The 114,256-nt window shown below is 62.9% G+C and carries 105 protein-coding genes and 3 pseudogenes (1 of these 108 cut by a window edge); 58 read left to right on the top strand and 50 right to left on the bottom strand.

Annotated features, from left to right (window positions below):
* The 3 genes in view from EKH55_RS18130 to EKH55_RS18120 are tightly spaced (at most 29 nt apart) and all read right to left on the bottom strand, a layout consistent with a single transcriptional unit that may run on beyond the window.
* Positions 1–1,397, bottom strand: partial view of an acetyl-CoA carboxylase biotin carboxylase subunit gene (locus EKH55_RS18130; RefSeq protein ID WP_245314786.1) — the 5' portion only. The gene continues 607 nt to the left of window position 1, outside the view; the window shows 1,397 of its 2,004 coding nt (coding positions 1–1,397); it begins with the start codon at positions 1,395–1,397; its stop codon lies off the left edge, out of view.
* Positions 1,398–1,426: 29 nt separating this feature from the next.
* On the bottom strand, positions 1,427–1,717 hold the full coding sequence (locus EKH55_RS18125; RefSeq protein WP_192803836.1) for a hypothetical protein: 291 nt from the start codon (positions 1,715–1,717) through the stop codon (positions 1,427–1,429).
* Between the two features lie 11 nt (positions 1,718–1,728).
* Positions 1,729–3,261, bottom strand: a complete 1,533-nt coding sequence (locus tag EKH55_RS18120) for an acyl-CoA carboxylase subunit beta (RefSeq protein WP_151612179.1) — start codon at positions 3,259–3,261, stop codon at positions 1,729–1,731.
* Between the two features lie 140 nt (positions 3,262–3,401).
* Between EKH55_RS18120 and EKH55_RS18115 the strand changes: the two genes are divergently transcribed.
* The 4 genes from EKH55_RS18115 (at position 3,402) to mmsB (ending at position 8,128) form a co-directional block, all read left to right on the top strand.
* Positions 3,402–4,820, top strand: a complete 1,419-nt coding sequence (locus tag EKH55_RS18115) for a helix-turn-helix domain-containing protein (RefSeq protein ID WP_151612177.1) — start codon at positions 3,402–3,404, stop codon at positions 4,818–4,820.
* Between the two features lie 125 nt (positions 4,821–4,945).
* Positions 4,946–6,088, top strand: a complete 1,143-nt coding sequence (locus EKH55_RS18110) for an isobutyryl-CoA dehydrogenase (RefSeq protein WP_192803835.1) — start codon at positions 4,946–4,948, stop codon at positions 6,086–6,088.
* A 12-nt stretch (positions 6,089–6,100) separates the two neighbouring features.
* A complete protein-coding gene (locus EKH55_RS18105; RefSeq protein WP_151612173.1) occupies positions 6,101–7,168 on the top strand; it encodes an enoyl-CoA hydratase/isomerase family protein in 1,068 nt (355 codons plus the stop codon).
* A gap of 63 nt (positions 7,169–7,231) precedes the next feature.
* Positions 7,232–8,128, top strand: a complete 897-nt coding sequence (gene mmsB / locus EKH55_RS18100) for a 3-hydroxyisobutyrate dehydrogenase (protein ID WP_151612171.1) — start codon at positions 7,232–7,234, stop codon at positions 8,126–8,128.
* A 13-nt stretch (positions 8,129–8,141) separates the two neighbouring features.
* Here mmsB and EKH55_RS18095 read toward each other — a convergent pair whose 3' ends face one another.
* Positions 8,142–8,891, bottom strand: coding sequence for an SDR family oxidoreductase (locus EKH55_RS18095; RefSeq protein WP_151612169.1), 750 nt, complete (start codon positions 8,889–8,891; stop codon positions 8,142–8,144).
* Positions 8,892–9,062: 171 nt separating this feature from the next.
* Positions 9,063–9,812: a carbonic anhydrase gene (locus EKH55_RS18090; protein WP_151612167.1), complete on the bottom strand. Its 750-nt coding sequence runs from the start codon at positions 9,810–9,812 to the stop codon at positions 9,063–9,065.
* Positions 9,813–10,195: 383 nt separating this feature from the next.
* Here EKH55_RS18090 and EKH55_RS18085 point away from each other — a divergent pair, with 383 nt between their 5' ends.
* The 4 genes from EKH55_RS18085 to EKH55_RS18070 are packed head-to-tail and all read left to right on the top strand — an operon-like array spanning position 10,196 to position 12,604.
* Positions 10,196–10,642, top strand: a complete 447-nt coding sequence (locus EKH55_RS18085) for a thiosulfate oxidation carrier protein SoxY (RefSeq protein WP_151612165.1) — start codon at positions 10,196–10,198, stop codon at positions 10,640–10,642.
* Positions 10,643–10,686: 44 nt separating this feature from the next.
* Complete coding sequence (gene soxZ / locus EKH55_RS18080; RefSeq protein ID WP_151613866.1) at positions 10,687–10,989, top strand: thiosulfate oxidation carrier complex protein SoxZ; 303 nt, start codon at positions 10,687–10,689, stop codon at positions 10,987–10,989.
* 14 nt (positions 10,990–11,003) lie between these two features.
* Positions 11,004–11,333 carry a c-type cytochrome gene (locus EKH55_RS18075; protein WP_246231903.1) on the top strand — a complete coding sequence of 110 codons (330 nt, stop codon included), beginning with the start codon at positions 11,004–11,006 and terminating at the stop codon, positions 11,331–11,333.
* Positions 11,330–12,604, top strand: a complete 1,275-nt coding sequence (locus EKH55_RS18070; RefSeq protein ID WP_151612163.1) for an NAD(P)/FAD-dependent oxidoreductase — start codon at positions 11,330–11,332, stop codon at positions 12,602–12,604. Before EKH55_RS18075 ends, EKH55_RS18070 begins: the two co-directional genes overlap by 4 nt.
* Here the strand turns inward: EKH55_RS18070 and EKH55_RS18065 are convergent.
* From EKH55_RS18065 to EKH55_RS18025, 10 genes are all read right to left on the bottom strand, one after another.
* Positions 12,547–14,721, bottom strand: coding sequence for a heavy metal translocating P-type ATPase (locus tag EKH55_RS18065; RefSeq protein ID WP_151612161.1), 2,175 nt, complete (start codon positions 14,719–14,721; stop codon positions 12,547–12,549). The two genes, EKH55_RS18070 and EKH55_RS18065, sit on opposite strands and share 58 nt — an antisense overlap.
* Positions 14,718–15,437 carry a sulfite exporter TauE/SafE family protein gene (locus EKH55_RS18060; RefSeq protein WP_246231901.1) on the bottom strand — a complete coding sequence of 240 codons (720 nt, stop codon included), beginning with the start codon at positions 15,435–15,437 and terminating at the stop codon, positions 14,718–14,720. The genes EKH55_RS18065 and EKH55_RS18060 overlap by 4 nt, the downstream gene beginning before the upstream one ends.
* Positions 15,438–15,452: 15 nt before the next feature.
* On the bottom strand, positions 15,453–15,575 hold the full coding sequence (locus tag EKH55_RS30065; protein WP_269808419.1) for a hypothetical protein: 123 nt from the start codon (positions 15,573–15,575) through the stop codon (positions 15,453–15,455).
* 126 nt (positions 15,576–15,701) lie between these two features.
* Entirely contained in the window at positions 15,702–15,908 is a 207-nt protein-coding gene (locus EKH55_RS18055; RefSeq protein WP_151612159.1) for a hypothetical protein, read from the bottom strand.
* A complete protein-coding gene (locus EKH55_RS18050) occupies positions 15,862–16,056 on the bottom strand; it encodes a hypothetical protein (protein ID WP_151612157.1) in 195 nt (64 codons plus the stop codon). The genes EKH55_RS18055 and EKH55_RS18050 overlap by 47 nt, the downstream gene beginning before the upstream one ends.
* Before the next feature lie 3 nt (positions 16,057–16,059).
* The gene (locus EKH55_RS18045; protein ID WP_151612156.1) at positions 16,060–17,712 is read right to left on the bottom strand and encodes a cbb3-type cytochrome c oxidase subunit II; all 1,653 of its coding nucleotides are present in this window, start codon (positions 17,710–17,712) and stop codon (positions 16,060–16,062) included.
* Positions 17,709–19,154 (bottom strand): cbb3-type cytochrome c oxidase subunit I, encoded by a 1,446-nt coding sequence (locus EKH55_RS18040; protein ID WP_151612154.1) that lies wholly within the window; start codon positions 19,152–19,154, stop codon positions 17,709–17,711. The genes EKH55_RS18045 and EKH55_RS18040 overlap by 4 nt, the downstream gene beginning before the upstream one ends.
* Positions 19,155–19,246: 92 nt before the next feature.
* Positions 19,247–19,717, bottom strand: a complete 471-nt coding sequence (locus EKH55_RS18035; RefSeq protein WP_151612152.1) for a c-type cytochrome — start codon at positions 19,715–19,717, stop codon at positions 19,247–19,249.
* Positions 19,718–19,846: 129 nt separating this feature from the next.
* Positions 19,847–20,983, bottom strand: coding sequence for a metallophosphoesterase family protein (locus EKH55_RS18030; protein ID WP_151612150.1), 1,137 nt, complete (start codon positions 20,981–20,983; stop codon positions 19,847–19,849).
* Between the two features lie 99 nt (positions 20,984–21,082).
* Positions 21,083–21,799: a carboxypeptidase regulatory-like domain-containing protein gene (locus EKH55_RS18025; protein ID WP_151612148.1), complete on the bottom strand. Its 717-nt coding sequence runs from the start codon at positions 21,797–21,799 to the stop codon at positions 21,083–21,085.
* 239 nt (positions 21,800–22,038) lie between these two features.
* On the opposite strand from EKH55_RS18025, the gene EKH55_RS18020 reads away from it, so the two are divergent.
* The 12 genes from EKH55_RS18020 (at position 22,039) to EKH55_RS17965 (ending at position 35,921) form a co-directional block, all read left to right on the top strand.
* The gene (locus EKH55_RS18020; protein WP_151612147.1) at positions 22,039–22,644 is read left to right on the top strand and encodes an SCO family protein; all 606 of its coding nucleotides are present in this window, start codon (positions 22,039–22,041) and stop codon (positions 22,642–22,644) included.
* Positions 22,645–22,688: 44 nt separating this feature from the next.
* On the top strand, positions 22,689–24,329 hold the full coding sequence (gene groL / locus EKH55_RS18015; protein ID WP_151612145.1) for a chaperonin GroEL: 1,641 nt from the start codon (positions 22,689–22,691) through the stop codon (positions 24,327–24,329).
* Positions 24,330–24,448: 119 nt separating this feature from the next.
* A complete protein-coding gene (locus tag EKH55_RS18010) occupies positions 24,449–25,531 on the top strand; it encodes a substrate-binding domain-containing protein (protein WP_151612144.1) in 1,083 nt (360 codons plus the stop codon).
* 84 nt (positions 25,532–25,615) lie between these two features.
* Positions 25,616–27,871 carry an ABC transporter permease gene (locus tag EKH55_RS18005; protein ID WP_151612141.1) on the top strand — a complete coding sequence of 752 codons (2,256 nt, stop codon included), beginning with the start codon at positions 25,616–25,618 and terminating at the stop codon, positions 27,869–27,871.
* Entirely contained in the window at positions 27,864–28,655 is a 792-nt protein-coding gene (locus EKH55_RS18000) for an ATP-binding cassette domain-containing protein (RefSeq protein WP_151612139.1), read from the top strand. Before EKH55_RS18005 ends, EKH55_RS18000 begins: the two co-directional genes overlap by 8 nt.
* Before the next feature lie 417 nt (positions 28,656–29,072).
* Positions 29,073–30,332, top strand: coding sequence for an ABC transporter substrate-binding protein (locus EKH55_RS17995; protein WP_151612137.1), 1,260 nt, complete (start codon positions 29,073–29,075; stop codon positions 30,330–30,332).
* 112 nt (positions 30,333–30,444) lie between these two features.
* The gene (locus EKH55_RS17990; RefSeq protein ID WP_151612135.1) at positions 30,445–31,356 is read left to right on the top strand and encodes a carbohydrate ABC transporter permease; all 912 of its coding nucleotides are present in this window, start codon (positions 30,445–30,447) and stop codon (positions 31,354–31,356) included.
* A 1-nt stretch (position 31,357) separates the two neighbouring features.
* Positions 31,358–32,221 carry a carbohydrate ABC transporter permease gene (locus EKH55_RS17985; RefSeq protein WP_069461076.1) on the top strand — a complete coding sequence of 288 codons (864 nt, stop codon included), beginning with the start codon at positions 31,358–31,360 and terminating at the stop codon, positions 32,219–32,221.
* Between the two features lie 3 nt (positions 32,222–32,224).
* Complete coding sequence (locus EKH55_RS17980) at positions 32,225–33,298, top strand: ABC transporter ATP-binding protein (RefSeq protein WP_151612133.1); 1,074 nt, start codon at positions 32,225–32,227, stop codon at positions 33,296–33,298.
* 169 nt (positions 33,299–33,467) lie between these two features.
* Positions 33,468–34,193, top strand: coding sequence for a formylglycine-generating enzyme family protein (locus EKH55_RS17975; protein ID WP_192803833.1), 726 nt, complete (start codon positions 33,468–33,470; stop codon positions 34,191–34,193).
* Positions 34,172–35,167 (top strand): ScyD/ScyE family protein, encoded by a 996-nt coding sequence (locus tag EKH55_RS17970; protein WP_151612129.1) that lies wholly within the window; start codon positions 34,172–34,174, stop codon positions 35,165–35,167. Before EKH55_RS17975 ends, EKH55_RS17970 begins: the two co-directional genes overlap by 22 nt.
* 79 nt (positions 35,168–35,246) lie before the next feature.
* Entirely contained in the window at positions 35,247–35,921 is a 675-nt protein-coding gene (locus tag EKH55_RS17965; protein ID WP_069461080.1) for an HAD family hydrolase, read from the top strand.
* A 39-nt stretch (positions 35,922–35,960) separates the two neighbouring features.
* On the opposite strand, the gene EKH55_RS17960 is transcribed toward EKH55_RS17965, so the two are convergent.
* Positions 35,961–36,149, bottom strand: a complete 189-nt coding sequence (locus tag EKH55_RS17960) for a DUF2735 domain-containing protein (protein ID WP_069461081.1) — start codon at positions 36,147–36,149, stop codon at positions 35,961–35,963.
* A gap of 495 nt (positions 36,150–36,644) precedes the next feature.
* Between EKH55_RS17960 and EKH55_RS17955 the strand changes: the two genes are divergently transcribed.
* A complete protein-coding gene (locus tag EKH55_RS17955; protein WP_151612128.1) occupies positions 36,645–37,679 on the top strand; it encodes a glutamine synthetase beta-grasp domain-containing protein in 1,035 nt (344 codons plus the stop codon).
* A 164-nt stretch (positions 37,680–37,843) separates the two neighbouring features.
* Here EKH55_RS17955 and EKH55_RS17950 read toward each other — a convergent pair whose 3' ends face one another.
* The 17 genes from EKH55_RS17950 to EKH55_RS17870 form a co-directional block, all read right to left on the bottom strand.
* A complete protein-coding gene (locus EKH55_RS17950) occupies positions 37,844–38,617 on the bottom strand; it encodes a TIGR01458 family HAD-type hydrolase (protein ID WP_151612126.1) in 774 nt (257 codons plus the stop codon).
* A 206-nt stretch (positions 38,618–38,823) separates the two neighbouring features.
* Positions 38,824–38,985 carry a hypothetical protein gene (locus EKH55_RS17945; protein WP_151612124.1) on the bottom strand — a complete coding sequence of 54 codons (162 nt, stop codon included), beginning with the start codon at positions 38,983–38,985 and terminating at the stop codon, positions 38,824–38,826.
* Positions 38,986–39,132: 147 nt separating this feature from the next.
* A complete protein-coding gene (locus tag EKH55_RS17940; RefSeq protein ID WP_151612122.1) occupies positions 39,133–40,650 on the bottom strand; it encodes a tripartite tricarboxylate transporter permease in 1,518 nt (505 codons plus the stop codon).
* 15 nt (positions 40,651–40,665) lie between these two features.
* The gene (locus EKH55_RS17935) at positions 40,666–41,157 is read right to left on the bottom strand and encodes a tripartite tricarboxylate transporter TctB family protein (RefSeq protein ID WP_151612120.1); all 492 of its coding nucleotides are present in this window, start codon (positions 41,155–41,157) and stop codon (positions 40,666–40,668) included.
* Entirely contained in the window at positions 41,154–42,098 is a 945-nt protein-coding gene (locus tag EKH55_RS17930; RefSeq protein ID WP_151612118.1) for a Bug family tripartite tricarboxylate transporter substrate binding protein, read from the bottom strand. The genes EKH55_RS17935 and EKH55_RS17930 overlap by 4 nt, the downstream gene beginning before the upstream one ends.
* Positions 42,099–42,493: 395 nt before the next feature.
* Positions 42,494–43,519: an ABC transporter permease gene (locus EKH55_RS17925; protein ID WP_151612116.1), complete on the bottom strand. Its 1,026-nt coding sequence runs from the start codon at positions 43,517–43,519 to the stop codon at positions 42,494–42,496.
* 31 nt (positions 43,520–43,550) lie between these two features.
* Positions 43,551–45,092: a sugar ABC transporter ATP-binding protein gene (locus EKH55_RS17920; protein WP_151612115.1), complete on the bottom strand. Its 1,542-nt coding sequence runs from the start codon at positions 45,090–45,092 to the stop codon at positions 43,551–43,553.
* 139 nt (positions 45,093–45,231) lie between these two features.
* Positions 45,232–46,161 (bottom strand): sugar ABC transporter substrate-binding protein, encoded by a 930-nt coding sequence (locus EKH55_RS17915; RefSeq protein WP_151612113.1) that lies wholly within the window; start codon positions 46,159–46,161, stop codon positions 45,232–45,234.
* 238 nt (positions 46,162–46,399) lie between these two features.
* A complete protein-coding gene (locus tag EKH55_RS17910) occupies positions 46,400–47,209 on the bottom strand; it encodes a TIM barrel protein (RefSeq protein WP_151612111.1) in 810 nt (269 codons plus the stop codon).
* A 226-nt stretch (positions 47,210–47,435) separates the two neighbouring features.
* The gene (locus EKH55_RS17905) at positions 47,436–48,434 is read right to left on the bottom strand and encodes an NAD(P)-dependent oxidoreductase (protein ID WP_192803832.1); all 999 of its coding nucleotides are present in this window, start codon (positions 48,432–48,434) and stop codon (positions 47,436–47,438) included.
* Between the two features lie 9 nt (positions 48,435–48,443).
* Positions 48,444–49,217 (bottom strand): exodeoxyribonuclease III, encoded by a 774-nt coding sequence (gene xth / locus EKH55_RS17900; RefSeq protein ID WP_069461091.1) that lies wholly within the window; start codon positions 49,215–49,217, stop codon positions 48,444–48,446.
* An 11-nt stretch (positions 49,218–49,228) separates the two neighbouring features.
* On the bottom strand, positions 49,229–49,870 hold the full coding sequence (locus EKH55_RS17895; RefSeq protein ID WP_151612107.1) for an alpha/beta hydrolase family protein: 642 nt from the start codon (positions 49,868–49,870) through the stop codon (positions 49,229–49,231).
* 1 nt (position 49,871) lies between these two features.
* On the bottom strand, positions 49,872–50,957 hold the full coding sequence (locus EKH55_RS17890; RefSeq protein WP_151612105.1) for a tetratricopeptide repeat protein: 1,086 nt from the start codon (positions 50,955–50,957) through the stop codon (positions 49,872–49,874).
* Positions 50,957–51,844, bottom strand: coding sequence for a non-homologous end joining protein Ku (gene ku, locus EKH55_RS17885; protein ID WP_069461094.1), 888 nt, complete (start codon positions 51,842–51,844; stop codon positions 50,957–50,959). Before ku ends, EKH55_RS17890 begins: the two co-directional genes overlap by 1 nt.
* 25 nt (positions 51,845–51,869) lie before the next feature.
* On the bottom strand, positions 51,870–54,326 hold the full coding sequence (gene ligD / locus EKH55_RS17880; RefSeq protein WP_151612103.1) for a DNA ligase D: 2,457 nt from the start codon (positions 54,324–54,326) through the stop codon (positions 51,870–51,872).
* A gap of 63 nt (positions 54,327–54,389) precedes the next feature.
* Positions 54,390–55,226, bottom strand: a complete 837-nt coding sequence (locus EKH55_RS17875; protein ID WP_069461096.1) for a bifunctional allantoicase/(S)-ureidoglycine aminohydrolase — start codon at positions 55,224–55,226, stop codon at positions 54,390–54,392.
* Positions 55,227–55,315: 89 nt separating this feature from the next.
* The gene (locus EKH55_RS17870; protein WP_151612101.1) at positions 55,316–56,137 is read right to left on the bottom strand and encodes an IclR family transcriptional regulator; all 822 of its coding nucleotides are present in this window, start codon (positions 56,135–56,137) and stop codon (positions 55,316–55,318) included.
* Between the two features lie 165 nt (positions 56,138–56,302).
* On the opposite strand from EKH55_RS17870, the gene gcl reads away from it, so the two are divergent.
* The 6 genes from gcl (at position 56,303) to EKH55_RS17840 (ending at position 62,772) form a co-directional block, all read left to right on the top strand.
* Positions 56,303–58,090 (top strand): glyoxylate carboligase, encoded by a 1,788-nt coding sequence (gene gcl, locus EKH55_RS17865; RefSeq protein ID WP_151612099.1) that lies wholly within the window; start codon positions 56,303–56,305, stop codon positions 58,088–58,090.
* A gap of 79 nt (positions 58,091–58,169) precedes the next feature.
* Positions 58,170–58,985 (top strand): hydroxypyruvate isomerase, encoded by an 816-nt coding sequence (gene hyi, locus EKH55_RS17860; protein ID WP_151612097.1) that lies wholly within the window; start codon positions 58,170–58,172, stop codon positions 58,983–58,985.
* A 3-nt stretch (positions 58,986–58,988) separates the two neighbouring features.
* Positions 58,989–59,873, top strand: a complete 885-nt coding sequence (locus tag EKH55_RS17855) for a 2-hydroxy-3-oxopropionate reductase (RefSeq protein WP_069461100.1) — start codon at positions 58,989–58,991, stop codon at positions 59,871–59,873.
* 117 nt (positions 59,874–59,990) lie between these two features.
* Positions 59,991–61,259 carry a glycerate kinase type-2 family protein gene (locus EKH55_RS17850; RefSeq protein ID WP_151612095.1) on the top strand — a complete coding sequence of 423 codons (1,269 nt, stop codon included), beginning with the start codon at positions 59,991–59,993 and terminating at the stop codon, positions 61,257–61,259.
* Positions 61,260–61,297: 38 nt separating this feature from the next.
* Positions 61,298–61,786, top strand: coding sequence for an ureidoglycolate lyase (locus EKH55_RS17845; protein WP_151613863.1), 489 nt, complete (start codon positions 61,298–61,300; stop codon positions 61,784–61,786).
* Between the two features lie 71 nt (positions 61,787–61,857).
* A complete protein-coding gene (locus EKH55_RS17840; RefSeq protein WP_151612093.1) occupies positions 61,858–62,772 on the top strand; it encodes a DUF930 domain-containing protein in 915 nt (304 codons plus the stop codon).
* 185 nt (positions 62,773–62,957) lie between these two features.
* Here the strand turns inward: EKH55_RS17840 and EKH55_RS17835 are convergent, their stop codons facing one another.
* The 4 genes from EKH55_RS17835 to EKH55_RS17820 form a co-directional block, all read right to left on the bottom strand.
* A complete protein-coding gene (locus EKH55_RS17835) occupies positions 62,958–64,205 on the bottom strand; it encodes an efflux RND transporter periplasmic adaptor subunit (RefSeq protein WP_151612091.1) in 1,248 nt (415 codons plus the stop codon).
* Between the two features lie 4 nt (positions 64,206–64,209).
* Entirely contained in the window at positions 64,210–66,573 is a 2,364-nt protein-coding gene (locus EKH55_RS17830; protein WP_151612089.1) for an ABC transporter permease, read from the bottom strand.
* Positions 66,574–66,690: 117 nt separating this feature from the next.
* Positions 66,691–66,990 carry a DUF2933 domain-containing protein gene (locus tag EKH55_RS17825; RefSeq protein WP_151612087.1) on the bottom strand — a complete coding sequence of 100 codons (300 nt, stop codon included), beginning with the start codon at positions 66,988–66,990 and terminating at the stop codon, positions 66,691–66,693.
* A gap of 25 nt (positions 66,991–67,015) precedes the next feature.
* Entirely contained in the window at positions 67,016–67,681 is a 666-nt protein-coding gene (locus EKH55_RS17820; protein WP_151612086.1) for a Spy/CpxP family protein refolding chaperone, read from the bottom strand.
* A 575-nt stretch (positions 67,682–68,256) separates the two neighbouring features.
* On the opposite strand from EKH55_RS17820, the pseudogene EKH55_RS30155 reads away from it, so the two are divergent.
* Positions 68,257–68,408 (top strand): annotated as a pseudogene (locus EKH55_RS30155) (cation transporter); the annotation flags it as partial.
* Positions 68,409–68,553: 145 nt separating this feature from the next.
* Here the strand turns inward: EKH55_RS30155 and EKH55_RS17815 are convergent.
* A complete protein-coding gene (locus EKH55_RS17815) occupies positions 68,554–69,126 on the bottom strand; it encodes a cytochrome c (protein WP_151612084.1) in 573 nt (190 codons plus the stop codon).
* A gap of 609 nt (positions 69,127–69,735) precedes the next feature.
* Between EKH55_RS17815 and EKH55_RS17810 the strand changes: the two are divergent.
* Both EKH55_RS17810 and EKH55_RS17805 read left to right on the top strand, forming a co-directional pair.
* Positions 69,736–70,114: pseudogene (locus tag EKH55_RS17810) on the top strand (hypothetical protein); the annotation flags it as partial.
* A gap of 238 nt (positions 70,115–70,352) precedes the next feature.
* Positions 70,353–70,934, top strand: a complete 582-nt coding sequence (locus tag EKH55_RS17805; protein ID WP_151612082.1) for a DUF305 domain-containing protein — start codon at positions 70,353–70,355, stop codon at positions 70,932–70,934.
* 201 nt (positions 70,935–71,135) lie between these two features.
* On the opposite strand, the gene otnK is transcribed toward EKH55_RS17805, so the two are convergent.
* From otnK to EKH55_RS17785, 4 genes are all read right to left on the bottom strand, one after another.
* Entirely contained in the window at positions 71,136–72,416 is a 1,281-nt protein-coding gene (gene otnK, locus EKH55_RS17800) for a 3-oxo-tetronate kinase (RefSeq protein ID WP_151612080.1), read from the bottom strand.
* A gap of 3 nt (positions 72,417–72,419) precedes the next feature.
* A complete protein-coding gene (gene otnI / locus EKH55_RS17795) occupies positions 72,420–73,196 on the bottom strand; it encodes a 2-oxo-tetronate isomerase (RefSeq protein ID WP_151612078.1) in 777 nt (258 codons plus the stop codon).
* A gap of 10 nt (positions 73,197–73,206) precedes the next feature.
* Positions 73,207–74,127, bottom strand: a complete 921-nt coding sequence (ltnD, locus tag EKH55_RS17790; RefSeq protein WP_151612076.1) for an L-threonate dehydrogenase — start codon at positions 74,125–74,127, stop codon at positions 73,207–73,209.
* A gap of 169 nt (positions 74,128–74,296) precedes the next feature.
* Entirely contained in the window at positions 74,297–75,613 is a 1,317-nt protein-coding gene (locus EKH55_RS17785) for an MFS transporter (RefSeq protein WP_151612074.1), read from the bottom strand.
* A 198-nt stretch (positions 75,614–75,811) separates the two neighbouring features.
* Between EKH55_RS17785 and EKH55_RS17780 the strand changes: the two genes are divergently transcribed.
* The 9 genes from EKH55_RS17780 to EKH55_RS17740 all read left to right on the top strand — a co-directional run bounded on the left by EKH55_RS17780 (position 75,812) and on the right by EKH55_RS17740 (position 84,801).
* Complete coding sequence (locus EKH55_RS17780) at positions 75,812–76,816, top strand: LacI family DNA-binding transcriptional regulator (RefSeq protein WP_151612072.1); 1,005 nt, start codon at positions 75,812–75,814, stop codon at positions 76,814–76,816.
* A gap of 19 nt (positions 76,817–76,835) precedes the next feature.
* A complete protein-coding gene (otnC, locus tag EKH55_RS17775) occupies positions 76,836–77,513 on the top strand; it encodes a 3-oxo-tetronate 4-phosphate decarboxylase (protein ID WP_151612070.1) in 678 nt (225 codons plus the stop codon).
* 155 nt (positions 77,514–77,668) lie between these two features.
* A complete protein-coding gene (locus EKH55_RS17770; RefSeq protein WP_151612068.1) occupies positions 77,669–78,451 on the top strand; it encodes a FadR/GntR family transcriptional regulator in 783 nt (260 codons plus the stop codon).
* A 37-nt stretch (positions 78,452–78,488) separates the two neighbouring features.
* Entirely contained in the window at positions 78,489–79,472 is a 984-nt protein-coding gene (gene denD / locus EKH55_RS17765) for a D-erythronate dehydrogenase (protein WP_151612066.1), read from the top strand.
* 1 nt (position 79,473) lies between these two features.
* On the top strand, positions 79,474–80,250 hold the full coding sequence (locus EKH55_RS17760; protein WP_151612065.1) for an SDR family oxidoreductase: 777 nt from the start codon (positions 79,474–79,476) through the stop codon (positions 80,248–80,250).
* Positions 80,251–80,335: 85 nt separating this feature from the next.
* Positions 80,336–81,403 carry an ABC transporter ATP-binding protein gene (locus tag EKH55_RS17755; RefSeq protein WP_151612063.1) on the top strand — a complete coding sequence of 356 codons (1,068 nt, stop codon included), beginning with the start codon at positions 80,336–80,338 and terminating at the stop codon, positions 81,401–81,403.
* A gap of 150 nt (positions 81,404–81,553) precedes the next feature.
* Entirely contained in the window at positions 81,554–82,864 is a 1,311-nt protein-coding gene (locus EKH55_RS17750; RefSeq protein ID WP_069461112.1) for an ABC transporter substrate-binding protein, read from the top strand.
* 88 nt (positions 82,865–82,952) lie between these two features.
* Positions 82,953–83,885, top strand: a complete 933-nt coding sequence (locus EKH55_RS17745; RefSeq protein ID WP_151612061.1) for a carbohydrate ABC transporter permease — start codon at positions 82,953–82,955, stop codon at positions 83,883–83,885.
* Positions 83,886–83,898: 13 nt separating this feature from the next.
* Positions 83,899–84,801, top strand: a complete 903-nt coding sequence (locus tag EKH55_RS17740) for a carbohydrate ABC transporter permease (protein ID WP_151612059.1) — start codon at positions 83,899–83,901, stop codon at positions 84,799–84,801.
* Between the two features lie 5 nt (positions 84,802–84,806).
* Here EKH55_RS17740 and EKH55_RS17735 read toward each other — a convergent pair whose 3' ends face one another.
* The 3 genes and pseudogenes from EKH55_RS17735 to EKH55_RS17725 form a co-directional block, all read right to left on the bottom strand.
* Positions 84,807–85,451 (bottom strand): DUF6064 family protein, encoded by a 645-nt coding sequence (locus tag EKH55_RS17735; RefSeq protein ID WP_151612058.1) that lies wholly within the window; start codon positions 85,449–85,451, stop codon positions 84,807–84,809.
* A 24-nt stretch (positions 85,452–85,475) separates the two neighbouring features.
* Positions 85,476–86,390 carry an aldo/keto reductase gene (locus EKH55_RS17730; RefSeq protein ID WP_151612056.1) on the bottom strand — a complete coding sequence of 305 codons (915 nt, stop codon included), beginning with the start codon at positions 86,388–86,390 and terminating at the stop codon, positions 85,476–85,478.
* 106 nt (positions 86,391–86,496) lie between these two features.
* Positions 86,497–86,978, bottom strand: a pseudogene (locus EKH55_RS17725) (VOC family protein).
* Between the two features lie 274 nt (positions 86,979–87,252).
* Here EKH55_RS17725 and EKH55_RS17720 point away from each other — a divergent pair.
* The 5 genes from EKH55_RS17720 to nadE all read left to right on the top strand — a co-directional run bounded on the left by EKH55_RS17720 (position 87,253) and on the right by nadE (position 93,696).
* Positions 87,253–87,852 carry a YdeI/OmpD-associated family protein gene (locus tag EKH55_RS17720; protein ID WP_151612054.1) on the top strand — a complete coding sequence of 200 codons (600 nt, stop codon included), beginning with the start codon at positions 87,253–87,255 and terminating at the stop codon, positions 87,850–87,852.
* A gap of 1,042 nt (positions 87,853–88,894) precedes the next feature.
* Positions 88,895–90,829 (top strand): asparagine synthase (glutamine-hydrolyzing), encoded by a 1,935-nt coding sequence (asnB, locus tag EKH55_RS17710; protein ID WP_151612050.1) that lies wholly within the window; start codon positions 88,895–88,897, stop codon positions 90,827–90,829.
* A gap of 20 nt (positions 90,830–90,849) precedes the next feature.
* Complete coding sequence (locus EKH55_RS17705) at positions 90,850–91,116, top strand: acyl carrier protein (protein ID WP_151612048.1); 267 nt, start codon at positions 90,850–90,852, stop codon at positions 91,114–91,116.
* 28 nt (positions 91,117–91,144) lie between these two features.
* Complete coding sequence (locus tag EKH55_RS17700; protein WP_151612046.1) at positions 91,145–92,692, top strand: class I adenylate-forming enzyme family protein; 1,548 nt, start codon at positions 91,145–91,147, stop codon at positions 92,690–92,692.
* Positions 92,689–93,696 (top strand): NAD(+) synthase, encoded by a 1,008-nt coding sequence (gene nadE, locus EKH55_RS17695; protein WP_151612045.1) that lies wholly within the window; start codon positions 92,689–92,691, stop codon positions 93,694–93,696. The genes EKH55_RS17700 and nadE overlap by 4 nt, the downstream gene beginning before the upstream one ends.
* A 76-nt stretch (positions 93,697–93,772) precedes the next feature.
* Here nadE and EKH55_RS17690 read toward each other — a convergent pair whose 3' ends face one another.
* Positions 93,773–94,303, bottom strand: a complete 531-nt coding sequence (locus tag EKH55_RS17690) for a flavodoxin domain-containing protein (RefSeq protein WP_151612043.1) — start codon at positions 94,301–94,303, stop codon at positions 93,773–93,775.
* A 257-nt stretch (positions 94,304–94,560) separates the two neighbouring features.
* On the opposite strand from EKH55_RS17690, the gene minC reads away from it, so the two are divergent.
* The 3 genes from minC to minE are packed head-to-tail and all read left to right on the top strand — an operon-like array spanning position 94,561 to position 96,419.
* Positions 94,561–95,313 carry a septum site-determining protein MinC gene (gene minC, locus EKH55_RS17685; RefSeq protein ID WP_151612041.1) on the top strand — a complete coding sequence of 251 codons (753 nt, stop codon included), beginning with the start codon at positions 94,561–94,563 and terminating at the stop codon, positions 95,311–95,313.
* 33 nt (positions 95,314–95,346) lie between these two features.
* Positions 95,347–96,162, top strand: coding sequence for a septum site-determining protein MinD (minD, locus tag EKH55_RS17680; protein ID WP_069461124.1), 816 nt, complete (start codon positions 95,347–95,349; stop codon positions 96,160–96,162).
* Entirely contained in the window at positions 96,159–96,419 is a 261-nt protein-coding gene (gene minE, locus EKH55_RS17675) for a cell division topological specificity factor MinE (protein ID WP_069461125.1), read from the top strand. Before minD ends, minE begins: the two co-directional genes overlap by 4 nt.
* A gap of 55 nt (positions 96,420–96,474) precedes the next feature.
* Here minE and EKH55_RS17670 read toward each other — a convergent pair whose 3' ends face one another.
* The 4 genes from EKH55_RS17670 to EKH55_RS17655 form a co-directional block, all read right to left on the bottom strand.
* On the bottom strand, positions 96,475–97,149 hold the full coding sequence (locus tag EKH55_RS17670; RefSeq protein WP_151612039.1) for a hypothetical protein: 675 nt from the start codon (positions 97,147–97,149) through the stop codon (positions 96,475–96,477).
* Between the two features lie 34 nt (positions 97,150–97,183).
* Positions 97,184–98,206, bottom strand: coding sequence for an LLM class flavin-dependent oxidoreductase (locus EKH55_RS17665; protein WP_151613862.1), 1,023 nt, complete (start codon positions 98,204–98,206; stop codon positions 97,184–97,186).
* 250 nt (positions 98,207–98,456) lie between these two features.
* The gene (locus EKH55_RS17660) at positions 98,457–99,572 is read right to left on the bottom strand and encodes a hypothetical protein (RefSeq protein WP_151612038.1); all 1,116 of its coding nucleotides are present in this window, start codon (positions 99,570–99,572) and stop codon (positions 98,457–98,459) included.
* A complete protein-coding gene (locus EKH55_RS17655; RefSeq protein WP_427915857.1) occupies positions 99,569–100,276 on the bottom strand; it encodes a N5-glutamine methyltransferase family protein in 708 nt (235 codons plus the stop codon). The genes EKH55_RS17660 and EKH55_RS17655 overlap by 4 nt, the downstream gene beginning before the upstream one ends.
* A 193-nt stretch (positions 100,277–100,469) precedes the next feature.
* Between EKH55_RS17655 and EKH55_RS17650 the strand changes: the two genes are divergently transcribed.
* The 11 genes from EKH55_RS17650 to EKH55_RS17600 all read left to right on the top strand — a co-directional run bounded on the left by EKH55_RS17650 (position 100,470) and on the right by EKH55_RS17600 (position 114,164).
* A complete protein-coding gene (locus EKH55_RS17650) occupies positions 100,470–101,789 on the top strand; it encodes a lipopolysaccharide biosynthesis protein (protein ID WP_151612036.1) in 1,320 nt (439 codons plus the stop codon).
* Entirely contained in the window at positions 101,786–102,934 is a 1,149-nt protein-coding gene (locus EKH55_RS17645; protein ID WP_069461131.1) for a GNAT family protein, read from the top strand. The genes EKH55_RS17650 and EKH55_RS17645 overlap by 4 nt, the downstream gene beginning before the upstream one ends.
* A 149-nt stretch (positions 102,935–103,083) precedes the next feature.
* Complete coding sequence (locus EKH55_RS17640) at positions 103,084–104,649, top strand: GumC family protein (RefSeq protein WP_151612035.1); 1,566 nt, start codon at positions 103,084–103,086, stop codon at positions 104,647–104,649.
* A gap of 13 nt (positions 104,650–104,662) precedes the next feature.
* Entirely contained in the window at positions 104,663–105,991 is a 1,329-nt protein-coding gene (locus EKH55_RS17635; protein ID WP_151612033.1) for an O-antigen ligase family protein, read from the top strand.
* Positions 105,984–106,739, top strand: coding sequence for a polysaccharide deacetylase family protein (locus EKH55_RS17630; RefSeq protein WP_151612031.1), 756 nt, complete (start codon positions 105,984–105,986; stop codon positions 106,737–106,739). Before EKH55_RS17635 ends, EKH55_RS17630 begins: the two co-directional genes overlap by 8 nt.
* Positions 106,740–106,750: 11 nt before the next feature.
* On the top strand, positions 106,751–107,992 hold the full coding sequence (locus EKH55_RS17625) for a glycosyltransferase family 4 protein (protein WP_151612029.1): 1,242 nt from the start codon (positions 106,751–106,753) through the stop codon (positions 107,990–107,992).
* Between the two features lie 278 nt (positions 107,993–108,270).
* The gene (locus EKH55_RS17620) at positions 108,271–109,368 is read left to right on the top strand and encodes a glycosyltransferase family 4 protein (RefSeq protein ID WP_245314795.1); all 1,098 of its coding nucleotides are present in this window, start codon (positions 108,271–108,273) and stop codon (positions 109,366–109,368) included.
* A gap of 16 nt (positions 109,369–109,384) precedes the next feature.
* On the top strand, positions 109,385–109,777 hold the full coding sequence (locus EKH55_RS17615) for a VanZ family protein (protein WP_151613860.1): 393 nt from the start codon (positions 109,385–109,387) through the stop codon (positions 109,775–109,777).
* Positions 109,778–109,791: 14 nt separating this feature from the next.
* A complete protein-coding gene (locus EKH55_RS17610) occupies positions 109,792–110,790 on the top strand; it encodes a glycosyltransferase family 2 protein (RefSeq protein ID WP_151612028.1) in 999 nt (332 codons plus the stop codon).
* On the top strand, positions 110,787–112,964 hold the full coding sequence (locus EKH55_RS17605; protein ID WP_151612026.1) for a glycoside hydrolase: 2,178 nt from the start codon (positions 110,787–110,789) through the stop codon (positions 112,962–112,964). The genes EKH55_RS17610 and EKH55_RS17605 overlap by 4 nt, the downstream gene beginning before the upstream one ends.
* Before the next feature lie 177 nt (positions 112,965–113,141).
* Positions 113,142–114,164, top strand: a complete 1,023-nt coding sequence (locus tag EKH55_RS17600; RefSeq protein ID WP_151612024.1) for a capsular polysaccharide export protein, LipB/KpsS family — start codon at positions 113,142–113,144, stop codon at positions 114,162–114,164.
* The last annotated feature ends 92 nt before the right edge of the window (positions 114,165–114,256 follow it).

Below are 114,256 nucleotides of genomic sequence, written 5' to 3'. Positions count from 1 at the left end.
ATCACTGAGGCCTCCTCCGGCGCGACGCCCTGGAAGCCGTCCTTGAATTCCTCCGCGATATAGGCGGTCGTCAGCCGCCCTTGGCGGAAGCGCTCCTGCTGCATCACGGCGGAGAGGAAGGGCAGGTTATGGCCGATGCCCTCGACCTCGAAGGCGTCGAGTGCGTCCGCCATCGCGTCGACGGCCGTTGCCCGGTCCGGCGCCCAGGTGCAGAGCTTGGCGATCATCGGATCGTAATGAATCGAGATCTCGCCGCCCTCGAAGACGCCGGTGTCGTTGCGGATGATCGTGCCGTCGTCCTGGCGGCCTTCCGCCGGCGGACGATAACGCGTCAGCCGGCCGATCGAGGGCAGGAAGTTGCGATAGGGATCTTCCGCATAGAGCCGGCTTTCGATCGCCCAGCCCTCGAGCTTCACGTCCTTCTGGCGGAAAGCGAACTCCTCGCCGGCGGCGACGCGGATCATCTGCTCGACGAGGTCGAGGCCGGTCACGAGTTCCGTCACCGGATGCTCGACCTGCAGCCGCGTGTTCATCTCCAGGAAGTAGAAATTGCGATCCGCATCGACGATGAATTCAACCGTGCCGGCCGAATGGTAGCCGACGGCTCTTGCGAGCGCGACCGCCTGCTCGCCCATGGCGCGCCGCGTCTTCTCGTCGAGAAAGGGCGAGGGCGCTTCCTCGATCACCTTCTGGTTCCGCCGCTGGATCGAGCATTCGCGCTCGCCGAGATGGACGATGTTGCCATGCTGATCGCCGAGCACCTGGATCTCGATGTGGCGGGGCTCGGTCACGAATTTCTCGATGAAGATGCGATCGTCGCCGAAGGAACTCTTCGCCTCGTTCTTCGAGGACTGGAAGCCCTCGCGCGCCTCGCGCTCGTTCCAGGCTATGCGCATTCCCTTGCCGCCGCCGCCGGCCGACGCCTTGATCATCACCGGAAAGCTGATCGACGCGGCGATGCGCGCGGCCTCGTCTGCATCCCGGATCAGCCCCATGTGGCCCGGAACCGTCGAAACGCCCGCTTTGGCGGCGAGCTTCTTCGAGGTGATTTTGTCGCCCATTGCCTCGATCGCCCGAACGGGCGGACCGATGAAGGTGACGCCTTCCTTCTCCAGCGCCGCGGCGAAGGCGGCGTTTTCGGACAGGAAGCCGTAGCCCGGATGGACGGCATCCGCCCCGGTCATGCGGATCGCTTCAAGGATCTTTTCGATGACGATATAGGACTGGCTTGAGGGCGACGGGCCGATATGTACGGCCTCGTCCGCCATGCGCACATGCATGGCATCGCGGTCGGCATCCGAATAGACGGCCACAGTCGCAATACCGAGCCTCCCGGCGGTGCGGATGATGCGGCAAGCGATTTCGCCACGATTGGCGATGAGGATTTTCTTGAACATGCGTTTCTCTTTGAATCCTTTCTGTCGCATCATCGCCTGAACTTTCGTCGGTAGGGTAGAAGCGCAATGGAAGATGCCGCCACGGCGCCGGCGAAAAGAAGGGCAAAAGGGCCGACCACCATAGCCGCGGCCAGGAAGGGGTTGGCCGAGCGGACGATATGTGTGCCGACCGCGCCGATGTTCAGCCAGATCAGCGCAGCGGCGACGGCGGTGCCGACGAGCGCGCCGTAAAGGGAGTTGACGGCTAGGTACCGCAGCATCTGCCAGTGGTCACGGCGGGCGGCCTCGGGCGTCATCTCGGGTTCCGGTTCCGGCCTCATGGCGGGCTCCGTCAAAGCGGGATCGTGTCGTGCTTCTTCCAGCGCGTCTCGACCTGCTTGTTGCGCAGCGATGCAAAGGCGCGGGCGATGCGGCGGCGTGAGGAGTGCGGCATGATCACCTCGTCGATGAAGCCGCGCTCGGCGGCGACGAAGGGATTGGCGAAGCGCTCCTCGTATTCCTTCGTGCGTGCGGCGATCTTCTCCGGGGCTCCGAGGTCGGAGCGGTAGAGGATCTCGGTCGCACCCTTGGCGCCCATCACGGCGATCTCGGCGGTCGGCCAGGCATAGTTGACGTCGGCGCCGATGTGTTTCGACGCCATGACGTCATAGGCGCCGCCATAGGCCTTGCGGGTGATCAGCGTCACCATCGGCACGGTCGCCTGGCTGTAGGCGAAAAGCAGCTTGGCGCCGTGCTTGATGACGCCGCCATATTCCTGGGCGGTGCCGGGCAGGAAGCCGGGTACGTCGACGAGCGTCAGGATCGGGATCGAGAAGGCGTCGCAGAAGCGCACGAAACGGGCGGCCTTGCGTGAGGAATCGATGTCGAGGCAGCCGGCGAGCACCATCGGCTGGTTGGCGACGACGCCGACCGTCTGGCCTTCGAGCCGGATGAAGCCGGTGATGATGTTGCGGGCGAATTCCGGCTGCAATTCGAAGAAGTCGCCCTCGTCGGCCACCGCGAAAATCAGCTCCTTCATGTCATAGGGCTTGGCGGCGCTCTCCGGGATTAGGCTGTCGAGCCGCAATTCGATGCGCGCCGGATCGTCATGGAAGGGCCGGACCGGTGGCTTCTCTCGGTTGTTGAGCGGCAGGAAATCGAAAAGCCGTCGGACCTCTTCAAGCGCTTCGATGTCGTTCTCAAATGCGCCGTCGGCGACCGAGGACTTGGTCGTATGCGTGCGGGCGCCGCCAAGTTCCTCCGCCGTGACGATCTCGTTCGTCACCGTCTTCACCACATCCGGGCCGGTCACGAACATGTAGGAACTATCGCGCACCATGAAGATGAAATCGGTCATCGCCGGCGAATAGACGGCGCCGCCGGCGCACGGCCCCATGATCACCGATATCTGCGGAATGACGCCGGAAACCTCGGCATTGCGGCGAAACACTTCGGCATAGCCGGCAAGCGATGCGACGCCTTCCTGGATGCGGGCGCCGCCGGAATCGTTGAGGCCGATCACCGGCGCGCCGTTGCGGACGGCCATGTCCATGATCTTGCAGATCTTCTGCGCGTGCGTTTCCGAAAGCGAGCCGCCAAGCACAGTGAAATCCTGGGAAAAGACATAGACCTGCCGCCCGTTGATCGTACCCCAGCCGGTGACGACGCCGTCGCCCGCGATCTTCTGGTCCGCCATGCCGAAGTCGACGCAGCGATGGGTGACATACATGTCGTATTCTTCGAAGGAATCTTGGTCGAGCAGCACCTCGATGCGCTCGCGCGCGGTCAGCTTGCCCTTGCCGTGCTGCGCTTCGATGCGGCGTTTGCCGCCACCGGCGCGCGCCTGAGCCCGGCGGGCTTCCACCTGTTCGAGTATCGCGCGCATCGTCTCCTCCTGATTTTTGCTGATTGTGCAGGGGCTTCACCTCCTTCGCAATAGCGCCAGGGGCGCGGTGGCGAAACGGCCGAACATGTGCAAATGTGAAGTATACAAAAATGTGAAACGAAGATTGCGAAATTGCAAACATGGCGATCGGCAAGCTCTATATCGGCCGCAAGGTCAGGGAACTCCGGGAAGCAAACCGCGCGACGCAGGGTCAGTTCGCCGAACGCATCGGCATCTCGACGAGCTATCTCAATCAGATCGAAAACAACCAGCGGCCGGTCTCGGCGGCCGTGCTGCTGGCGCTTGCGGAGAAGTTTCAGATCGATATTGCCGAGCTTTCCTCCGGCGAGGGCGACCGGCTGCTGTCGGCGCTTTCGGAGGCCTTGAACGATCCCCTGTTCGAGGCCTATTCGTCGAGCCTGCAGGAACTGAAACTCGTCGTTCAGAACGCGCCGGGCCTCGCCCATGCGTTGGTCAAGTGCCACCAGGCCTATCGCCGCAACAGCGAACAGCTTGCCAGCATCGACGACACGATCGGCCGCGATGCCGCCGTCGTCGAGACCACCCCGTACGAGGAAGTGCGCGACTTCTTCCACTTCGTCGACAACTATATTCATGAGATCGATTTGCTCGCCGAGCACCTGGCCGGCGAGCTCGGCCTCGGCGAGGGCGACAGCCACACCGCCCTCGCCAATCATCTTGAGCAGCGGCATGGCGTGCGTGTCGTGCGCGGTGCCGCCGGCGACGAGGCGATCCGCCGTTTCGACCCGCGTGCCCGCATCCTGACGCTCAATCCTTACGCGCCGGCGCCGACGCGCGACTTCCAGCTCGCGCTGCAGCTCGCCCAGCTTCATGGCCGTGAGGAGATCGACCGGGTGGCGGGTAGCGCCGGCTTCCGCACCGAAGAGGCCTATGAGATCTGTCGGATCGGGCTGCAGAACTACTTCGCCGGCGCTCTCATCCTGCCCTACCAGGCCTTTCTCAAGGCGGCGCGCGAGCTGCGCCATGACATCGAGCTCATCGCCGCCCGCTTCGGCGCATCGCTGGAGCAGGTCTGCCATCGGCTCTCGACGCTGCAGAGGCCGGGACAGAAAGGTGTCCCGATCTTTTTCGCGCGCATCGACCGGGCCGGCAACATCACCAAGCGCCACAGCGCCGCCAAGCTGCAATTCGCCCGCTTCGGTGCCGCCTGCCCGCTCTGGAACGTACATCAGGCCTTCGAGACCCCGGGCCGGATCATCCGCCAGCTCGCCGAGACACCGGACGGCGTGCGTTATCTTTGTCTGGCGACGCAGATCACCAAGGGTGGAGGCGGCTATCGCGCGGCGCATCCACGCTATGCCTTGGCGCTTGGTTGCGAGATCTCCTATGCGGACGCCTTCGTCTATGCCGACGACATGGACCTCGGCAACCGCGCCGCCTTCGACCCGATCGGCATTTCCTGCCGCATCTGCGAGCGCACCAAATGCGCCAGCCGCGCCGTGCCGCCGCTCAAGCGTAAGCTCATTGTCGACCATGACATGCGCGCCGCTCTGCCGTATCGTTTGAGCGAGAACTGAGCTTCGCTCATGCGAAGCCTGTTCGTTTTTGAACAGATATTGTGAGAATTTGCCTCTGTGCCTGTACGCAATTTGGTGTAACACCACGGCACATGGTCAATATGCGGGTCAGGGAGGACATGCATATGGATTTTCGCCTGTCGGAGGAGCAGGAGGCCATCCGCGCGATGGCGCTCGATTTCGCGCGCGACGAACTCGCGCCTCGCGCGATCGACTGGGACCAGCAGAAGCATTTTCCGGTGGAGACGTTGCGCGCCGCCGCAGCGCTCGGGATGGCCGGCATCTATATCCGCGACGACGTCGGCGGCACGGGCCTGACGCGACTCGATGCGGCAATCATCATCGAGGCGCTGGCGACCGGCTGCCCGGCGATCGCCTCCTTCGTGTCGATCCACAATATGTGCGCCGGCATGATCGATCGCTATGGCACGGACGCCCAGCGCCAGCAGTTCTTGCCGCAGCTTCTGACCATGGAGGCCCTGGCGAGCTATTGCCTGACGGAGCCCGGTTCCGGCTCGGACGCGGCGGCACTGAAGACCAGAGCCGTGCGCGAGGGCGGCGCCTATCTGCTGACGGGACAGAAGCAGTTCATTTCCGGTGCCGGCGAGTCCGGCCTCTATATCGTGATGGCGCGCACGGGCGAAGAGGGGCCGAAAGGCATTTCCGCCTTTATCGTCGAGAAGGACACTCCGGGACTCACCTTCGGCGCCAATGAGAAGAAGATGGGCTGGCATGCCCAGCCGACCCGGGCGGTGATGCTCGACAATGTCCGCGTGCCGGCCGAGAACCGGCTCGGTGCCGAGGGCGAAGGTTTCAGGATCGCCATGGCCGGCCTCGATGGCGGACGGCTGAACATTGCCGCCGCCTCGCTCGGCGGCGCCCAGACCGCCTTCGACAGGGCGCTCGCCTATGTTGAGGAGCGGCGCGCGTTCGGGCGCGCGATCGGAGAGTTCCAAGCGCTGCAATTCCGGCTCGCCGACATGGCGACCGACCTCGAGATCGCCCGCACCTTTCTCTGGAGGTCGGCCGCCGCACTGGACGCGGCGGATCCGGAGGCGACCAAGCTCTGCGCCATGGCCAAGCGCTTTGTCACGGACCGCTGCTTTGCCGTCGCCAATGACGCGCTGCAATTGCACGGCGGCTACGGCTATCTCGCCGATTATGGCGTCGAAAAGATTGTCAGGGACTTGAGGGTGCACCAGATACTCGAAGGGACCAACGAGATCATGCGGCTGATCGTCTCGCGGGCGATCATGGGCCGCAAATAGGAAGGATCGTTGATGGAGATGCAGACCGCTCTTCCGGAAGTCATCGTCGAGCGCGACGGCGCGATCGGCAGGCTCCGGCTCAACCGGCCGCGGGCACTGAACAGCCTGAACCGCGCCATGATCCGCACCATCGACAAGGCTCTGACCGAATTCGAGCGCGACCCGGCCATCGCCGCCGTCCTCGTCACAGGGGAAGGCGAGCGCGGGCTATGCGCCGGCGGCGACATCCGCATGATCTATGAGAGCGGCCGCGAGCGCCCGGAGGAAGGGGCCCAGTTCTGGCGCGAGGAATTCATCGTCAACAGCCGCATCTCCGCGTTTCCAAAGCCCTACATTGCGATCATGGATGGCATTGTCATGGGCGGTGGTGTGGGTATATCCGCCCATGGCAGCCATAGGATCGTCACCGAGCGGACTAGGCTCGCCATGCCGGAAACGGGGATCGGCTATTTCACCGATGTCGGCGCGACCTGGCTCCTGCCGCGTGCGCCGGGGGAGTTCGGCACGTATCTGGGTTTGACGGGCCGCGACATCGGCGCGGCGGCGGCGATGCATGCGCGCCTCGCCGACAGCTTCGTTCCGTTGCAGAAAATCGACGAGCTTCTGGTGTCGCTCGGCAGGCTCCCGCCGTCTGCCACGGCCGAGGACGTCGCCGCGGCGATCGATGCCGTCTCCGGCGAACCGCCGGCCTCGGTGCTTCTCGGCCACCTTTCCCTCATCGACCGCTGCTTCGCCTTCGACACGGTAGAGGAAATCCTTGAGGCGCTGAAAGGCGAGAATTCGAATTTCGCGCAGGAGACGCGGCAGCTTTTGAAAAGCCGATCGGCGATCAGCCTCAAACTGACACTCAAGCTGCTGAGAGCCGGGCGGATGAGCGCGACCCTCAACGAATGCCTGGACCGGGAATATGGGGCGACGCTCGGCATGCTTGCCAACCCGGATTTCTACGAAGGCGTGAGGGCGGCGGTAATCGACAAGGACCGCAGCCCCAAGTGGTCGGTCGAACTGGACGAGGTAACGCCCCAGTTGCTGGACCGTTTCGAGCGCCACGATGGGGCGCTGCTTTTTGCCCGCCAATAGCTTTGGCCAGGTGCGAGATCCGCGCTGCCGCATCGAGCAGGTTGAGTGGAGGAGGAGAGGCATATGACGAAGATCGCCTTTATCGGGCTTGGCAATATGGGCGGGCCGATGGCCGCCAATCTGGTGAAGGCGGGACATGCCGTCACAGGATTCGACCTCTCGGAGGCCTCGCGCAATGCGGCGGTGAAGACGGGCGTTTCCGTAGCCGGATCGATTTCCCAGGTGGTGCGCGAATGCGAATGCGTGGTCACCATGCTGCCGGCGAGTTCGCACGTTCTATACGTATGGGATGAATTGCTCGGTTTCGTGGATCCGGGCACGCTTCTGATCGACAGTTCGACGATCGATGTGGAGAGCGCCCGCAAGGTCCATGGTTTCGCCGATACTGCCGGCTGCCTGTCGCTCGACGCGCCCGTGTCCGGCGGCACGGCAGGTGCCGCTGCCGGTACGCTCACCTTCATGGTCGGCGGCAGCGATGGCGCCTTCTCCCGCGGCAAGCACATTCTGGAGGCGATGGGCAAGAAGATCGTCCATTGCGGCGACGCCGGCGCCGGCCAGGCGGCGAAGATCTGCAACAACATGATTCTCGGCGTGTCGATGGCCGTCGTCTGCGAAGCTTTCGTGCTGGCCGAGCGGCTGGGCCTCTCGCATCAGGCGCTCTTCGACGTCGCTTCCACCTCCTCCGGCCAGTGCTGGTCGCTGACGAGCTATTGCCCGGTGCCGGGCCCCGTGCCGGCATCCCCCGCCAACAACGACTACGAACCGGGATTCATGGCGAGCCTGATGCTGAAGGACCTGAGACTTGCGCAGCAGGCGGCGAGCGCCGCCGGCGCCGCAACGCCAATGGGCGCGCAGGCGGCACAGCTCTACAGCATCTTCGAGAAGCTCGGTCATGGCGACGAGGATTTCTCCGCACTGATCCGCATGCTGCGCGGCACGGCGGAGGCAAAGGCAGGTTAGAGCCTTGCCGCCCTCACATCTGCACGGTCATGCCGCCATCGACGGTGAGCGTAATGCCGTTGACGAAGCTTGCCGCCGGCGAAGCGAGGAAGACGGCGGCGGGGGCGATCTCTTCCGGTCGTCCCCAGCGTTTCAACGGGATGCGGATCTCGACGAAGGCCTTGAGGTCCGGGTCGGCCGCGAGATGGGCATTGGTTTCGGTGGCGAACCAGCCTGGCGCAATCGCGTTGACCGTCAGGTTGTCGGCGCCGAGTTCGACCGCCAGCGAGCGCGTCAAAGCCTCGAGCCCGCCCTTGGCCGCCGTATAGGCAGGATCCCCGGCTCTCGCCGCGAAGGCTGCAATCGACGTCACGAAGATCAACCGACCCGCCGAGGAGCGCTGAAGCAGGGGCAGGGCTGACCTCGCGACCGAATAGGCGGCCGTCAGGTCGGTTTTCAGCAGCGCGGCGAAATCCTGCGGCGCCATCGCCTCCGTGCCGCGCCGGTCCCGCTCGCCGACCGCATGGATAAGGATATCGAGTTGCCCGGTCTCGTCGGTCGCGCGTGCGAGAATTGTCTCGACATCCTGTGTGATGTCGCCCGGTGCGATCGCGACCGAAATCCCCTCGGCGGCAAGGCTTTCGCGTGTTTCCTCGAGATTCTGGCGGCTGCGGCCGTTGATCACCGTCCAGGCGCCGGCCCTGGCAAGCGCCTTTGCCATTTCAAGGCCGAGGCCGCGCCCGCCGCCGGTGACCAGCGCAGTCTTGCCTGTGAGATCGAACATGATTGCCTCGCCGCCGCCTGTTTCGGTGGTGGAGACATTTGCAGCGAAGTGCGCCCGGCGCAAGCACGTCCGGGAGAGAAATGACGATTACAGCGCCCCCTTTAAGGCTGCGCCCTTTACCGGGATTGTCTTGCGACCGCCGGGGAGAAGCGACGGCCGCGGATGACGAGATCAGTTGGAGCTCAGGACAAAGCGGCGGTTGCCGGAAAGTGCCGGGCGCGCGTTCATGGAGTACAGCGAGGTGAACTTCGCGATGTCTGACGCCGCTGCTTCGATCGGCGTCCTAGCCACCATCCAGTCGACAATCTCGCTGCAGGGCGGGGTGGTGAGCGACCCCTCATAGGCCCAATAGTCGAGCGACGCGGGCAGAAGGCCGCTCGGGTCGACCGCGTCGAGCGCGGCTTCGTCCCCGGCCTTTTGCGGGAACTTGGCGGCGAGGCTCGCAAGGGTCGCGTTTTCTGCGCCGGGGGTAATAAAGACGCCGAAGACGCCGAGCGCGCCGGTCTCGGCGTTCTTATGGACGAAATGCGCCTCCATGGCGAATGTCTTGCCCTCGACCAGATGCTCGCTCGGCGCATGGAAATGGTACTGCACCAGCTCATAGGCCTTGTCGCCGCGCTTGAGCGTGCCGCCGGCGGCCTTCACCTGGATCGTATGGCCGTTGTTGGCGATGGTGCCGCCGCTCTTCCAGTCGAGCCCGAGATCCGGCAGATCCGCCTTGATCGCTTCACGGATGTCGATCGGCGACTGCTGCGAGCCGGCCGAACACGCGGCATTCTCCTCGCTCAGCGAACCCCAATTCTCGGGCCCTTCTTCGCCTTCGTAGCTCCAATGCACGCCCTCGGCGGCATAGGCGGCCTCGACGCAAAGCGGGCAGGCGGCAAGCAGCGCCAGACCCCTGAGGAAATCACGTCTTTCCATTCTTTTTCTTCCTTTTCGAATGCACGCTAAGCGGGCATGCCCGCGGGGACGGATGTTGTTCTTTCGAACCTGTCCAACAACTGTCGGGCCTGACAAAGATCAAGAAAAGGCTGCGCAAAATGGATAGTGTGTGCGGAACGTGGCCGTCCGATCCCATGCCCCCCTTTGCGCCTTGCAGTTCGCGAAAGATTTACGGGGGCATGGCCAGGGTGTACTCTTTTTCCGGGAATGGCGGCTCCGGGAACGGGGAACGCTATCAACTGCATGTCCCTTGTATCGACCTCGATTTAAGGCCAAAGACATGCATGATTTCAAAGTGCTACGGCGTCCTTTGCGCGTTTGATGAGACGTGCGGCGCTGTAACGGGCGCCGGAGACGGGACCATGAGTTTGACGCGCCGCCGTGTGCTGACCGGGGTGATCGGAACGTTCGCCTGCGTACTGGCTCCCGGCCTGAAACGCACGCGAGCCGCTGACGAGGCCGAAAGCTTCATCGAGGAATGGACCGGGCGAAAGGCGACGCCATCAGATCGCGTTCATTTGGCGATGCCTGCGGAATTCTCGACCGGCTACACGGTCCCCGTGGGCATCTCGGTCGAGAGCCCGATGACAGACAACGATCACGTCAAATCCGTTCGCGTCTTCGCTCCGAAAAATCCGCTCGTAGAAGTGGTGCAGTTCCATTTCGCTCCGGGGCGCAGTCTCCCGCGCGTCTCGACCCGCATTCGGCTTGCCGCGCCCCAACATATCGTGGCACTTGCCGAGATGAGTGACGGCAGCCTGCTGATGGCAAAGACCTGGGTGGCGGTCGCCACCAATGGATGCGAGTGACGATACGCAAGGAGGTCCGTGTGAGCATCCCCATACCCCGCGTGATGGTTCCGGGCTCGGTGGCGAGAAACGAGGTCTTTACGATCAAGGCCATCATCCAGCACCAGATGGAGACTGGGCTCCGCGCCGACGACACCGGCGCGACGATCCCGCGCAAAATCATCAACCGCTTCGTCTGTCGCTATGGGGGCGCCGAGGTCTTCCGCGTCGATCTGCACGAGGCAGTTTCAGCCAATCCATTCTTCGAGTTCCATCTGCGAGCGACGGAAAGCGGCCGGCTCGAATTTTCCTGGGAGGAGGACGGCGGCGCCACCTATTCGCTGTTTCACGACTTAGTGGTCACCTGACAGGAGGGGGGATCTTGGCCAATATCGTCTCGCTTGCGACGAAGATCGCAGCCGGAACAATGCTGCTCCTTTTCTCTGGAAATTCGGCCGCGGAGGATATCAATGAGGGTTCCCGGATAGCCGCCACCTGCGCATCCTGCCACGATCCGTTCGGGCGCGAGCTGGGCATTCCGCCGATCGTGACACTGGACGAACAGACGATCGTCAAACGCATGCTCGCCTACAGGACGAGCGAGGGCCCCAGCCATGTGATGCATGCCATCGCTCTGTCTCTCAGCGATGATGAGGTGGCCGCTGTCGCACGCCATCTCGCTGCGAAGGCCAACGCCGGGAGGAAGCCATGACGGATTGGACGCGGCGCCAGGTCGGCGGCCTGATCGCAGGAACGCTGCTGGCGGCCACCGCACCGCATGTCGCGCGGGGGATAGTGCGGCCGAAGGTCGTCGTAATCGGCGGCGGCATCGGCGGCGCGACGCTCGCCCGATATCTCGGCGACATGAAGACCATGGATGTCAGCCTCGTCGAACCGAACGCCACCCATGTCACCTGCTTCTTCAGCAACCTTCACCTCGCCGGCCTTCGTTCGCTCGCCTCCTTGACCTTCGACCTCCGGACGCTTGCCAACCGACATGGCGTCAGCGTCATTCGTGATGCGGCGGTGGCGCTCGATCCCGCAGCCAGGGTTGTCGAGCTCGGGGGCGGCGCGAAGCTCCCCTACGACCGCCTCGCGGTCGCGCCGGGGATTACACTCGAATTCGGCGCGATCGGCGGCTATGATGAGGCGGCGGCAGAACGCATGCCGCATGCCTGGATCGCCGGGCCGCAGAGCGTGCTTCTGCGCCGGCAGCTCGAAAGCATGGAGGATGGCGGCCTGTTCGTCATCGTGGCGCCTCCAAATCCATTTCGCTGTCCGCCGGCCCCTTACGAGCGCGCCTCGCTCGTCGCCTATTATTTCAAACAGTTCAAGCCGAGGTCGAAGATTCTGATCCTAGACGCGAAGGACAAGTTCTCGGGACAGGAACTGTTTCAGGATGCCTGGTCGCGTCACTATCCCGGCATGATCGAATGGCTGCCGGCACAATTCATCGGGAAGATCAAGGCAGTAGATCCGGCAGCCTTCTCAGTGGTGACGGAAGGCCAGACCTTCAAGGCGGCGGTTGCCAATGTCATCCCACCGCAGAAGGCTGGATTGATTGCGCAAAAGGCCGGCCTTGCCGATGCCACGGGCTGGTGTCCGGTCGATCCGGCGACGTTCGATTCGACATTGCAGCCCGGCATCCATGTGGTGGGCGACGCGATCATCGGTGGCGATATGCCGAAATCCGCCTTCTCCGCCAACAGTCAGGCAAAGGCCTGCGCCTTCGCGATCGCGGCCGCGCTTACGGGCTCGCCACGTTTCCCGCCGCATCTCTTCAACTCATGCTACACGTTCCTGGCGCCCGACGACGCCTTCACCAATGCCATCACCTTTGCGGCTGAGGACGGGAAGATAAAGACCAAGGAAATGTTCATCAACAAGGTGGGCGAGAGCGCAGAGGTCCGCCGCAAGGTCGCCCATCAGGCGATCGGCTGGTACTCGGCCTTCACGGCGGATGTCTTCGGCGGCGCGTCCTGATCGTCACGCGGCTGCCGATCGGCAAACACCGGATCCGGGTCTGGCACACGGGCGAGCCTCAGGGAATTCATGACGACGAGAAGACTCGAACCCGCCATGACGGCGGCGGCGAGGATCGGCTGCAGCAGCCCGAGGGCGGCGGCCGTGAGTGCGACGAGGTTGTAGCCGAAGGCCCACAGGAGATTGGTGAGAATGGTGCGCCGCACGGCACGGGCGATGTCGATCACCCATGGCAGCATCCAGAGCCCGCCATCCGGAAGGGTAAGCGCGGCGGCCTCGCGGGCGAGATCCGTGGCCGAGCCGACTGCGATCCCGACATCGGCATCCGCCAGCACGGGGCCGTCATTGAGACCGTCGCCGACCATCGCCATGGTGCCGTGGCGGCGGCGGATACGCGCCAGCGCGACGCGCTTGGCTTCCGGCGACAAGGAGGCTTCGATTTCGTCTATGCCGACAGCCGCGGCAACACGTTGGGCCGGTTTCATCCCATCGCCGGTCAGAAGCGCAAGATGCGAGCCGCGGTCCTTGAGCGCGTCGACGACCATCTGCGCCTCCTGGCGTGGTGTGTCGTCAAGCGCGAGCACGCCATGGACACGCCCGTTCCAGCCGACATGGACGAGCGTGCAGCCATCGGCCCCCAATCGGCGCGCCCGTTCGCGCAGTGGCGGGGGACACGACCAGCCGAGATCGCGCATCAACGCTTCATTGCCGACCGCGACAGGTTGTTCGCCGATCACACCACGGATTCCTCGGCCGGGGTCGACGCGAACGGCCATGGCCTCGGGTGGTCGAATGCCGCGTTCGACAGCGGCCAAGGTCACGGCCTTCGCCAGCGCATGTTCGGAATAGCGCTCGAGGCCGCTCGCATGGGTGAGCACGTCCTCCTCGCTTGCGCCATCGGTATCGATGCCGGTCACCTGCGGTCTGCCGACCGTCAGCGTGCCGGTCTTGTCGAAGGCGACACATCTGAGCGTCGCCAGTGTTTCCATCAGCCCGGGATCGCGAACCAGGCAGCCGCGGCGCGCCAGCCGGCCGATGCCGAGCGTGGTCGCAAGCGGAGCTGCGAGCCCGACCGCGCAGGGGCAGGCGACGACGAGAACCGCAAGTCCGGTGATGAGCGCGCGGTCGAGGGGTTGGGATTGCGCCCAATAGGCGATCGTAAAGCCACTTGAGACGAGGACGATCGGCACGGCGAGGCTGACGATCCGGTCGGCGATGCGCTGGGTCGGACATTGCCGTGAAAGGGCATCGCGCACCGAGCGGCAGATGTGGGCCCAGCGCGTGTCGGTGCCCGCGCCACTGCATTTGACGAGCAATGGTCCGTCGAAATTGATGCTCCCGGCGATGACCGGAAAGCCGACTGTCTTCGTGACCGGTCGGCTTTCGCCGGTGATCATGGCCTCGTCAACGCTGGACTCTCCATCGACAACGATGCCGTCGACCGGAACGAGCTCGCCCGGGCGCACCCGCACCAGCATGCCGGTGGCGACCGAGCCGACCGGGCGCCGCATCTCGATGCCGTTCGCGACGATCGTCGCAGTTGCGGTTTCCGCGGCGAGAAGCGGTTCGAGATCACGCGCAGCCTTGGCGCGGCTTTCGGCCTCGAGATAGCGGCCAAGCGTGAACAGCATCAGCACCATCGAGGCTGTGTCGAAATAGACATGGTTCTCGCCCTTGAGGACGGCGAATGCCGAGTAGAGATAGGCGGCCGCGACGCCGATGACGATCAGCGCCGATGATGTCAGCCGGCCCTCGGCGGCGCCGCGCAGTGTTTCGCCGAGGAACGGGCCGCCGAGGATCAGCACGGCCGGCGTCGCGAACAGCCACATCAGCGCGTGAATCCACGGCAGCAGATGGGCCTCCGGACCCGCGAAGGTGCCCGTATAGACGAGGAGGCTCAAGAGCATGATGTTCATCGAAAGGAAGGCGCCGACGCCAATGCGGACGAGCAGCCACGCCGCCTCCGACTCCTCGCCTCGGCCGTGCCTGATCTCATAGGCGATCCGACAGCCGTAGCAGCAGAAGGCATGATCCTTGCCCTCGAGCCTGTATTGGACAGGCCGCCTGCCTGCGGGCAGCAGGCAATGGCTGCAGAGGGTGGTCTCGCGCCCGCTCATGTCAGGTGCTCCCCATGCAGGAGACCGGCCGGCAGGAGCCCGCGGCCGAGGGTGACGAGCCCGAGGAGCAGAATGAAGGAACCGGCCAGGCGCACGCCACGCCGTCGCCAGAGCGGGCCGAGAGCGTTGCCGACGCCGCCCATCATGAACATTGCCGGAACCGTCCCGAGCCCGAAAGCCAACATCGTCATGAGGCCGGAAAGCGCGCCCGCCGTGCTCGCCGCCTGCGCCAGGAACGCATAGACGAGCGGGCAGGGCAGGAGCCCGTTGAACACGCCGAAGGCGAGCGGTGCGGCGCGTCCCGGCGCACCTAGAAGCCAGCGCAGGGCACTCGCGAACTTGGCTCCGCCAGCGTCGGCCGCGAAGGGATGGGGTCGCTTGATGAGGCCGAAGAATTGTAAGCCGATGATGACCATGATGACCCCTGCGACGATCGCAAGCAGGCGCTGGGCGAGATCGAACGGTGCGTCCAAAAGCGGCGCGGAAGGACCGGTCGAGGTGCAGATCGCCTGGCCAAGGGCGCCTGCGAGCACGCCGAGGAAGCAATAGCTGGTTAGTCGGCCGCTATTGTAGAGCAGGTGCCGTGCGAGGGTGGCCGCAGTTCCGTGCGGATCACGACCGAGTGCGCAGGCAAAGCCGCCGCACATGCCGATGCAGTGGAAGCTGCCGGCGAAGCCGGCGATGAACAAGACGAGATAGGGAGTCATCTCGGACATGCCCCGCTCCCGCTCCTATTTCCAGACGAGATAGGCCACCCAGACGAAGAAGCCGATATGGAAGATCGCTCCACCGACGAAGGCAATGGTCTGGAGCGTGCCGGCATCGCTCAATGAAAAAGCCGTTTCCGGAAGCATGGAACGCCTCCCGTCAGCCGAAGTAGCTCAGATAGACGTTGAGCGACAGTTCGGAAAACAGAAAGAGCAGGTTCAGCACCGCGACGGCGAGGATGATCCTGGCTGGCAACATTCTCGTTCCTCCTGCTAGATACGCCCGGGACCCACTCCGCCCCAATACTGGTAGGAGTAGTAGAGTGCCCAGATGAAGAGCACGAAATAAACGACGAGCAGCCATAGGGGGATGTAGCCGTGCCGCCCTTCGATGGCTCCGCCGCCGTATTCCTCCATATCGTGACCGGTTTCGTCAGGAGACTTTGCGCTCTCTGGATTGCCGGGCTGGACGTCTGTCATTTTCCATTTCCCTTTCGTAGAATTGCCGTGAGGCCTCCTCGGTGTTGCGCAGGGCGCCGGAGAACACGCCCCAGATGAAGAGGCAGAGGGCGCCGAGGCTCATCATCAAAGCGCCGACATAGGGGCCGGTGATTTCGAAATCGGGCATCGTTCAGTCTCCCTGGGCGATCTGGCGCGCGCCCGCGGCGCCGACTTCCGCGCCGCTTCCGGGCTCATAGGCCTTGTCCGGCGTGGGGGCCTGCAAAGTCAGGTCATCGAGGGCCTTGCGGTCGGCCTCGTTGATATTCAACGGTTCGAGCGTGAGCGGATCCTTGTAGGCGGAAAGCGAAAGAATGTAGTAGGAAAGCGCCCAGCGGTCCTCGTCCGGGAAAGCGTTCCGGTAGGATGGCATCGGCGTACCGCTCAAGCCGGTCGAGATCGTCCGGTACATGTCCTCGACCGTTGCGCCTGACTTGAACTGGCCGCTGGTGAGGTCGGCCGGCACCATCGGAAAACCGAGATCATCCTTGAGGCCCGGTGCCTTCTCGCCATCGCCTTTGCCGCGCTGGCCATGGCATTCCCAGCATTTCGCGGCCTGCCAGATCTCCGCGCCGCGAGCAAGCAATTGCTGAGAAGGCTGCGGCGGCTTGCCGATAATGAGCGGCGGGCCGGGCGGCTCCTCGATGAAGAAGGCGTAGGGTGCGGACGGATCGGAACGGTCGACGGCGAGTTCATATTTGATGTACTGGATGACGGCGAGGCGGTCGTTGATCGGCAATTCGTGCCAGGCAGGCATCGCCGTGCCGCGGACGCCGCGCGTGATCGTGCGCAGGAGATCGCCATCGGTCGGCAGCGGCTCCCTGGTCAACCTGAACTTGAAGACAGCGGCGGTGAAATCGCGCGGCCGCTGCTTGTAGAGGAAGGTCGCGACCGGCCCGTTGCCGTCGCCCTTGGCGCCGTGGCAGCCGAGACAGCGCCGCTCATAGACCGTCTTACCATAGCCGATCCACTCGTCGGACCGCGGCAGCGTCACGTCGATCGTCTCAAGTTGCTGCGGCTCGAACAGATCTCGCCATTTCCCGCGCCGCATGCCGAGTTTCTGGAGATAGGCGATGAGGGCATGAAGCTCTTGCGTCTCGGCCGCGATGTTGACGACGTCGCCGCCGAACTCTTCGCCTGGGGTCAGGATGGCCGGCTTCTTGTCGCGCGCTTCGAGGGGCACGAAAAGCAGGCCATCCGCGTTCGGTGTCAACGAGATCGAAGTCTCGCTGTCGAAGTCGAACAGGGCCTCGGTCGCCGGCATTCTTTCCAGGGTGCGTCCGCCCGCACCGTCATCGACAATCCGCACGCCGTCGGCCGACCTGTCGAAGAGATCGCGATAGGGAGCCATGATCGAGTCCGGCACCACCATCCGCGGATCCCAGAAATGCGCCAGGTGCCACTCGTCGCCATATTTCAAGCCGACCCGCATCAGGTCCGGCCCGACGCGTCGCGTGCCGAAAAGGTGCGGCACGTCAAAGGCATATTCGCCGGCCTCGGTCACCGGGCCCCAGCGGCGTGTCTCGCCGGTGACCGGGCGGACATATTGCGAGTGGCAATACCAGCAGCCCTCGCGCAGGTAGACCGCACGGCCCTCCTTTTGCAAGGGCGTGTAATCGGTCGCCTCGGCGACCATCCATTTGAGTTGCCCGAGATTGGTCCTCACGACCGAGGTCACCCGCGTCGTTCGTGCCGACGGCTCGAAGAAGGGCAGGACGCCTTGCGTGATCACGGCGAGGAAGAAGAAGCCAATGCCCGCCACCAAGGCCACGAACCGCGCGGTCATTCGGCAGGCTCCCCGGCAGGCTCGGCACCCGGCCGCAAGGCGGTTCGTCTCTCGGTGACGGGCTCACGGAGCGCCGTCAGCATCAGGTTGATGACCAGCAGCGACATGCCGATATCCATGCTAATGCCGGAAAGCGTGCGCACGAACCAATAGGGCTTCATCGGCACAACCGTATCCAGCCATTCGACACCGCTCATCCATTGGAAGCCCTGCTGCAGGCCGCCGGCGGTCAGTACCAGCCCCATGGTTGAGATGCCGACGGTGATCAGCCAGAACGACCAATTGCCCATGCGGAAAGACCAGAGCTCACGGCCCCAGACACGCGGCCAGACATAGATCAGGCCGCCCATCGCCCAGACGACGAAGGTTCCGAAGACGGTCAGGTGCGAATGCGAGATGACGAAATCGGTAAAATGCGTCGGCTGCTGGATGCTGCGCAGCGCCTCCGTGGAGCCCTGGAAGCAGCCGATGAGATACATGATCGAGCCCATGATCAGGAACTTGGCGGGTAGGTTGCGGCCGAATTCGTGCCACTTGCCCATCATGGTGCCGAAGAAGTTCACGAGCACCGTCCACACGGGAATGATCAGCAGCATCGAGGTGACGATGGCGATCGTCTCGGCCCAGTCGGCGATCGGGCTGAAGAGATAATGATGGATGCCGACGAACGGATAGAAGAGAGCCAGAGACCAGAAGCCGACCAGCGAAAGCTTGTGCGAAAAGAGCGGATTGCCGGCGCTGATCGGAAGGAAGTAATAGATGAGCACATAGCCGGCCGGCGTCAGCCACAGGCCGACGATGTAGTGGATGTAAAGGCCGTGAAAGGCTGCGCTGTTGATTCCGGCGATCGTGTAGGGCAGGATGAAACTGCCGAGAACGAGGTTCATCGTCGTCCAGATGAAGGCGCCGATCAGATACCAGAGCGCGACGTAAAGCGGCGGCTCCAACCGCCGGGCGATGGCGGTCAAGAATTGCAGGGTGGCGATCGCCACGACGGCGAAGATCGGGATTTCGGCGAAGAGCGGCAGCTCCCCTGCTTCCAGGCCATGATTCTCGCCAAAGGCGAGAGAGACGAGCGCGGCCGCTAGCGCGACATTCCAGAGCCAGGCCAACGGTACGCCCAATTGCGGCCAAGGCACTCGCACGCCGCAGAGACGCGGCACGAGATAGTAGCATTCGCCGATGAACAACGCCGAGAAGGCGCCGAAGATGACGCCATTGACATGCACCGGGCGCAGACGGCCGAAGGTCAGTTCGATATTGCCGGTGCCGAGATAGTCCGGGAAGGTGAAGAGGCCCGAGATCGCGACGCCGACGGAGGGCGTCACCATGAGCCAGAACATGCCCCAGTAGAGCCAGGTGCGCACGGCCGACCATTCGACCAGAGCGTCCAGGTCGACGCCGGCGAACCTGCCACGCAACACGGTGCCCGTCTCCGCCAAGACATCCCTCCCCTCATCATGCCGGCCGGGCTGCCGATGCCGGCCATCTCGCCCATGCCCCTCGTAAGTCGATCAGGCCCGCGGGGCGGGTTTCAGAATTTGCCCGGTTGCAGCACCGAGCCGGTGTTGGACCAGGTGATGTAGGCTTCGAGCGCCTTCATTGCCTCCGATTCCGGATCGATCTTCACGCCCTGGTTCGGTTTCTCGATGCACCAGTTGATCATGTCGCGCAGCGTGGCGAATTTGGCCATCTGGGCCTGGAATTTCGGGAAGGATTGCGGATGCGTGTCCGACGCCATCGGATGGCACATCGCGCATGCCATGCCGGTCTTCGAAAGGTCTTCGGCAACGCCCAACTGCTCGGCCATCGCCTGGTCGCCATGGAAGAGAAGATCGCCCTTCCTCACCTGTTCCATGAAGACGGCCTCGTAAGCCTTCAACTGCTCCGGCGTCACCGGATCCTTGTGGGCGCCGCTCGGCCCTGCGACAATGGCGGCAATGGCGATCCCCCCAAGCAAGGCGAAACGCCGCAGTGACAAGCGGAACTTCGAGCGGGTTGTCATGACCATTCCTCCGCTGAGATCGCGACGATTTTGGATCAGATCGCTCCAAAATCACGAGCGCGATCGATTCCCATGGGACAGGGCGGGGGCGCAGCTTCCTGCTCTCCCCGCCCTGAAATGCGGCGCGCCCTAGTACGGCCACATATTGTCGGCGATCCTCGGACGGATAACCTCCGAAACATGTTTGTCGTAGTCCGCGGCGGACTGGACGAAGACTTCCTTGCGGCCCCACATCACATATTCCGTGTTCACCTCGTCGGTCGCCGCCACGTCGATTTTGCTCCAGCCGACGCCGTCGAAGGGATCGCCGGGGTCTACACGGATCATCGGCTTGGTCAGTTTGGGCACGCCTTCCGGCGCATAGGGCCACGGCCAGGAGGTCGCCAGCATGCCGATCGACCGCAACGTTCCGATCTCGTTGTAGAGCACCTGATGCACATGCCCGTGAATGTTGGTGACCTTGGTGTACGGTCTCAACACCTCATGCACCTGGCGCCAGTCGCGCACCCAGAAATTCCACGGCGGATAATATTCGTAGAGCGGATTGTGGCTGAAGATAATCACGGGCCGGTCCTTGTCCCAGTCGGCCAGCGTCTTTTCCATCCAATCGAGCTGGTCGCGCCCGACACCGGCCCAGGGCCCGGCGACCGTGCCGTCGAGCGTGGCCATATGGCCCATGCGCTCCTCCGGCGTCATGTTCTTTGCCGTCCAGTAGTCCGGTGCGCGGCTGACCGTGTCGAGGCCGATGAAGCGCACGCCCTTGTGGTCGAAGGTCCAATTGGGCTGCCCGAACAGCTCGCCCCATTTCTTGCCCATGTCGAGATACCAGTCGTGCTCGCCGGGGATATAATGTTTCGGGACCGTGATGTCTTTCAGCAGGTCGACGCCGAGCTCGAGCTCCTCGATCTTGCCGAGCTGGGCGAGGTCGCCGCCGAAGATCAGGAAATCCGCCGGCGGATCCATTGCCTGGACCTCCTGCGCCGCACGCACGACCTTGTCTACGAAGCGGGTGTTCAGCGATCTCGGATAGAGATGGGTGTCTGAAATCCAGGCGAATTTGAACGGCGCCTCGGCGGCATGCGCGATGTCGAGCGTGTTGAGCAGCGGCCACCACGCGAAGGTCTGGCCGACAGTGGCCGCGCCGAAGATCAGCGATCCGTGGATGAAGGTGCGGCGGGTGATTTTCAGCGTATCGTCGGGGCGAACCCCTTCGGGCTGCAATACGGAATGCATTTCGCGACGAATGCGATCAAGTTCGTCAGACATGACGTTTCCTCCTCTCGGCCGAAAGAAGGGCTCGGCCCCACAGAGGCAGACATGGCGCGGGCCACGTCGTAACTTTTATTGTTCTTCTTTACTCGGGTACTATTGCTTCTTCAGCTCGATATCGAGCGTTGTGGCCTTTCCACCCTCAACGCTGACGGACATTTCCGTCGGCCCGGTGAATGGCTGTACGGCGACGAGCTTGTACTCGCCGGGGGGAATGTCCGTTATCGAGAATTTTCCGTCGGGGCCGGTCACGGCGTAGTATGGATTGTCCACGACGTAGATCCAGCCCTCCATCCAGCCGTGGGCGTCGCAATCGATGCGGACGGTGCCTGGACGGGGTAGCTCGGTGGGGATGCGCTGGCCCTGGTTCGGCAAGGCCAGGTTAAAGGCCGTGCGCCTGCCGTAATAGCCATGCGTATTGTGCAGCACCGGGTCGGAATTGATGACGTCAAGCGGCCCTGGCGCGATCACCTGAACCTCGGGCACGAAACGGCATTTCTCGTTGTCGAGTTCGGGTGTCTTGCCGGGCTCCGGCCAATCCTTGCCGGATGCCACATCGACGAGATAGACAACCGCGCTTTCAACCGCCTGGTTCGCATCGACGCGGATCAGCGGATCCTCGCGCGGTTGGCCGCAAACCTCGACGTCCTTGGTCGGGATGATCGTTTTCATCGGAACGTTGCCGCGATAGACGATCGTGCCCTCGATCGACCCTCCTCCGCTCACGGCACTTACGTCGTAAGCAAGGGCCGGGGATGCGATCGTCACGGTTGCGGTAACGAGAAACTCCAAGAAGAAGCGGCGCTTTCCCACAGCAAAGCCTCCCTCCTCAAAGGAAAGTTGCATTCTTGTTCAGAATGATTCTAATATCAAGCCGAAAATGCGAATTCGGTGGGGCTGGCGTGCTGGTAGGCCGGCCGGAACGCTCGATCGCGGTAATCTCATTGACTCTCTTGTAATACCGGTTTCGGTCCAACCCGCCAGCCTCGCGATGCAGCCGTTGGCCTTGACGGCGCAACGGCGATGTCTGCTTCGCCGGAAGGAGGCACGGGATGGAGGGACTGAACGGCCGTCGTCGAGCATCGGTCTTTCCCCGCGCGATCTTCTTCGGCTTCGTCACAGCGGCGTCGTTCGCCGCGGCACTGCCCGTTTTCGCCGCTTCCCCGGTGACGGTCGGCGGGCCGTTCAGCCTGGTCGCGCCGGATGGAAATACCGTCACCGATTCAGACTTCCGCGGCAAATGGATGCTGGTCTTCTTCGGCTATACTTATTGCCCGGACATCTGCCCGACGACGCTGAGCGAGATGGCGATCGCGCTCGACAGGCTCGGTGAAGAGGGCAAGGCGGTCCAGCCGATCTTCATCACCGTCGATCCCAAACGCGACACTCCCGACGTGATTGGGCAGTATACCCGCGCCATCGATCCGCGCATCATGGGTTTGAGTGGCAGTCCGCAGCAGCTTACTGCAGCCGCGCGGGAATACGGCGCCTACAGCGAGCGGCACGGCTCGGGACATCACGGCGACCATCTTATCGATCACAGCACCTACATCTACGTCATGGACCCGCAGGGCAAGTTTGTGCGCGGCCTGGAGGGAGGCGCCTCCGGGGATGAGATCGCGGACACATTGCGGCGCCTGATCGCGCAGACAAAATAGGGCATGGGCCGCAGCTGCTGGTGGAGCAGGCAAGGGAGGACAATATGACCGCAAAGAACATCAAGCTCGCCTTCGGCGCGCGCGACAGCATGCTCAATGGTGTCGACACCCTCGCGCACGCCGTCGGCGTCACCCTTGGGCCGCGCGGCCGGAACGTCGCCATCAACCGTTCCTTTGGCACCAAGATCACCAAGGACGGCGTAACGGTCGCGCGGGAGGTCGATCTGGAAGATAGGTTCGAGGAGATGGGGATTCAGCTCTTGCGCCAAGTCGCGATCAAGACCTCCTATCTGGCCGGGGACGGAACGACGACGGCGGTCGTTCTTGCCGATTCGATCTTGCGAGGCGGCGTGCGGGCGGTTGCCGCCGGCATGAACCCGATGGACATCAAGCGCGGCATCGATCGCGGCGTCGAGGCCGTTCTGTCCGAGTTGCGCCGGAATGCAAGGCCCGTTGCCTCGAATGCCGAGATCGAGCAGGTTGCCACGAACTCGGCCAACGGAGACCGGGAGATCGGCCGCATCATCGCCGATGCGATGGCGAAGGTCGGCACGGACGGCGTCATCATGGTCGAGGAGGGCCGCTCGCTGGAGACCGAGTGCGAAGTGACGACCGGCATCCAGTTCGACCGCAGCTACATTTCTCCCCATTTCGTCACCGACAGGCGCAAGATGCAGGTGGAGATGGAGGATGCTTTCGTCCTCGTCTGCGATCGCAAGCTTGCAAGCCTCAACGAGATACTGCCGCTCCTCGAAAAGGTGATGGAGGCCGACAAACCGCTGCTCATTATCGCCGAAGACGTAGAACCGGAGGTCAGGGCCACGCTGATCGTCAATCGGCTCCGCGGCGGCCTCAAAATCGCGGCCGTCAAGGCGCCGGCCTTTGGCGAACTGCGCAAGGCCATCCTGCAGGACATCGCGCTTGTAACCGGGGGAACGGTGGTTTCGGAGGATATCGGCCTCAAGCTCGAGACCATGCCGCTCGAATGCCTTGGTCGGGCGGGGAAGATCAAGATCGACAAGGAGAATACGACGATCGCCGAGGGCGGCGGTTCGCGGGCGGAAATCGCGACGCGCGTCGCTGCCATCAAGGCGCAGATCGAGCGCGCCACCGAGGATTTCGACCGCGACAAGCTCGAGGAGCGGTTGGCGAGGCTCTCGTCCGGGATCGCCGTCCTCCGGGTTGGTGGCGCGACCGAGTCGGAGCTGCGGGAGAAGAAGGACCGCGTCCGCAACGCCGTGCACGCCACCCGCGCAGCCGTCGAGGAGGGACTCCTGCCGGGCGGCGGCGTCGCCCTATTGCGAGCGAGCGAGGCGCTGAGGACACTCAAGGTCGACAATGCCGACCAGCAGGCGGGGATCGGTATCGTGAGGGAAGCGATCGCGTGGCCGGCGAAGTACATCGCGGCCAATGCCGGTGAAGACGGCTCGCTGGTCGCCGCCAGGATCCTGCAATCGGATGATTACGGCGCCGGCTATGACGCGCAGACCGGAACGTTCCGCGATCTGGTGGCCGCGGGCGTAATCGATCCGGTGAAGGTGGTGCGCACGGCGCTTCAGGGTGCCGCGTCCGTTGCCGGGTTGATGATCATGACGGAGGCAATGGTGGCCGAAGTGCCGGGCCCCCCACCGCCGGAACTTCCGGGCCACCATGACCATGAGGATAACCTCGACATCGAGTTTTAGACGACGATCCCGGATGCACCGGAGTCGCTCAAGAAATCAAACGAATGGGAGGAAGCCTTCGGCGCTTCTCTCGGCAAACGCGCCCGAATGGCTCGCCCTGGCAGGAGGAGGAACCAATCATGAGGCGAATTTTGCTCTCCGCGGTGTCGGCCGCGGCCCTATCACTTGGCTTCACATACGCATTCGCACAATCCGGCAGCGTCGAAAGGGCGGTCGGCGGTTATGATTTCGAGGAGGCGGCCAAGGAGGCCCCCGAAACGAAGGACTTCCATTCTGCCGACGGTCATCTGACCTTCGCGATCGTCACCCACACAGCCGGCAACGGCTTCTTCGACCCGGTCTATGTCGGCGCCAAGATGGCTGGTAACATGATCGGCGCCGATATTTTGCTGCTCGGCTCGGAATCGCCGGTGGACGACCCGGCACGCGAGATCGAGATCCTGAACCAGATCGTTCGCGACCCCAAGATCGACGGCATCATCATGACGACGCCGCAGGTCGGCGCCTATAACGACATCGTCAAGGCGGCGGAAGCCGCCGGCATTCCGGTTGCGACGACCAACTCCTACGATGACACGCTGCTCAATCGCAGCAACATCAGCCATACCGGTCAGGATGCCTCGGCCGCCGCGATCGGCGGCGAAGCGCTGGCGAAATGCGTGCTCGACAGCGGCAAGACCAGCGGCTCGATTCTGCTGCCGTCGTCGACGGCGATGGGCAATATCGAGGTGAACAACCGCGTGACGGCCGCCTTCAACGCGATCGTCAAGACCCTGAAGGACGCCGGTAAGCTCGAGGCCTTCAAGGTCGACGCCGGTCCGGAGAATGTCGGCATCGATACGAACCCGAACGATCCGGTCAATGCGCTCGTCTCGCTGTTCGAGTCGCGCGGCGACGTGGTCGGCGCCTTCACGGCTAATAACGTCTTCACGCCGCCGCTCGTCAAGGCGGTCGAGCAGATGGGCTGGACGAACAACTTTTGCGCCTTTGGCTTCGATCTTGGTCCGGCACAGCAGGAAGGCATTGTCGCAGGCAACCTGACGGGCTCGCTCGGACAGCAGCCTTTCCTGCAGGGCTTCTGGCCCGTCATGCAACTTTACCTGCAGATCGACCGCGGCATCTCCGCTGCGAACCTCGATACGCGTGCGCAGCTCGTGACCAAGGAGAACGTGGAGAAGATCGGCAAGCGATTCGAAAACTGAGCGCGAAGCCCACCCCCTCTGGCCTGCCGACCGGAGGGGGATGGGCTTACCCGTCGTGCGAAGAGCAACCGGGATGACGTCCACATGACCCCGAGCAAGACAACATCACTCGGCCGCGTCCCGTCTCAACTCGCAGGCGGCTGGGAGGCGGGCCTTATCGTCTTCCTCTTTCTGCTCTATCTCGCCGGCGTAATCGTCAATCCCGGCTTCTTCGGCTCGACGGAGGCCCTGCACGCGCTTCTGCGCGATACGTCCCGTGTTGGCATCATCGCCGTTGGGATGACCTTTGTGATCGCCAATAAGGACCTCGATCTTTCGGTGGGCTCCACCTATGGGCTGATCGCGGTCGTCTTCGCGCGCCTCTTCGCGTCGAATGTGCTGGATCTCGGGGTTGTCGGGACCGTCCTCCTCTGTGTCCTTCTCGGGGCCGCGATCGGCCTCGTCAACGGCGTGCTCGTCACGCTCCTGAAAGTGCCGGCCTTCATCGCGACGCTGACAATGCTCTTCATAGGGCGTGGCTTCGTGCTCGCGCTGACGCATGGGCAGGCGATCTACTATTCCGGCAAAGCCAAAGACTACCCGTACTTCTTTCATCTGGGCGAAACGAATGTCCTCGGTTTCAACAACCAGATCGCCGTTTTCGCCGTGGCCGGCATCCTCGGGGCGCTCGTGCTCGCGAAGACCCGCTGGGGCTACGAGACCTTCGCAACCGGCGGCAACGAACAGGCGGCCGTCTATGCGGGCATCCCGACGAACTGGGTGCGAATACGCGCCTATCTGATCTCGTCGCTTGCGGCGACCCTTGCCGCGCTGATGGCGGCCGCCCAGGACAAGGGCGCGACGCCCCTCTACGGAGTCAGCTGGGAATTGACCGTGATCGCGTCGGTCATCATCGGCGGCGCGTCGATCCTCGGCGGTCGCGGCCGGGTGATCGGTTCTTGCCTCGGCGCGGCGGTCGTCGTTCTGATCGACAAGGTGTTGCGCCAGGGATGGCCGATCACGCGAACCGTGGTCATCGACGGCGAGAGCATCGAAGTCGGTGCCCGCTATACGCTGCCGGCGGGAGCGGTTCTCGTCTTTCTCGGCCTGCTGCTCATCATCGCCGTCCTGATCGAACCCTATCTCATCCGCCGCCAGGCTGCAGCCCGCTTCTGGGCGTGGCTCACGGGGCGCCGACCGCCCGCAGCCCGGGAGGTCGGGGGGATTGCCCTTGCCGGCGCCCAGACCAGGGGTGCGACGGCGAGCGAAATGGAGTTGTCGGCGAGGCGCTTCGGCAAGTTTTTCGCCCGCCGCGACGCGCTCGCGATCATGCTCACGCTTGTCCTGTGGCTGGCCGGCCTGGCGCTCAGGCCGGACTATTGGTGGAATCTCTCCGACACGTTTGCAATCCTGCTCAACTATTCGGAACTGGCGCTGATCACCATCGGGCTCACCTACGTGATCGCCGCCGGCGATATCGATCTCTCGGTCGGCGCGGTGCTGGCGCTCGCCGGCAGCACCGCGGCCTATTTCCTGAAGGTGCTCGGCGCCGATCCGATGACGGCGATCGCAATGGGGCTCCTCGCCGGCATGGCGGCCGGGCTCGTCAACGCGACGGTTACGGTCGGCTTCAGGCTTCCTTCCTTCATCGCCACGCTCGGCATGTTTTACGTGGCGCGCGGCCTGGCCGCCTGGTTCGTCGCCGGCCAGCAGCTGACCGGCTGGACCGAGGCATACAATCTCATCGGCCGCAAGGTGAACGACGTGCTCCTCTATTTCGGCCTGGTGCTGCCGCCCGGCATCCTGCGCGCGGTCGCCCAGGTCGTCAGCATCCAGACCATCTGGATGTTCTTCGTCGCGGTCATTGCCGGCGTCGTGCTGGCCTACACGCCGCTTGGGCTTAAGGTCTGCGCCACGGGGGGCAATCTGCGCGGCGCCGCCTACGCCGGCATCAACACCAATCGCGTCCGCTTCCTTTCGCTGATGTTTGCGGCGCTCTGCGCAACCATGGCCGGTCTGATCAACATCGCCTATTTCCGCAGTTTCAACCCGGTCGCCGGCCAGTTCCGCGAACTCGACGCCATCGCGTCGGTGATCATCGGCGGCGGTTCTATCTTCGGCGGGTTCGGCACCATGATCGGTTCGCTCGCGGGCGCCGCGGTGATCACGTTGATCCGGGCGCTGCTGCAGCTCAACGTCCAGGGCTTCAGCATGCCGCAGCACTGGATCAACGTCTTTATCGGCGGCATTCTCATCATCGCGGTGCTGATCGACATATGGGTGCGCCAGGCCAATGTCTTCGGGCGGTTGCGGACCAGGGTCGCAAGCGGCGCGCGTATCGGGGGAAGCGTCCATGGCTGAGACGGCATTATCCCAACCGATCGTCGAGATGCGTGGCATCGACAAGGCCTTCGGAGCCGTGCAGGCGTTGCGCGATGTCGACCTCGTCCTCTATCCCGGCGAGATCCTCGGTCTTGTCGGCGACAACTCGGCCGGCAAGTCGACGCTCATGAAAATCCTTACCGGCGCCTATCAGCGCGATGCCGGCGAGATACGGGTGGCAGGCAAGGCCGTCCACTTCAAAAGCCCGCACGAGAGTCGCGATGCCGGCATCGAGATGATCTACCAGGACTTCGCTCTCTGCGGCAACATGGATGTCGGCCAGAACATATTTCTCGGCCGCTGGCCGCTGAAGGGGCCCTTCGTCGATCGAAGGAAGATGTATTCCGAAGCGGACCGTGTGCTGAAGCGGCTGAAGGTCGACGTCAATTCGGTCTACCAGAAGGTCGAAAGCCTCTCGGGTGGGCGTCAGCAATCGGTTGCGATCGCCCGCGCCATTTCCTTCGAGCCCCGCGTCGTCATCCTCGACGAGCCGACCGCAAATCTGTCGGCAATGGCGACGGAGCGGCTGCTCGAGACCATGCTCGAGTTGAAGAGGCAGGGCGTCGCCCAGATCATCATTTCCCATCGTCTCGTCGACATCTTCGCCGTCGGGGATCGCGTCATGGTGCTGAAGCGCGGCGAATGTGTGGGTGATCGCTATATCCGCAATACCGACGAGCATGAGGTGCTCGAGATCATCGTTTCCGGTACCCGTGAGACGGCGCTCAGCGCTGACGAGGCGACAGTGCGTCGGCCGCAATGAACGCTGCCGAGGCGATGCCCTCATCACAGCGCCCTTTGCGCGTCCTCAAGAACGCCTTCTCGCACGGCTATCGAAAACCACCGTCGTGGGGTAGCGGGTCGCATCTACTAAGTAACTACCAATACAGCGTTCTCTAAATATGGCGTGATGTGCTAGATTTGGGGGAGAGCAACGTCGGCTTGTGGAGAAGCCCCTCGTAATCTCCGAACTCGCCTTGAGGTCGGGTGTCACGTCGTTGCGTTACTGCATGTCTCCTTGGACCGACGTCAAGTCAAGGACAAAGACGTGCAGCAATTCACGACAGTAATCCTTGTACGTCTGATGAGACGTGCAGCGCTGTAGTGTCTCCGCCGGGCCGATCGGGTGGGACCACCGGGAGAAGTGGTTCCACGACGGGCTCGGATTGGGAGGTACATCATGCTGCACAAAATGTCTCTTGCGCTGGCCGTCGCCACTGCAGTGCTGGCGGTCAACGCGTCGGCCTGGGCCGATATCACCATCCTCGTGCCCTCTGGCAGTGAGGGAGACGGCTTGAGAGCCGCCGCCGCCGACTATGCCAAACTGAAGGGCACGAAAGTGGAGATCGTGCAGGCTCCTTATGCCAATGTCTTCGAACAGGGTGCGAATGCCGGGGCGACTCGGTCCGGCGTGTTCGACATCATTCTGATGGACGACCCGTGGATTCCGTTTTTCGCCGAGAACGGGCATCTCGAGGATCTGACCACCTATTTCAAGAATGCCGGTGTCGAAGGGCCGGATGACGACTTCCTGTCGAAATCGAGAGCAATCTGCCGCAACCCCTATGATGAGGGCCCCTATGTCTGTCTTCCCTATGTCGGCAACGCTCAGATGTTCTTCTACGACGCGGCCAAGTTCAAGGAAGCCGGCGTCGAGTCGCCGGAAACCTGGGACGATGTACTCAAGGCAGCCAAGGCGCTGACGGAGCAGGGAGGCGGCCGCTATTTCGGCTATGTTTTCCGCGGTGGCCAAGGCAATCCTGTGGTTGCGGATTTCATGCCGATCTTCTGGTCCTATGGTGGCGACATGTTTGACGAGGGCCGGACGAATGTGACCATCGACACGCCTGAAGGGGCGCAGGCCATGAAGATGTTCATGTCGCTGCGCGACGTCTCGCCGAAAGGTGTCGAAAGCTACAACGCCAATGAAGTAGGCACTGCCATGGCTGCGGGAACCGCCGCATCGTCGATCAACTGGCCGAACTGGGTCGCGACCTTCGAGGATCCGAGCCAGTCGAGAATGGTGGGCAAGATCTCCTACAGCCCGATACCGGACGGCACCAAGCCGGGCAGTTCGGAAATCGGCCATTGGACCATGGGCATCATGTCGGCCGCAAAGAACAAGCAGGAAGCTTTCGATTTCATGATGTGGGCGACCTCGCCCGAGCAGATCAAGATCTCTGCCGAGCGCGGCAACCCGCCGGTCAGGGCATCGGTCTTCACCGATGCGGAGCTGACAAGCCAAGAGAAGTTCCGTCACTATCCGGTGCTGATGGAAGCGATCGAGGCCTCGACGCCGCGGCCGCGCCATCCGAAGTGGCCGGAAATCGAGAACGCTTTCGGAATCGAACTCTCCAAGGCCGTCGCAGGCACGATCACGCCGGAAGAGGCACTGAAGAACTCGCAAGCCGCGGTCGAACAGATCACCGGGCTGAAATAGCCAGCGTCTCATGTCGGGCGGGGCATCAAGCCCCGCTTGCCGCGGCCACGCTGGAGTTCCCCAGCGCGGCCATAGGTGTCCGGTGAAAGGCTCTGTCGGAGGACCCATGTGGATGAAAAGCAGTTCCGCCGCGTCGCTCGAAACCGGAGGTCGGTTCGAACGCTGGGCGGAACGCCGCCTGCGCTATCTAATGCTTGCGCCGGCAGTCCTCATCCTTCTGGCGCTGACGATCTTTCCAAGCCTCTACATGTTCTATGCGGCCGTTCATCGGATCAGTCCGAATCCGGATCTACCCTGGCAATTCGTTGGCGCCGCCAACTTCGCCCGTCTTCTTTCCGACGGCCAGTTCCAGGTGGCCTTGCGCAACACGGCGATCTTCACGACGGTTGCGGTCTCGGTCGAGTTTCTGCTTGGGCTCGGTTTGGCCCTGCTCCTCGACAAATATATCCGGAGGCTGACCTTTCTGAAGACGGTGCTGATGGTTCCAATGATGCTGCCGCCGATCGCGGTGGCGATCACCTGGAAGCTCATCTATGAGCCGCAATTCGGCGTGCTGAATGAGATCATGTACCGCCTCGGGCTTCCGACTCAGGCCTGGGCGGGCGATGTCGACCTGGCGATGTTCTCGATCATCGTCGCCGATGTCTGGCAGTGGACTCCCTTTATTTTCCTCCTGATGCTGGCCGGGCTCGCGAGCCTGCCGGTGGAGCCCTACGAGGCTGCCGAGCTCGATGGCGCCTCATCCTGGCGGCAGTTCTGGGATCTTACCATTCCCTTCCTGAAGCCGGTCATCGCCATTGCGCTGCTGCTGCGAGTCATGGATGCGCTGCGGCTGTTCGACCTGGTCTTCATCCTCACGGGGGGCGGCCCGGCGGACCGCACCAAGGTGTTGAGCCTCTACATCTACCAGGTCGCCTACCGTTTCGCCGATCCCGGCTATGCGGCGGCGATTTCGCTCTTCGTGCTGTTCGTGACGGTCGTCCTCAGCACTTGGTTCATGAAACGCATGCGTTTAGTGGAGTGAGATGGCGATGATATTCAAGACGCGCAGCCGCAGCCGGGAGACGCTGCTTCGCCTTGCCGCCTATGGGACGATACTCGTCGCGCTGGTCCTAACGCTTTTTCCCGTCTACTGGATTGCCGCGAACTCGTTCAAATTCGACATCGACATCTTCGCCGTGCCGCCCGAATGGGTGCCGCGCAACCCGACGCTGAAGCATTACGATCAGGCCTTCATCGAGCGCCCATTCCTGCGCTATGCGCTGAACAGTTTTCTCGTCGCGGTGGGAACGACCGCAATTGCCGTAATCTTCGGCACCATGGCGGGCTACGCGCTGGCGCGGTTCACGTATCCCCGGCAGTGGCGCAAACACGTTTCTTTCTGGATCCTGTCTACGCGCATGATGCCGCCGATCGTCAGCATCATTCCGCTCTACCTTTTCTTCAATTACTTCGACATGCTCAACACGAAGGCGGCGCTGATCATCGCCTATACGGCTTTCAACCTGCCTTTTGCGACCTGGATGATGAAGAGTTATTTCCAGGATCTTCCGGTCGAGCTCGAAGAGGCGGCGATCGTCGACGGCGACACGCGCTGGGGCGCGTTCCTGCACGTGGCCCTTCCGCTCGCGCGACCGGGCCTCGCGGCAACCGCCATCTTCTGCCTGATCATCTCCTGGAACGAATTCCTGCTGGCACTGGTCATTACGCTCACCGAACAGTCGCAGACGCTGCCGATCGGCATCGCCGGACGTGTGACGCAATACACGACCTATTGGGGCGAGATCAGCGCCGCCGGCTTCATGGCCTGCGTGCCGATCGTTATTTTCGCTTTCATTGTGCAGAAACACCTCGTCCGGGGCCTTTCCCTCGGCGCCGTCAAGGGTTGAGCGATGGCCTCCGTCAGGTTCGAAAACGTGACCAAGAAGTTCGGCGACTTCGTAGCCGTGGCCAATTTCAACCTTGAAATCAAGGACAAGGAGTTCCTCGTTCTGCTCGGGCCGTCCGGCTGCGGCAAGACGACGACGATGCGGATGGTGGCTGGTCTCGAAGAGCCGACCTCGGGCGACATCTACATCGACTCCGACCGCATCAACGACGTGCTGCCGAAGTACCGCGACGTCGCAATGGTCTTTCAGTCCTATGCGCTCTACCCGCACCTGACGGTCGAGGACAATATCGGCTATCCATTGAAGATTCGCAAAGTGCCACCCGACATGTACAAGCGCCGCATTGCCGAAGTGGCGCGCCGCGTCGAGCTTGATACCATGCTGAAACGCCTGCCCAAGGAACTCTCCGGCGGCCAACGCCAGCGTGTGGCGCTCGCTCGCGCCATCGTGCGCACGCCGCGCGTCTTCCTGATGGACGAGCCACTCTCCAACCTCGACGCAAAGCTGCGCACGCAGATGCGCGCGGAACTGAAGCACCTTCAGCACGAATTGCAGGTGACGACGATCTATGTGACGCACGACCAGATTGAGGCGATGACGCTTGCCCACCGCGTCGCGGTCATGAACAGGGGCGTCATCGAACAGCTTGGGACGCCGAGGGATATCTATAGCAATCCGCGAACGCTGTTTGTCGCCGGCTTCATCGGGTCGCCGGCGATGAACCTCATCCCCGGGGAGATGAGGGGCGGTGTTTTCGCGAGCGCCGGCTTGAAGGTTGGAGGGGCCGGCCGCATCGATCTCCATCGTGCGGTGCTGGGCGTGCGTCCCGAAGACATCCAGGTGACGAGCGCCGGGGCCCCGGACGCCAATCTCGTCGCGCCGATCTATTCGGTGGAACTCACCGGCGAGAACACGCTGGTCAGTCTGCAGCTTGGCGGCGAGCTCATCACCCTGCGCGCCGACAAGAATTTCCCCGGTCAGATCGACCAGCCCGTCGGCGTCAAGATCGCCGCGGATCGTATGTTCCTGTTCGATGCGGAGACGGAGCGGCGTGTGGACTTTCAGCCAGATCGCTAAGGTGTCGGATGCGAATTGGTTTCGCGCGGCGGCTGTAGATGCCCCCCTTTGCCTCGCCCGGCAGGGCAGAGGGGGGTGCAAGTGGAGACGCGGCTTTCGACGACATTGGATATGGCGTGATCCGTTCGGATGCCGACTGACCGCCGCGAACGCGGCAGTCATTTTGTTCATGGCGTCCGGCGCAGTTGCCGGAGACCTCGGCCCGATCGCCGGTAACCCGCTGGTTGAAGTTCCGGCCGGCCCTTTCGTTTTCGGTCGTGACGACGGCCCGGAGAATGAGAGCCCGCGCCGGCTGATCGAGGGGCAGGCCTTCGCCATCAACCGCACCGAGATTACCAATCGGCAATATGAGCGCTTCGTTGCGGCGACCGGACATCGTCGTGCCTTCTACGCCGATCATCCGCTGCTGGGTATCGCCGATCGGCCGGTTGTCGGAGTCAGTTGGAGCGACGCCGACGCATTTTGCCAGCACTACGGCCTGGTTCTGCCATCCGAGCAGCAATACGAGCGGGCTGCGCGCGGCACGAAGGGGAGAGTCTTTCCCTGGGGCGAAGCACCGCCTGACAAGATGCGCGCGAATGCCGGCAGTGATGTCTGTTGCACCGGCGACGATCGCGACGGCTACCTGATGACCGCACCGGCGGACGCATTTGCCGCAGGCGCCAGCGAGGAGGGCGCACTCAACCTCGTCGGCAATGTCTGGGAATGGACGGGCGATGCCTACCGGCCCTATGAGGGGACATCCGTCGCCGGCGACGAGCGCCATCGCGTACTTCGCGGCGGCGCCTGGAACAGCGATCCGAACCACCTCACGACCACCTATCGGCTCGCATACGATCCCGACTTCCGTTTTGCAGCCAATGGCGGTTTCCGATGCGTGCGTTCCTCGCCCTGATCGCTGCTGCCTGGCTGTTCTTTCCGGTGAATGCGCCTGCCGGACCGTCGGCGGCGGCCGGCCATCGGCTTGAGACAGTCCACTTACCGGGCGCAGCTCTTGGCGGCCTCGAGCGCGATGGCGATGCGCTGCTCGTGACGGATCTCGCGAGCGGCCGCCTGCTTCGTCGGGGCTCGGGAGGCGGCTTCGTCGCCTTCGGTCCGGTATTCCCGCACGGGCTCGACGTGATCGGCGACCCGACCGGACCCTATCGCGTCCTGCGCCATCGCGGCGCGTTCGTGATTGCCCAGGGGTGGACACCGGTCAATTCCAACGAGGGCCCCCTGGATCACAGTCTGATTTATCTAGACGCGGCCGGAAAGACGCGAGTCATCAGCAATGAATTCTGGAATCCCTTCGATTTCGTCACGGCAGAGAGTGGCTTCTATGTGGTCGATGCGGCTCGCAACAGCGTCGACTATGTCGGGCCCGACGGCGCGAAGAAAACAGTTGTGACTTTCCGCCGACTGGCTCGAGGGGCGAGCGCAATGGAGAGCCTATCGCCGACGGAGTTCCGGGCAGGTGGCGAGTACGAGATCGATGCCGTGCCGACCGGCATTGCCCTTCGCGACGGACGCCTCTATGTCGCGCTCTTCGGCGGCTTCCCGTTTTTGCCGGGTGCCGGAAGGATCGTCTCGTTTCCAATTTCGGGCGAAGACCCCGAAGTGAGGCTCGAGGCCGACGATCTCAATGCTCCCGTCGCGATTGCCTTCGACCGCGCCGGGGCGATGCTGGTGCTCGAACACGGAAACTATGACCAGGAAGAGGGATTCCGAAGGGGGAGCGGCCGATTGCTCATGCTCGACAGGAAGACGGGCGAAAGGAGCGCTCTCGTTGAAGGGCTGACACGACCGGTCTCCGTCCTCCCATGGGATGCGGGCGAGGTCGTGATCTCCGATCTCTCCGGCAATCTTCATTTCCTCCTTCGTGAATAGGCATCACACGCCTGGTCGTACAGAAAGACGGCGCCATATTCTTAACGTCACGAAAACGTCGGAAAACGGGAGAAGCGGCATGCGCATTGAACCGGTGTTCCTGTTCGATCTGGACGGCACGCTCGTCGACAGCGTTTATCAACACGTGCTCGCCTGGAAAGAGGCGCTCGACGATGAAGGCATCGATCTTTCCGTCTGGCGAATCCATCGCAAGATCGGCATGAGCGGCGGCCTCTTCACCAACCAGTTGCTGCGGGAAACGAACGTGGAGTTCAGCGAGGAGCGCGTGGCGCGGCTGCGCCAGCGCCATGCCGAGGCTTACAAGCGGCAGGCGGACCGCATTCGGCCGCTGCCCGGCGCGCGCGAACTGCTGGCCTGGCTCACCGATGCGAAGATATCCTGGGCCATCGCGACCAGTGGTCGCCTGGAGACCGCCGCCGTCAATCTCCTGGCCCTTGGCGTCGATCCGGCGGCGGTCCCGGTGGTCACGAGGGATCTCGTCAAATATGCCAAGCCTGATCCGGACCTCTTTCTCGCCGCTGCAGAGCAACTCGGCGCGCCGATAGAAACGGCGGTGGTGGTCGGCGACAGCATTTGGGACATGCTTGCGGCGGTGCGCTGCCGGGCGCTCGGTGTGGGGCTGTTAAGTGGCGGCTACGGTCGTGATGAACTCAGGGACGCCGGCGCCTACCGCATTTTTGAAGATCCCGCCGACATGCTTCTTCATATCGATGAACTCGGCGGGAGACGTTGATCGCGGCAGATGTCCAGACTCGCGGCGGCGATCCACCAATCAGTGTTTGGTGGCGTCTTCCTGAAGCGCCTCTTCGTGATACCAGCAGCCATCAACTGCCACGCATACGTCCGACGGAATAGCATCCATCTTTCCCTTGGGCTCCAAGCGACGCTCATCGAGCTGTCGGGATACTCTCTTCGGAAACTGCAGGATCGTCGCGGATTTGCCGTATAAACTCGTGGCCATGCTCTGGTCTCCCGTGAGTCCTGTCGAGAAAGATAGTCTGTCGCACAACAAATTGCACATGATTTGCGCGCAATGCCGAAAAAATATTCAATCTGATGCCAGAATTGAGAGCACTCCTGGTTGTTTGCCATTGTGGCGCAAGCTCGCAGTGTCTTTTTTAGGCAATCGATTCCATTTGATGCATTTGTGGGCATGGCGATGGGCCGTTTCTCGGCGGCTGGCGTGTAATCCTTCAGGAAAATCAACGCCGTGACAGGATGCCGTGGCCAGGGAGCCGGGCGGATTCCAGCACCTATGGTCGCCCGGAAGGCCCGGCAAACCGGCGTGAATCCGGTTCGAAACCGCCTATTTGGCGAGAAAATGTCCAGTCGGGCCGCGAATTGGCACGCTTGATGCTTAGAGAGGATCGATCCCTGGCGGTCGAGCTGCGCATGCGCGTCGAGGCCGCTTCAGGATTTGCTCACCCTCGAAGCACCACGTTAGAGAGATTCGCTAATGACCAAGTATAAGCTCGAGTACATCTGGCTCGATGGCTACACGCCCGTACCAAATCTCCGCGGCAAGACGCAGATCAAGGAATTCGACGCGTTTCCGACGCTCGAACAGCTTCCGCTCTGGGGCTTCGACGGGAGCTCGACGATGCAGGCCGAGGGCCGTAGCTCCGACTGCGTCCTGAAGCCCGTTGCCGTTTATCCGGACCCGGTCCGCACCAACGGGGTACTGGTCATGTGCGAAGTCATGATGCCGGACGGCAAGACGCCGCATCCGTCGAACAGCCGCGCCACGATCATCGATGACGAAGGCGCCTGGTTCGGCTTCGAGCAGGAATACTTCTTCTACAAGAACGGCCGTCCGCTCGGCTTTCCGGAGCAGGGATATCCGGCACCGCAGGGCCCCTACTATACGGGCGTCGGCTACAAGAACGTCGGCGACGTCGCGCGCCAGATCGTCGAAGAGCATCTCGACATCTGCCTTGCCGCCGGCATCAACCATGAAGGCATCAACGCCGAAGTGGCCAAGGGCCAGTGGGAATTCCAGGTCTTCGGCAAGGGCTCCAAGAAGGCGGCCGACGAGGTCTGGATGGCGCGCTACCTGTTGCAGCGCCTGACGGAAAAATACGGCGTCGACGTCGAATATCACTGCAAGCCGCTCGGTGACACGGACTGGAACGGCTCGGGTATGCATTGCAACTTCTCGACCGCCTTCATGCGTGAAGTCGGCGGCAAGGACTATTTCGAAGCGCTGATGGCCGCCTTCGAAGAGAACCTGCAGGAACACATCGAGGTCTACGGTCCGGACAACCACATGCGCCTGACCGGCAAGCATGAAACGGCACCGTGGAACAAGTTCAGCTACGGCGTTGCCGATCGCGGCGCATCGATCCGCGTTCCGCACAGCTTCGTCAACAACGGCTATCGCGGCTACCTCGAAGACCGTCGTCCGAACTCCCAGGGCGACCCCTACCAGATCGCTTCCCGCGTTCTGAAGACGATCGCCAGCGTTCCGGTGGAAGTATCCAAGGTCGCCTAGCGCATTGGCCCGAAAATCGTACCCGATTTTCGGAAAGCTCGATGCGCAGATTCAAAGCGTTACAGCGACCTTTGCGCGTCTGAAAAGACGCGCGGCGCTGTAGGTCCTAATCCTCCCAGGATGTTTCATGGCGTCGGCCTCGCAGCCGGCGCCATGATTCTTTTTCAGGCACACCGTTGCGCAAGGATCCAGTCGACGGCGACGGAAATATCGCGCACGACGGCGGTCGGCGATGGCTCGAAACGCGTTTCGTCACCCACCCGATACTTGCCCGTGCGCACCAGGAGCGCCTGTCCCAGACCGGCTCCGAGCGCGCCGGCGACATCGGTCTCTGCATCGTCGCCGACCATGACGGCATGCTCCGCCGGACAGGGGATGGTGGCGAGCGCAGAACGGAAGAATTCGGGCGCAGGTTTGCCGAGCACGAAAGCCGTTGTCTGGCTTGCATATTCAAGCGCCGCGACGAACGGGCCCGCATCGAGGCTTAATTCTCCGTCTCTGTCCTTGAAGGCGCGGTTCGGCGCGAGCGCCAGCAATTCGGCGCCGCCGATCAGTTGCCGGAACGCCTCGTTCAGCAACCGGTAGTCGAAGGCGTCGCCCGCGTCGCCGACGACTACGGCCTTTCGGTCGGCCGCCGGAACGTCGCGGAAATCGGACTTGAGATCCGGGTGAACGAGAAGGTGCGGCGATCGGCGGTGATCACGAAGCCAGTTGCACGCCGCCTCGGCGGGCGTGAACAACTCGTCGCTCGAAACGGGAAGCCCAAGGCTTGCGAGCCGTTCGAGAACCGCATGCTTTGTCGAGCGGGTGGTGTTGCTGACGAAACGGAGTGGGAGACCGGAGGCGCGCAGGCGGGAAACGGCAGCCGCCGCCCCGGAAACGGCCCTGCTGCCATCATAGACGACCCCGGCAAGGTCCAGAAGCACAGCATTGATCATCTGGCGATGATCGCACTCGGGTGCTGCGGGTCAAGCCTCGCAGACGGAGCATGTCAAGCGATCTATGGGAGGAGAACCGGCTGCCACCTGGCTACGAGTCGCCGCTGGTTTATGGACGTCGGCTTAACGATGCGGCAACTCAAGGACAGTGATCTTTGCGCGTCTGATACAATTGGCGGCTTTTCGCCGCGCGATTTCGTGCGTTCTCAGCCCCGGCGGGTATCCGGGAAGCTTGCCGGGTCGATGCCGAGCGTGCGGAGATCCCGTGCATGCGGGCGGCGGTTGCCCTCGACAGCGGCGGCGGCTGCGGTTGCTGCGCTCAGCACGGCGAAGGCGCGGCCAATGAAACCCATGCGGTTCTTGCTCATCTCTTTGCTCACTTTCATTGCTTTGAAGAATTGAAGATGGGCGTCCCGTGCGTCTTTTGCAACGCACAAAACCTCAGCTCAGCCATGCAATGCAAGCAGGCCCGGCCGGGTTTGCCGGCCGGGCCTGCACATCGCTGAGAGCGTGGATCAGTCTTCGCTGGCGGCGAGTTGCGTCAGTACGTCCCCGCGCCCGCGCGCCCGCATGATCAACGGCACGATGAAGGCGAGCGCAGCAATCCCCAGCAGCACCGCCGCGATCGGCGAGGTAAAGAGCACGGTGACATCCCCCTGGCTGATCGACAGCGCACGGCGCAATTGCTGCTCGGCGAGCGGCCCGAGGATCAAACCGACGACCACAGGTGCGATCGGATAGCCGAAGATGCGCATGAGGTAGCCGAGCAGGCCGAAGGCGAGCAGCATGCCGAGTTCGAAGACCGAGGGGTTGGCGCCGATGGTGCCGAGCGTCGCGAACAAGAGGATACCGGCGTAGAGCCACGGCTTGGGGATCGTCAAGAGCCGTACCCAAAGGCCGATCAGCGGCAGGTTGAGGACCAGCAGCATGAAGTTGGCGATGAGCAGGCTGGCAATGAGGCCCCAAACCAGTTGCGGATTGGTGGCAAAGAGCAGCGGCCCCGGCTGAAGACCGAATTGCTGAAAGCCGGCCAGCATGATCGCGGCGGTCGCCGTGGTCGGGAGCCCGAGCGTCAGGAGCGGCACCAGCGTGCCGGCGGCCGAAGCGTTGTTTGCCGCTTCGGGCCCGGCGACGCCCTCGATCGCGCCATTGCCGAATTCCTCCGGGTGCCTGGTCAGGCGCTTTTCGGCCGCATAGGAAAGGAACGTGCCGATTTCGGCGCCGCCCGCCGGCATCGCGCCGATGGGAAAACCTATGCAGGTGCCGCGTAGCCACGGCTTCCAGGAACGCGCCCAGTCCGAGGCATTCATCCAGACCGATCCGCGGACCGCCTCGACCTTATCGGGGCCGCGGTCGCCCTGGGCGGCGATGAAGAGGCTTTCGCCGATCGCGAACATGGCAACGGCGAGCGTCGTCACTTCGATGCCGTCGAGCAGGTCCGGCACGCCGAAGGAAAGACGCGCCTGTCCGGTCAACTGGTCGATGCCTATGATGGCGAGGGTGAGGCCGACGAAAAGCGAGGTGAGCCCGCGCAATGCCGAATCTCCAAAGGCCGAGGACACCGTGACGAAGGCGAGGACCATCAGCGCGAAATATTCGCGGGGGCCGAAGACGAGCGCCAGTTTAACGATATAGGGGGCAATGAAGGCGAGCCCCAGCGTGGCGATCAGGCCCGCCACGAAGGACCCGATTGCGGCCGTCGCAAGGGCAGGTCCGCCGCGTCCGGCGCGGGCCATCTTGTTGCCCTCGAGCGCCGTCACGATCGAAGCGCTCTCGCCTGGCGTGTTGAGCAGGATCGAGGTGGTCGATCCACCGTACATGCCGCCATAATAGATCCCGGCAAACATGATCAGCGAGCCGGCGGGATCAAGCTGATAGGTGACCGGCAACAGCAGCGCGACCGTGAGTGCCGGGCCGATGCCCGGCAGCACGCCGACGGCGGTGCCGAGCGTAACGCCGATCAGCGCGTAGAGCAGGTTCATCGGCTGGGCAGCGACCAGCAGACCCTGCAACAGGAAATCAAAAGTACCCATGGGCGTCGGCCTTCTTTAGAAGAACAGGCGTTCAAGCGGCCCTGCCGGCAGCGACAGTTTCAGAAGCTTGGCGAAGATCACCCAGACGACGAAGCTGAAGGCAATGCCGATCGGCACCGACAGCCACAGCTTGCGCTTGCCGAAGCCGCGCGCCGCAAGCGCGAAAAGCATTCCCGTGGCGATTGAAAACCCGAGCGTGTTCAGGAGCAACATTTGCGCCGCAAGCCCGCCGACGATCCAGGCGACCGGGCCGAGGTCTTGGTGGTCGCGTTCGGGGAAATCGCCCCTCAGCGCTTCGATCGCGGTCCAAACCGCCAGTACGAGGAGACAGAGGGCGATCGCATAGGGCACCGTGGTCGGGCCGATTTGGGAATAGCCGGCGAGACCTGTCAGGCGGGACACGTCCCAAAAGATGATGCCCGCAATGACCGCCAGCACGACGGCGATGGTGAGCGCCGCCCAATCAGGGCGGCGCGTCTGGGACGAAGGGTGATCTCCCTGACTCATTTTACCAGTCCGATATCCTTCAGCACGGCTTCCGTGGCGGCAGTGTCCTTGGCGAGCTGTTCCTTGAAGGCGTCACCGGCGAGATAGGTGTCCTGCCAGCCTTTGGTCTTCAGGACCTCCTGCCAGGCGGCGGATTTGGCGACCTTCTCGATATCGGCCGTAATGGCGGCTTCCTGCTCCTCTGTGAGACCGGGGGCGGCGGCGATCATACGCCAGTTCTCGACAACCACGTCGAGACCGGATTCCTTCAGCGTCGGAGCATCGACGCCTTCGATGCGCTCGGGGCTGGAGACGGCAAGCAGCCGCAGGGCACCGGCCTTGATCTGCGATTCGAATTCACCATAGCCGGAGATGCCGGCGGTCACCTGGCTCCCGAGGATCGCTGCCAGCGCTTCGCCGCCTCCGGAATAGGCGATATAATTGATCTTCGTCGGATCGACACCGGCAGCCTTGGCGATCAGCCCCACCGCGATGTGATCGGTGCCACCGGCCGAACCGCCGGCCCAGGAGACCGCGCCCGGATCTTTCTTGAGCGCCTCGACGAGATCAGCCATCGTCTGGATTTCGGACGAGGCCGGAACGACGATCGCCTCGTATTCGCCGGTCAGGCGCGCGATCGGCGTTACGTCCTTGAGGGTCACCGGCGAATTGTTGGTCAGAATTGCGCCCACCATGACGTATCCGCCAACGAGCAGCGCATTCGGGTCGCCCTTCTGCTGGCTCGCAAACTGGGCGAGGCCGATGGTGCCGCCAGCGCCCGGCACGTTCTGTACCTGCACATTGCCGGATACGCCTTCTTGCTGCATCACGGTCTGCAGCGAACGGGCCGTTTGGTCCCAGCCGCCGCCGGGATTTGCCGGCGCAATGATCGTGTAGTCGGCTGCGTAGACCGGCAGCGCGAGGGCGCCGGCGAGAATGGATGCCAGGAAAAAGTGCTTCAAGGTCGGTCCTCCTCCATGTGCGCGGTTCGTCCCACGCGTTGATCGTCATTGCGAACGGGAGGAACGGATGGCCGATATCACCGGCAGCCTCTGAGCGGAATGGCGCCTTCCTCCCGATATTCCGCTGGCAATCCGCCTCCACGGATCGCCAGCGATTCAGCCCGTTTAAGAGGCCGACAATAACCTGACATCAACTCGGCATCGCGTAAATGGTTTGTTTCGACTGGCGAAATATCACAACAGCTGCGGCCGCTGCGTTTCGAAGCGGAAAGCCGTTCCACTGATAACGTTGGGAGGAGATAAATCGCCCATCACTCTGAAGGCAGCGCAATAAAAATGCCGGGATGAATTTCTTCATCCCGGCCAGGCACTGCGCTGGGAGAGCAGAAAAGCGCTTACGCCTTCTTGCGGCCTTTCTGGCGATAGACGTCGGCAACGACTGCAGCGACGATGATCATCCCCTTGACGATCTCCTGGTAGTAGGCGTCGACCCTGAGGAAAGTGAAGCCGGAAGTCATCACGCCGAGGATGACGGTGCCGATGACCGTGCCGGTGACGCGGCCGACGCCGCCGGTCAGCGAGGTACCGCCAATGACGGTCGCGGCGATCGCGTCGAGTTCGTACATGACGCCCATGCCGGCCTGTGCGGTTTGGGCGCGGGCGGCCGTGACGACGCCGGCGAGGCCCGCCAGCATGCCGGCAATCGCATAGACCTTGACCAGGTGTGCCTCGACATTGATGCCCGAGACGCGCGCCGCCTGGACGTTGGCGCCGATCGCATAGGTGAACTTGCCGTAGCGGGTATAGCGCAGCGCTATGTGGAAGATGAAGGCGACGACGAGGAAGACCACGACCGGCCAGATGCCCGTACCGATGAAGTTGAACTGCTCGGTGAGGCCGGAAACCGGCTGGCCCTTGGTGTACCACTTGGAGATACCGCGCGCCGACACCATCATCCCGAGCGTGGCGATGAACGGCGGAATCTTGGTCCTCGCGATCAGGCTTCCATTGATGAAGCCGGCCACCAGACCGATCCCGACGCCGAGGCCGATCGGCACGATCGCCGGCAGGTCGGTGAGCGACGGATAGAGGGCTCGCGGCCAGGTGGATGCCTGCGCAACGCTCGCCGAAAACATCGCCGTCATGCCCACGACAGAGCCGGAAGACAGATCGATGCCGCCGGTGATGATAACCTGCGTGACGCCGACGGCAATGATGCCGATCACCGACACCTGCAGGATCATGATCGTCAGGCGCTGCGAATTCATCAGGAAGCTCTGGCCGACGAATATCCAGCCGAGAATTTCATAGACAAACGCGATCCCGATCAGCACCAGGAAGATATTGAACTCGGGGGGCATGCGCCGTCGCGTTCCGGCGAGCGGCGAAGTTGTCCCCTGTGCGGCAATATTGGTGTCCATCTTTCGTTCCTCCCTGCGGTCGGCAGCGCGCTTAACGCGCGGCAAGTTCCATGACCTTGATTTGGGTGGCTTCCGCCCTGTCGAGAAAGCCCGTGACCCGGCCTTCATGCATCACCATGATCCGGTCGCTCATACCGAGCACCTCCGGCATTTCCGACGAGATCATGATGACGGCGACGCCGTTGCGGGCGAGTTCGGTGACGAGCCGGTGGATTTCGGCCTTAGCCCCGACGTCGATACCGCGCGTCGGCTCATCGAGGATGAGAATGCGCGGATTGGTGAGCAGCCAGCGGCCGATCAGCACCTTCTGCTGATTGCCGCCCGAAAGGTTTTCGATGCGCTCGTGCAGGTTGGGCGTCTTGACGCGCAGCTTGCGGCTCATGTCATCGCAGGCGGCCGTAACCTCCTTTTCGCTGACGAAGCCACCCTTGACGAACCTGTCCTGCAGCACGGCGATCTGCATATTCTCGAGAATGTCGAGGATGAGAAGGCAACCCGTGTCCTTGCGGTCCTCGGTCAGGAAGGCCATGCGGTTGCGGATCGCCGTGTTGGGGGTGCCAATGACAATTTCCTTGCCGTCGATGGAGATCGTGCCGGAGCTTGCCGGGGTTACGCCGAACAGCGTTTCGGCGACGTTCGAGCGGCCCGAGCCGACGAGGCCGGCAAGCCCGAGGATTTCACCGGCCCGCACGTCGAAGGAGACGTCATGGAAGACGCCGTCGAGGGTGAGGTTCTTGACCGACAGCACGACATCGCCGATCGGCACGTCCTCCTTCGGGAACATCTGGGTGATCTCGCGGCCGACCATCATGCGGATGATGTCGTCGCGGGTCACCTCGCTCGATGCGTGGGTGCCGATAAATTTGCCGTCTCGGAAAACCGAGAACTCGTCGGCGATCTCGAACAGCTCGTTCATCTTGTGGGTGATGTAGACGATGCCGATGCCCTGCGAGCGAAGGTCGCGGATGATCTCGAAGAGATGCGCGACTTCGCGCTCGGTCAACGCCGAGGTCGGCTCGTCCATGATCAGGACGTCGGATTCATAGGAGACCGCCTTGGCGATTTCCACCATCTGCCGGTTGGCGACGGAAAGGTGGCGAACTTCGATGTCGGGGTCTAGATGAATCTTGAGGCGCTCGAAGAGCTTCGCCGTCATCCGGCGCATCTCGCGGTGGTCGACGAAACCGAAGCGGTTCTTGGGTTCGCGGCGGATCCAGATGTTCTCGGCGACCGTCATGAAGGGCATCAGGTTCAGTTCCTGATGGATCATGGCGATGCCGTTCTCAAGGGCGTCGAGGGGCGACTTCAATTGGATGTCGACGCCCCTGAGCTTCACGGACCCCTTGTCCGGGTGGTAGATGCCGGCGAGAATTTTCATCAGCGTCGATTTGCCGGCGCCATTCTCGCCCATCAGCGCGTGCACGGTGCCGCGCTTCAGCTTGAACTCCACGTCGTCGAGCGCGACAACGCCGGGGAATTCCTTGCGGACGCCTTCCGCAGCCAGCAAATAGTCGGCATTGGGTATGGCACCGCTGGCGCGCACGGCTGCCATCGTCGTGGGACTGAGCGTCATCTCATTGCCTCCCATTTTCCGGTTTCGACCGGACCGTCCTCGGGGCGGGCGGAAGTGCCTTCTAATGGGCTCTTTCAGAGCCTCGGCCGGGACTTGTTTCTAGGGGGAGCGCGGCGCGGCCGCGCTCCCGGAAGAACGATCAGTTCTTTGCCTGGTAGTCGGCGAGGTTGTCCTTGGTCACGAGTTCGAAGGGAATGTAGACCTTCTTGTCGATTGACTCGCCCTTGGCGAGCTTGAGGGCGGCATCGACCGAACCCTTGCCCTGACCGGCGGCGTTCTGGAACACGGTCACGTCGAGGTCGCCGGCAGCCAGGGCGGCGAGCGCATCCTGCGTGGCATCGATGCCGGCAATGACGACCGAGTCCATCGAGCGGCCGGAGGCCTTCAGGGCCTGGATGGCGCCGATGGCCATTTCGTCGTTGTTGGCAATAACGGCGTCAAATTCGATACCGGCCGAAAGCCAGTTGGTCATGAGGTCGGAGCCCTGGGTACGGGACCAGTTCGCGGTCTGCTCCTCGACGATCTCAATGCCCTTGCAGGAATCGGTCTCGATGACATCATGGATATCCTTGGTGCGCATGCGGGCCGCCTGGTTGGACAGTTCGCCCATCATCACCACGGCCTTGCCCTTGCCGCCGAGCAGCTTGCAGACTTCTTGCGTCTGAAGCGTACCGGATTCCCGTTCGTCGGAAGCGACGAAGGCCTGCTTTTCCGGCAGCGTGTCGATGTTCACCGGCTCGCGGTTGACATAGACCAGCGGAATGCCGGCGTCTTCGGCGATCTTCGACATGGCGGCGGTGGCGTCGGTGTCGACCGGATTGACGATGATGGCGTCGACGCCGGCAGCGATGAAGTTCTGGATCTGGCTCTGCTGCTTGGCGACGTCGTTTTGAGCGTCTTCGACCTGCAATTCGACGCCGTCGATCGTCTTGGCATAGTCCTGCATGCCGTTCCGCAGAACCGTCAGGAAGTTGTCATCGAAGAGGGCCATCGAAACGCCGATGGTTTCCGCATGCGCGGCCGTCGACATCATGACGGCCATTGCGGTGCCCAGGATAAACTTCTTCATGCTCTTCTCCTCCACATTCGGTGCCGGCGACACCTTTCTCTCGTTGGCCGGAAATTCGATCCATTCAGATCAAACTCATCCCACCCGGAAGCAGTGTTCCACTTCACTCCCGATGAAAACGGAACAAACAAACCAGTAGTTTGTCATTACGGAATATGTATTCCATTTTATCCGAGCGTCGTCAAGTCCGTCTTGCAACGCCCGGATCGATTTCCGCTCTCGACCTCGCGCGTGGCAATCAGGCCTGCGACTGCAGATAAGTCATGCTCTCGCGTATGGCCTTCGCCGGGTCGCCGAGGTCATGCACCGAGGGAGCGAAAGGTTCGAAGGAAAAGGGCCCTGAATAACCCTCTGCGCGGAGCCGCCGGATCTGGCTCGCATTGTCCAGCCGGTCCGCCGCGTCGACCAGCTCCCGGTGCGGATCGCGCATATCGGCGACGGCAACGGCACCGTCCGCTACGCCGGAGATGTGCACCAGACCCGTCAATTCCGGGAAGACGGCATCTTCGCCGGCTAGGTGGTGGTGGAAAGTGTCGTGCACGAGGCGGAAGGTCGATCCGCCGATCTCGCGAATTGCTTCGGCCGCTTCTGTTTTCGAGCGCAGTGAGCAGATTTCGAAGCCGAGCGGCTCGACGAGGCCAACGATACCTGCCTGATCGAGAAGCGGCTTGAGGGCTTTGAGCGCCGTCCCGAGATTCGCCTGGCGCTCGCCGTCCGCCCGGCCGCTGCCATCATTGACCGGAACCAGCACCAGCGCCTCGGCGCCGCAGTCGCGGACATAGGCGATGAGCTCGCGCGCCTCGGCTTCACGCGCCGCGTTCCACTCGTTGAAGCGCTGCAGGGCGTTGATCGAGATGATCTTCACGCCGTGCTTCTCGGCGAGCGCCTTTACCGCCCCCGGCTTCGTTCCGTCGAGAATAGCGTTGCCGGCAAGGTCGTTGCGAATCTCCACGGCCGAAACTCCGAGCGTTTTCGCCAGTTCGAAAAAGGCGCCGAGCGGCAGTTTCGGCGCCGTCATATGGTTGAGCGCGAAGGCAAGGGCGGTCATGATGATTGTTTCCTCCAGGAATGTTTCGATTGGCTGCCGGGATTGATCGGAACATTCGTTCCATTTTGAGAAATGGCACAATTGCCATTCGAGCGCGGGCAGTCAAAGCCGCACGCGGTCGGCGGCCTCGCATTTCTGCGAGATAATGTTGCCGCGATGATGGTATTCTCTCATTGCACGGGCGACCGCGATGGCGAGCGGCAAGCGCAGCGCCGATCGAGGCGCTTCACCCCTGCTTGGGCAAGCCGTTCGCCTCGGCGACGAAGTCCGACAGCATCGGCACATAGTCTTCGCCTCGTCCGGCGCCGACCGCCTGGGCAAATGAGTTGCGCACGGCAGCACCGATCGGGTTCGCTGCGCCGCAGGCATTGGCGAAGCCCGAGAGATAGCTCATGTCCTTGAAGCCGTTGCGGATCGCGAATTTATGCGCGTTCGGATCGCGCTCGAGCACCCAGCGGAAAAAAGTCTGGTAGAAGGGGCAGTCCATGCGCCCGCCGCGAATGACGCTGTCGAAGATTTGCGGCGTCAGCCCCGCCTTGCGGCCGAGCATCAGCGCCTCCGAATAGAGCGCGGCATAGCCCATCGACAGGAAGTTGTTGAGGAGCTTCATCGTATGGCCGGTGCCGGTCGGGCCCGTATGGACAATGCGGCCGGCAAAACATTCGAGCACCGGCCGAACGCGGCGCAGGTCCTCCTCCGCACCGCCGACCATGACGTCGAGCGTGCCGGCGGCCGCGTCCGCCGGTGTTCGGCTGAGCGGCGCATCGATGAGCGTGATGTTCTTGCGGGCGAGATCCGCGGCAAGCTTCATGGTGACGGACGGATCGGAGGTCGAGCAATCAACAATGGTGGCCGCCCGCGCAGCGGCCGCAATGCCATCCGCACCTTCGATGACCGCAAGCACTTCCGGCGAACCGGTGACGCAAAGCACGATGATGTCGCAGCCCTGCGCCATCTCGCGCGGCGTCTTAACCTCGCTCGCGCCATCCGCGACAAGTGCTTCGACCGGCGCCCGGTTGCGGTGCGCCATGACCGAGAGCGACCAACCCTTCTTCAGGATGTTGGCTGCCATGCCCTGGCCCATGAGCCCGAGCCCGATGAAACCCACAGTCGCTTTCGTCATCGTGTGCCTCCCTGTCGCTCTCTTCCTATGGTGCACGATTGGCGCGGGATCGCCAGACCCAAATAGTGGCCGGTCCAAATCGAGGTCGATTTCTGGCGACATGCGGTAGGCCTAACTCCGCAGCGTGATCGAGACCGGCGCGTGGTCGCTGGCGTTCTCGCGGCCGCGGACAGCCCGGTCGATGCCGGCGGCGGTAAGCCGGCGCGTGAGCTTGCGGCTCAAGAGGATATGGTCGAGGCGAAGGCCCGCGTTGCGCTGCCAGCGGTTGCGGCGATAGTCCCAGAAGGTGAAGAGCTCGTCCTGCGGATTAAGTTTCCGCAGCGCATCGAGCCAGCCCTGGTCTAGCAATGCCCGGAAGGCTGCACGGCTTTCCGGTTGCACGAGGGCATTGTCGTCGTAGGAGCGAGTCGGGTAGATGTCGCGCGGCTCTGGAACGATATTGTAGTCGCCGGCGAGCACGACCGGCAGGCCGGCTTCGAAGAGCGTTGCCGCATGACGGGCGAAACGCGCATGCCAGGATAGTTTGTAGTCGAATTTTGGTCCCGGCTGCGGATTGCCGTTCGGAGCGTAGAGCGAGGCGACCAGGATTCCGTTGACGGCCGCCTCGATATAGCGGCTCTGGCTGTCGGACGGGTCACCGGGCAATTCGGCACGCGTCAGAATCGGTTCGGCGTCCCGGGCGAGGATCGCGACACCGTTCCAGGCCGACTGGCCGCGCCAGACGGCGCCGTAGCCGGCGCTTTCGATCACCGATCTCGGGAATTGTTCGTCCGTCGCCTTCAGTTCCTGCAGGCAAACAACGTCCGGCTCGGCTTCCGCCAGCCAGGCGAGGAGATTTTCGAGCCGCTTGTTCACACCATTGATGTTGAAGGTGGCGAGCTTCATAACGGGCCGGCTCAGCGGACGAGCGTGCCGACCCAGCCGGCGACCGCTTCGGCGACGTTCTTCAGGTGATCGGCGGTCGAGAAGCCGGATATGCGCTTGCGCGGTTTGAGGTCGTGGTCGCCGTCCTCCAGCCAGAGGATATCGATCCGGTCGGAGAGTGTGTAGCCCTCTACTTCTTGCCTTGTGCCGAACTCGTCACGGGTTCCCTGACAGATCAGCGTCGGCGTCTCAAGGTTGGCGAGGTGCCGTGTCCGGAGCTGCTCCGGCTTTCCCGGCGGATGGAAAGGATAGCCGAGGCAGAGCAGACCGACGATTTTTCCCTCGGCGTAGAGGTCGTCGGCGACCATGCTGGCGACGCGCCCGCCCATCGATTTGCCGCCGATGACGAGAGGGCCCGTGGCGGTGAGCGCGGCCACGGCGGCCTCATATTCCGGCTTCAATGTCTCGGCGCGCGGCGGGGGCTTGCGTCCGTCGGTCGTCCGGCGCGCCGCCATGTATCCGAATTCGAAGCGGGCGACGCGGAAGCCCGCGCCGGCAAGCGCCAGGGCGGTGGCCGTCATGGAAGCCGAATCCATCGGCGCGCCGGCGCCATGGGCGAGAAGGATGGTGGCGGGCGCATCCTCGGGACCGTCGAACAGGAAATTCAAGCCCATCTCAGCCAACCGTTTTCGACCTCAGATGAAGGTTCACGAAGTGCACGCCACGCTCGGCCGTTCGGGCCCACTCGGAGTCCCTGTCGAGTTCCAGATAGCGGATCCACCAGCGCCGTGCTTCGCCGAGATCGCCGGCATCGAATTCGAGCTTTGCCAGATTGAAGACCGCGTCCGCATACTCGCCGTCGAGCGCGATCGCCTTTGTCAGGTGCCGGCGAGCGGCGTTGACGTGGCCTCGTGTCCCCACGAGCCCGGCAAGGTTGAACCAGGCCTCGGCAAAAGCGGGATCCAGCTTGAGCGCCCGGACATAATCATGCACAGCCTCCGTTTCGCGGCCGGCCGCTCTCAGGCAATTGGCGCGGTTGAAGGCGGCGACGGAATCCGTGCGATCGATGGCGAGGTAGCGCCGGTAGATCGCCGCCGCCTCGTCGTAGTCGCCCGCCTCTTCGGCCGCTTCGGCTTCGGCAAAAAGCTCTTCGAGCGCCAGTTCGTCCGGGGCCTCGAGGTCAAGCAGCAATTGCCCGTCGAGCTCGCTCAAGCCCTCGGCACGACGCGCGTAGATCGCATCGTTGCCTTTGTGGTGAAGCGAGAGCGCAGTCAGAGATGCGATTTGCCCGGAACGGTGCACGGAGCGGACGATTGCGCTCCACCCGGCACCGCTCGCGACCAGCCCGGCATATTTGCGGGCAAGGATCAGGTCGCGGAACGAATAGGGCTCGCTGTCGTGCTCGAAGGCGTCGAACAGCGAGAGGAGGTGGAAGAGGCGCGGCGGCAGGCTCGACTGATCGATCAGCGATTGCCGCGTCAGCGCCGATGTTTCCGTCGCCGTCGCCAGGCCGAGAAGCCGCAGCAAGCCGTTCTCGCTGAGGAGGCGCCGGCTCTCTCCGGCTTCGCGTTCGACACGCGCCTGAATGTCCGCTTCCGTTGCCTTTGCCAGCAGACCGCGGCCAAAGACCACGCAAGCCGTCTGACGCGTGACTCCGCGCCGTAGATGCCCGCCTTGCCGCTCGACCTCTTTCGCGAGCAGCCGTCGTGGGAATGAGGAAATCGCGCCGACTGTGCCGAATATCTGGCCTGCGACCACCATCAGACTTTCTTCTTGGCGGCGGGCTTTGACACGGTCCGCCGGGTCGGCGCAGGCTTAGCGGCCTGTGGGGAGGCCGGCTCAGCTTTGGCCTTGCTCTTGCTCGGGGCGGGCGGTTTCGCCTGCGAGAGGCTCGCCTTCAGCGCGTCCATGAGATTGATGACGTTGCCGCGTTCGGGCGCGGCCGCGATGATCGGCTTGTGGCCCTTGAGCTTCTCGCGGATCATCTTCATCAGCGCCACCTCATAACGATCTTCGTAGTTCTTCGGATCGAAAACCGTGGCTTTCTGCTTGATGAGCGCCTCTGCAAGCTCGAGCATTTCCGGATCGGGATTGCCGACGGGGATGTTGCCGAAGTAATCGGCCGTGCCGCGCACCTCATTCGGGTTGCGCAGGGTGCAGACGAACATGCCGGTCTCGCGCGGACCGATGGTGACGACGCGCTCGCGGCTCGAGAGCACGAGGCGTGCTATTGCGAGCTTGCCGGTCCTGCGCAGCGCCTCGCGCAGAACAATGAAGGTCTCCTCCGCCATTGCCCCGTCCGGGGCCAGGTAATAAGGCGCGTCGCGGTAGATGACGTCCACGGTCTCTTCCTCGACGAAGGCCTCGATATTCATCGTGTGGTTGGATTCGATTTTGACGCTTTCCAGGTCGGAATCCTCGATGATGATGTATTTCTTGTCCTCGTATTCGTAGCCCTTGACGAGATCGGAGCGCTCGACGAGTCCCAGTTCCGGATCGACCGGTTTCATATTGATCCGGTTGTGCGTGTCTTTGTGCAATTGATTGAAGGCGATGCGATCGCTCGTCGAAGTGGCCGGGTAAAGCCGTACGGGACAGCTTACGAGGCTCAGTCTCAGATAGCCTTTCCAACTTGCCCTGGGTGCCATGATGGTCTCCTGCTCGGCAACGCGCTTACTTCCCGGAAATGAGCGGCAAGTCCCTGGCATATGCGTCGATTTGGGCCCAGGGGTCGCCGGAAGTGGCCAGAAGGCCGGGAAGCGAAGAATAGTTTAAATCCTCGGGAGCGTCGATAGTTTCAAGATCGTTCCAGTTGAGCGGGGTGGAGGCGGGCAAGTTCGTGCGGGCTCGAAGGGAATAGGGCGCAACTGCGGTATGCCCGCGGGCGTTGCGGTGGATATCGATGAAGATTCGGTTGGACCGTTTTCCCTTGCTCATCGTGGTGATGAAGGTTTCCGGCGCGGTGGCGGCGAGCCGGGCGGCCATGTCGCCGGTCGCCTTGTGCACTTTCTTCCAGTCGAGCTTCGGTTTGACGGGCACGACCACATGGATGCCCTTGCCCCCCGACGTCTTGACGAAGGGAACGAGATCGAGCGCTTCCAATTCCTGCTTGATGTGGACTGCCGCCTCGACCACCTCACGCCAGCCGATGCCTTCGCCCGGATCGAGGTCGAAGACGACGCGGTCTGGTTTTTCCAGCCGCTTTCGCGTCGATCCCCAGCTGTGGAATTCGACGACGCCGAATTGCGCGAGCGCCAGGTAGCCCTTGGCGTCCTCAACCGACAAATAGGTTTTCGGCTCTCCCTCCGAACTCATGGCCTCAAAACCGGCCACCGAAGCCGGCATGCCGGTAAAGGGGTGACGTTGGAAGAAGCAGTCCTGGGGCCGCCCCGTCGGGCAGCGAACGAGTGAGGCCGGGCGACCGAGGATGTGCGGCAGCATGAAATCGCCGACAGCGGCGTAGTAGACGGCGACATCGAGCTTCGTGGGCCCGGACTTTCCGAACAGGCGGCGCGTCGGATTGGTGATCGATATGCCGGCAAGGTCGGCGTCGGAGATGAAGCGCTTGCGGCTGGTGGCGGTCGGCGTTGAAAGTTCGACCTCCCGAAGCCCCTTGAAAACCGGGTGGCGAAGCACGTTGTCCGTCGTGCGGTTGCCATAGTGGATGCGCGCCGTCAGCACGGGCCGAACCCAGATGATCTCCTTCGGCGCTCCTTCGAGTCGGGTTGCGCCGGAACGCAAGGGTTCCAACCGCTCTCGCAAGTGTTTGAGCATCGCCGTGTCGAAGCCGGTGCCGACCTTGCCGCGATACTGCAATTCGCCATCCATCCACTCGCCGAGCGCCAGTGCGGCAATGCCTTCGGCGGCTTCCGAAACGGTATAGCCGGCGATGACGAAATCTTCCGCCGTGAGCGCCTTGGTCTTGGTCCAGGTCTTGGAGCGGCCGCTCCGATAGGGCGCCGATGCGCGTTTGGAAATGATGCCCTCAAGCCCCAGTTCGGAAGCCTTGTCATAAAAGGCGCGGCCTCCGCCGCTGACATGATCGCTGTATTGAATGGCAGAGCGGCTGGAGACATGCGGTTCAAGCAATCGTTTCAGCAGTTCCTTGCGTTTGTCGAGAGGCGCGTTCACCAGGGTCCAGCCGTCGAGGTGGAGGAGGTCGAAGGCATAAAACACAAGCCGGTTCTCCACGCTGGTCGACAACGCCTCCTGCAGCAGCGCGAAGCGGCTGACCCCGGACGCGTCGAGCGCGACGATCTCGCCGTCGATGACGGCGTCGCGGCAGGCAAGGCGCCGGAAGGCCTCGGGCAGATCGCCATAGCGCTTCGTCCAATCGAGACCGCCACGGGTGATCAGGCGCACATCGTCCCGGGCCTTGTGCGCCATCGTGCGGTATCCGTCGAACTTTATCTCGTGCAGCCAATCCTCGCGTTTTCCGGCGCCTTCCGGTGGTGTGGCCGTCGGCGTCGCGAGCTGCGGCTCGATCCGTGTCGGCAGCGGGGCTTTCTCGGCGCCCGGGAGAGCCGCGGCATTGAGCTTGAAAGGCTTGGCGGGAGGGCGCGGCTTCTCGACCAGGTCCTCGATCCGCCGGCCCGATTTGACGCTCTCCGGTCGGGCGGCGAGGATGTCCATGGAGGCATCGGCGGCCGGGTCTCGCTCCTTGAAGAGAAGCCAGTTGCGCTTTTCCTCTTCGCCGGGCTTCGGTTTCAGCCGGGCCAGCATCCAGCCGCCCTTGAGCTTTTCGCCAGCGAGGCGAAACTTGAAAGCGCCTTTGCGCAGGCTCTCGTCGACGTCTTCCATCGGCGCCCAGACGCCCGTGTCCCAGACGATCATCGGCCCGCCGCCATATTCCCCCTCGGGGATCACACCCTCGAAATCGACATAGTCGAGCGGGTGATCCTCGGTCTCGACCGCCAACCGCTTGTCGGCGGGGTTGAGCGACGGGCCCCTGGGCACAGCCCAGCTTTTCAGGACACCGCCGACCTCAAGTCTCAGGTCATAGTGGTCGGCGGTGGCGTGATGTTTATGCACGACGAAGCGGTTGCCGTCGCCGGCAAGGCCGCCGGCCGGTTCCGGCGTCTTCGAAAAATCCCGCTTCTTGCGGTAGGCCTCGAGCTTCGATGTCGCCATGCTTCAAGGCTAAGTCCGATCCGCGGAAGTCGCAATATCGCGGGCGGCGGTTGTCCGGCCGGTTCAGGCGAAGCGGCCGGGCGTGCCGAGTGCCATATGGCGGTTGACGTCCTTGTAGAGCAGGTAGCGGAACTTGCCCGGCCCGCCGGCATAGCAGGCCTGCGGGCAGAAGGCTCTCAGCCACATATAGTCGCCGGCTTCGACCTCGACCCAATCCGAATTCAGCCGGTAGACCGCCTTGCCTTCGAGGACATAGAGGCCGTGCTCCATGACGTGGGTCTCCATGAAGGGGATGACGCCGCCGGGCTCGAAGGTGACGATCGTCACATGCATGTCATGGCGCATGTCGGACGGATCGACGAAGCGGGTGGTGGCCCAGCGACCCTCCGTGTCCGGCATCGGCGATGGCGTGACCTCGCGTTCATTGGTGACGATCGGATCGGGAAGGGGCAGTCCCTCGACCTTCTCATAGGCCTTGCGGATCCAGTGGAACCGGGTGGCCGTACCGCCGTCATTGTGCAGGCTCCATTCACTGCCGGGCGGAATATAGGCATAGCCGCCGGGCTGCATCCGGTACGACTGGCCGCCGATCGTCAGGCGGAACTCGCCGTCGACGACGAAGAGTACGCCCTCGGCGCGCGGGTCGGCTTCCGGCCGGTCGCTTCCACCCGAGGGACCTACTTCCATGATATATTGCGAGAAAGTCTCGGCGAAGCCCGACAGCGGCCGCGAGAGCACCCAAAGCCGCGTGTTCGTCCAGAACGGCAGGTAGCTCGTGACGATGTCGCGCATGACGCCCTTGGGGATGATCGCATAGGCCTCGGTGAACACGGCCCGGTCGGTCAGGAGATTCGTCTGCGGCGGGTGCCCACCCTCTGGAAAAAAGTAATTGCTCTTCATATTACTCGCCTGTCGAAGTCGCTGTTGAGGTCTGGTTGAGGGTTGAAACGTATGGCCGTCTACTGCCGGTCCTACTGAAAATCGATTGATCAGCGCTCCTCCGGCCTGTGGCCGCCGATTGCGCGAGTCAATTCATCCGCGATTCTGCGGACGAGGGGGCCGAGGCTTGCGAGCTTCGCGTCGTCGATGCGAACGCTCGGGCCGGAGACCGAAATGCCGCCGATCGCCTGGCCATATTCGTCGAAGACCGGAGCGGCGATGCAGCGCATGCCAAGCGTATGCTCCTCGTCGTCGACCGACCAGCCGCGATCGCGGGTTTCCTTGATATTGGCCATGAGCGCCGCCGGCGTGTCGAGCGTGCGGGCGGTGAAGTGCGCGAGCGGTCTGTCGTTCAAGACCTTGGCGATCTCCGTGTCCGACCAGGCCGAAAGGATCGCCTTGCCGATGCCCGACGCGTGGATCGGCCCCCGCCGGCCGGGACGGAAGAAGGCGCGCATCGGCGCGTGGCTTTCGACTTGCGAAATGAATACCACGTCACCACCGTCCTCGATGCCTACGTTTGCCGTTTCGCCGCTTTCCTCCATCAGATGCTGCAGGAAAGGCCGGCTGATCGTGCCGAGCTTGCGGAAACGCAGAAAAGCATTGCCGATCTCGAAGGCCCTGACGCCGATCGTCCAGGTGCCGGTGTCGCCCTCATGCGTGACCACGCCGTGGCCGGCAAGCGAGGTCAGCAGCCGGTGTACCGTCGAAGGCGCCATGCCGGTGCGTTCCGAGAGTGAGGTGAGCGTCGATCCATCGCCCTCGGCAACGATAGCAAGGAGCGACAGGGCCCGGTCGAGGACCTGAACGGAGGAGGGAGCGGCATTTGCCGCCGCCTTGCGCCCGCGCTTTCCCTTCACCGTCAATTCCATGGACCTCTCCAAATCACTGGCGTCCATAATGCTCTACAGCGATTGCGTTCGATTTTCCCAATTTTCTTGAAAATCATTATTTCCATAGCATGGGAATGATTTCCATAATGGCGTTGAACAAGTCTCCGGATGGTTTAGCATCTCACTCGAACAGGAGGAGTTGCCATGACCAAGATGCGCGCCGTCGATGCGGCGGTTCATGTTCTGGAGAAGGAAGGCACTAATTGTGCTTTCGGCGTGCCGGGTGCCGCCATCAATCCGCTCTATTCGGCGCTGAAAGCGCGCGGCTCGATCCGCCACATCCTGGCGCGCCATGTGGAGGGCGCCTCGCATATGGCGGAGGGTTACACCCGGGCGAAGCACGGCAATATCGGCGTCTGCATCGGCACCTCGGGGCCGGCCGGCACCGACATGATTACTGGCCTCTACTCGGCCTCGGCGGATTCGATCCCGATCCTCTGCATCACCGGCCAGGCGCCCAGAGAGCGCCTCGACAAGGAAGACTTTCAGGCGGTCGACATCGCCGCGATTGCGGCGCCCGTGACGAAATGGGCAGTCACCGTCAAGGAGCCGGCGCTCGTCCCCTTCGTTTTCCAGAAGGCGTTCCACCTGATGCGATCGGGCCGGCCCGGACCGGTGCTGATCGATTTGCCGGTCGATGTCCAGCTTGCCGAGATCGAGTTCGATCCCGACACCTATGAACCGCTTCAGCCCTACAGGCCCGCCGCCACGCGCGCGCAGGCCGAGAAGGCGATTGAAATGCTGAATGCGGCGGAGCGGCCGTTGATCGTTGCCGGGGGCGGCATCATCAATGCGGATGCCTCCGACCTGCTTGTCGAGTTCGCCGAGATCACCGGCGTTCCGGTCATCCCGACGCTGATGGGCTGGGGCACGATCCCGGACGATCATCCGCTGATGGCCGGCATGTGCGGGCTTCAGACGGCGCATCGCTATGGCAATGCGACGCTGCTTGCCTCGGATTTCGTCTTTGGTATCGGCAATCGTTGGGCCAACCGCCATACCGGCAGCATTCCGACCTACACGGAAGGCCGCAAATTCATCCATGTCGATATCGAGCCGACGCAGATCGGCCGCGTCTTTGCGCCGGATTTCGGCATCGTCTCGGACGCGGGAGCCGCGCTCAAGCTTTTCCTCGACGTCGCGACTGAATGGAAGACCGCCGGCAAGCTTAGAAATTGGTCGGCCTGGGCGGAGGTATGCCGCGAGCGCAAGCGCACCATGCTGCGCAAGACCCATTTCGATGAGACACCGCTCAAACCCCAGCGCGTCTATGAGGAGATGAACAAGGCCTTCGGCCGCGACACTTGCTATGTCTCGACCATCGGCCTCAGCCAGATTGCCGGCGCGCAGTTCCTTCATGTCTACCGGCCGCGCAACTGGATCAACTGCGGCCAGGCCGGCCCGCTCGGCTGGACGCTTCCGGCAGCGCTCGGCGTGCGCGCCGCCGACCCGAACCGTCCGATCGTGGCGCTTTCCGGCGATTATGACTTCCAGTTCCTGATCGAGGAACTGGCGGTCGGGGCGCAGCACAAGCTCCCCTATCTCCATGTCGTCGTGAACAACTCCTATCTCGGCCTCATTCGCCAGGCGCAGCGCGGCTTCGAGATGGACTTCGAGGTGAGCCTCGCCTTCGAGAACATCAATGCGGGCGAAGACGCAGAAATGGGCTACGGCGTCGACCACGTGGCGGTCGCGGAAGGGCTCGGCTGCAAGGCGATCCGGGTGAGGAGCCCGAACGAGTTCGCCGACGCCTTCGAGCGGGCAGAGGCGCTGATGAAGGAACACCGGGTTCCGGTCGTCATCGAATTCATCCTGGAGCGCGTCACCAACATCGCCATGGGGGCAGACATCGACGCGGTCGTCGAGTTCGAGGACCTCGCCGAACGGGGCGAGGATGCACCGACCGCGATCGCCGCCGCCCTGCTCGACTGATCAATGAGAGCGGGATGAGGAAAAGTGTAGGCGGTTTTCCGCCCGCATCCCGCTGCAACTTCCAGGAGGAGTAACCGCAATGCCGAAATTCGCGGCAAACCTGACAATGCTCTTCAACGAGGCACCGTTCCTCGACCGCTTCTCGCTCGCCGCCAGGGCCGGCTTCGAAGGGGTGGAATTTCTCTTTCCCTACGAGTTCGAGAAAATGGCGCTGCGCGCCGCGCTCGATCGCCATAGACTCGTCCAGGTCCTGCATAACCTGCCGGCCGGCGATTGGGCGGGCGGCGAGCGCGGCATCGCCATCCTGCCGGATCGCATCGACGAATTCCGCCGGGGTGTCGCCAGTGCCATCGACTATGCGACGGCGCTCGATTGCAGCCAGGTAAATTGCCTTGTCGGCATCGCGCCCGACGGCGTGCCGGACAGCGTGTTGCGCACGACACTCGTTGCCAATCTGAAACTTGCGGCAAGCGAACTTGGCGGGCACGGCATCCGACTGCTGATCGAGCCGATCAACCGCTTCGACATTCCGGGCTTCTATCTGAACACGGTCGGACAGGCGGCCGCGATCATCGAGGAAGTCGACAGCGACAATATCTTCATTCAGTACGACCTCTATCATCAGCAGCGCACAGAGGGCGAACTGATCGGCACCTACAAGCGCCATTCGGACCGGATCGCGCATATCCAACTCGCCGACAATCCGGGTCGCAACGAGCCGGGCACCGGCGAGATCAACTACCCCTTCGTCTTCGACGCGCTGGAGGCCGCCGGCTACGACGGCTGGATCGGCTGCGAATACAAGCCGCGAACGACCACCGCGGACGGGCTCGGCTGGCTCGGGTCCGAACTCGCACGCCGCCAATCCGCAGACATCATCAAGATCAGGAGCTAAGTAATGGCATCTATCGGTTTCATTGGACTGGGCATTATGGGCACGCCGATGGCGCGTCACCTGCAGGATGCCGGCCACAGGATCATCACCTCGAAATTCATCATCCCGCCGCGCCAGGAGCTCGTCGACCACGGCCTGGAACTCGTCGAGACGCCGAAGGCGCTTGCCGAGGCCCTCGACACGATCATCCTCATGCTGCCGGACACGCCGGAAGTGGAAGATGTCCTCTTCGGCGAGAACGGCGTCTATTACGGTCTCGGCGAGGGTAAGCTCGTCATCGACATGAGCTCGATATCGCCGATCGACACGAAGGAATTCGCCAGGAAGGTCCGCGAAACGGGAGCCGACTATATCGACGCGCCGGTCTCCGGCGGCGAAGTCGGTGCGAAGAATGCTTCGCTCAGCATCATGGCCGGCGGCACGCCGGAATCTTTCGAGCGCGCTCTGCCGCTCTTCAAGCTGATGGGCAAGAACATCACGCTGGTCGGCGATTGCGGTGACGGGCAGGTGACCAAGGTCGCCAACCAGATCATCGTCGCGCTGACGATCGAAGCAGTCTCCGAGGCGCTGGTCTTCGCGTCCAAGGCGGGCGCCGATCCGGCGCGGGTGCGTGAGGCGCTGATGGGCGGCTTTGCCTCCTCACGCATCCTCGAGGTGCACGGCGAACGCATGATCAAGCGGACATTCGAACCGGGCTTCCGCATATCGCTGCATCAGAAGGATCTGAATCTCGCCCTGCAGGGGGCGAAGAGCCTCGGCATCTCGTTGCCGAATACGGCGGCGACGCAGGAACTCTTCAACATTTGCGCCGCCAATGGCGACAGCGGACTCGACCATTCCGGATTGGTCCGCGCGCTGGAGCGGATGGCGAACCATCCGGTCGCGTGAAGTGCTGCGAAGCGCATGATCCGCCGGGCGGGCTTCCCCATCCACCATTGGCGATCGTGCATCCGGGCGGCGGAAGGAGGAGCCGCCGCCCGGGTCTTTTTCGAAAGGGAGGGATTTATGGCCGTTATCGCCAATCCGCGTGCATTCCTGGAGACCTTATTCACGGCGGCGGTCGCCGCCGCCGACCCGGCGGGCGTCATCGCGGCCAATCTGCCGAAGCGGCCGAAGGGGCGCACCGTCGTCGTTGGTGCCGGCAAGGGCGCCGCGCAAATGGCGCGCGCCTTCGAACGGCTGTGGGACGGGCCGCTTGGCGGCGCCGTCGTGACCCGCTACGGCTTCGGCGTTCGCTGTGAGCGCATCGACGTACTCGAAGCCGCCCATCCCCTGCCGGACGAGAATGGTCTCATGGCGTCGCGCCGGCTTCTTGCCGAGGTCGACGGCCTGACCGAGCACGATCTCGTCGTCGCGCTGATCTGCGGCGGCGGCTCGGCGCTGCTGCCGGCACCGCCGCCGGGGCTGTCACTCGAGGATGAAATCGCCGTCAACCGCGCGCTGCTTGCCTCCGGTGCGCCGATCCGGGCGATGAATGCGTTGCGCAAGCAGGTCTCCCTGATAAAGGGCGGCCGGCTGGCTGCGGCCGCCCATCCGGCGCGCGTGGTTTCGCTCGTCGTTTCCGATATTCCCGGTGACGACCCCGCTCTCGTCGCCTCCGGTCCGACGATTGCCGACCATTCGAGCCGCTTCGATGCCATGAACACCATCGAGCGCTACCGACTATCTCTGCCGGGCGCGGTCATGCGGTGGTTGGCGTCGATGGCGGCGGATGCGCCGACGCCATTCGATTCGCGTTTTGCCCGCAATGAAGTGCGGCTGATCGCGTCCGCTGGCGTTTCGCTGGAGGCCGCAGCGGCAAAAGCGCGGGCGACGGGAGTTGCGGCAGCCATTCTGTCGGATTCCATCGAGGGCGAGGCGCGCGACGTCGGGCTGGTCCATGCCGCCATCGCCCGCGAGGTGGCGACGCGTGAACGCCCCTTCCAGAAGCCAGTTGTCCTTCTTTCCGGCGGCGAGAGCACCGTCACCATGCGGGGCACAGGCAAGGGTGGCCGCAACGGCGAATTCCTGCTGTCGCTCGCGCTCGGCATCGACGGCGTTCAAGGCATCTCGGCCCTGGCCGCCGACACGGATGGCATCGACGGTTCCGAAAACAATGCCGGCGCATTCGCCGACGACAGGACGGCCGGCCGGCTCCTCAAGCGCGGGGCCGGTGCAGCGGCGCTGCTCGATGACAACGACAGCTGGACCGCTTTCGACCTGCTCGGCGATCTCTTCAAACCCGGGCCGACCGGCACTAACGTCAATGATTTCAGGGCGATACTGATCCAATGAGCGAGATAGAAGCAAAACTGCATGGCAGAGTTCAAGCGATGTCCCTGCCGATCCGGCCCCTGACCCCTGCTGCCTTCGCGCCCTTCGGCGATGTGATCGAAATGGACGCGGCAAAGAGCTTTCCGATCAACGCCGGCAAGTGCACCCGCCACCATGATCTTGCCCAGGTCGAGGCGACCGGGCCGGGCGCGCGGGTGCTGATTAGCCTGTTGCGCGGCGAGCCCTATGACCTGCCGCTGACGCTGACCATGGTCGAGCGCCATCCGCTCGGCAGCCAGGCTTTCGTGCCGCTGACGAAAAACACATTTCTCGTCGTCGTTGCGCCGGATCAAGGTGGCCATCCGGGAACGCCGATCGCCTTCGAGACCGCGCCCGGCCAGGGCGTCAATATCGCACGAAACGTCTGGCACGGCATCCTGACGCCGCTTCATGGGATTTCCGACTTCGTCGTCGTCGACCGCGGCGGCGAAGGCTGCAATCTGGAGGAGCATTTCTTCACTGCCCCCTATCGCATCGAGCACGGGTGACGGCATTCACCCTTGTTGTAAGGCGGTCGAGCTCTTAGGTTCCGCGGATAGTGTCCGCGGACTTTCGAGCAATGCAACGCGTCATCAGGAAAATGTGGGGGGAAACCGGTTGGGGCATACCGACCTCGGTCGCCCTGCATCTGGCCCTGGCGTTCTTGCTGCTGGTCCGATTGCCAGAGCATGGCCCGCCGGCGCAGGAGAAAAGCGTGAATGTCGAGCTCGTTCCACCGCCGTCGCAAGCGGAGGAGAAGTCGCCGGAAGAACGTACGGAGCCGAGTCCGGAGCGAGCGCGTGCGCAGCCGCAGGCATTCGAGTCCGCTTCCGCGCGGCTCGACAAGGAAAAGCCCACTCAGCCGCAATTGCCCCCGGCGGCACCAAAGACGATCGATCTTTCACGGCCGAAGCCGGAGAGTGCCGCGAAAGACGAACCGTCCGTTATCAGGACGGCACCTGCGGAATTGCGTGTTGAAGCTAAGGAGGCTGTCGACGCGGCCGCCGATGCCGTGGCGCCGCCGAGTGCGCCCGTTCCCGAGGCGAAGCCCACGCCCCAGGCCGCCAAGGCGGATAAGGCCGCAAATCCCGAGCAGACAGCACCCGAGCGTCAGGCGCCAGCGCTCCAAGAAGCACGGGAACTCTACTCCAAGGATGCGCTGTCCGATCCGCGCGTCAAGCAGGCGATCGGTCGGCTGCCGCCAAAGAGGCGTATCGTCCAGCTATGCACCATCGAGGCGCTCGAGCAGATCCGTCGGCAGAGACCCGATGCCTTTCCGGACATGCTCGTGCCGTTCGGCCCGTCGGGAGGGTTGGTTTCTCCCGATGGCATGAGTGCCAATGGCGGCGCCTTCCGCAGCCAGCGGAAATGGTACGCGGTTGATTTCAAATGCGAGGTCAGCTCCGAGACCACGGCGGTCGTCTCCTTCAGTTACGCCATTGGCAAGGCGATCCCGAAAAGCGAGTGGGCAGCGCGGCAATTGCCGAGGGACTAGCCTATAGCCAAGCAAGTCCTCTCAAGCAGATACGAATTTCGGGCCGATGCGCCCACTGACGAAAACCTAATCTAACACTTAGTACCGGAACAGAATACCGCTCTCGACCCGTTGCTGTCGTTCAATCATCTCGCTGTGAACGACAGCTCCGCCGCGCTTAAGCGGACAAAGAGTCTCATAAGAGGCTACTCTAGGGAGCGCGTCTCGCGCTCCGCCACCGCCGTACCCTCGGCCACCCGGTCGCTTGGATGCAGCAAGACCCTGTCCCCTGGAGAAAGCCCCGACAACACCTCGACCAGTTTGCTGTTTCGCTGTCCAGTGCGCACGATCGTGGCACGGGCACGACCGTCCTTGACCGCAAAGACGGCCCAGTCGTCGCCGCGCCGGAACAGCGCGCTCACAGGTATGGTCAGGGCGTCTGCCGATTCCCAAATGGCCACGTGAACGATGACCCGGAAGTCGTGACCCAGTCGGGCCCAGGATTCGGGTGGATCGACGAGATCGATCACGGTGCCGACGCGCTGTTCCTCAATGCCGAGGGCCGAGACCTTGACAAAACCGGCGGGGTCGACTCGCTTCACCCGGCCGCGCACGATCGGTCCACCCCAGCCGTCAATGGTGACCGCAGCACCGGTCTTGATCTGTACGGCCTCGGTCGAGAGAAAATCCGCGACGATCTCGAGGTCCTTCGGATCGCCGATCTGGACGAGCGGCGCGCCGGCCTGAACGACTGCTTCGTCCTCCTGGACGATCCTGAGCACGCGGCCGTTCACGGGTGCGCGGATTTGGACGCAGCAGCCTTCGCCGGCGCTTGCATCCGCCTCGGACGATCCGGTGAGGTGCGCCGATGCCACCGCCTGCTCTCGCCGCCGGACCTCGAGCTGTGCCTTCGCCGTCGCGAGTTGGGCCTCGATCGTCTCGAGATCGAACCTCGCCTTTTCCAGGTCCCGCGCGGAAATCGTGTCGCTGCGCGCAAGCCCCTCCGCGCGCGCAAGCTCGGCACGAGCGAAGCTGACTGCCGCTTCGATGCGGCGTATTTCGGCCTCCGCCAAGGTCACCACGGCGTTTGCCGCGACGAGCGCCGCCTCCAGTTCCGCGCGAGAGCGGACGTCGAGCAGGCCGGGAGTCACTGGCTCCATGACCGCGACGATCGTCTTGCCCACGATCACCTCGTCGCCGACATGCAAAGAGGTCTGGTCGTGACCGTCGGGCCGAGAGATACGGAGGACCTTTCCGGTAACGGGCGCGGATACGGTGTAGACATGCCGGACCCGCGTTCGTGCCTCTTCGTCGACCGTCACGGCCATCGGCACCCTCGCCGCCGGTGCCGTGTCGACGGGCACCGGCCGCGGCCAGGCGAACCAGACGGCGGCAGCAGCCGCCGCCCCGACAGTGATAAGCCATCCGGCCCGTTTCAGCCACTTCCTTTGCACGGCCCTATTCCCTGGTTTTGAGCACGGACACCAGGTCCAACTCGTAAACGCGACGCCCGACAACAAGCGCCGAAATCAATGCTGCGAAGAAGACGATCGCTGTCGCCAGCACATAGGTGGCATTCTCGACGACGAGGGGCGCGCGCATGAGCTCCCCGGCAAGCTGCTTGTTCATCACCCATGAAAGGCCGTAGCCGATTGCCCAACCCGGCGGCTGGGCAAGGGCGACAATGACGGCCAGTTCGAGTAGCAGAATGCGCATCGTCTCGCCCTGGCTGAAGCCAAGGACTCTGAGTGTTGCGAGTTCGCGCGCATGCTCCGAAAGCGAGATGCGGGCGCTGTTGTAGACGACGCCGAAGGCGATCACGACGGACAGCCCAGTATAGATTCCGGCCATCGTCGTGACGATGATCGCCAGGCTCTGACGGAAGTTCACGAGGGACACACGCTGCAGCGCGACCCCCGCAACCGTCGGTATCCGCTTTATGGCCTCGTAGAGCAGATCAAGCTTGCCGTCATCCACACTGAGATGGACGCCATTCACCGTGGGGGCTTCGCGCAACAAGCGGGAAAGCGCTTGCGCGTCCATCATCGCGGCAATGCCGAAATAATCCTCCACCAGGGCGGCTACGGTCAGTTGAATCGTCCGCCGCCGGCCGTCGAGCAGGTCCACTTCGACTATGTCGCCCACGCGCGCATCCAGAAGGCGCCCGAGATAGGCGGAAATTGCCACCCCCGCCTCCGGCAAGCTGACGGTGCGCAGATCGACATCGATAATCCGGCTGAGGTCTGCGCCGGCGGGCCTCCCGGACAGCAATGTCCTGCGCTCGCGGCTTCCCTTTCGGACGCGGATGGGGACCTGACGATAAGGTTCGACCGCAAGCACGCCGGGCAGTCTGCTCACATCGAACAGAACCGTCTCCGGCCGCTTCTCCGCGAAGCTGATCGTTGCATCCTGGCGATCGGCCATGAAGTAGGTCACGTCGATCAGTTCCTCCATGGCATTGCGGACGAACAGCGAGACGACGAGAATGCCGGTCGCAAAGGCCATGCCCAGCGTCGCCAGGGCTGCCCGGATCGGCTTCCGGGCGATGTTTCTGAGCATCATCATCGTTCGCCGCGAGATGAGCGTACCGAATGTAGGCCATCCGAGCAGCAGGCGTCGGAACGTCGGGGGAGCCGGCGGCTGCATCGCGACCGCCGCCTGCAACGAGGTGATCTCGCGAAGGGAGCGGAGCGCGCCCCCCAGCGCAGCCGCCGTGCTGAGAACAGCCGCAAGGACATAGACGTTGAAATTCTCGGAGAAGACGAGGAACGGGAAGCGGTAATACTCGCCGAAAAGCCGCGTCACATAGGAACCCAGCCAGGTCCCCGCCGCACTGCCGATCATGATGCCGATGAGGGCGGTAGCGGCGACGAATTTCAAATAGTGCACGACAATGCTGGTGTCTCGGTACCCCAGTGCCTTGAGAAGCCCGATCTGCTCCCTTTCGAGCGCCACGAGTCGGCTGAGCGTCAGGTTGACGAGAAAGGCGCTGACGATGAGGAAAATCGGCGGCAGGGTGCGGCTCATGTTCCTGAGCATGTCGAGGCCGTGATTGAGATAGGCATGGGACGTCTGATCCTTGCGTCCGTAGGCTGCGCCGCCGCCATAGCGCTCAAGCAGGTCATCGATCGCATCGATGACGTCGGTTTCCACCGCATCCGGCATCAACTTGAGGCTCACCGACGAGAACGCGCCATCGAGATCGCAGGCCTCGGCCAGGGCGCGCTCCGACATCCAGATCACACCGAAGCGGCGATCGTCGGGCATGCGATCGCCGGGCCCGATCGCGTAGACAAGTTCCGGCGACAGTGCGATACCCACGATGGTAAGCTCGCGCTTTCGGCCGTTGAGCGTAGCCGAGAAGCGGTCTCCCGGTTCAAAGGAGTGCGCCTTCGCAAAGCTCTCATTGACCATTACCTCGTCCGGATCGTTCGCGTCCGGCAAGCGCCCGACTCGCATATAAGGCCGATTGAGAAGCGGCGGACCATTCTCCGGAAGAGAAATCAAACGGCCGGTCGCCGGCTCGCGAAAGTTCGGTATGTCTAGCAGTGCGAATTCGGCGATGCGGGCCTCGACCGCGGCGACGCCGGAGATCTCGGCGATCCTCGCGACAAGCGTTTTCGGAGCCCGCGTCACTTCCGCGAATATGTCGGCGAACTGGTGCCTCTCGTAATAGGCCGTGCGCGTCTCATCCAGCGATCGGAACGATCCGGTCGACATCACCAACGATGCGACACCACCAGCGACCACGAGGGCGATGGCGAGGACCTGCCCCCAAAGTCGCCGCAAATCCCGCTGCAATTTGGTATCGAGCGTGCTCATGCGTCACCAACCGAGCGCCCCGGCGCCGAGAGGACCAATTCAGCCCTCAGCATGGAACCTGCCGCGCGCGCCATGCCTCCCGCGAAATAAGAGGAGGAGAGCGTCGCCTCGGCCGGCTCAATCAGCCCTCGATTTCTCCCCCGCTCCCGACTGCCACTCGTGCTTGTGCGCTCCATGGCTTCCATAACCATGGTGAAACAGGTGCAGGAGTGGGCAGGCAAGGACAAGCAGATAAGGCAGGTAGCTGAATGCGTGCAGGCGATGCTCCGAGAGGAGGAGAAAGCCACCGATCAACAGGAAGCCGCTCAGCACGATCCCTGTGTTCGATCGCCAGAATCCGGCTGGCTCCGCACCTTCGCGATCATGTCCGCTGTGCAACTCCGGCGCCGGTTGCCCAGCGCGGTCTTCGCTGCTCATCGCGATGGCCTCCCCGGCCGTTCGTTCACATCATTCCCATCATCGGCGGCAGGAGCAGCCTGTCCGCCATCTGTTTCTGCGTTCCGTCGAGCGCCTGATAGAGAGGAGCGAGAGCTCCCTTCAGCTTGCGCACTCCGTCGAGCCGGTTTGCGAGAGCGCTTTCCCGGAACTCAATGCGCTGCAATGGGGTCGCCGCGGGCCCACCCGGTCCCATTGCGCCCGGCATTTGCATCATGCCATCCTGCACGCCGCGGGCGTTGGCGCGCAGAACCTCGGCGAAGGCGTTCCACAACGACTCTTGCTCGGGTTTTATCTTGAGTTCCGTCTTCAGGAACGCGAGACGCCCCTCGATGTGTTCGGGGGCCATCATCTTGGCCATCAGTCCCATATCGGGTGGGCCCATCGGCCCTTGACCCGCGCCCATCATGCCCAGTGGCGCCTGGCCGCCGCCCATCATCCCCAGTGGCGCCTGGCCGCCGCCCATCATCCCCATCATTCCGCTCATCATGCCACCGGACATCATGCCGTGCGGCATCATGGCGCTCGGGCTGGTGGCGGGGGCTTGCGTTTGCGTCGTTTGCTCGCTCATCTGTCCGGCTGTTGACTCCGGGTGATGTGCGTCTTCGGAAAAGCCCGGCGTTCCGAGCAAAAACAGGGAACTCGCCAGCAGGATCATTCGCGGTGTCGCCATTTTCGTTTCTCCCAACTCATCCGGCTTGGCAGTCAGCTCGCAGCAAGGTGCCCGCAATTCTTCTGAAAATACCGCTAGCGCGAAAATCCACCTTGATGCGGATCAAGCTCGACTTCGAACAGACGGTCATAGCGCGCGCTGCGACCACCCTAAGCAACATCAACCAGCATCGGCGTCCGCGTCCCCTTTCCTGAAGGAAGGCGCGGCACGCGTGCGCCAAGGACCCGATCCGCGGAATGATGGTCGACAAGGCGACGGCGCTAATCGCCGATCGTGGCGGGCGCATAGACTGTTTCCGCCGTCAGAATTGTCTGCGGAATTCCGAGGATCGGAGCGAATCATCCGGACGGCAGGCGCGTCCGGCAATGCGAGCTGTCGACGATCGACAATACCTTCCTCTTTGCCGGGGCACTCTGGGACGACGTTCATCAAGTTCGGCCAGGCCCTCAGCATTCGCCGCGACATACTGCTCGACGCCGAGGCTCTAATCGCCGCTGGATGAAAACTCAGTGGCAGGTCACCTCATTTTTTTGGAAGAATTATCTGACGGTGCGGTGGCAATGGGAATCGCTCCGATGACTGCATTGACACAGATCGAAAAATCCTCACTTCAGCACCAGTCTCCACCGAACTTCGGCATCGAAGGCACGACGTGCGCCTCCTGCCTGCGACATGTCGAAAAGACCATCTCGTAGTGCCCGGCGTCTTCTCGGCGAACGTCAATCTGGTCGAATCTGCCGGCAGGCATTGCCGTACTGATCACGACGACCGTGCTCTCAATCTGCAAGCCGCGGTCTGATGCGATACGGTTGGCGCAAACAGCACAGAAAGCTCGGGAAACGGCTATAACGAAGCAAACTCGGCGCCTGTGACTACTCGGTCTGGAGGCGAAACTTGGCGTGGCAGGAGGTGCAAGTCTGCAGCATCATGTGAAACGCGTGCTCTGCGGGGATCGACGCGACGTCCCGCGTCGCCTGCGGCTTCCTCGCAATCGGCCCACCCATCATCGCATCGCCGCCCTGCATTCGCATTTCAGGACCGAGAACATCCGGGTTGCGATTGGCCGCGATCGAAAGCGCCGAGGCGTAGACGCCAAGTTCGGCCGCCAGGTCGTGGAACTTCGGTCGCTCAGTTTCGATGATTGAACTGGCCTTCGAGCCGGCGGCAGTGACGGAGCCGTCAAACAGCGAAGACAGCCTTTCCCCAGAATGCGCCCTGATGGATTCGGCGGCCGCTTTGAACGCCTTCGCATCATAAGGTGACGTGCCTTTGAACATGTCGTTGATCCTTTTGGCCGCGGCCGCCATCGCTTTCATGTCCCGTTGCCTTTCCTGAACCAGTTTGTCGGATGAAACCACCTGTGCCGCCGCTGCCGAAATGGCCGCGGCGGCAACCGCGGCCGCCACAAGGATGGGGGCAGACCATTTCACCGCTTTCGAACACATCCAGATGCAATCCTTCCCAAAATATTCGTCGGGCGCCGCGCTCCGTGAGCGCTCGTCGCCGTCCGGAGACGCGCAAGAGAATTGCTGGCCATCTTGGTCGTAATTATGTTTCTGTCCGCGTCACTACGGCCTGCAAGGCACGAAACCTGGTAGCCCTTCTTGGTGGAACGAACGTGCTATGCTGTCGATTGATGGCAGCGAGCGGAGGATGGCCTTGACGTTCAATTGCCGACCGACCAAAGCAGTCGCCGACGCTCGCGGCGACGAGAAGCCGGGCCGTTGAGAATTGCCTTGACGCAAGCAGGTCGGCACGGGTTCGGACTGGAAAGGCAGCAAAGGTCGCAGCGCCGAATGCGACGAGTGAAAGGCTGAGATACGTGCTCAGATTTGTCATCGGACCTCGTGCGGATCGAGGAACGGGAACGGCGATGCGCCCTTCCATGCCCGGCCATTTCTTGCTTGGCCCTGCCATCGTTGGAACCATAACATCCGTCTTCAGCCAGATAGATTCCGCGGCCGTTCGTTGCGGTGCCACATAATAGACGCGAATCGCGTGTCTGCATGAACTGGCAATTGACAACTTTGGGACCGATGCTCGTCCTCGGTTGGATGAGTATGTTTCGAATCACATTGCAGAAGATGCTGGTTCTGCTCCGCTTGGCGATTGTCATGTCGCTGACGGGTTACTCATTGCCGAAGGCTTCTGCCGCAATGCATGGCGCTTCGTACAATCCTGAAATCGCGCAGTCCGACAACCATCATCGTGAGATGGCGAGCGGCGGGCATACGCATGGCGACCACAAATCCTTCCCGAAAGATGCCCAGAAGCTTGTGAAGCAGTAATGTTTGCAAGGGCTTCTGCGTCAGCATGGCGATCGTCGGGGAGGCCGAGGCCGTCGGCGGACCGCGCGTAGCCTCCATTCGCCGATTCATCGATGACGCCCGAACCACGGGCGAGCTTCCTGCACTGCACCGTCCCCCGAACATCGTAGCCGTGCACCGGCAGCCAGCCCAGCGCTCGCCGGATGCTCTTTATCGAGCCTGCCCGCTCCCGATTTGGACGGCGCTGAAAACGCCTGCTACTGCTGCTGAAGTTCCGGCATCCTCGCAGCTCTCAATGCATTCACCGGACTCGAAAATTCAGCGCGTCGGGCATGCCCGGCAGTGTTGAATATGAACAAAAAGCCAACTTATCCGTTTAGCGCCTGAACCGGGAGGTCGCGGCGATGGATCAGCATCAAATGATGAGTATGGGGTGGGGACGCTTCGCGGCGATGATCGCCACATCGACGGTAATCATGTTCTTTCTGATGTACCAGCTCGTTTACAGTTGGGACCATGCGCTGTTCAGCTTGACCCGGTTCATTTCCTCCCTGGTGATGGGCTGCGTCATGACAGCGGTAATGCTGGCTTTCATGTGGCGGATGTACCGACCAGAAGTCGCGAAAATTGCGGTACTTGCGGTGGCGATCATCGGCGGCGGCGCGCTACTGACTGTGAACCGCAGCCAAGCGCTAATCGGCGATGTCGACTTCATGAAAGCGATGATTCCGCATCACTCCATAGCTATCAACAACGCGCGACAGGCTGACATTCGTGATCCGCGTGTGCGCTATTTGGCAGATAGGATTACTCGTGATCAGGTGAAGGAAATTGCCGAAATGAAAATGCTGATCGAGGACATCGAGCAGTTCGGCAGGCGCGCCAACGAACCGCTGGCCGCCGGCCCTGCGACTTTGAAGAGCGAGGGTGCGAGCGAAGCTCGGGATTTGTTGAGCGGCAAATTACTGACGGAAAAGCCGCTGTAGTCGAGAGGGCCAGTGTTGCTTCCCCTCAAGCTCTTGTGAGCCGGAAGTGTCGAGATGTCGGCTTCTCGCATGGATTGCCGCCACCCAAGGGGTTGCTGTCCAAGCTCCGCTTTCCACCACCCAATTCGGCCATTTATCACGGGCACCAAGTCGCAGGTTCTGATCGCACGACCGTGGGCTATTCCGGAACCTGCCTCAGCATCAGTGCATCTTCGCCAATGCCGCAGCAAAGAAGTCCTCGCCGCCGAAATTGCCTGATTTCAGAGCCATCAGCATCTCGCCCTGCTCATTGCCAACGGTGCGGAGCACCGGTACGCCGGGCGCGATCTCCGGGCCGATCAGGAAAGCAGGAATGGCAAGCCGGTCGACGGTGGCGCCGGAGGTCTCGCCGCCGGCGACGACGAGACGCTTCACGCCGCGCGCCACAAGCTCGCTGGCAATCGCTGCCGTCGCAGCTTCGATGGCGTGACCGGACGCCTCCCGTCCGTATTGCGCCTGCAGCCGTGAGACGATGTCGGGTGCGGCGCTTGCGGCAATGACGAGGGGCCCTGCCGCGATCCGCTCGCCGGCCCAGGCAATTGCCGCGGCAATCTCGTCGGATCCCGTGAGCAGCCTTTCCGTGTCGAGCCGCAAGACCGGCATCGATCGTTCGGCGACCTCGATCTGCCGCAATGTCGCCGCCGAGCAACTGCCGGCGACGATTGCCGCCAGACCACCGACGGGGCGAATGGCGTCGGTCGCCGTACCGCCCGGCGGGGATGCGCGGCCGGACCGTGCGATCGCCCGCGCAAGGCCGAGCCCAAGGCCGGAGGCGCCCGTCGACAGGGCCGTCTGCCACGCCACTTCGCCGAGCGTCTCGAGGTCGTTTTCCGCGACCGCATCGGCGATCGCCGTCGCTACGCCCGTCGCATTCATCGCCCTGATCCGTGCCATCACCGCGTCAGGTCCTGCCATCACGGTCGGAAGGTCGACGAGCCCAACCGCGCCGCGCGACTGCCGCGCCATTACTCGCACCAGATTGGGATCATGCATCGGGTTCAGCGGATGGTCCTTGAGCGGACTTTCGTTGAGCGGCTGACCGTTGACGAAGAGATGGCCGAGATAGACGGTGCGCCCCGTTTCCGGGAAGGCCGGGGTGATCAGGACGGTCCCGCCGCCTGCGGCCTCGCTCAGCGCTTCCGTCACCGGGCCGATATTGCCCCGATCGGTCGAATCGAAGGTCGAACAGACCTTGTAGAGCACATGCGCGGCGCCCCGGTCACGCAGCCACCTTTCGGCCTTCAAAGCGGCCGCAACGGCCTCACCGGCGGCGACGGACCGGATCTTGAGCGAGACGACGACGGCGTCGACGTCCGGCAAGGCAAGAGCGGGGGAGGGGATGCCGACCGTCTGCACCGTGCTAAGCCCGTTCTTCGTCAGCGTGTTCGCGAGATCGGAGGCGCCGGTGTAATCGTCGGCGATCGAACCGAGGAGTATGGCCATCTTTCAGCTCCTTGCGAACGGTTTCAACCAGCCGAGGCCGTCGAGCGTCGACCCGCGGGGCGTGTATTCGCAGCCGACAAAGCCGCTATAGCCGAGCCTGTCGATTTCCCCGAAGAGAAAAGGATAGTTGAGCTCCTCCCCATCCGGCTCGTGCCGGGATGGCACACTGGCGATCTGGATATGGCCGATGATCGGCATTAGGCGGCGAAGCGCCATGGTTACGTCGCCATGGATAATTTGGCGGTGATAGATGTCGAACTGCAGCTTCAAATTGGCGTGGCCGAGTTCCGAGATCACCCGCTCGGCGCTGCCGAAATCATTGAGGAAGTAGCCCGGCATGTTGCGGCCGTTGATCGGCTCGATCACCAGGTCGAGCCCCTTGTCGGCAAGGCGCTCTGCCGCGTAGGCCGCCGAGCGCCGATAGGCGATCGTTGCCGCCGCATCGGCAGGATCGGCAAGCCCCGCCATCAGGTGCAGCCTTTTGACGCCGGTCGCTTCCGCATAATCGAGCGCCCGTTCGACATCCGCCTTCATCTGGTCGAAGCGGCCGGGAAGGGCTGCGATGCCGCGCTCGCCTGCGGCCCAATCGCCCGGCGGCAGATTGAAAAGCGCCTGCTGCAATTCGTTGCGCGCCAGCCGCTCGGCAACCGCCTCTGGCGGCGCCTCATAGGGAAAGAGGCATTCGACGGCGGTGAAACCCGCCGCGGCGGCGGCGTCGAAGCGGTCGAGGAACGACCACTCGTTGAACATCATCGTCAGATTGGCGGCAAAGACCGGCATGGCTGCGCTCCTAACTCTTGCTCGGCAACGTGGTGCCGGAAAGCTGGGCATAGAGGCGCGCGAGCGAGGAATCGTCGTCGCGGCCCATGCCGGCGCCGGACGCAGCGAGATACATCTGCAGCGCGGCCGCCACCAGCGGCACCGGATAGCGCTCGGCGCGCGCCATGTCCTGGACGATGCCGAGATCCTTGACGAAGATCTCTATGGCGCTGAGCGGTGTGTAGTCGCCTGCGAGCACGTGCGGAACGCGGTTCTCGAACATCCAGGAATTGCCGGCCGAAGCGGTGATCACTTCATAGACCTTTTGAAGATCAAGACCCTGCTTGGCCGCAAAGCTGATCGCTTCGCAGGCGGCGGCGATATGCACGCCGGCAAGCAGTTGGTTGATCATCTTGAAGGCGGCGCCGATCCCGGACACGTCGCCCAGTTCATACACTTTGGCGGCCATGGCATCGAGCGCCGGACGCGCCGCGGCAAAGGCCTGGGGCGAGCCCGACGCCATGATCGTCAGCTCGCCTTTCGCGGCTCTAGCAGCGCCGCCCGAAATCGGTGCATCGAGATAGTGGAGCCCGAGCGCCTCGAGCCGCTGAGCCAGCCTGCGCGCGACAGCTGGGTCCATCGTCGCCGATGAAATGAAGACCGACCCAGGCTTCATTGCCCTCGCGATCCCGTCGGGGCCGAAAAGCACCGCTTCCGTCTGTTGCGCATTGACGACGACCGACACCACGATATCGGCACCCTCAACCGCATCCGTCAGGTTTTGCGCAGCGCGGCCGCCCTCGGCGAGGAAGCGCTCCACCGCGTTCTCGGTGATGTCGTAACCGACAACCTCAAGGCCGGCGCGCACCATCGACTGCGCCATGCCGAAGCCCATGGAGCCGAGACCTATCACGGCCGCACGGGGGTCGTGATTTTCACCATTCAATGACATGACAGTATCTCCCGTCGTGAGTTTGGCGACCCCTCCGGATTGACGGCCGGGAGGGGTTTTTTGGCTTCCAAGCAGGTTCCGCAAAGTGTCCCACGGTTTTGCAATCAGAACCTGCGGCAATCCTAAGGAGTCTAAGCAGATACTCGTCGGTCAACCGATGGATTTCTGCTTAGCGGTTGACGCTTTTGGCCGGCACCGCCAACACCGCGAGCGCGCCGACAACAAGAACGGCGGCCAGGAAATACATGCCTGCGCTGTTGCTGCCGGTGAAATCCTTCAGATAGCCGACCATAAACGGTCCGAGGAATCCGGCAAGGTTGCCGACCGAGTTGATCCAGGCGATGCCGGCGGCGGCGCCGGTCCCGGCGAGGAAGGCCGTCGGGAGCGACCAGAACAGCGGCGCGCAGCTGATGGCGCCGGCGGCGGCAAACGAAAGGCAGAGAATGGCGACAGTCGTGCTTCCTGCCATGGTCGCGGTGACGAAGCCGCCCGCCGCGATCAGAGCCGGGACGATCAGATGCCACCGGCGCTCGCGCAGCCGGTCCGAGGAGCGCCCGAGCGCCAGCATGGCGACGAAGGTGAATATATACGGAATGGCGGAGATCAGGCCGATCTGCAGGTTTCCGGCCACGCCCGAGGCTTTGACCATGGTCGGCATCCAGAAATTCAGTCCGTATTGCCCGAGAACGAAGCAGAAATAGATGAGGCACAACAGCCAGACGCGCGGATCAGTCATGGTCGAGGCGATGTCGTGCGGGCTAGAGGCTTTCGCTCGGTTGTCGGAGCTGATGTTCACGATGAGTACGATCTTTTCGACGTCCGTGAGCCATTTGGCGTCGCCAATCCTGTCGTCAAGGTAAAACAGGGTGACCATGCCGAGCAGGACGGCGGGGATTGCCTCGATGAGGAACATCCATTGCCAGCCGGAGAGGCCATGGGTCCCATGGAAACTGTCGATGATCAGCCCGGACAGCGGATTGCCGAAGATGGCCGAGATCGGAATCGCCGACATGAAGGTCGCAACAATTCTGGCGCGACGGTGTGACGGGTACCAGCAGGTGAGATAGAGGATTATGCCCGGGAAGAACCCCGCCTCGGCCACCCCGAGCAGAAAGCGCAGGACGTAGAATACCGTCTCCGACGTCGTGAACACAAAGGCGGCGGAGATGGCGCCCCACGTGATCATGATGCGCGCGATCCATACGCGGGCACCGACCCGGTTGAGGATGACGTTGCTCGGTACTTCGAACAGGAAGTAGCCGATGAAAAAAATCCCCGCGCCGATGCCGTAGGCCGCTTCCGAAAGGCCGAGCTCGCTCGACATCTGCAGCTTGGCGAATCCGACATTGACGCGATCGAGATAGGCGACCATGTAGGACAGCATCAAAAACGGGATAATTCTCCAAAAGACCTTGGCATAGGCGCGGTCTTCGACTGCCCGATCCAGATATGCGCCATCGACCGGCACCGGTGTTTGCAGCGTCATGATTTCCTCCACTTCTTGAATTGCCATGCAATCGCCCGACGAGGCGCGTCCCACAAAAGTGGCAGCGCTGCCATAATTATCTACGACAGTTTGGCAGCGCTGCCAAGAGGAAAATGGTAGCGCTGCCAAAAAAACTGATGTTGAATGGAACGCGGCTGGTTCTTGATGTCACCGCAATCAGGCCGGAGCAGGGTTCTAATGAGTGTGGATTTCAAGCAGCAGGGGACGGTAACACTGGCAGAGGTGGCGGAAGCGGCCGGCGTCGGCGAGAGTACAGTTTCACGTGTCCTGCGAAACGAAGGTTCCTTTTCTCGAAAGGCGCGGGACCGGGTGATGGAAGCCGTCGAGCGGCTCGGTTACGTGCCGAACCGGATAGCCGGGACGCTCGCCTCCGCCGGCTCGCGTCTCGTCGCCTTCGTCATACCCTCGCTCTCGAACATTGTTTTTCCCGACCTGTTGCGCGGCGCAAGCGGCGTGCTGGAGGCAAACCAGCACCAGGCTGTTTTCGCCGTTACCGACTACGATCCGGGGCGTGAAGAGGCGCTCGTTGCGGCGATGCTCGCCTGGCGGCCGACGGCGGTGGTGCTCGCGGGCTTCGAACACAATGAGGGCACGCGCAAGATGATGCGCGCGAGCGGCCGCCGGGTCGTGGAGGTGCTCGACGTGGACGGCGAACCGGTGGATATCGCTGTCGGCTTTTCCAACCGCGCGGCCGGCCGGGAAAGCGCTGCGTTTCTGTTGAAGCGTGGCTATCGCCGGATCGGATATGTTGGCCATGATGTCGAGCGCGATACGCGTGCCGGAAAGCGTTACGCCGGCTTCTGCGCGGCGCTGGAGACAGCCGGTTTCCCGCTCGTGGATCGGCAGATCAGTCCAGGCCCCTCGTCGGTGGAAAGCGGAAGACAGGGCTTGGAACAGCTGCTTGCCCGTTCGCCTGGCCTCGATGCCGTCTACTTCTCGAACGACGACATGGCGATCGGTGGCTATTTCCACTGTCTCGCGCGAGGAATTTCGATCCCCTCGCAACTGGCGATCTTCGGCTATAACGGCCTCGACATCGGTCGGGCAACACCGCAGCCGCTCTCGACCATCCGCACGCCCCGGGTGATGACGGGGCAGGTGGCCGCAGAGCTCGTCGTTTCGAACGCACCGTCGCAGGTCGTCGACCTCGGTTTCGAACTTGTCGAAGGCGCAACCGCCTGAACTCGAAAGGACCGCCCCCATGTCCGAGACGCGTCTGCGCGAGGAAATCTGCCGCTACGGCCGTTCGCTATTCGAGCGAGGGCTCACTCCAGGCTCCTCCGGCAACATATCGCTGCGCCTCGACGATGGCGGCTGGCTGGTGACGCCGACCAACGCCTCGCTCGGGTTCCTCGATCCGGCCCGCATTTCCAGGCTCGACGAAGAAGGACGGCTCGTTTCCGGCGACAAGCCCACGAAGGAGATCCCGCTGCACTCCGCCCTCTATGAGACGCGCGGCAGCGCGCGGGCGATCGTCCATCTGCATTCGACCCATGCGGTGGCGCTCACCATGCTGCCCGAAATCGATCCGCGCGCCGTGTTGCCGCCGATGACGCCTTATTATCTCATGCGTGCCGGCGAAACGGCGCTCGTGCCCTATTACCGCCCCGGAGATCCCGCGGTCGCCGATGCGATCCGAGGCCTGGCCGGCAAATATTCCTCCGTGCTGCTTGCCAACCACGGCCCGGTGGTCGGCGGCGAAAGTCTCGAGGCGGCGGTGTTCGCGACCGAGGAGCTCGAGGAGACCGCAAAGCTCTACCTGCTGCTGCGCAATCTCAATCCGCGCTATCTGACCCCGGCGCAGGTCGAGGATCTCGTGAAGACCTTCGGGCTCGAACTGCCTTCGCATGAGAACCGTGAAGACCACGATCACGGGTGACCGGGTCGTCCCGTCATCATGCACTGCAAACGAGAGCGCGGAATTTTTTTTGTGCGGCGCGGCAACGAAGAGGGGTTGACCCGACGCCCGCTTTGCTCCCTACTCATCATACTGATCCGGTGGACCAACCAGTTGATCAGTCGGAGGCGGTGAGAGTGAACGGCAGTCCAATCCTCACGCAGATGCCGAAGGTCGGCCGGAGCCTTGAGCGCCGGACCGCGCGCGAGGTGATTTCCGACAAGCTAATGGTGCTGGTCGCGACCAACATGCTGCGGCCGGGCGACGAACTGCCGGGCGAACGGGAGCTGGCAAGTGTGCTCCACGTCAGCCGAGAGACTGTACGCGGCGCAATCCAGACGCTCGCAGCGCGCGGCATCATAGAGGTTTCACAGGGCAGCCGCAGCCGCGTCGCCAACGTCGACCTCAGTCATTTGCCCGTGACGATCGCTTCGCCCAATGCCATCGACAGCTACGATCTCGAAGACGTCCACGCAGCCCGACTTCACATAGAGCTGAAGGTGGTGGGCGACGCCGCCGAGAACATGGATGAAGAAACGCTGCGCAAGCTCGAAGCCTTGCTGGAAACGCAAAGGCTCTGCGGCAACGACGCAATGCGCTTCCTCATCTGCGATCGCGAATTCCATGTGGCGATCTACCGAGCCTGCGGTAATCTGCTGCTGTCGGACTTCGTCACCGACCTGTACACCTATATGATGGATTATCGCCGCAGCGCCATGTCCCGGGCGGGCGCCATCGAGGCGAGCTATCAGGATCACAGCGTGATCGTCGAAGGCCTCCGGCGAGGGGACCGAGAGGCGGTCGTCGCGGCCTTCCGCCAACACTTGATGCGCATCTATCAGACCACGAAGGACCTGCTCGTCAAAGGCGCTGCGGGCGGCAAGAAGCAGAAGCACAAGGGAACGCTCAACCCGGATTGATCCGGACGGTGGCCGAACAGGAGGAGGTTCGCCGCGAATGCACGTCATGATCATCGGTGCGGCCGGCATGATCGGCCGAAAACTCGTCGAACGGCTGGCCGTGGAGCCGGATGCTCTCGGCCATGGGATCGCGCTGCTGACTTTGGTGGACGTGGTCGAACCGGTGGCCCCGGCAGCCCTTTCCGCGATTTCGGAGACGTTTGCGCTCGATCTCGCGTCGGAGGGCGGAGCCGAACGGCTCGTTGCTGCGCGGCCCGACGTGATCTTCCATTTGGCGGCAATCGTCTCCGGTGAAGCAGAGGCAGATTTCGACAAGGGCTACCGCGTCAATCTCGACGGCACACGGGCGCTGTTCGAGGCGATCCGCCAGGAAGGCCAGCGCGAGCGCTACACACCGCGCGTCATTTTCGCCTCGTCGATCGCCGTTTTCGGCCAGCCGTTCCCGGAGAAGATCGGCGACGAGTTCTTCACCACGCCGCTGACGAGCTACGGAACGCAGAAGGCGATTTGCGAGCTGCTGCTGACCGATTATACGCGGCGCGGCTTCTTCGACGGGATCGGCATCCGCCTGCCGACCATCTGCGTTCGGCCCGGCGCGCCGAACAAGGCGGCCTCCGGTTTCTTCTCCAACATTCTGCGCGAACCGCTCGCCGGGAAAGTGGCCGTGCTGCCGGTCGACGAAGACGTCCGACACTGGTTTGCAAGCCCGCGCTCGGCCGTGGGGTTTTTCGTCCACGCGGCACGCATGGATACCGACCGTATCGGGCCGCGGCGCAACCTCACCATGCCGGGACTATCGGCGCTGGTCGGCGAAGAGATCGAGGCGCTCGGGCGCGTCGCGGGAGCGAAGGCCGTCGGCCTCATCCGCCGCGAGCCGGATCCCGTCATCCGCGCGATCGTCGCCGGCTGGCCAACCAACTTCGATGCACGCCGGGCGCGCGAACTCGGGTTTACCGCCGAAACCAGCTTCGACGAGATCATCCGCATCCATATCGAGGACGAACTCGGAGGCAAGATCTGAGATGGCAGAAGGCAAGAAATCGGGCGAAGGCAAGATCGCCCTCGTGACGGGCGGCGGCACTGGCGTCGGACGCGGCATGGCAACGGCGCTGAGCGCCGAGGGCTACGCCCTCATCATCACCGGGCGCCGTTTGGATGTACTGCAGAAAACGGCAAACGAGATCGCGGCGGAAACCGGCGGCACCGTCCGGGCGGTTCCCTGCGACGTCGGCGACCCCAATCAGGTGGCGGGCCTTTTCGAGACAATCCGCCGTGAGTTTGGCCGGCTCGACCTGCTCGTCAACAATGCCGGCTCCAACGTGCCGCCGGTGCCGCTCGAGGAGATCAGCTTCGAGCAATGGAGCGGGATACTCGCCGCCAACCTGACGGGTGCATTTCTCTGCACCCAGCAGGCTTTTCGGCTGATGAAGGCGCAGGAACCGCGCGGTGGGCGCATCATCAATAATGGATCGATTTCGGCGACGACGCCGAGACCCAACTCCGCGCCCTATACGGCGACGAAACACGCGATCACGGGGCTCACCAAGTCGACCGCACTCGATGGGCGGCCCTTCGACATAGCTTGCGGCCAGATCGACATCGGCAATGCCGCAACGGACATGACGCAAAAGATGAGCAGTGGTGTGCTGCAGGCCAATGGCGAGATAGCGTCCGAGCCGACCATTCCGGTCAAGCACGTCGCCGAGGCCGTTGTCTACATGGCCGGCCTGCCGCTCTCGGCCAATGTTCTGACGATGACGGTGATGGCGACGAAAATGCCGCTGGTCGGCCGCGGATAGCGGTCAATGCTCTCCGCCCGCCCTATATCTCGCAGGGGCGATAACGTTGGCGTCCGGGGAGAATGAGGTTCTGGGAGGAGTGTAAATGGCAGGCGTGGATTTTGTCGATGTCAGGAAGTCCTTCGGTGCTTTCCCCGTCATCAAGGGCGTGAACATAGAGATCGAGGATGGCGAGTTCGTCATTCTCGTCGGTCCGTCCGGCTGCGGAAAATCGACTTTGCTCCGGATGCTGGCCGGGCTCGAAAACATCACCGCCGGCGAAATCCGTATTGGCAACCGTGTCGTCAATCGGCTGCCGCCGAAGGACCGCGACATCGCCATGGTGTTCCAGAACTACGCCCTCTATCCGCATATGACGGTTCGGGACAACATGGCCTTCTCGCTGATGCTGAAAGGATCGGCGAAGGACGACGTCGATAAGCGCGTCGGGGCGGCCGCCGACATTCTCGGCCTCTCAAGACTGCTCGACCGCTATCCGCGCCAGCTTTCCGGCGGTCAGCGCCAGCGCGTCGCGATGGGCCGGGCGATCGTGCGGGATCCGCAGGTGTTCCTGTTTGACGAGCCGCTGTCTAACCTCGACGCGAAGCTGCGCGTTGCCATGCGCGCCGAAATCAAGGAGTTGCACCAGCGCCTGAAGACGACCACCGTCTACGTCACCCACGATCAGATCGAGGCGATGACCATGGCCGACAAGATCGTCGTCATGCATGACGGCATCGTCGAGCAGATCGGGGCGCCGCTCGATCTCTACGACCAGCCGGCCAATCTTTTCGTCGCCGGCTTCATCGGCTCGCCGGCGATGAACATGCTCAATGGCCGGCTCGATGCGAACAATCCCAACGCCTTCCTGTCGGTGGACGGCACGGCTCTGCCCGTGGCGCGCCCGGCCGCCGCGGCACGGGGGCGCAATCTCATCTATGGCCTCCGGCCCGAATACCTGTCCCTCGATCCGAACGGATTGCCGGCCGAGGTCGTGGTGATCGAGCCGACCGGCTACGAGACTCAGATGATCGTCAAGCTCGGCGGCGCGGAGGTGACCGGTGTTTTTCGGGAACGCGTCAACGCCAGGCCCGGCGAGACGATCCGTCTGGCGATCGACAGCCAGCATGTTCACCTGTTCGACGCCGAAAGCGGCCGGCGACTGGTTGATTGAGGCCGCGCGGCAGACGGGGAGAGGGAGGAGCCCTCCTTGAGCCGCCGCGCGGACGATCGTCCGGCGACCTGCCGGGCATCGGGTGCATTCGTCAAGCGGGGCGGCGAATGCGGGAAGAAGATGCTCCCGCTGTTTGAAGGAGGAGTACCAATGCCGATAAAGAGACGTGATTTCCTCGCGGGTTCCGCGGCGCTCGCGGGCATGGCCGGGCTTCCGCTCAGCCCCCGACCGTCCTTCGCGCAAGCGGAGCCGACCTACACGCCGGAGGAGGGCGCAAGCCTGAGGCTCTTAAGATGGACCCCATTCGTCCAGGGCGACGAAGACGCCTGGCTTGCCAATACCAAGAAGTTCACCGAGACGACCGGCGTCGAGGTCCGTATCGACAAGGAGAGCTGGGAGGACATTCGCCCGAAGGCAGCCGTCGCAGCCAATGTCGGTTCTGGACCCGATATGGTGCTGTGCTGGTTTGACGACGCGCATCAGTACCCGGACAAACTCGTCGATCTGACGGAACTCGCCAATTATCTCGGCGAAAAATATGGCGGCTGGTATGACGGCTTGAAAGGCTATGCGACCCGTGACGACAAGTTCATAGCCATGCCGCTGACGGCGATCGGCAACGCGGTCTGCTACCGCGACAGCCATATGCAAGCCGCAGGCTTCAGCGAATTCCCCGAGGATACCGCAGGCTTCCTCGAGCTCTGCAAGGCACTGAAGGCCAAGGGAACGCCGGCTGGCTTCCCGCACGGCAAGGCCGTCGGCGACGGCAACAACTATGCCCATTGGCTGCTCTGGAGCCATGGGGGCAAGATGGTCGACGAGAACGGCAAGGTCACCATCAACAGCCCGGAGACGCTGGCTGCGATCAACTATGCCAAGCAGCTTTACGAGACCTTCATTCCCGGGACCGAAAGCTGGCTCGACATCAACAACAACCGCGCCTTCCTCGCCGGCCAGGTATCGCTGACGGCGAACGGCGTGTCGCTCTACTACGCGGCCAAGAAGGATCCGGCGCTTGCGGAAATTGCGGCCGATATCCGCACGACCAACTTCCCCGTCGGGCCGGTCGGGCAAAGCGTCGAGCTTCACCAGACGAGCTCTATCCTGCTCTTCAACCACAGCAAATATCCGGAAGCGGCCAAGGCGTACATCAAGTTCATGATGGAGGGTGATCAGATGAACGCCTGGATTCAGGGCTCCAGCGCCTATTGCTGCCAGCCGCTGAAGGCCTTTGCCGACAATCCGGTCTGGACGGCCGATCCGATCCACGCGCCCTATGCGAAGGCCTCCGCGACCTTGCGGCCAAACGGCTATGCCGGTCCGCTTGGCTATGCTTCCGCGGGTGTCATGGCCGATTACGTGCTAGTAGACATGTTCGCGACCGCGGTCACCGGCCAAATGACGCCGGAAGAGGCGATGGTTGAAGCGGAGCGGCGGGCAAACCGCTACTACCGCGTCTGAAGCTCGGGGCGGCGGTGAAACCGCCGCGGCACGCAAGGCGTCGGCGGCTGTTCCTGCCGACGCCATTCACTTCAGCCGGAGAAGACCGATGTCCTACACGTCGTCCGAGAAGCCGCCAGGCGCCATGGCGTCGCTGATGCAGAACAACAATGTGCTCGGCTTCCTGTTCATGCTGCCGGCCGCCGTCTTCCTAATCTGTTTCCTGACCTATCCTTTGGGCCTCGGCGTATGGCTCGGCTTCACCGATACGCGGATCGGTCGCGACGGCATCTTCATCGGCCTTGAGAACTACGAATTCCTGGCACGGGATTCGGTCTTCTGGCTCTCGGTCTTCAATACGCTTCTCTACACCTTCGTGGCGTCAATCCTGAAGTTCGTGCTGGGCCTCTGGCTGGCCCTGTTGCTCAACGAGAACCTACCACTCAAATCCTTCTTCCGCGCGATCATTCTTCTGCCCTGGGTGGTGCCGACGGTGCTTTCGGCGCTTGCCTTCTGGTGGATCTACGACTCGCAGTTTTCGATCATTTCCTGGTCGCTGATGCAGCTCGGCCTGATCGACGGGCCAATCAACTTTCTCGGCGATCCGACCAATGCGCGCGCTTCGGTCATTGCCGCCAATGTCTGGCGCGGCATTCCCTTCGTCGCGATCTCGCTGCTTGCCGGCCTTCAGACGATTCCGCCGTCGCTGCAGGAGGCGGCTTCGCTCGACGGGGCCACGAGTTGGCAGCGCTTCCGCTACGTCACGCTCCCGATGTTGACGCCGATCATTGCCGTGGTGATGACATTCTCGGTGCTTTTCACCTTCACCGATTTCCAGCTCATCTACGTGCTGACCAGAGGCGGACCGGTGAACGCGACGCACCTGATGGCGACACTTTCGTTCCAGCGCGGCATTCCGGGAGGCCAGCTCGGCGAAGGGGCGGCGATCGCAGTCGCGATGATCCCCTTCCTGCTCGCCGCGATCATGTTCAGCTTCTTCGGGCTGCAACGGCGCAAGTGGCAGCAGGGCGGCCAGGATTGAGCGGGAGGGGACAATGAATACCACCGTGACGAAAATCGAAGACGAGGTCCTCACCGATACCGCCGAGGGCATGAGCTATCTGAACCGTTTGCCGCGAAGGATCGTCGTGCTTTACCTGCCGATGGCGGTCTTCGTCTTCGTGCTGCTCTTTCCGTTCTATTGGATGGCGATCACCGCGATCAAGCCCAATGCGCAGCTGACCGATTATAACAATTACAGCCCCTTCTGGGTGGTGAGGCCGACGCTCGAGCATATCAAATACCTGCTTTTCGAAACCTCCTATCCCGGCTGGCTTTGGAACACGATGCTTGTTGCCGTGGGTTCGACGATCCTTTCTCTCGCCGCCTCGATATTTGCGGCCTATGCAATCGAGAGGGTGCGTTTCACCGGCGCGCGGCCGGTCGGGCTGATGATCTTCCTCGCCTATCTGGTGCCGCCGTCGATCCTCTTCATCCCGCTCGCCTTCATCGTCTTCAAGTTCGGTATCTACGATTCCAAGCTGGCTTTGATCTTCACCTATCCGACCTTCCTCATTCCGTTCTGCACCTGGCTGCTGATGGGCTACTTCCGTTCGATCCCGTTCGAGCTCGAGGAGAGCGCGCTGGTGGACGGCGCGACGCGATGGCAGATCCTCGTCAGGATCATCCTGCCGCTTGCGGTACCGGGACTGATTTCGGCCGGCATCTTCGCCTTCACGCTTTCCTGGAACGAGTTCATCTATGCGCTGACCTTCATCCAGTCGTCGGAGAACAAGACCGTACCTGTCGGCGTGCTGACGGAGCTCGTGCGCGGCGATGTCTTCGAATGGGGCGCGCTGATGGCGGGCGCGCTCTTCGGCTCGCTGCCCGTCGTCCTCCTCTATTCGTTCTTCGTCGACTACTACGTGTCGTCGATGACGGGTGCGGTGAAGGAGTGATGCCGCTATCGGTCGCCTGCCAGCAAGAGCGTGAGCGTTGCGACAATGGTGGCGAACGGCGCCCAGGCGCCGGCATCCTGCAGCGCCCACAGCGTGAGCCCGCTGAAGGCACACCAGAGGAGCGGAATCGGCAGTAGAAGCCAGGGCGGTTTGGGCGAGAGCGCCAGCACGCCGCCGAGCGTCGTCGCCACGGTTGGATCAGGCATCAGGCCGAAGACTTCGGCCGAGGCGAGGGAGCGGCCGGCAAGGGGAGCCAGTAGAGGATAGGCGACGAGCCCGAAGAGCATCAGGCCGATGCCGCCATAATACCGCTTCGCCTGCGGTGCCGGCCCGCCCGCCCAGCGGCTACTCACGATCAGCAGGCCCGCCTGCAGGAGGAAAGCGGCGGCGGCATAGGACGCCGGCCAATTGATGACGGCATAGCGCGCCCACAGCAATTGCCAGGCGCAGAAGACCCAGGCCACCGCCAGCGCGGGCAGGACGATAGCCCGGTTACGCGTCATCGCGAGGACCAAAGCGAGCAGGCCCCCCGCGATGAAGACGACTTGCAGCGGCCAGACCGCCTGATTGTAACTCTCGACCAGGCGAACGTAGACGCGCGGCGAGAACATCAGGAAGTCCGCAAGATCGTAGGTCGTCCAGATCACCATCAACAGGCATCCTAAGGCCAGACGTCAGAGTGATTCCACATAGCTGGCCATGCGCCGGCGCAAGCCGTGATCCGGCAGGATCCCTGTCGCCGCATCGAGGTTGTCGCGCACATGGTCGACGCGCGTGGTGGCGGGAATGGCGCAGGTGACCGCTGGATGCGAGATGATGAATTTGAGCAGGAACTGCGCCCAGTTGCGCGCGCCCGTCTCGGCAAGCCAGGGCGGCAGGGGCTCGTCTTCGAAACGCCGAATAAGCCTTTTCTGCCGGAAGGGCCGGTTGACGATAACCCCAATTCCCCTCTCTGCGGCCAGCGGCAAGATCCGCTGCTCCACTTCGCGATCGAGAATATTGTAGGTGATCTGAACGAAATCGACCGGCTCCCTTGCCATGATGCGTTCGATCTCTCGATGCCGGCGCCCTTCCGACGTGGTGATCCCGACATAGCGCAGCCGCCCCGCAGCCTTCATGTCGAAGAGCGCCGGCAGGTGCTCCTCCCAGGACACGAGATTATGCACCTGCATCAGGTCGAATGCCGAAACGCCCCAATAGGCTCGCGACGCCTCAATCTGTGCTGAGCCGTGCTGCGGATCGGAAGTCCAGACCTTCTCCGTCGAGAACAGCCTCTTCGGGTGGCCGAGCTTCTTGAGGCCGTAGCCGATCGTTGGCTGTGAAGAGCCGTACATGGGCGACGAGTCGATCATCCGGCCGCCGTGCTCGAAGAAGGCCGCCATCACGGTGGCGCATTCGTCCTTCAGCACCGGGTCGTTCCCGACGTTGAAGGTGATCCAGGTGCCGAGGCCGACCACCGGCATCGCCTCGCCGCTGGACGGGATCGGCCGAGTGAGGACATTGCGCTGCCCGAGCGCGCGGCCTGGCAGAAGCGGCAGCAGGGCACCGAGGCCAAGCGCCTGCAAGGCGATGCGCCGGGTGATTGCCATGGAGCCGCTCCTTCCTGCGCCGAAGACTTGGAAGTCTATCCCGCTTATCGGGCGAGATCATGAGATCCTGCGGCGGGAGCGGCCACGAAGTCGTGAACGGAAGTTCTCAGCCCTTGCCCTGGAACGCGCGCTGGAGCGCGGCGATGTCGAGCTTCACCATGCCGAGCATCGCTTCCGTCGCACGCTTGGCGCTCTCGCGATCGGCACTCATCATCATTTCGCCGAGCACGCGCGGCACGATCTGCCAGGAAAGCCCCCAACGGTCCTTGAGCCAGCCGCATTGTTCCGCCGTGCCGCCATTTCCCAGAAAGGCATCCCAAATGCGGTCGATCTCCTCCTGGCTGTCGCATTCGACCACGATGGAGAAGGCGTGGTTGAAGGCATCGAGAGGTCCGGCCTCGAGTGCGATGAAATTCTGGTTGTCCAGCGTAAACTCGATCACCTTGACGCTGCCGGGGGGGCGCTCGGCGTATCCGCCGGAACGGTGGTTGCCGAGGCCTGATGCGAGTGCGGGATGACCGAGACATAGAAATCCACGGCCTGCTGTGCGTGCTCCGGAAACCAGAGATGGGATATGATCTTGGGCATAGGAAGCTCCTTCGATGCCGTGGGTGCTGCTGCATGTCTGCTCAAGTCGTTCCGACTTGAGGGACGTCCGCTAGGACGTTTCCGCTTGCTCGGAGCCGACAAGCCCTGGACGAATTTCCACGCCGCGGCAACGCGGATGGGGAGTCGCATTTTGCCGCTGCGGCCGGATTGACCGTGACATCCGGATGAATGACAGTCTCCCATTATCCCGGCGGTCGCGGTACGGTGAGCCTGCCTCCACTTGCCAACGTTAACCGAATATGAGGGCCGGCCTGTGACGCCCGTCTATGTCAATCCCGCGACGGTTCGCTCCTTCGAGGATGCAGAGAGCTTTTACCATTGGCTCGGGCAGAATCATGACAAGCAGGATGAAGTCTGGATCAAGATCCACAAGGCGGGCTCCGGGCTCCGATCGATCACGCCCGAGGAGGCCATCGAAGTCGTTCTCTGCTGGGGCTGGATCGACAGTCTGCGAAAGGGCTTCGACGAGAGGAGCTATCTTCAGCGCTTCACACCGCGGAGGCGCAAAAGTATCTGGAGCCGGATCAACGTGGAAAATGTCGCGCGCCTAATCGCAGCGGGCCGGATGACGGAGCATGGGTTGAAGCAGGTCGAAGCTGCCAAGGCCGACGGGCGCTGGGACCGTGCCTATGAGAGCGGGCGGCAGATGAAGATTCCCGACGATCTGCAGGCCGCCATAGATGCCGAGCCGAAAGCCAGTGAAATGCTGGACAAGTTGAGCGCTCAGAACCGCTACGCTCTGGCCTTCCGCCTGCACCACGTGAAGACGGAAGCGGGACGGCGAAAGAAGATCGAAGCTTTTGTCTCGATGCTCAAGCGTGGAGAGACGTTCTATCCGCAGCGTGGGAAGTGAATTCGTCGTGTCTTCCTGCGGGGGCGGCCGGTTCCAATCCGGTCCTGTCGGACTCTGGCCGCTCGGCCTCGAGTTCCAGATGACGTTCGGCGTGGCGCATGTTTTGCCATTCTCTTTCGAGGCGCAGGAACACCTCCGTCGGAATATATCGAGACTGCATGTGAACCCTCCGTGGCGGCTCCCCAGGAACACGCAAGCGCAGCTTTGGTTCCATTTTGCGAATGCTTGGCCGTTGGGGCCGACTGTATGCGGTGGCTACGGCGGCCTCGCAGTTGCAGCGACTTGGCCGAGAGTTGTCGGGCTTTCGCTCGCCATCCGACAGGTTGCTCGAGTGGTGAGGCCGCCGCTGCAGAAACTGCGTTGGCGGCAGCCTCAGGCTTGCGCCTCATAGTGGATTCCACTCCTGGAGTGTCCACTGGTCAAGGTTCAGGTCTTCATCAATAGGTGCGCTGTGGATTACATTTGATGGGTGCGCTTGCCGCAATCGGGCAGCGTATATTTCTGCCATCCATCGCAGGGGTTAACTCGACAGGCCGACCCCATGCATCATCAGGTGATTGCCCAAGCTTCCTATAAGGCGTGCAAGGTCACCGACGCCGCGCCTAGCAGCAGGCATAGGGCCAGGACGGCGGCAATTCCGTATCTCATCATCTTGATCCGGCGTGTGCGTATGCCGGTCCAGTCGTAGCTCATCATGCGCTCCGAGCGATATTGCGCTTCGATGACGAAGATTGAACCGATTTTGTTAAGAAATTGGAAACCAGGGCATCCATTCCATCTGCCTGAGACAGGTGCGGTGTTAAGTCAAGCAATGCACTTGGCTGTGGTCACACAGTGCGATATCCAATGGCTGGGGGTATAAAGTCAAAGTTTAATAAAATGAATGTTGTCTTTGGCGGGAAGTCCGCCGCTTCATCATTTCCGTTCTTTCAGTCTGATTTTAATGATTTACCATCATCGCAGGTTTCTTTCGCGATTAACTCTTGCTGCTTCCATTCCGTCTATAGTCTCGGCGCGATTGGGGTGTGAGAGCAAATCCGGCATGTGCGGTATCAGCGGTTATTTTGGTTCAATTCGAGACGGAAAAACCCTTCTCGAACGGATGACGGCAGCGATTGCCCATCGCGGCCCGGACGAGCAGGGGGTTTTCACCACGCCGCAGGCCGGCCTTGGCCATGTGAGGCTGTCGATCGTCGGACTTGGCGACGGCCAGCAGCCGATGTCGGATGCAAGTGGCGAACTGACGATTGCCTTCAACGGCGAAATCTTCAACTACGTCGAGCTTCGAGACGAGCTAAAGGCCCGCGGCCGGCGCTTTCGCACTTCTAGCGACACCGAAGTGATCCTCCACCTCTATGACGAAATGGGCGAGGACTGCGTCTCATTGCTCAACGGCGACTTTGCCTTCGCAATCTGGGATGGAAGGCGCCGCCGGATGATGCTGGCGCGCGATCGCATGGGCGTGCGGCCGCTGTTCTACACGACACAGGGAGGCACGCTCTACTTTGCCTCCGAGGTCAAGGCTCTGCTCGCAGTCCCCGGTGTGACCGCTGATATCGATCCGATCGCGCTCGACCAGATTTTTACGCTCTGGGCGCCGATCGCACCTCGCACGCCCTTCCGCAATATTCTGGAACTTGAACCGGCCCATCTAATGATCGCCGATGAGCGCGGCGTCGTCACGCGCGCCTACTGGACACTGGAGTTCCCCGAACAAGGCCAAATGCCGGCCTATACCAATGAGGGACTCGCCGCCGACGACCTGCGCGCGCTGTTGAGCGATGCGACCCGCATCCGCATGCGTGCCGACGTGCCGGTCGGGGCCTATCTTTCCGGCGGGCTCGATTCCTCGATCGTCTCGGCCCTTGCGGCCGGCATGACGCCACAGGGGCTTCGGACATTCTCGGTCACCTTCGACAGCGTGGAACACGACGAGAGCGCATTTCAGCTGGAAATGGCCGCAGCCCTCGGCACGGAACACAGCGCCGTTGCCTGCCGGGCGGGGGACATCGCCAGCGTGTTCCCCGAGGTGATCCGCTTTGCCGAACGTCCGATCATCCGCACGGCCCCCGCGCCGCTCTTCCAGTTGTCCGGGTTGGTGCGCGAGGCGGGACTGAAGGTGGTGCTAACGGGTGAGGGCGCCGACGAGGTGTTCGCCGGCTATGACATCTTCAAGGAGGCGCGCGTGCGCCGTTTCTGCGGGCGCCAGCCGGGCTCGCGCCTCAGGCCGCACCTCTTCCGCAAGCTCTATCCCTATCTGCCAGGCCTCAAGCAACAGTCGCCGGAATACCTCGCCGCCTTCTTCGGGGCCGGCGATGAATTGCTGGACGATCCGCTTTTCTCGCACCGGCCGCGTTTCAAGGGCACGGCGGCCACGAAACTCTTCTTCTCCGCCGGGCTGCGCGCGGAGCTCAAGGACTATGATGCGACGGAAGAACTGATCGATCGCCTGCCAAGGGATTTCGGGCGTTGGCATCCGCTGCACCAGGGGCAATATCTCGAAAGCCGATTCCTGCTGCCGGGCTACATCCTTTCGAGCCAGGGCGACCGCATGGCGATGGCGCACGGCATCGAGGGCCGCTTTCCTTTCCTCGACCACCGCCTGGTGGAGTTCGCCGCGAAATTACCGCCGGAGATGAAGCTCAAGGGCCTGACCGAGAAGCACATTTTGCGCGAGGCCACCAAGGATCTCCTGCCGCGCGCGATCGGCAAGCGGACGAAGCAGCCATATCGTGCACCGGACAGTCATTCCTTCGGCGGTCCCGGCGCTTTCGATTACGTTCGCGAGGCGCTGAGCGAGGAGGCGGTCGCCTCCGGGGGCCTCTTCAATGCCAAGGCCGTGGCGAAGCTCCATGAAAAGTGCAGCACGCGGCCGGCTTCGGGCTTCCGCGACAATGCGGCCTTCGTCGGCGTCCTCTCGACGCAATTATGGCTGCAGACATTCACCGGTGCCGGCCGCAAGGCGGCAGCCGCTTGAACCGACAGAAAGGAAAACACATGGCGCAGACGATCAATGACAAGGTCAAGACCTTCATCATCGAAAACTTTCTCTTCGGCGATACCTCCTACGACCTCACCGATACGGCATCGCTGATCGAAAACGACATCATCGATTCGACCGGCGTGCTGGAACTCGTCGCCTTCATCGAGGACCAGTTCGGAATCGCCATGGCCGATGCCGACATCGTGCCGGCCAACCTCGATTCGCTGGCACGCATCACCGGCTTCATCCAATCCAGGGCCGCCGTGCCGGTCACGGCCTGATGCGGCGGCAGAGCGGGGCTTTAAGAGCATGAGGTTCGAGCAATTCCTCTCGAAGAACGCCGCGGCGAATGGCGCGAAGGCGGCGTTGGTCACCGACCGGAGAAGATTGAGCTACGACGAGCTCGACGATCTTTCGAGCCGGCTTGCCGCGGCGCTTTCCGCAACCGGGGTAAAGCGGAACGATCGTGTTCTCGTCTTCATGGACAATTGCTGGGAAGCGGCGGTCTCGATCTTCGCGGTCCTCAAGGCCGGCGCGACCTTCAGCCCGATCAACGCCTCCACCAAGGCCGACAAGCTCGCCTATATCGTCACCGATTGCGAGGCGGCGGCGATCCTGACGCAAGCTAAGCTGATGCCGGTTGTTGCCGAGGCGCGGACGATTTCTTCCGGCCATACTCCCTTCGTCGTCTCGACCGCTGGACCCGGCGGCCGAATGCCTGATGGGGCTCTGTCATTCGAGGAGTGCCTGACGACGGCACGGCCGCCCGCGGCGCATGGCGGCATCGACGTCGACCTTGCCATGCTGATCTACACCTCCGGCTCGACCGGCCGCCCGAAGGGCGTGATGATGACCCATCGCAACATCGATGCGGCGTCGGAGTCGATCACCACCTATCTCTGCAACCGGCCGGACGACGTCATCCTCAACGTCCTGCCGCTCGCCTTCGACTACGGTCTCTATCAATTGCTGATGGCGATCCGTCTCGGCGCCACCCTCGTGCTCGAAAAGTCCTTTGCCTTCCCGCAGGCGATCTTCGAGCGCATTCGCGCGGAAGGTGTCACCGGCTTCCCGCTCGTGCCGACAATGGCCGCGATGATCCTGCAGATGCGCGATCTCGAGCCCGGGTTTCTGCCGAGCCTGCGCTATCTCTCGAACACCGCCGCCGCGCTCCCGCCGGCCCATATCGCGCGGCTCAGGGAACTGTTTCCCTCGGCCCGGCTCTATTCGATGTACGGCCTGACGGAGTGCAAGCGCTGCACCTACCTGCCGCCGGAGCAGCTCGAGCGTAGGCCGGGCTCGGTTGGTATCGCTATTCCCAACACGGAAGCCTTCGTCGTCGACGACGAGGGCAAGCGCGTCGCCCCGGGCGTGGCCGGAGAGCTTGTCATCCGCGGCCCGCATGTCATGCAAGGCTATTGGCGCAATGATGCCGCGACCGCGCAAATGCTGCGCCCGGGCCCGAACCCGTGGGAGAGGGTGCTCCATACCGGCGATCTCTTTCGCACCGACGAGGAGGGCTTCCTCTATTTCGTCGGGCGCAAGGACGACATCATCAAGACGCGCGGCGAGAAGGTCGCACCCAAGGAGGTCGAGACCGTTCTGCACGCCCATCCGGGTATCGCGGAAGCCGTCGTCATCGGCGTTCCGGACCCGGTGCTCGGTCACGCGATCGGGGCGCTGGTGGTCCTCTCGGACGCCACGCTCACCGAAAAGGACATCATCCGCCACTGCGCCCGTCATCTCGAAGATTTCATGGTGCCGAAGATCGTGGAGTTCCGCACCGAACTGCCGAAGACCGACACCGGCAAGGTCAGCCGCAGGCTGGCAGCCGAAACATTGGAGCCCGCCGAATGAATATCCGCCCGGATCAGGAGCGATTTGATTTCTCCGCCGAGACCCTGGAAATCGATGCGGCGGCAGAGGCCGATCGCATCGTTGCGGGACTGCGCGCGCAACTGAGGGGCATGCGCAAGCGCGGCCTCGTGCTCGGCCTTTCGGGCGGCATCGATTCCAGCGTCTCTGTGGCACTTGCGGTACGTGCGGTCGGCGCCCAGAATGTCTTCTGCCTCTTCATGCCGGAAAACGATTCCGATCCGGAAAGCCTGCGCCTTGGCCGTCTGGTGGCGGACACGTTCGGCGTCGAGGCGATTGTCGAGGATATCGGCCCGACGCTTGCGGCGATGGGCTGCTACGAGCGCCGCGACGCCTTCATCCGCGAACTCGTGCCCGACTACGGACCGGGCTGGGCGTCGAAGATCGTCATCGCCAATGCACTCGAGGGCGAGGGCTACAATATCTCCTCGCTGGTGGTGCAGGACCCGACGGGCAATCGTACCAAGCTGCGCATGCCGCCATCGGTCTATCTCGGCATCGTCGCCGCGACGAACATGAAACAGCGCACGCGCAAGCAGATTGAATATTATCACGCCGACCGGCTCAATTTCGCCGTGCTCGGTACGCCGAACCGGCTCGAATACGACCAGGGCTTCTTCGTCAAGAACGGCGATGGCGCGGCGGACGTCAAGCCGATTGCCCATCTCTATAAGTCCCAGGTCTATGCCCTTGCAGCCTATCTAGGCGTGCCCGAGGAAATCCGCCGCCGTCCGCCGACGACGGACACCTACTCGCTCGAGCAGACGCAGGAGGAGTTCTATTTCTCGCTCCCCTACGACCGCATGGATCTCTGCCTTTATGGCCTTAACAATGGCTTGAGCGCCGAGGAGGTCGGCCGCGCCGCGAACCTGACGGCAGTTCAGGTCGAACGCGTATGGGCAGATGTTGCCGCCAAGCGCAAGGCGACCCGGTTTCTGCATCTCGGGCCGCAACTCGTGCAACCGGTCGCAGAGATCGGCGACTGATTCGGACTTGCCGGGCGCTCGTCAAGCGCCCGGCGCGGTCCCGCGACGTCGTCGGCGCGACACTTCCCGAGCATGATTAGCCGGTGATTTCAAGAAACCGGTCGACAAAGTCGCCAAGGGCATCCCAGTCGGTGAATTCGTGATCGCGCTCGGAGATCGCCTGATTGTTGCGATTCATGACGATGAATTTGACGACCTGCTCCTGGAAGTAGTCGTATTCCGTATAGCGCAATGCGCCCCCGAGAAGAAGCGTTGCCCGTGGCTGCCATGCCGTCACGGAGACGAAGCGATCCACGTATTCTTGCGCCTCCGCTCTCCCCTCTTCCAGGGCGGCCGACAGGCTGACGGATATGAACGCCGAGGGCTTCTCGTTCAGTAGGTCGTGATGGGCGAACGCGAAGTTCACCACGGTGTCCTGGTGGTGCTTTTGGTGGACCGACGCAGCAATGATGATCGCTTGAAATTCGTCCAGCTTCAGATCAGGCCCGAGTGCCGCGCTGTTAAGGATTTCGACTTGATGCCCGCGCTCGCGAAGATGCGTTTCCGTCCATGTTGCGATCTTCCGCGTCTGGCCCTCGGTCGTTCCGTACACGATCAGGATCTTCATGATTCCCTCCCAATTCGAAGAGATGTGCGTCCAACCGGCAGGAAGCATGCCTCCATGCACTGCAAGACCCGACGCAACCATATTAATCCATAACGCCTTTGACTTGGAGCAATCTCCACGAAGCGGCGGCGCCGATGGCGTCGACAGATACGAAAGCGAGCGGTTCGGCCCGCTTTTCCAGCCCCGTGCAGGGTAGCGAAATTAACGCTTTGTTAACCGTGACTCGCCTACATCTAGGCAACGGAAAATTAACGTAGATGACCAAAGTGCTAACAGACACCCGCTCCATACGCATCAAGGGCCGCTCGTTCCTTGCACTGGTGCTCTCGCCAGAGCCGCCGCTCGAAACATGGCTCACCCGTCTCGACGATCTGGCCTCGCGCTCTGCCGGATTCTTTCTGGGACGCCCAGTGGTTCTCGACGTCGCGGACATCGAAATCGATCGGGGGCAATTGAAGAAACTGATCGATGAGCTCGGCAAGCGCAATGTCCGAATCATGGGGATCGAGGGCGGGCGTCCGTCACTGTTCGAGCCGGGCATGCCACCAGCGATGCGCGGCGGGCGACCGGCTCCCGATGTCGAAATTCCCACAGCCGAGGCAGGCGCCGATGCGAAGATGGCGGGCGCCGACGAGCTGACGTCAGCTGCCCCTCAGGCGGAGCAGCAAGCGGCGCGGACGATCTCGTCGATCGTCATTCGCGAGCCCGTGCGATCCGGACAGTCGGTGATCTTTCCCGAGGGTGACGTCACGGTCGTCGGCTCGGTCGCCTCCGGCGCGGAGATCATCGCCGGCGGTTCGGTTCACATCTACGGTACGCTCAGGGGACGGGCGCTGGCCGGCTCGGTCGGCAACGCGTCGGCGCGGATTTTCTGCCGTCGGCTCGAAGCGGAGCTGTTGGCGATCGACGGCGTCTACAAGACGGCCGAAGACATGGCCCCCAACCTCCGTGGTCAGGCGGTGCAGCTCTGGCTCGAAGGCGATTCGATCATGGCAGAAAGACTTAACTGAGCCGGCGGCCGGCCAGCAGACAGGAGCGGGAAGATGGCGAAAGTAATCGTTGTGACATCAGGCAAGGGTGGCGTCGGCAAGACGACATCGACCGCCGCGCTCGGTGCGGCGCTGGCGCAGAGAAACGAAAAGACGGTGGTGGTGGACTTTGATGTCGGCCTGCGCAATCTCGATCTCGTGATGGGCGCGGAACGCCGCGTTGTCTATGACATCGTCAATGTCATTCAGGGGGACGCCAAGCTGCCGCAGGCGCTGATCCGCGACAAGCGTCTGGAGACACTCTTCCTGCTGCCCGCTTCGCAGACGCGCGACAAGGACGCCTTGACGCCCGAGGGCGTCGAGCGGGTGATGGGCGAACTCAAGAAGCACTTCGACTGGATCATCTGCGACAGCCCCGCCGGCATCGAACGCGGCGCGACGCTCGCCATGCGCCATGCCGACATCGCCGTTATCGTCACCAACCCGGAAGTCTCCTCCGTTCGCGATTCCGATCGCATCATCGGCCTGCTAGATGCCAAGACCGAACGGGCCGAGCGCGGCGAGAGGGTGGAGAAGCACCTCCTGCTCACCCGCTACGATGCAGCCCGTGCCGAGCGGGGCGATATGCTGAAGGTCGAGGACGTGCTCGAGATCCTTTCGATACCGCTCATCGGCATCGTTCCTGAAAGCACGGATGTGCTGCGCGCTTCCAATGTCGGCGCACCGGTCACCCTTGCCGATAGCCGCAGCGCCCCGGCGCTCGCCTATCTCGACGCCGCCCGCCGTCTCACCGGCGAGACGGTCCCGATGACTATTCCGGGCGAGAAGCGCGGCCTCTTCGGCAAAATATTCGGACGGAGGGCAGCATGAGCATTTTCCGCTTCTTCAATAAACAAACGTCGGCACCGACGGCGCGAGAGCGACTGCAAGTGCTGCTCGCTCACGAGCGGGCGTCGGTCGGCCACTCGGACCTAGTGGCGAAGCTCAGGGAAGAGATCCTCGCCGTCATCGCCAAGCATGTCCAGGTGGATGGCGACAAGGTGAGCGTCAAGATGGACCGCGGCGAGAATGTCTCGACGCTGGAAGTCGATATCGAGATCCCGTTGAAGGCCGTTCGCGCAGCCTGAGCCTGAGCGGCCGGACAGAGTGCCGGCCGTCTTTTCTCGCCCGGATACGGCAAGATCAGAGAATGCAGCCGCACCGCGCTGAATGGGCGTAGGAGATTAGTTCGGCTCGCCGGCCGCACCCATCTGCAAGGAACGCGTCGACGACCGGCAGCACGTGGTCCGGCCGGTGACGTGCCCAATGGCCAAGTCCGTGCAGGGCAGCCTCCTGGCACGCAATCGAGTCGAGCTGCAGCGCTCGGCGCATGACGTCTATCGCGGTCCGGTGCAGGTTGTCGCAATCCGGATCGTCGGGCAGCGCCAAGCAGGGGAAGACGTCCCACCACATATAGCAGACCATATTCAGCGGCTTTGCGCCGGGTTCGTCGATGTGACCCAGTACGGCGGCACATCTCGGTGCGAACAGGTCGGTGAAGATATGCTCGATTGCCGCGACGCAGGTTAACCGTTTCTCAACGGGAGTCGACCCGCTCAAGAACCAACCATTGTCACCCGAAGCGCTGGTGTTCAAGAGATAGGTAAGGCCCTGCGCGATCTGCGCATCGGAAAAACCGGCGAGCGACTGCTCAATCGTTGAAAAGAGTTTGGTAAAGTACTCGATGGCGACAGGCGGCTGCGGGTCCCACCATGGTGGGTTCTCGTCGAAGAACCACGGATTGCCGTGCGCGCGGACCGGCTCGCCAAAGCTGTGCTGAAGCCAGGCCTCATAGCTCAGGTCCCGAACGGCTGGCATCGTGGTCCTCCAGCGAACAATCCTCGAACCCGCGTCACCGCCAGCCAAGCGCGGGCGCGACGTGGGTGAGGATAGTTTCGATCACATGCGCGTTGTAGTCCACGCCAAGCTGATTGGGGACGGTCAGGAGAAGCGTATCGGCTTCTGCGATCGCTTCATCCTTCGCCAGTTGCTCGATGAGGCGGTCTGGCTCAGCGGCGTAGCTGCGACCGAAAATCGCCCGCGTCTTGTCATCGATGAAGCCGATCTTGTCCTCGTCCGGATTGCCGTGGCCGAAAAAGGCGCGGTCGTGGTCATTGACCAGCGCGAAGATGCTGCGGCTGACGGACACGCGCGGCTCGCGCTCGTGGCCGGCAGCCTTCCAGGCTTCGCGGAATGCCCGGATCTGATCGGCCTGCTGGACATGGAAGGGAAGGCCGGTCTCGTCGTCCTTGAGCGTGGAACTTTGCAGGTTCATGCCACGCTTGGCAGCCCAGACCGCGGTGGCGTTCGAGCCGGCGCCCCACCAGATTCGTTCGCGCAGTCCCGGGGAATGGGGCTCCAGGCGGAGCAGCCCCGGCGGATTGGGAAACATCGGCCGCGGATTGGGCTCGGCGAAGCCTTCGCCGCGAAGAAGGTCGAGCAGGACGTCCGCGTGACGCCGGGCCATATCGGACTCGTTCTCGCCTTCCGGGGGCGCGTAGCCGAAGTAGCGCCAGCCGTCGATCACCTGCTCGGGAGATCCGCGGCTGATGCCGAGCTGCAGGCGACCGCCGGCGATCAGATCGGCCGCGCCGGCGTCCTCCGCCATATAGAGCGGGTTCTCGTAGCGCATGTCGATGACCGCCGTACCGATCTCGATGCGGCTCGTTTTCGCGCCGACGGCGGCCAGCAGAGGGAAGGGCGAAGCGAGCTGGCGGGCGAAATGGTGCACGCGGAAATAGGCGCCGTCCGCTCCGAGTTCCTCTGCTGCGACAGCAAGGTCGATGGACTGCAGGAGCGCGTCTGAGGCAGACCGCGTCTGCGACTGGGGAGAGGGCGTCCAGTGCCCGAACGACAGGAAACCGATTTTTTTCATGGTCATGCCTTTCAACTGTTCGAACGGTGCGCCATGGCGCGATGGGATCGTGGATATTAACGCGTTATCTCTGGTGCCTCTGAGGACAGCTGATCAAGTGTGTTCGATTTCGACGGCGCGAACGCCCCGGCGCCAAGAAAACCTGGCCAGTGAGTATCAAGGGGCCCGCGGAAGATATCACTATCGCGCCAGGCGGTGGGCAGCGGAGGCGAATACGCCGACGATGCCGGTCGAGTGCCCCCTTCGCCTGTCACTTGTCGAACCGGCCGCCGATCAGCCGGCTCCAATGTTCGCCGGCGAGCCCGTTGATGAAGCCCTGCGAGTGTCGAAATGCCTCGAGGAGTTTTTCGTCACGCGCGTGAATGACCGTCGAGGCCGCGTGGACGAAACCGATCCGACGTCCCATCATCGCCTCGAGAAGCGCGGGCTGGGTCCTCCCGTTCACGGCCGCGGCGCCGCGAGCGGCGGCATGGTCGATCAGACAGTCGAGCACCAAGCCGGCTTGTCCCGGTAGCGCGAGAACCTGGAGAACTCGGGCAATTCCCCCGGTGCGCATGTGATAGAAGAAGGCACCGACGGGCGCGGTGCGCGCCTTGACGACGGCAAGATGGGCGTCGCCATAGTCCGGCTTCTCGGTCGCATCTGCTAGAATGTGGGCGAATTGAGCTCCGGTCCAGGCCGGCTGCACGGCGAACTGTCGGGTCAGCAGCGGGAAGAGTTCGGCAAAGCTTTCCCGATCTATATCTGCGACCTGCAGGGTGCCCTTCGTACTCGCCTCCGCCGGCACGGCAGACCAGCGCAGGTCGCCCCGGGTCATCTTGCCGCGATATCGCCCGTCGAATGCGCGAGCGAGCGGAGCCAGGCTGCGGGCTAGGCGCAGCCGGCGAGTAACGAGTTCCAGTGTGAAGGTGGCCGGGCGAATGACACGCACCCAATCTAGGCTGTATTGCGGCAGCACCATGCCACGCAGCCGCGTCCACATTTGCGTCGAAATCTCGCTGGCGGTCTCGCTGAAGGAAAGGTCCTGCGGGCCGGCAAGAAAGGCTTTCAGGAGCCGGGCGCCGGCCATCGGGTCGCTGTCGCGATTCTCGACCATCAGAGACCCGCAGATCGCGGCGCGCAGGCTTCGGCCATTGTGACGCATGGGTAGCACATTGACCCCGACGAAGCCGGACACCCGGCCTGCATCGTTGACATGCACGAGCGGCGCAATTTCCGGATCTGAGCCGGGGGCCTCCAGGTAGAGGTGGCGCAGATAGGCGGTGAGCGCCTGAGGTGGCGCCTCGTCGCTTTTGCGGAAGATTTTCTGGAAAAGGCCGGCGACGGCGGTGATGTCTTCCGACCTCAGCGGACGGATGTCGCTCATCGATTGCCCTCGAGTCCGGCGAGCTTGCACGTGATGGCGACGCGGGGCTTGCCCGCCGCGTCCTCGGCAAAGCGCACCGCCTCGTAGGCTTTCGTGCGGGCGAGGAGGGCGGCAGCCTGCCGATCCTGACCTTCTCCGAATTCGAAGAGCAGCCAGCCACCGGGTTTCAGAAAGGCGCCCGCCTCGCGGATCAGCCTCTGGTGGATGGAGATGCCATATGGGCCGCCGTCGAAGGCTTCGCGCGGCTCCGCGTCGAGGAGGTGGGCGCTGTCGCCCTCCAGGCGGGCGGTTGAGATATAGGGTGGGTTGCAGACGATCATGTCGACCGCGCCTTCGAGATCTTCCCCAGAGAGGGCGGCGAAAAGATCTCCCTGCCGAATAAAGACGCGATCCTGGAGCGAGAGGCGCTCGGCATTGCGCCGGGCGAGGGCGACCGTGCTGTCGGTCAGGTCCGCCCCCCAAACCCGCGCCGAGGGAACGTCCGCAGCGATTGCCAAGGCGAGATTGCCGGATCCGCAGCACATGTCGACGATCGATGCCGGCCCCGCACGGTCTCGCAGGACGGCGACAGCGCTGCGTCCAAGCAGTTCCGTCTCTTCCCGCGGCACGAGCACGTCTGGCGCAAGCTCGAGTTCGATCTCCATAAATCGGACAAGGGGCGGTCGGCCGTCGGCCGGGCGGGTCTCATTGTCGTCCTGCAGCACGAATGCTCCTTCGATCGTCGGATGGCTTCGCGGACCCTAGCGCAGTGAGGTAAACGGAAGCTGAAATGCAAATGAGCTGCTCCTGTTAACCGCACAATCACCTCTCAGCGCTAAGTTGCGCGGCAACCGGCGAAAGCGGGTGGCGAGAAGCCACTCCCACGCTGAGTATCGTTACGAGTGCAAGGCTGATTGGATGGCTTCGGAACGCGCGACGGAACCGAAAGGCTACAGGGCCCTTCTGCCGATGCTTCTCTCCTATGCTGCATCCAGCGGCAGCCTCGTCATCAGTTCTGCGGCCCAGCTCCTTACCTTTGCCATTCTCGCGCGTTGGCTCGGCGTCGACGAGTTCAGCGTCTTCGTCGCCGTAACGGCCGTCGCCAATATCGCCGTGCACCTCTGCGGGCTCGGTGCGATGGAATGCCTCGTGCGCCGGGTCGCCCGCGACCGGACGATCTATCCCGTGATGCTCGGTCACAACATCATTCTGACGGTCGCCAGCGGTACGGTGTTGATACTCATGGGCACGCTCATTCTGCCCTTCTTCTTCAGCCTGTCGCCGGATCCGGTCACGAACATTGCCATGGTGATGCTGATGCTCGTCACCAATATCGTGCTGGTCCGGGTGATCGTGCTCGCCGAACAGATCTTTCTCGCCCATTCCGACTTCACCTCGGCCAATACAGTTGTCGTCGGCTTTGCCGTGGCGCGTACGGTGGCGGCCGCTCTCGCCTGCATCGTCTTCGGCGTTTCGACAGTCGCCGCCTGGGCCGTCTGGCAGTTCCTCAGCCACGTTCTTGTCGCGCTGCTGTGCCTGCAGGTCCTCAAGCGCCTCGGAAGCCCACGCTATGCCATCGTGAGGGAGGAGCTGCCACAGGGCCTCTACTTTGCCATTCCCTTCATTCTGCGTGCGCTTCGCCAGAATGCGGATCTTCTCGTCCTGAGCCTCGTCGCCAGCGCTGAGCTCGTTTCGAGCTACAGCGTCGCCCGTCGAATGCTGGAAAGCAGCTATCTGTCAGTGGAGGCGCTCAACCGGCTCATCTATCCCGGCTCTGCCAGGCTGTCGGCCGCAGGGCTGCACCACGCGCTTGAGCGCGTGCTGCGTGTACTCGCCGCAGCGACGGTCATCGGCGTTGCGGCAGCGGTCACAGTCTTCCTGCTGGCGCCGGTACTGCCTTATCTCTTCGGCACGGAATACGTCTCGCTCGTCGGCTTCGTTCGAATTCTCTGCTGGGTGGTCGTGCCGCTCGCGATCTGGTCCGTGGCCGTGGAAGCACTGGGCGCCTCCGGCTACCACGCTCCGCGTGCGACGGTGATGGGTCTAGGCAGCATTGCCGGCGCCGGCCTTGCCGCCTGGGCCAGCTGGTACGCACCCCCCACCGGAACGCTCATCTCGTTCTACGTAATCGAGGCTGCCATGGTGGCTGCCGCCTGGGGCGTGTTCCTGCACTTCGTGCGGCGCGACCGCGAGAGCGCCGCCCGGCGGGTGCTTGCTCCCGGCGAGGCTGGCGCATGATGGTCGAGTTGCCGCAGGCGCGGTCTTTCCCGGCCGCCGATGGCTATGGCGACAGCAAGACTTCGATCCGGGCCATGGAACGGGCAGACCTGCCGGCCGTTGCAAGATTGTTCAACAAGGTCTTCCGCCAGCAGGATCGCGACGCCGGGGACGATCTGATCCGGTATCTGGAAGCCGTGTTTTTCGGCAGCCCGCATTATGCACCGGAACATGGCAGCGTCGTGCATGATAGTAGCGATGGCCGTATAGACAGTGCCCTCCTCTCGGTGCCGATGGAGTTCACCGTGCATGGCCGGCGCATGGTGGCCCGCCTTCTCTGCGCCTTCATGGTCGACGGCAGGGCTGGCGCCGCCGGTGCGGCGCGGCTTGCCCGCACAGTCCGGGCGGCGCGGCAGGAAATGTGCTTCTCCGACAGCTCCTCACCGGTGAGCGCCGATCACTGCACGGCAGGCGGCGGCATCATTCTGCCGATCCAGAGTCTGGAGTGGCGGCGCGCCTTCCGGCCGCTTGCCGCGGCGGCGTTGCTCGCTGGACGCCAGATGCCCCTCCTTGCTTCGGGCCCGGTGATCGGCGCCTTCGGATGGGTCGACCGAGCGCTCCGCCGGTGGCGGTCTTCGCTCAAAGCCGAATTCGCCTTGGGATGCCGCACTGAGGCCGCGAGTCTCGACGCATTCTTCGAGTGCGCCGTGCCAATGCTGGAGCGGTTTTCGGTTCGTCCAAGCTGGTCCAAGTGCGAATTCGACTGGCTGGCCAGCGTCGCCTCGCGAAATCGAAGTCTCGGGACGCTGCAAAGCAGGATCGTCCGCTCCGACGACGGCAGGGCGATTGGCGCTTTCCTCTTTTTCGGAAAGGCGAAGCGGGTTGCCCATGTGCTCAATGTTCTATGCGAGACTGGAAGGGAACTCGATGTCACCACCGCGATGTTCGCGAGCCTCGACGAGGACGGTTACGCGGTTGCGGCCGGCATGGGCCAGCCATTCTTGATGAACGCCATTTTGCGCCAGCGCTGGCTTTCTTTCCGGCATCGCGGCTACTTCTGCATGGTGACCCGTCATGCGGAAATCAAGGAAGCGGCCCTCGGCAACGACATCTATATCGGCGGGCTTGCGTCGGAAAGCTGGAGCAGGCTGCTGACCGATTTCTGATCGCCGGCCGTCGGCGGGGCTTTCGATGAAAGGTTACCGAGCATCGGCGCGATTAACCGAATGTTCACCCTGCGAGCCTAAATCTTAATCATTACTGCGCGCTGCAGGGGGTGTGCTCTATTGCGAGCACGCGTGGGGAAAGACGAGGGATGTACCGGCCGAGCGAGCCCGAGGGACAAAGATTGCGCCTTGAGACGCGCTTTGAGCGGCCGCGCTCGCGCGGCGGGTCGCTGCTCGATCTCCTCCCGGATCGCCCCGAACCATCCACGATCCCTGCTCCGATCGTTGCACGGTCTCAGGGCATAGCGGACCCTGTGCCGTCACGAGTTAGCGATTATTTTCCCGGGCTTCCTCTGCTGGGCAGCATCGGGATCGATCACATCGTCGCCTGGCTGCGCGACGGCTTTCGCTGGATCGTTCTTGCACTCTTCGTCTGTGTCGCCGGTGCCCTCGGCTATGCGATGACGGCGACTCCGCGCTACACGGTCTATACCGACATTGTTGTCGATCCTGCGAACCTCAATGTCGTCAGCGACGACGTCTTCATGAGCAATCCGCAGCGCGATGCGCAATTGCTGGAGGTCGAAAGCAAGCTCAGGACGCTGACGTCGAGGAACGTCCTGGAACGCGTCATCAGTAAGCTGCGGTTGACGGAAGACCCGGAATACGTCAAGCCGACGCCGCTTTCGGCACTGATGGCTCTCTTTTCATCGCAGCATGCGAAGGCCGGCAAGGAACTGGCCGCCATGCGGGCACTCTCCGAGCGGGTCGAGGCGCGCCGCGAGGAACGCTCCTTCGTAGTCGTCCTGAAAGTCTGGAGCGAGGCACCGGACAATGCTGTGACGCTCGCAGATGCGATGGTCGATGCCTTTGAGGCGGAACTCTTCCAATCGGCCGCCGAGAGTGCCGGCCGCGTGGCGGAAAACCTCAATGCGCGGCTCGATCAACTGCGCCGGAGCGTGACCGAGGCGGAAAAGAAGGTCGAGGATTTCCGGCGGGCCAATAGACTGCTGTCGGCCAATGGCGAACTTGTCAGCAATCAGCTGTCAGGCGAACTCAACACCCAGGTCCTCGAAGCGCAGCAGCGCTTCATCCAGGCGGAAACCCGTTACAAGCAGATGAGCGCGGCGATCGCGCAAGGGCAGACCGCCAGCGCCTCGGTCTTCGAGTCGGCCGACATGACCAATCTCCGCCAGCAGTTCAACACCGTGCAGCAGCAGATCGGCGCAATGCAGCTTACCTATGGCGAGAGGCACCCGCGTCTCGCCGCGGCGCGCTCGGAGCGCACGACGCTCGAGGCGGCGATCAATCAGGAGGCGCGGCGCATAGCGGAACGCGCGAAGGCCGATTTCGATCGGGAACGCTCGTCTCTCGATGCCTTGCGGGTGAAAGCGAACGACGAGAGGTCGAACGTCTTTACCGACAATGACGCGCAGGTTCATCTTCGCGATCTCGAACGCGACGCGCGCACCAAGGCGGCGGTGTATGAAACGCATCTCGCCCGCGCGCAACAGATCACCGAACGCCAGCAGATCGATACCACAAACATCCGCGTCATCTCGCGTGCGCTGCCGCCGGAGTCGCGAAGCTGGCCACCGCGCACGGTCATCCTGCTGATCGGCGGCGCCGTGGCGGGCCTTGGGATCGGCGTTACCCTGGCTCTTGGCCTCGGCCTGTGGCGATATCTTCGCGCCCAACAGCGCGCGACCGGCTAGGGCTGCGGGCGCCATGAGCGACACCGGCTTCGAGGAGATCAGTGCGCAGGCCGTGAGGCTGCGCGTTGCCGCCTTCCTTTTCATGGCCCTCTTCCTGTTCCTGTGGGTCTCGATCGATCCTTATGTCGACCTCACGGGCGAGGCCGTGCTCGATCCCTCAGCTGGAAACTCCAACCGGCTGAACCAGATTCTCGCGCTGTTCGTGACCGCCGGGATGTTGGGCTACGGACTGCTCCACCCGATGCGCGGCATCATCCTGCAGCCTCGGGTGCTGCTGGCACTGCTTTATGCCTGGTTCTTCTTCGTCTCCGTGATCTCCGTCCACCCGATGCTGGGGATCAAGGGCATTATTCTTTCGACGATGATGACGCTCAATGCCAGCATCTATCTGCTGCTGCCGGCCTCCGAGCGCCACTTCGCCAAGATGCTCGGCATCGGCACACTGATCATGCTCGGCTTTGCTTATTATGGCGTTCTGCTCAAGCCGACGCTGGCCATCCATCAGGCATCGGAACTGCGCGAGCCGATGAATGCGGGGCTTTGGCGCGGCCATTTCCCGCACAAGAACAGCGCGGCCGCGGCCATGGTGCTCGCCGCCTTCTTCGGGCTTTTCGTCATGAACAGCTGGTCGCGCGTCGCGGGGCTTGCGATCGTGGGGCTTTCCTTTCTTTTCTTGATCAATACCGGCGGCAAGACGTCGACAGCAATGCTGCCGGCGATCCTCTTGCTCGCCTGGCTCTTCGAAAGACTGCGCTTTCTGCGTGTCCCGATCGTTATCGGTGGTGTCGGGCTGTTCAATCTCTTCGCCGTCGGCTCGGCTGTCTTCAGGCCGCTCGGCGAATTCATCGCCGGGCTCGGCATCGATGCGACCTTCACAAACCGTGCCGACATCTGGCGTTTCGCCTTTTCGGCGCTCGCCGAACGCCCTTTAACCGGCCATGGCTTCAAGGGATTCTGGCAGACGGAGGAACTGGTCTATAGCGGCGGCACGATCGAGACCTGGGCCGTGGCCGCCGCCAACGGCCATAATTCCTATCTGGATATCGCGCTGACCACCGGTTTCCCAGGGCTCGTCCTGACGCTGACTTGGCTCGTCGTGCTGCCGCTGCGCAATATCTCGCGTATCGCCCCTGATCGTGCGCATTCGCATCTGACGCGACTCTTCATTCGTATCTGGCTCTATACGATCTTCCACGCCGGCCTCGAGAGCCTCTTCTTCGAGGGCGGCAGTCTGATCTGGTTCACCTTCATGTTTGCACTTTATGGTTTGCAACTGCAGTCGAGCGCCGCGCTGAACGTTGCGCCTGCTGCCGTGAATAGGAGTCGAGTTGCTCATGCTTGAATGGCAGGGATGGATCGGTTCGCTCGTGGACCGCATGGCAAACCGGCTGATCTGGAACCTCGCCCGTGGACGGCGCGAGCTCGAGACGGATGTGCCTCTTGTCTCCTTCACCTTCGACGACGTGCCGGATAGCGCGCTGAACGAGGGCGCGTCCATTCTCGAGCGGCACGGCGTTCGCGGCACCTTCTATATCGCGGGCGGACTGGCTGGAAAGATCGAGCCGGACCGGACGCTGATCACACGGGAAGGATGCGGCGAGATTCTTGCGCGGGGCCATGAAATCGGTTGCCACACCTATGCACATCGCCGGATACGCGACATTCGCCGCCTCGACGACGATCTCGATCGGAATGCGCACTATCTGAAGAGCGTCGGTGTCCCGGAGCCGGCGCGCAACTTCGCTTTCCCCTATAATGCTGCCTGGCCGCCGGCCCGGGCCGTGATGCGCAGGCGCTACCGGACCTGTCGCGGCGCCGGCGAGGCGATCAATCGCGGCGTTGTCGACCCGTTGATGATCAAGGCCGTGGAAATCCGGCAGCCGGAACAGCATGCAAGAGACTTGACACGGTGGATCGACGATATCGCCGATCGGCCCGGCTGGCTCGTCTTCTACACCCACGACATCGCACCGCGGCCGACGCCCTACGGCTGCAGGCCGGAAACCTTCGAGCACCTCGTCCGCTACGCGGTCGGCAAGGGATGCCGCGTGCTCCCCGTCGATCGGGCGCTTGACGCGCTCAACTGGTAGGGAGCAGTACCGTGCCCACGCCAGACGCTGCCGGAAAACGCCTGCTGGCGATCAACAACTATTACTACCGGCGCGGCGGGGCCGAGGCGGTGTTCTTCGATCATATGCACATGTTCGGCGAGCTTGGATGGGATGTCGTTCCCTTCGCCATGCAGCACGAGCAGAACGAAGCCTCGCCCTGGTCGGACTATTTCGTTTCCGAGATCGAGTATGGCCGCAGGACCGGCCCCTTGCGCAAGTTGGCTCAGGCAGCGAGTGTCATCTATTCAGTCGAGGCCCAGCGAAAGATCGGCCGATTGGTAGACCGCACCCGGCCGTCTGTCGCCCATGCCCATAACGTCTACCACCATCTTTCGCCGGCGATCTTCTCCACGCTGAAGGTCGCGGGCATTCCGGTCGTGATGACGGTGCATGACCTGAAGCTCGCCTGCCCTTCTTATAAGATGCTGCGCGCCGGCAAGGTTTGCGAAGACTGTCGCGGGGGCAGGATCTACAATGTGCTCCGTCACCGTTGCGTCAAGGATTCGCTGCCGTTGAGCGCGGTCGTATTCGCGGAGAGCATGCTGCACCGGATGCTCGGGCTCTATCGAGACAAGGTGGACCGGCTGGTAGTGCCGAGCAGTTTCTATCTGGAAAAGCTCGTCGAATGGGGTTGGCCGCGCGAGAAGATGGTCCATATTCCCAATTTCGTCGATGTTTCCGGCTTGCGCTGTGACTGGCAGGAGAGCAACTATTTCGTTTTTGCCGGGCGGCTCGCTCCGGAAAAGGGGATCGAAACCTTGATCCGGGCAATCGCGCTTGCGGGAGAACGGCTCGTCATTGCCGGGACCGGGCCCGAAGAGGAAAGCCTTCGGCAACTGGCCGGCGAACTCGGTGCTGACGTGACCTTCGCAGGCTATCTCTCCGGCGAGAAATTGCATCGGCTGATCGGTGAATCCCGCGCACTCGTGCTGCCGTCGGAATGGTACGAGAACGCACCGATCAGCGTGCTCGAGACCTACGCGCTCGGCCGACCTGTCATCGGCGCGGCGATTGGTGGCATTCCCGAAATGGTGCGGGAGGGAACGGGGCTCCTGGCGCTCTCGGGAGACGTCGAAGACCTCGCAGGTGCGCTGCGCCGGATGGCAGCACTTTCGCCGGAGGAGCGCGCGCGCATGGGTGCCGAAGGCCGGGCCTGGATCGACCGCGACTTTTCCGCAGCCGCCTATCGGTCGAGGACCTTGGAGCTCTACGCGACGCTGGGCGTCGCCTGACGGTCGAGCAGTACGTCCGATTTTCGGCCATCTGCGTAAAAATTTAGTGATGTTCTTACGCCGACCGAAAGTGCTCAGCCTTTAGAGGGAATGTTCATCAGGGAACCTCCCGGGACGTTACCATCATGAGCAGTAGGTCTGCAGTGCAGCGCGTTGAAAATCCGCAACAGGCGCCGCTTGCGGTGAGTTTGAGCGGCCAGGGGTTCTCGGACCAAGAGTTCGACGGGTTTTCGCCGCGCCTGCAATCCGCCGCCAGAACAGGCGCACGGCAGCGGGTGATGATGCTGGGGCTGCGCGGAATTCCGAATGTGCAGGGCGGCGTCGAAAAGCATGTCGAAATGCTTGCGGCCAAGCTGGCGGCGCAAGGCTGGGAAATCGAGGTCGTGGGACGGCGGCGCTATCTGGCGCAGTCCCCACTTTCGTCCCGGGACGGGGTCCGCGTCTTTCCGATCTGGGCGCCGCGGAGGATGGCGCTTGAAGCAATCGTGCACACCTTCCTCGGCGTGTGTTTCGCCGCCGTTCGGCGTCCCGACATCCTGCACATCCACGCCATCGGCCCGGCTCTGATGGTGCCGCTCGCGCGGCTGTTCGGCTTGAAAGTTGTCGTCACCCATCACGGCTATGACTACGACCGGCAGAAATGGGGCGGCTTTGCCAAGAGCATGCTGAAGCTCGGTGAGCGCCTGGGCATGAGGCTTGCGCATGGGCGCATCGCGATTTCGAGAGAAATCGTGGAAGCGATGGGTGCGCGCTACCGCGTGCCCGTCTCCTTCGTGCCAAATGGCGTCGCCGTCCCGTCACTGTGCGGCGAGAGCGGCATTCTCGAGGAGTTCGGACTGGCGCGACGCCGTTATGTGTTGCTTGCTGCGCGACTGGTGCCCGAAAAGCGACAGATCGACCTGATCAGGGCTTTCGCAAAGCTCGGCGATGCCGGCTTCAAGCTCGTGCTCGCGGGTGGCGCCGAATTCGAGACGCCCTATGCCCGAGAGGTGAGGGCGGTCGCGAGCGATGTACCGGGCGTCGTCCTTACGGGCTTCCAGACCGGTGACCGGCTAACGGACCTCTTCGCCAATGCGGCGCTCTTCGTCCTGCCTTCCAGTCACGAGGGCATGCCGATAGCGCTACTGGAGGCTATGGGCTATGGTTTGCCCGTGCTGGCAAGCGACATCGTTGCCAATCGCGAGCTTGGCCTGGCGGCCGAAGACTATTTTCCCCTCGGCGATACAGAGGCACTCTCCGCGGCCATTGCCGGCAAACTCGAGAATCTGCCGGGCGAAGAAGAGGTACTCGCTCGCATGGCGCATGTCGAAGCGACCCATAGCTGGACGAGCGTCGCGCGGAAGACGCTTGCTGTCTATGGGGCGCTGAATCGATAGGGTAGGCAGTCGAATGATGAATTTCAGGCGCGCTGTCTCCCTGGTCGCATGGCTCCTGCTTGCTGTGGTCGTCTATTCCACGCTGTCGCCGGTCGGCATGCGGCCGCATATCGGCAACTGGGTGCAATTCGAAAGGTTCGGCGCCTACGGGGCGCTCGGGCTCAGTTTTGCCATGGCCTATCCGAGGCGGAGGGGGCTCGTTCTGACAGTGCTTCTGGCCGGCGCGGCCGGTCTTGAGCTGCTGCAGATGGTTTTGCCCGACCGGCACGCGCGGTTCGGCGACCTTGCAGTCAAGATGGCGGGCACGGCATGCGGCGTATGCGTGGCGTGGCTCTCTGTCCGCTATGCGCAGCGATTCCGGCTGGCCGAGTCTGGAGCGGTGCGGAAAGCAAATCCTGACGGATCGTGAGCCGAGGGGGCATCTTGACTATATCGGTTATTATCAAGACCTTGAATGAGGAAAAGCGCATTGCCGCGACGATCGAAAGCGCGCTCGTGGCGCTTGAGGGCAAGGGCGGCGAGATCATCGTCGCCGACAGCGGCTCGGCCGATCGCACGATCGAGATCGCCGCGCGCTATCCCGTTATCATCGCGCAGATTGCTGCGCCTGCGCGGCCGAGCTGCGGGATCGGTCCGCAACTGGGCTTTCAATATTCCCGTGGCGAACATGTCTGCCTCATCGACGGAGACATGCTACTCGATGACGGCTTTCTCGACGACGCCGTCCGCTTCCTTGCCGACAATCCCGCGATTGCGGGCGTGACGGGGCATGTCGAGGAGATGCACGTCGCCAATCTCGAATTCGCGCGACGTGTCAACCGCAACGCACCCGAAAACCGCACGGGAGGGATAGATCGCATGAACGGCGGGGGCCTCTATCGGCGTTGCGCGATCGAGGAGGTGGGCTATCTCTCGGATCGGAACCTGCATGGTTACGAGGAATTCGATCTCGGCATCCGGCTGCGTAACGCCGGTTGGGGGCTCCATCGCCTCGACCGCCGTTTCGTCCAGCACTTCGGCCACAGCGTGAATTCCTATCGGTTGCTGATTCGCCGCTGGAAGAGCAAATATCTCTTCGGGATCGGCGAGCTCCTGCGCGCCTCGCTCGGGAAGCCCTATTTCCCTGAGCTTTTGAGGGAACTGCCCGAGCTCAGGCTTTGGGCGCTCGTCCACCTCTGGTGGCTCTTCTGTCTTTGGCTTCTCCTATTCCTGCCCGATAAGATCATGGCGTTTACTGCCGTCGCCGCCATGCTACTTGGTGTCGTTGCCCTTGCCGGCGTCAAGAAGCGCAGCCTCGGCATGGGGCTTTATACAGTCGTCGCCTGGTTCTTCCATGCCGCCGCTCTGCCGGTTGGCTTGCTTCGGAGCCGTCAGCCGCCGGACGCTCCGATCGAGAGCAGAATACTCGGAAAGCGGGCATGAAGATCGCCAGCCTTGTCGCCGCGACGACGATCGCCTGCGGCTGTTGGGCGCCCCTGGCAAGCGCCTCGGACGATTGGGTACCCGTTCGCGAAATCTCGCTTGAAATGAAGGCCGGAAGCCCGCTCGACTTTTCGCCCTTCCTGCCGAACGGGCCGATCGATGCCGGGCATCGCCTCGTCGCCGGAGCCGGAGGACGGCTGGCCTATGCGGCCGCGCCGAAAGAGCCGGTTCGGATGTTCTGCGCATCGCTTGCCTGGAGCCCGGCGTCCGGCGGCTTTCCGGATCATGACGGCGCCGACCGATACGCGCGCCAGCTTGCGCTCCATGGCTATAATGTGGCGCGGCTTCACTTCACCGATGCAAGCCTGATGCACGATCGCCGGAAGGATTTCGATTTCGATCCGGGGACGCTGGACCGCATCCATTATCTGCTCGCGGCACTGAAGCGCAACGGCATCTACTGGATCATCGACGGTCTTTCATCGTCGCGCGGCGCCTATGGTGGCCACGACGACCGCTGGGAGGCGAATGGCGATCTCAAGCTCCGCCTGCATCTCGACGATGAGGCGTTCCAGCACTGGAAGACGCTGCAGGAGAGATTTCTTGCGGTGGTCAATCCCTATACCGGGACTGCGCCCATTCGCGACGAAGCGCTGGCACTCGTAATTCTCGTTAATGAAAACGGCATCGAGTTCGACAGCGTCGTGCACGAGCGTTTCGGCAAACCGCATTACGACGCGGCGCTCGCCGCTCCCTTCAACCGTTGGCTCGCAAGGCGCTACCGGTCGACCGGCGCCCTGGCACAAGCCTGGGGAGACCTCAGCGACGGCGAACAGCTCGAAGCGGGAACGGTGGAACTCCCGGCCGACCGCTATAGGGATGGCGCACGCATGCGCGACCTGCAGGCGTTCTTCATTGAAATGGAACAGGCTTCCGTCGCGCGAATGAGCAAGGTATTGCGCGACCTCGGCTATCAGGGCCTGATCAGCAGCTACAACAATTGGCCGACGGTACAGACGGAATTGACCCGGCGTGATCTCGATGCGGCCACAATGAACACCTATCACGATTGGGTTGGCGGCTATGCGCCGGGCAGCGCCCTGTTGCAGGCGAGTTCCATCGACGACGGAGCCAATTACATGCGGATGGCGGCCGCCGCGCGCTGGCTTGGGAAGCCGTTTGTCGTCACTGAATACGACCACCTCTTCTGGAACCGCTACCGTTATGAGGCCGGCCTTGTCATGCCGGCCTATGCCGCTCTTCAGGGCTGGGATGCGCTCTGCCGTCACGGCCACGGACCGATCGCGCTCGCCTACGGCGAACCCTATCCGCACAAGCGTGCAATGCTTCCCTATGCGATCGCTCTCGATCCGGTCGCCCGTGCCGGCGAGACGCTGGCCGCGCTCCTTTATCGCCGGGGTGACATCGCCGAGTCGGGCATTACGATTCCCTATGCGGTGCGCGGCGAGCAGGATCTTTCAGAGGACATGCAGGCACGGGAGCCCGAGCGGCTGACGGATTTGGCGCTGATCGGCAGGATCGGATTGCTCTGGGAGGACGACTTGGACGAAGAAATCGGTGTCGGCCAGCCGCGCCCTGACGATGCCGGGGGCGTTATGGAGCACTTGCGCAGCAGCGGGCGCCTGCCCCCTGGCAATCGCACCGATATCGCACACGGGCGCTACGAGAGCGATACCGGAGAGATACTGCTCGATCGCCCGACCGGACAACTCCGGATCTCGACGCCAGCGACCGAAGCGGCGGCGTTTTCCTCGCTGCGCGAGCCGATCGATCTCGGCACGCTCCGTATCGAACAGGCGGACGGCAATGGTCTTGTCGCGCTTTCGGTGATCGACGGCGACAACACGCTTAACGAGAGTCGTCGGCTGCTTTTGATCTTCGCGACGGATGCCCAGAACACCGACATGGTCTTTCGCGATAGCGAGGAGCGCATCATCGAAGACTTCGGCAGGCTGCCGGTCCTGATCCGCAAGGGCCGCGTCGACTTGGCCCTGTCGAGGACGGCGCCAAAGTGGCGCGTCTCGCCCGTTGGTCTCGACGGAACCGTCTATCCGCCGGTGCATGCGGGTACCGATGCCGTCACCTTCCGCCTTTCCAACGACACGCCCTATGGGCCGACGACCTACTTCCTTATCGAGCTCGACGGTGGCTGATATCATGGGCAAGAATGCTGGCTGAGCCCGAAACCGGATCCGATTTCCGGAAAGCGACCATTGCGCGTCTGAAAAGACGCGCGGCGCTGAAGGCGATTGCATTTCCATGCCTAACCTGATTTCTGATGCGGCGTCGGCCGGAGGGTCGATGAGAGGCGGGTATGGGTGAGGCAACTGATGGATGATTTTCCCGAGATCATCGGCAAGGCCTGGTGGCCGAAGCAGAGCATGCGGCTCGGGGCGACGTTCTTCGTGCGCCGGGCCTTCCCTTGGCTCGGCCGCTATTTTGGAGATAAACCACTTGTCTCGACCCTGTTGCCGGGGATCGAGGGCATCGTTTCCTGGGGCGGGCGCATTCCTGCAAAGACGGCGATGGCGATCGCCGGCGCCCGACGGCTGCCGCATTGGCACCTGGAGGATGGCTTCCTGCGTTCGGTCGGCCTGGGCAAAGACGGTGCCGCTCCGGTCTCGATCATTGCCGACGACCTGGCGCTGCCGGTCGACGGCGGACGGGCATCGCGCCTTGAACTGTTGATCGCCGAGGCGGCGGGCGGCGGGCACGACGCCGCCGGAAAGCAGATCCGCGAGCGTATGGTCCGCCATAGGCTTTCGAAATACAACAACCTGCCGCATCGCCAGCCACGGATCGAGCGTGGCAGAAGCCGGCGCGTCCTCCTCGTCGACCAGGTCGTGGGCGACGTCTCGGTCGAACGGGCGCTTGGCAGCCGTCGCTCCTTCGACCGGATGCTCGACGACGCTCTCGCGAGCGGCGCGCAGTGCATCGTTCGCACGCATCCCGACGTGATGGCCGGCTATCGGAAAGGCTACATGACCGAGCGCGCGGCCCGGACATGCGGTGTGATCCTGCTCGCCGACAAAGTCTCGGTCGCCTCTATCCTCGATGTCGTCGACGAGGTCTGGACGGTCTCCAGCCAGGTCGGGTTCGATGCCCTGCTGCGGAGGATGCCTGTCCGCTCCTATGCCGTGCCCTTCTATGCCGGATGGGGACTGACGGATGACCGCGCTGCGCCGGTCGCGCAAGCGGCACTGGCGCGCCGGGCGGCGGCCAGACCATCGATCGATGCGCTGACCGCCGCAGCGCTCGCGCTTTATCCGAGCTATCGCAATCCGGTGACTTGGCAACCGATGGACATATTTGAGGCGATCGATCTCCTGGTCGCCGCAATCGAGCGAGACTGACGAGCGCCGGCTATGCGATTGCGCATTGACCGCACTCGGTACAAGCCGCGCCATCGGCTTGAACAGCGCCTCCTCACATCTTGGAGGATGGC

Origin of the sequence: Sinorhizobium alkalisoli, from assembly GCF_008932245.1 — a bacterium.
Taxonomy (GTDB): domain Bacteria; phylum Pseudomonadota; class Alphaproteobacteria; order Rhizobiales; family Rhizobiaceae; genus Sinorhizobium; species Sinorhizobium alkalisoli.
This window is presented reverse-complemented; position numbering and strand designations above follow the sequence as displayed.

What these genes read in the sequence shown, in the direction of transcription:
- EKH55_RS18125 (WP_192803836.1), bottom strand. Translation starts at nt 1,717, where the DNA reads ATGAGGCCGGAACCGGAACCCGAGATGACGCCCGAGGCCGCCCGCCGT.
- EKH55_RS18120 (WP_151612179.1), bottom strand. Translation starts at nt 3,261, where the DNA reads ATGCGCGCGATACTCGAACAGGTGGAAGCCCGCCGGGCTCAGGCGCGC.
- EKH55_RS18115 (WP_151612177.1), top strand. Translation starts at nt 3,402, where the DNA reads ATGGCGATCGGCAAGCTCTATATCGGCCGCAAGGTCAGGGAACTCCGG.
- EKH55_RS18110 (WP_192803835.1), top strand. Translation starts at nt 4,946, where the DNA reads ATGGATTTTCGCCTGTCGGAGGAGCAGGAGGCCATCCGCGCGATGGCG.
- EKH55_RS18105 (WP_151612173.1), top strand. Translation starts at nt 6,101, where the DNA reads ATGGAGATGCAGACCGCTCTTCCGGAAGTCATCGTCGAGCGCGACGGC.
- mmsB (WP_151612171.1), top strand. Translation starts at nt 7,232, where the DNA reads ATGACGAAGATCGCCTTTATCGGGCTTGGCAATATGGGCGGGCCGATG.
- EKH55_RS18095 (WP_151612169.1), bottom strand. Translation starts at nt 8,891, where the DNA reads ATGTTCGATCTCACAGGCAAGACTGCGCTGGTCACCGGCGGCGGGCGC.
- EKH55_RS18090 (WP_151612167.1), bottom strand. Translation starts at nt 9,812, where the DNA reads ATGGAAAGACGTGATTTCCTCAGGGGTCTGGCGCTGCTTGCCGCCTGC.
- EKH55_RS18085 (WP_151612165.1), top strand. Translation starts at nt 10,196, where the DNA reads ATGAGTTTGACGCGCCGCCGTGTGCTGACCGGGGTGATCGGAACGTTC.
- soxZ (WP_151613866.1), top strand. Translation starts at nt 10,687, where the DNA reads ATGGTTCCGGGCTCGGTGGCGAGAAACGAGGTCTTTACGATCAAGGCC.
- EKH55_RS18070 (WP_151612163.1), top strand. Translation starts at nt 11,330, where the DNA reads ATGACGGATTGGACGCGGCGCCAGGTCGGCGGCCTGATCGCAGGAACG.
- EKH55_RS18065 (WP_151612161.1), bottom strand. Translation starts at nt 14,721, where the DNA reads ATGAGCGGGCGCGAGACCACCCTCTGCAGCCATTGCCTGCTGCCCGCA.
- EKH55_RS18060 (WP_246231901.1), bottom strand. Translation starts at nt 15,437, where the DNA reads ATGTCCGAGATGACTCCCTATCTCGTCTTGTTCATCGCCGGCTTCGCC.
- EKH55_RS30065 (WP_269808419.1), bottom strand. Translation starts at nt 15,575, where the DNA reads ATGCTTCCGGAAACGGCTTTTTCATTGAGCGATGCCGGCACGCTCCAG.
- EKH55_RS18055 (WP_151612159.1), bottom strand. Translation starts at nt 15,908, where the DNA reads ATGACAGACGTCCAGCCCGGCAATCCAGAGAGCGCAAAGTCTCCTGAC.
- EKH55_RS18050 (WP_151612157.1), bottom strand. Translation starts at nt 16,056, where the DNA reads ATGCCCGATTTCGAAATCACCGGCCCCTATGTCGGCGCTTTGATGATG.
- EKH55_RS18045 (WP_151612156.1), bottom strand. Translation starts at nt 17,712, where the DNA reads ATGACCGCGCGGTTCGTGGCCTTGGTGGCGGGCATTGGCTTCTTCTTC.
- EKH55_RS18035 (WP_151612152.1), bottom strand. Translation starts at nt 19,717, where the DNA reads ATGACAACCCGCTCGAAGTTCCGCTTGTCACTGCGGCGTTTCGCCTTG.
- EKH55_RS18030 (WP_151612150.1), bottom strand. Translation starts at nt 20,983, where the DNA reads ATGTCTGACGAACTTGATCGCATTCGTCGCGAAATGCATTCCGTATTG.
- EKH55_RS18020 (WP_151612147.1), top strand. Translation starts at nt 22,039, where the DNA reads ATGGAGGGACTGAACGGCCGTCGTCGAGCATCGGTCTTTCCCCGCGCG.
- groL (WP_151612145.1), top strand. Translation starts at nt 22,689, where the DNA reads ATGACCGCAAAGAACATCAAGCTCGCCTTCGGCGCGCGCGACAGCATG.
- EKH55_RS18010 (WP_151612144.1), top strand. Translation starts at nt 24,449, where the DNA reads ATGAGGCGAATTTTGCTCTCCGCGGTGTCGGCCGCGGCCCTATCACTT.
- EKH55_RS18005 (WP_151612141.1), top strand. Translation starts at nt 25,616, where the DNA reads ATGACCCCGAGCAAGACAACATCACTCGGCCGCGTCCCGTCTCAACTC.
- EKH55_RS18000 (WP_151612139.1), top strand. Translation starts at nt 27,864, where the DNA reads ATGGCTGAGACGGCATTATCCCAACCGATCGTCGAGATGCGTGGCATC.
- EKH55_RS17995 (WP_151612137.1), top strand. Translation starts at nt 29,073, where the DNA reads ATGCTGCACAAAATGTCTCTTGCGCTGGCCGTCGCCACTGCAGTGCTG.
- EKH55_RS17990 (WP_151612135.1), top strand. Translation starts at nt 30,445, where the DNA reads ATGAAAAGCAGTTCCGCCGCGTCGCTCGAAACCGGAGGTCGGTTCGAA.
- EKH55_RS17985 (WP_069461076.1), top strand. Translation starts at nt 31,358, where the DNA reads ATGGCGATGATATTCAAGACGCGCAGCCGCAGCCGGGAGACGCTGCTT.
- EKH55_RS17980 (WP_151612133.1), top strand. Translation starts at nt 32,225, where the DNA reads ATGGCCTCCGTCAGGTTCGAAAACGTGACCAAGAAGTTCGGCGACTTC.
- EKH55_RS17975 (WP_192803833.1), top strand. Translation starts at nt 33,468, where the DNA reads ATGGCGTCCGGCGCAGTTGCCGGAGACCTCGGCCCGATCGCCGGTAAC.
- EKH55_RS17970 (WP_151612129.1), top strand. Translation starts at nt 34,172, where the DNA reads ATGCGTGCGTTCCTCGCCCTGATCGCTGCTGCCTGGCTGTTCTTTCCG.
- EKH55_RS17965 (WP_069461080.1), top strand. Translation starts at nt 35,247, where the DNA reads ATGCGCATTGAACCGGTGTTCCTGTTCGATCTGGACGGCACGCTCGTC.
- EKH55_RS17960 (WP_069461081.1), bottom strand. Translation starts at nt 36,149, where the DNA reads ATGGCCACGAGTTTATACGGCAAATCCGCGACGATCCTGCAGTTTCCG.
- EKH55_RS17955 (WP_151612128.1), top strand. Translation starts at nt 36,645, where the DNA reads ATGACCAAGTATAAGCTCGAGTACATCTGGCTCGATGGCTACACGCCC.
- EKH55_RS17950 (WP_151612126.1), bottom strand. Translation starts at nt 38,617, where the DNA reads ATGATCAATGCTGTGCTTCTGGACCTTGCCGGGGTCGTCTATGATGGC.
- EKH55_RS17945 (WP_151612124.1), bottom strand. Translation starts at nt 38,985, where the DNA reads ATGAGCAAGAACCGCATGGGTTTCATTGGCCGCGCCTTCGCCGTGCTG.
- EKH55_RS17940 (WP_151612122.1), bottom strand. Translation starts at nt 40,650, where the DNA reads ATGGGTACTTTTGATTTCCTGTTGCAGGGTCTGCTGGTCGCTGCCCAG.
- EKH55_RS17935 (WP_151612120.1), bottom strand. Translation starts at nt 41,157, where the DNA reads ATGAGTCAGGGAGATCACCCTTCGTCCCAGACGCGCCGCCCTGATTGG.
- EKH55_RS17925 (WP_151612116.1), bottom strand. Translation starts at nt 43,519, where the DNA reads ATGGACACCAATATTGCCGCACAGGGGACAACTTCGCCGCTCGCCGGA.
- EKH55_RS17920 (WP_151612115.1), bottom strand. Translation starts at nt 45,092, where the DNA reads ATGACGCTCAGTCCCACGACGATGGCAGCCGTGCGCGCCAGCGGTGCC.
- EKH55_RS17915 (WP_151612113.1), bottom strand. Translation starts at nt 46,161, where the DNA reads ATGAAGAAGTTTATCCTGGGCACCGCAATGGCCGTCATGATGTCGACG.
- EKH55_RS17910 (WP_151612111.1), bottom strand. Translation starts at nt 47,209, where the DNA reads ATGACCGCCCTTGCCTTCGCGCTCAACCATATGACGGCGCCGAAACTG.
- EKH55_RS17905 (WP_192803832.1), bottom strand. Translation starts at nt 48,434, where the DNA reads ATGTCGCCAGAAATCGACCTCGATTTGGACCGGCCACTATTTGGGTCT.
- xth (WP_069461091.1), bottom strand. Translation starts at nt 49,217, where the DNA reads ATGAAGCTCGCCACCTTCAACATCAATGGTGTGAACAAGCGGCTCGAA.
- EKH55_RS17895 (WP_151612107.1), bottom strand. Translation starts at nt 49,870, where the DNA reads ATGGGCTTGAATTTCCTGTTCGACGGTCCCGAGGATGCGCCCGCCACC.
- EKH55_RS17890 (WP_151612105.1), bottom strand. Translation starts at nt 50,957, where the DNA reads ATGGTGGTCGCAGGCCAGATATTCGGCACAGTCGGCGCGATTTCCTCA.
- ku (WP_069461094.1), bottom strand. Translation starts at nt 51,844, where the DNA reads ATGGCACCCAGGGCAAGTTGGAAAGGCTATCTGAGACTGAGCCTCGTA.
- ligD (WP_151612103.1), bottom strand. Translation starts at nt 54,326, where the DNA reads ATGGCGACATCGAAGCTCGAGGCCTACCGCAAGAAGCGGGATTTTTCG.
- EKH55_RS17875 (WP_069461096.1), bottom strand. Translation starts at nt 55,226, where the DNA reads ATGAAGAGCAATTACTTTTTTCCAGAGGGTGGGCACCCGCCGCAGACG.
- EKH55_RS17870 (WP_151612101.1), bottom strand. Translation starts at nt 56,137, where the DNA reads ATGGAATTGACGGTGAAGGGAAAGCGCGGGCGCAAGGCGGCGGCAAAT.
- gcl (WP_151612099.1), top strand. Translation starts at nt 56,303, where the DNA reads ATGACCAAGATGCGCGCCGTCGATGCGGCGGTTCATGTTCTGGAGAAG.
- hyi (WP_151612097.1), top strand. Translation starts at nt 58,170, where the DNA reads ATGCCGAAATTCGCGGCAAACCTGACAATGCTCTTCAACGAGGCACCG.
- EKH55_RS17855 (WP_069461100.1), top strand. Translation starts at nt 58,989, where the DNA reads ATGGCATCTATCGGTTTCATTGGACTGGGCATTATGGGCACGCCGATG.
- EKH55_RS17850 (WP_151612095.1), top strand. Translation starts at nt 59,991, where the DNA reads ATGGCCGTTATCGCCAATCCGCGTGCATTCCTGGAGACCTTATTCACG.
- EKH55_RS17845 (WP_151613863.1), top strand. Translation starts at nt 61,298, where the DNA reads ATGTCCCTGCCGATCCGGCCCCTGACCCCTGCTGCCTTCGCGCCCTTC.
- EKH55_RS17840 (WP_151612093.1), top strand. Translation starts at nt 61,858, where the DNA reads ATGCAACGCGTCATCAGGAAAATGTGGGGGGAAACCGGTTGGGGCATA.
- EKH55_RS17830 (WP_151612089.1), bottom strand. Translation starts at nt 66,573, where the DNA reads ATGAGCACGCTCGATACCAAATTGCAGCGGGATTTGCGGCGACTTTGG.
- EKH55_RS17825 (WP_151612087.1), bottom strand. Translation starts at nt 66,990, where the DNA reads ATGAGCAGCGAAGACCGCGCTGGGCAACCGGCGCCGGAGTTGCACAGC.
- EKH55_RS17820 (WP_151612086.1), bottom strand. Translation starts at nt 67,681, where the DNA reads ATGGCGACACCGCGAATGATCCTGCTGGCGAGTTCCCTGTTTTTGCTC.
- EKH55_RS17815 (WP_151612084.1), bottom strand. Translation starts at nt 69,126, where the DNA reads ATGTGTTCGAAAGCGGTGAAATGGTCTGCCCCCATCCTTGTGGCGGCC.
- EKH55_RS17805 (WP_151612082.1), top strand. Translation starts at nt 70,353, where the DNA reads ATGGATCAGCATCAAATGATGAGTATGGGGTGGGGACGCTTCGCGGCG.
- otnK (WP_151612080.1), bottom strand. Translation starts at nt 72,416, where the DNA reads ATGGCCATACTCCTCGGTTCGATCGCCGACGATTACACCGGCGCCTCC.
- otnI (WP_151612078.1), bottom strand. Translation starts at nt 73,196, where the DNA reads ATGCCGGTCTTTGCCGCCAATCTGACGATGATGTTCAACGAGTGGTCG.
- ltnD (WP_151612076.1), bottom strand. Translation starts at nt 74,127, where the DNA reads ATGTCATTGAATGGTGAAAATCACGACCCCCGTGCGGCCGTGATAGGT.
- EKH55_RS17785 (WP_151612074.1), bottom strand. Translation starts at nt 75,613, where the DNA reads ATGACGCTGCAAACACCGGTGCCGGTCGATGGCGCATATCTGGATCGG.
- EKH55_RS17780 (WP_151612072.1), top strand. Translation starts at nt 75,812, where the DNA reads ATGAGTGTGGATTTCAAGCAGCAGGGGACGGTAACACTGGCAGAGGTG.
- otnC (WP_151612070.1), top strand. Translation starts at nt 76,836, where the DNA reads ATGTCCGAGACGCGTCTGCGCGAGGAAATCTGCCGCTACGGCCGTTCG.
- denD (WP_151612066.1), top strand. Translation starts at nt 78,489, where the DNA reads ATGCACGTCATGATCATCGGTGCGGCCGGCATGATCGGCCGAAAACTC.
- EKH55_RS17760 (WP_151612065.1), top strand. Translation starts at nt 79,474, where the DNA reads ATGGCAGAAGGCAAGAAATCGGGCGAAGGCAAGATCGCCCTCGTGACG.
- EKH55_RS17755 (WP_151612063.1), top strand. Translation starts at nt 80,336, where the DNA reads ATGGCAGGCGTGGATTTTGTCGATGTCAGGAAGTCCTTCGGTGCTTTC.
- EKH55_RS17750 (WP_069461112.1), top strand. Translation starts at nt 81,554, where the DNA reads ATGCCGATAAAGAGACGTGATTTCCTCGCGGGTTCCGCGGCGCTCGCG.
- EKH55_RS17745 (WP_151612061.1), top strand. Translation starts at nt 82,953, where the DNA reads ATGTCCTACACGTCGTCCGAGAAGCCGCCAGGCGCCATGGCGTCGCTG.
- EKH55_RS17740 (WP_151612059.1), top strand. Translation starts at nt 83,899, where the DNA reads ATGAATACCACCGTGACGAAAATCGAAGACGAGGTCCTCACCGATACC.
- EKH55_RS17735 (WP_151612058.1), bottom strand. Translation starts at nt 85,451, where the DNA reads ATGGTGATCTGGACGACCTACGATCTTGCGGACTTCCTGATGTTCTCG.
- EKH55_RS17730 (WP_151612056.1), bottom strand. Translation starts at nt 86,390, where the DNA reads ATGGCAATCACCCGGCGCATCGCCTTGCAGGCGCTTGGCCTCGGTGCC.
- asnB (WP_151612050.1), top strand. Translation starts at nt 88,895, where the DNA reads ATGTGCGGTATCAGCGGTTATTTTGGTTCAATTCGAGACGGAAAAACC.
- EKH55_RS17705 (WP_151612048.1), top strand. Translation starts at nt 90,850, where the DNA reads ATGGCGCAGACGATCAATGACAAGGTCAAGACCTTCATCATCGAAAAC.
- EKH55_RS17700 (WP_151612046.1), top strand. Translation starts at nt 91,145, where the DNA reads ATGAGGTTCGAGCAATTCCTCTCGAAGAACGCCGCGGCGAATGGCGCG.
- nadE (WP_151612045.1), top strand. Translation starts at nt 92,689, where the DNA reads ATGAATATCCGCCCGGATCAGGAGCGATTTGATTTCTCCGCCGAGACC.
- EKH55_RS17690 (WP_151612043.1), bottom strand. Translation starts at nt 94,303, where the DNA reads ATGAAGATCCTGATCGTGTACGGAACGACCGAGGGCCAGACGCGGAAG.
- minC (WP_151612041.1), top strand. Translation starts at nt 94,561, where the DNA reads ATGACCAAAGTGCTAACAGACACCCGCTCCATACGCATCAAGGGCCGC.
- minD (WP_069461124.1), top strand. Translation starts at nt 95,347, where the DNA reads ATGGCGAAAGTAATCGTTGTGACATCAGGCAAGGGTGGCGTCGGCAAG.
- minE (WP_069461125.1), top strand. Translation starts at nt 96,159, where the DNA reads ATGAGCATTTTCCGCTTCTTCAATAAACAAACGTCGGCACCGACGGCG.
- EKH55_RS17670 (WP_151612039.1), bottom strand. Translation starts at nt 97,149, where the DNA reads ATGCCAGCCGTTCGGGACCTGAGCTATGAGGCCTGGCTTCAGCACAGC.
- EKH55_RS17665 (WP_151613862.1), bottom strand. Translation starts at nt 98,206, where the DNA reads ATGAAAAAAATCGGTTTCCTGTCGTTCGGGCACTGGACGCCCTCTCCC.
- EKH55_RS17660 (WP_151612038.1), bottom strand. Translation starts at nt 99,572, where the DNA reads ATGAGCGACATCCGTCCGCTGAGGTCGGAAGACATCACCGCCGTCGCC.
- EKH55_RS17650 (WP_151612036.1), top strand. Translation starts at nt 100,470, where the DNA reads ATGGCTTCGGAACGCGCGACGGAACCGAAAGGCTACAGGGCCCTTCTG.
- EKH55_RS17645 (WP_069461131.1), top strand. Translation starts at nt 101,786, where the DNA reads ATGATGGTCGAGTTGCCGCAGGCGCGGTCTTTCCCGGCCGCCGATGGC.
- EKH55_RS17640 (WP_151612035.1), top strand. Translation starts at nt 103,084, where the DNA reads ATGTACCGGCCGAGCGAGCCCGAGGGACAAAGATTGCGCCTTGAGACG.
- EKH55_RS17635 (WP_151612033.1), top strand. Translation starts at nt 104,663, where the DNA reads ATGAGCGACACCGGCTTCGAGGAGATCAGTGCGCAGGCCGTGAGGCTG.
- EKH55_RS17630 (WP_151612031.1), top strand. Translation starts at nt 105,984, where the DNA reads ATGCTTGAATGGCAGGGATGGATCGGTTCGCTCGTGGACCGCATGGCA.
- EKH55_RS17620 (WP_245314795.1), top strand. Translation starts at nt 108,271, where the DNA reads ATGATGCTGGGGCTGCGCGGAATTCCGAATGTGCAGGGCGGCGTCGAA.
- EKH55_RS17615 (WP_151613860.1), top strand. Translation starts at nt 109,385, where the DNA reads ATGAATTTCAGGCGCGCTGTCTCCCTGGTCGCATGGCTCCTGCTTGCT.
- EKH55_RS17605 (WP_151612026.1), top strand. Translation starts at nt 110,787, where the DNA reads ATGAAGATCGCCAGCCTTGTCGCCGCGACGACGATCGCCTGCGGCTGT.
- EKH55_RS17600 (WP_151612024.1), top strand. Translation starts at nt 113,142, where the DNA reads ATGGATGATTTTCCCGAGATCATCGGCAAGGCCTGGTGGCCGAAGCAG.